Here is a 115,343-nt window from a genome sequence, read left to right as displayed (position 1 = left end):
AGATGTTGAGTCTAAAACAGCACGAGACTCATAAGTTTTATAATCACCTCTTTTGAATCCACCTTCAGCTTCTTCAAGTTTATAATTTAAATAAAGCGCATGATGGAAATACTTAGCTTCAAAACTGTCTTCTTCGATATAGCTTAAGTCATGAAGTGTGGATTCTTCAACAAAATAGTAAGCATCATCTTTATAACCTTCTAATAACTTTTTTCCTTTATTAGCCATGTTACTTGTAACGTAATATTCAGGAAACTTAACTTGAAACTTTTTAGCAGGAGACACAAACGTTATTATAGAATCTGTAGGTGTTTTAATATCTATTGAGTTAAATATTTTGGCTTCATGCTTAAGCACAAAATCACTTCGACCTGCATATTTGATAATGATTATCTCAAGAGGTGTTTGGTAAATATGGTATTTCTGAAATTCACCTTTTTTAGTCTTATTAACGATGCTTAGTCCAGGATAAGGTTCTTTTAATTCTTCTTTCTTTACAATATCACCAGGTATATCTTCATACAATAAATCATCTATTTCCTTAAGTGTCATGTTCTCTTTTTCGTTTGGCAAATAAGTGAAACGACTAATTCTGTTTACTGTTAAATAAGCACCATTTGTCATATCTGGATCTAAATAATACTTCTGTCCTCCATAAGAGAATTCGCGTAATTCGTCGTAAGTATTTAAGCTTAAAAAACCGTCTGGTGTAATGTGCTTTGTTAGAATAGGTTCTATAAAAAGGCTATCTAGTTTTGTTTTTTCGGTTTTACTAAAATCAGTTTGCTCAGATATTAAAGCTTTAACAGTATAACCTCTTTCACGAAGCATATTAATCATTCCCTTTTCACCTGGTAAATGTGCTGCGCCAACGCCAGCAAATACAGATTTTTTAGGCATTAAATCCACCAATGAGTTTACCATGTTCTCGTTTCTAATAAAGAGCATATTTTCTCTGTAAAACTCTGTATTAGAACCAGCACCAATAGAGTCCAAAAGATCCAAATTTCTGTCGCGATAAAGATTTTCTTGTATGAGATAAGGATTCTCTTTAGCGTATAGTTTTTGTAACCAAGGATCTATATCTTTTTTGTTTGCGTTATAAGCCGCCTTGGTAGTTAAGTAACGAGACTCAGCCAAATCTTCTAGACCGTAAATTTCTTTACCGTTTTTCTTTCCTGCCTGATAGATAAACATGTCTAGATAAGTTTCTTCTTCAAAATTATCTGCAGCATTACTTTTTCTATACAAATAAGCATTGACAGCGCCATTATCCATCCTAACCGAAGCTCTAACAGCCATTTCTTCAGGATGAGTAAGCTTAAAAAGATTGGTGTAAAAGCCTTGTCTATAGTTGTTGTAAAAGGCCATTTCATCAATCATCATGTCGTAGTTAAAACCTGGCCATGTGATAGGGTCAGATTCTAATGCAACACATTCACTCTCATTAAGCGCTTTGTAGAACACATCATCTAACCTAAAAGCCACTTTTTTGCTTACATGCATGGTGCCATATAAGTATGAGGTTTTTTCTAATCCGTTACCAGAAATCTCCCAAAGCAGACTTTGATATTGTTGTTGAGAAAAAGCTGTTATTGAAATTGTAAATATTAGGGCTGTAAGAATTTTTTTCATTTTGTACTTTATAATCAGGACTTGTAAAGATATTTAAATCATTGAAATAGCCATGCTCAATCACTAAAACTCGTTTAAAAACTAAAATCATGGTTATTACTTGTTAAATATAACAACTCAAAAAAAGTAAAAACAGTATTTAACATAGCATTATAAATAAAACTAATACTAGTGATTTTATTCTATTACGAAAGGGTTGTATTTTTGTTATAAGAAAAAATGAATATGAAAAAAGGAGTTTTACTAGTTAATTTAGGTTCGCCAGATAGCCCTAATCCAAAAGACGTAAAGAAATATTTGGATGAATTCTTAATGGATGAACGCGTAATAGATCTTCCCCTTTGGGCACGTACATTATTGGTAAAAGGAATCATCTTAAACACCAGACCAAAGGCTTCGGCCAAAGCATATCAAAAAATTTGGTGGGAAGAAGGTTCGCCATTGATTGTGTTGTCCGAAAGACTTCAGGAAAAGGTGCAGAATAAGGTAGATTATCCTGTTGCTTTGGCCATGCGCTACGGAAGCATGAGTATTAAAAAAGGACTGCAAGAACTGGTTGATAAAGGTTGTACAGAAGTAAAGACAATCCCATTATATCCTCAGTTCGCCATGGCAACTACAGAAACGATTGATGTAAAAGTAGATGAGTTGGTTGCAGAGCACTTTCCGCAATTAAAAATAACTAGAACTCCTGCATTTTATCACAGAGAAGATTACAAAGAGGTTCTAGCACAAAGCATTGCCGAAAAGCTAGACGGTTTAAATTACGAGCACATTTTATTTAGTTATCATGGTGTGCCAGAGCGTCACATAAGAAAAAGTGATATAACCAATGGTAATTGCAAAATGAATGGTAAATGTTGTTTTAAAATGGGAAGTCCTCAACATGAGTTTTGTTACCGTCATCAATGTGAAATTACCACTGTAAATGTTGCTAAAAAATTAAAACTTAAAAATGGAACATACTCTACAACCTTTCAATCTAGATTAGGTTTCGATCCGTGGTTAAAACCATATACTGACAGAACCATAGAAAGAATGGGAAAAGAAGGTGTTAAAAAAATGGCCATTGTAACTCCAGCCTTTGTTAGTGACTGTTTAGAAACTTTAGAAGAAATTGCCATGGAAGGTGAGGAAATCTTCCACGAAGTAGGAGGAAAGGAGTTTACGGTAATTCCCTGTCTGAACGATAGAGATGATTTTGCACAAGTATTAACTAATATGATTGAAGAATGGGCAACCTCTGAAACTTTAGCGGTGTAATAAATGGCTAAAGTATCCTCACAAGATTTAGGTAGTCAACCAATAGGTAAATTGCTTGTAAAACAAGCTGTACCAGCCTCTATAGGTATTTTGGTAATGTCGCTCAACATTCTTGTAGATACTATTTTTGTTGGTAATTGGATTGGGCCTAATGCTATTGCTGCGATAAATGTGGTATTGCCAGTGTCGTTTTTTATTGCGGCTTTAGGTATGGCTATTGGTATTGGTGGTTCTTCAATTATTTCTAGAGCACTAGGTGCAAATAACAGAGAAAAGGCACTAACTACATTTGGCAATCAAATAACCTTAACGCTCTTATTTACGATTTCATTTGTTGTTCCAGGGTTGTTTTTTGTAGATTCTATAATACCAGCGTTTGGTGGTAAGGGAGAAATTTTTGATCCTGCAAAAATCTATTATGTTATTGTTCTTTATGGCGTGCCATTTTTGGCCTTGTGCATGATGGGAAATACCGTAATTCGTGCAGAAGGAAAACCAAAATTTGCAATGTATGCCATGATGATTCCCTCTGTTGGCAATCTTATTTTAGATTACATTTTTATAAAAATATTAGGTTACGGTATGCATGGTGCAGCTTGGGCGACAACAGGCTCATACATGCTATGTTTGGGTTTTATTGTTTGGTATTTTTTATCCAATAATTCAGAATTAAAAATTACTGAGTGTTTTTATAAATTGAATTTTCCAATCATTAAAGAGATAGGTGGTTTGGGTTTTGTAACCTTGGCAAGGCAAGCTATTGTAAGTATCACTTACTTATTAATGAACAATATTTTATTCAATTTAGGAGGTGAAACTTCTGTAACAGCATACGCCATTGTTGGAAGAATGCTCATGTTTGCATTGTTCCCAGTTTATGGAATAACACAAGGGTTTTTGCCTATAGCAGGTTTTAATTATGGGGCAGAACACTACAAACGCGTTAGAGAATCTATAATGACTGCGATAAAGTATGGTGTTTTATTAGCTGCTGTTATTTTTGTTTTTTTAATGCTTTTTCCAGATGCTATTACTAGGCTTTTCACACAGGATACAGAAGTATTAAAAGAAACTCCACCAGCCATGCGATGGGTGTTTGCGGCAACACCAATTATTGGTATTCAATTAATAGGAGCAGCGTATTTTCAGGCTATAGGTAAGGCTGTACCAGCTTTATTGCTCACACTGCTTCGTCAAGGAATTTTCTTTATCCCTTTGATTTTTATTCTACCAAGATTCTATGGTGAACTTGGTGTTTGGATGTCCTTTCCTATTTCAGATGTTTTAGCAACCATTGTTACCGTTTATTTTTTGCATAGAGAAGTAAAGTTAAAGTTAATACCGAAGGAAGTATAATAATTTTAAATCCGTAATTTTAGTGTTCTTTAACCAACTACTAATTTTTATGCGATTTTCATCTTATTTGTTAGCTGTTTTAATAGCATGTTTTAGCTTAGATCTACAATCACAAGACTTTCAAGAATCCGATTATGGAGCCTTAGAATACAGATTGCTCGGACCCTTTAGAGGTGGAAGAAGTGCTGCTGTTACAGGAGTGCCAAATCAACCTAACTTATATTATTTTGGAGCTACTGGTGGAGGTATTTGGAAAACTACAAGCGGAGGTCGTGCCTGGGAAAACATATCAGACGGATATTTTGGAGGAAGCATTGGAGCCATAGCTGTTTCTAAAAGCGACCCAAATGTTATTTACGTTGGTGGTGGTGAAAAAACCGTCAGAGGAAATGTATCTTCAGGTTATGGTATTTGGAAAAGCGTTGATGCTGGTAAAACATGGCAAGCATCTGGTTTACCTCAAAGTAGGCACGTACCACGTATTGCAATTCATCCTACCGATCATAATATTGTTTATGCTGGTGTATTGGGTAACATCTATAAACCAACACAAGAACGAGGTGTTTACAAAAGCACAGATGGTGGAAAAACTTGGAAAAAGACCTTATTTTCTAACGAACATGCTGGTGTTGTAGATCTAATAATGGATCCTACAAACCCTAGGATTTTGTATGCTTCAACTTGGCGTGTACAACGAACACCTTACAGTTTAAGTTCTGGTGGTGAAGGTTCTGCTTTGTGGAAAAGTACAGACAGTGGTGAAACCTGGACCGAAATATCGGTTAATAAAGGTTTTCCTGAAGGCACTTTGGGTATCATTGGTATAACAGTATCGCCAATAAATAATCAACGTCTTTGGGCAATTGTTGAAAATAAAGACCAAGGAGGTTTATACAGAAGTGACGATGGTGGTGAAACATGGACACAAGTAAATAGCGAAAGAAAATTACGTCAGCGCGCTTGGTATTACACCAGAGTTTATGCAGATACCAAAGATGTAAATACGGTTTATGTACTTAATGTGCGCTACCATAAAAGTACTGATGGCGGAAAGAATTTCAATACCTACAACGCACCACATGGAGATCATCACGATCTATGGATTGCACCAGAAAATCCAAATCGAATGATTATTGGTGACGATGGAGGTGCACAAGTGACATACGATGGCGGAGAGACTTGGAGTACCTATCACAATCAACCAACATCACAGTTTTATAGAGTAACTACAGATAATGCATTTCCTTATCGTATATATGTGGCACAACAGGATAATTCTACTATAAGAATTCCGCATAGAACAGATGGATATTCAATTACTGAAGACGATTGGGAAAGTACTGCAGGAGGAGAATCAGCACATATTGCTGTAGATCCTGAGGACAACGATATTGTTTATGGAGGAAGTTATGATGGCTTCTTAACAAGAGTGAATCATAAAACAGGAACAGTAAGAGCAATCAATGTTTGGCCAGACAATCCTATGGGTCATGGTGCAGAAGGCATGAAGTATCGTTTTCAATGGAATTTCCCAATTATGTTTTCTAAGCATAATCCAAACCGATTGTACACCTTTTCTCAGCATGTTCACGTTACCGAAAATGAAGGACAATCATGGGAAATTGTTAGTCCAGATTTAACTCGAAACGATCCGGAAAAATTAAAATCTTCAGGCGGACCGATTACTCAAGATAATACCTCTGTAGAATACTATTGTACAATATTTGCAGCGAACGAATCTCCTTTAAAAGAAGGTTTGCTTTGGGTTGGTAGTGACGATGGTTTAATTCACGTTACTAAAGATGGTGGTAAAACCTGGGATAACGTCACACCTAAAGGAATGCCAAATTGGATGATGATTAATAGTATAGAGCCAAGTGCTTTTGATGAAGGTACTTGCTATGTCGCTGGTACAAAATATAAAACAGGTGATTTTGCACCTTATTTGTATAAAACCACTGACTACGGAAAAACCTGGAAAAAAATAACAAATGGTATTAACGGAGAGCATTTCACCAGAGTTTTAAGAGAAGATCCAAAACGTAAAGGTTTACTGTATGCAGGCACCGAAACAGGAATGTATATTTCGTTTAACGATGGTAAAGACTGGAAGCCATTTCAATTGAATTTACCAATTGTGCCAATAACCGATTTAACGATAAAAGACAATAATTTAATTGTTGCGACTCAAGGTAGAAGTCTTTGGATGATTGATGATTTAACCGTAATTCATCAATTATACGATGCAGATTTAAGCAAAACTGTCTTGTTTCAACCAAAAGACACTTACAGAGTGCGAGGTGGAGGAAGAAGTGGTAGTTTAACTTCTGGTGCTAATCATCCAAATGGTGTTATCACATATTTCAATTTAAAAGATTATAAGGAAGACGACAAGGTGTCTCTAACCTATTTCGATACAGAAGGAGACACTATTAAAACATTTTCAACTAAAGACAAAAAAAATATACTTAAAGTTGAAAATGGAGCAAATCAGTTTGTTTGGGATATGACTTATGATGGAGCAGAACGTTTACCAGGTATGATATTGTGGTGGGCAAGTTTAGAAGGACCAAGAGCAATTCCTGGTAACTATAAAGTGAGTTTAAATGTCAATGGAAATGAGCAATCAAAACCATTTACAATTCTTGCAGATCCAAGGGCAGAAAGCACGCTTGCTGATATGGAAAAACAGTTTCAGTTTGTAAAAGATGTTAACGAAACTATGGATAAAGCGCATAAGTCTATCAAAAAAATAAGAAATATTAATGGCCAGTTAAGTGCATTTCAAAAGCAATATAAAGACGATGAGAATGTGAAAGATCTGGTGGAAAAAGCCAAAGCTTTAGAAGAGCAACTTTCAAACATTGAAAAGGAATTATATCAAACTAAAAACAGAAGCGGTCAAGATCCTTTGAATTTTCCAATTAAGTTGACTAATAAATTAGGGCATCTCAATGCTTTGGTAAGCATGGGAGATTTTGCGCCAACCGATCAGGACGTTGCTGTTAAAAATGAACTTGTTTCAAAAATTGAAACGCAATTGTCACAGTTTAACTCAATTCTTAATGATGAGGTGAAAGCATTCAATGCAGCCTTTAATTCTAAACAGTTGAATTATTTGTTTGTTGAGGATTAAGTCTAAATTTGTCATGCTGAATTTATTTTCAGCATCTAATAAAAAAATAAGATAGACCTTGAAACGAGTTCAGGGTGACAAAATAAATCTATGGAATACTACAATTACATAAAATCACTACATCTCATTTTTGTTATCACTTGGTTTGCAGGTTTGTTTTACATTCCGAGATTGTTTGTATATCAAATAGAAGCGTTTCATAAACCATCACCAGAAAAGGAAATTCTAGGAAAGCAGCTAAAGCTTATGGCGAAGCGCTTGTGGTTTATTATTACTTGGCCATCAGCAATTCTTGCAACGTTATTTGCGATTTGGCTAATGATTTTAATGCCTAGTTGGTTTCAGCAAGGATGGATGCATGTAAAATTAGCCTTTGTAGTTTTACTATTTATTTACCACTTCAAAACTCATATTTACTATAAGCAACTTCAAAATGATGAAGTAAAAGTAACTTCAAATTTTATGAGAATATGGAATGAAGGAGCAACCTTTATTCTTTTTGCAGTAGTCTTTTTGGTCATTTTAAAAAGTACCATTAATTGGATTTTTGGTGTTGTTGGTATCGTAGTTCTTGGGATACTTATAATGTTAGGATTTAAACTTTATAAACGCATACGCGAAAAAAACCCAGATGCCTAATTGGCTTGATTATTGCTATATTTAGTCCATTAATAAGCTGATGAAGATTAAAAAACTCTCTTTACGATCTCGAATATTTATTGCTATGATACTCTTGGTGTTATTAGCATCTGTATTGATTGCTGCGGTAACAATATATCAGTATAACGAAGAAGCTAGAGATTATCACAGAGAACGCTTAGAACGAAAAGAAAAGGCAATTAGGAAAAGTATCGAGTTCACCATACAAGAAACGACTTATCCTGTTACAACAGAGAATATTCCGTTAATATTTAAAGACGCAATTTTTGATATTGACGCTATACACAACCTTCAGATTAATTTATATGATTTAGAAGGCGAACTGCTAAAAAGTTCTAAACGTACAATACAGAGAGACACTACAGAACAGTGCTTAGATGCAGAAATCCTAAACGCCTTATCCAATACTGCAGAGCATCGTTATGTTATTAAACAAGAGGAAAATGGTGAGGTTTTTCAATCATCATATTCTTATATAACCGATAAGAAATTTAAAAACCTAGCTATACTCAATTTACCTTATTTAGAAAATGACGACTTTTTAAATAAGGAGTTGAATGAGTTTTTAATGCGTTTAGGTTATGCGTATTTGGCCATGATACTAGCGGCAATTGTGTTTGCGTATTTTATTTCAAAATATATTACAAAATCACTAAAGACTATTAGTGATAAAATGAATGAAACCAGACTTGAAAAGCGCAATAAAAAAATACAGGTAGAATCTACTAGCGAAGAGATAGAAACGCTCGTAAACTCATACAATAGTATGATTGACGAGCTTGAAGCTAGTGCTGTGAAATTGGCCACAAGTGAGCGCGAACAAGCTTGGAGAGAAATGGCAAAGCAAGTAGCACACGAGATTAAAAACCCTTTAACTCCAATGCGATTGAGTGTGCAAAGCTTTCAGCGCAAGTTTGATCCTAATGATGAGAATATTCATCAAAAAGTAGATGAGTATAGTAATACACTTATTCAGCAGATTGACACTATGAGTTCTATTGCTTCGGCATTTTCAAACTTTGCTAAGATGCCTGCTCAAAAATCAGAAAATCTTAATGTAGTACATATCGTTAAGTTGGCATTAGATATTTTTAATGAAGATTACATTTCTTTTGAAGCTGATGCGGAAGAAATTATAGCCAAATTCGACCGAACACAACTTATTAGGGTAGTTACCAATTTGGTAAAAAATTCTATACAAGCTATTCCAGAAGATACAGAAAACCCAACTATAAAAGTCAAAGTTTTTTCTGTTGAAGGTAATGTTAACATCACTGTTGAAGATAATGGAACAGGAATTACAGAAGAGACGAAATCAAAAATATTTGAGCCTAAATTCACCACAAAATCAAGTGGAATGGGCTTAGGGTTGGCAATGGTGAAAAATATTGTGGAAACCTTTAAAGGAAGTATTACCTTTACATCTCAAGAAGGAGAAGGTACATTGTTTACTGTGTCTTTTCCTAAAGAGTAAATTTTTCATTCCGAATTTGTTTAACGATTCATAGATTAAATCAATAAAACATTATGTCTTTTAACAACATACTATCCGATTACCAAAATGGTATAACCACCATTACCATCAACAGGCCCAAAAAACTAAATGCTTTAAATAAAGAAACCATCCAAGAGCTACACGAGGCTTTTGATGAAGCTAATAAAGATGCAGACACAAAAGTAATTATTATTACTGGTAGTGGTGAAAAAGCATTTGTTGCAGGTGCAGACATTAGTGAGTTTGCAGATTTCAATGTTACAGAGGGTGGAAGATTAGCGGCACAAGGACAAAAACTTCTATTCGATTTTGTTGAAAATTTAGGCACTCCAGTAATTGCAGCCGTTAATGGTTTTGCTTTAGGTGGTGGATTAGAATTAGCAATGGCTTGCCATTTTAGAGTTGCTAGTACCAATGCCAGAATGGGTTTACCAGAAACATCTTTGGGAGTAATTCCTGGATATGGAGGTACCCAAAGATTACCACAATTAGTAGGTAAGGGTAGAGCTATGGAAATGATAATGACAGCTGGGATGATAGATGCTAATCATGCTTTGAGTTTTGGTTTGGTAAACCATGTTGTTGAACAAGAAGGGTTATTAGAGTTTTGTGAAAGTATAGCTAGTAAAATAATGCGCAATTCTTCCGTTGCCATATCTGAAGCCATTAAAGCTGTAAATGCCAATTATAAAGATGGAATTAATGGATATGAAGTAGAAATTAAAGCCTTTGGAGATTGTTTTGGTACTGACGATTTTACCGAAGGTACAACAGCATTTTTAGAAAAACGTAAGGCTGATTTTCCAGGGAAATAAATAGTTGCAACTTTTTTAGGTATAACATCTTTAGATGTTAATAAATTAAACATATGTTTGTTGTTTTGATTTAGTTTTGTTTGTATTTTTACAAATAAAATTTAAATATGTTTAATAAAGAAGTCGTTAAAGGTCGTGGAGCTCAAAAAAATGTTCACAATCGTTTTTTTGAGTTGTCTCATGAAATGCGTGATGATTTCTTAGAGTTTTGTCATAAAGAAGGTGAAATAGCAGATAAAAACAAGACGCAGTATCTCAATGTCTTTCCTAAGACCATAGTTAACAAGGTTACAAGTCCAGATGTTGGTATGGCTTATTCAATGAATATGTACCAAGGTTGTGAACATGGTTGCATCTATTGTTATGCCCGTAATAGTCATGAATTTTGGGGTTTTAGTGCAGGTTTAGATTTTGAACGACGAATCCTGGTTAAAAAGGATGCGCCAAAACTCTTAGAGAGTCTCTTAAAAAAGAAAAGTTGGAGAGCACATACTATTGTAATGTCTGGGAATACTGATTGTTACCAACCAGCAGAACAAAAGTTTCAGTTAACAAAACAATGCCTAGAGGTCTTTTTAAAGTATAAACATCCTGTAGCAATAATCACAAAAAATGCGCTTATACTAAGAGATATAGAACTTTTAAAAGCACTTGCTAAAAATAATTTAATTGCTGTAAATATATCAATAACATCATTATCAGAGAAAACGAGACGTATTTTAGAACCACGTACCGCAACTATAAAAAGGCGATTACAAACAGTAAAAGAACTTAGCGATAACGGAATTCCTGTAAATGTGATGTTAGCTCCAATAATCCCTTCAATAAACAGTCACGAAATTCTTCCAATGGCAAAGGCAGTATCAGAAGCTGGCGCACTGAGTATTGCGCATACTATTGTGCGATTAAACGGAGCGATTGGTGAGATTTTTACAGATTGGATTAGAAAAACACTACCAGATAGAGCAGATAAGGTTTTGCATCAAATTCAAAATTGTCATGGAGGAACTCTTAACGAAAGCAGATATGGAGTGAGAATGCGAGGTGAAGGACAAATAGCAAAACAAATTAATGATCTTATTGCTTTAGCAAGGTTAAGATATTTTAAAGATAAATCTATGCCTAAGCTAAATACTAATTTACATGAGCAATATAAAGATGGTCAAATGAAACTATTCTAAAAAAAACAAAAGTGGGCTTTATGCCCACTTCCGAAGTAAAAAAATAACTAATATATAAACAATCAAAATTTATATCCTAAAATTCTTAGTGTACACTCTGCCATTAGATTTAATGACAGCAGTATAATCACCTGAGATGGTGCTGTCTAATTTATAAACTCTGTTTAAGACGTCTTTTCCCTCAACATTTTCTGTATGAATTAACTCATCTTCAAAGTAAAGTTCTACGTCCATTTCATTAGTGTCTAAACCAATTTTTGAAACGATAAGTAAACCCTCTTCAGATCTTATAACTGGTTTATAAATTTTTGTCTGGGTGTCATTTAAGATTTTAACACTCTTGTTAGTTACTTGTAAATCAACAACTTCAATTTCAAAATCTTTACTGATTTCTACAGTATATATTCCATTGCTTAGTTGGCTAAAATCAAAAAGCCTAACTAGATTTCCGTTATGCTTAATACGACCACTAAAAATAACTTCACCCGAATCATTAGTTACAGAAAGATTATGCCCTTCATTTACAAATTTAAATGTTGGTAAATCCTTTAAGGTCTCGCTTGCATAGCTTGTGTATGTTCCCAACATCACTGCTACTACCAAAATACTTTTAATTAATGTTTTCATCTTTTTCCTTTTTTAAGGTTAAACTGAATTAACACTACAAATGTATTATGATAGGAGGTAGCTGAAAACAACAATTTTGGCATATTTATATGTAAAATTAACCCAAAATAAAATTTTAAGTAGGTATATGGTTAAAATAGTATATAATAGTGGTAATTTTATATATGTTTGATTTTTTTAATACAGTAACTTTGTACTAAAATATTAGCAGTGAGTACAAGAAAACCTATACTAGAAAAAATTAGTCCAGAGTTTGGAAGCTCTATGAAAGTTATTAAGCATGGAGCATATGTAGGTGAAAAGAAACCATTTTGGCATTTTCATCCAGAAATAGAATTGGTTTACGTCAATAAAGGAAAGGGAAAGCGACATATAGGTAATCATTTGTCGTATTTTAATAATAGCCAGCTTTTACTTATTGGATCTAATTTACCGCATAATGGTTTTACAGACAGACTTACTGTTTATGGTACGGAAACCATTGTTCAGTTTAAGCCAGAGTTTTTAGGAGAGCACTTCTTCAATATTCCAGAAATGGAAAAAATCAATAATTTATTTGAGCGCGCCAAGAGTGGAATTCTTTTTGGTATTCCTACTAAACAAAAGCTTGGTAAAAAAATTGAAAAGCTGTCTGAAAAGGAAGGTTTTAAAAAAATTCTTATTCTACTTGAGGTTTTACATAGTCTAGCCAAGGCAGAGGACTATACTATATTGAATGCAGACGGTTATAGGTTTGAAACAGAACCACAAGACAGCGCAAAAATAGATACGATTTTTAAGCACATAAACGAAAATTTTAAAGAACACATAAGTCTAGATGAAATAGCAGATAAGGTGAGTATGACGGTTCCTGCTTTTTGTAGATATTTCAAAAAAGTAACAGGAAAAACATTTACCAAACTTGTAAATGAATATAGAGTTGTACATGCTACCAAATTACTTACAGAAAGCCAAATGAGTATAACAGATATTAGTTTTGAGTGTGGTTTTAATAACTTCTCACATTTCAATAAATTGTTTAAAGAATTTACAGGGAAAAGTGCCTCAAAGTATAGGAGTGAGGTAAAGTTAATTGTTCAGTAAAAGAGTTTTATTGTTCTCCGTTCCACTCAGCATAAAACTGCTTTAGATAGTCTTCCATAAACTTATGTCTGTCTGAAGCAATTCGCTTTCCGGTTTTGGTATTCATTTGGTCTTTAAGCAACAATAATTTTTCGTAGAAGTGATTTATAGTTGGTGCTTCTGCTGCTTTGTATTCGGCTTTAGTCATATTAAGATTTGGTGAAATATCAGGATTATACAGAGCTCTGTTTTTAAATCCACCATAATTAAAACAGCGAGCAATACCAATAGCGCCAATAGCGTCTAATCTATCAGCATCTTGTACAACTTCCATTTCTCTGGAGTTAAAGGAGACATCCAAATCAAAAGAATTTTTAAAAGACATGTTCTCAATAATTTGGGTCACATGCTCAATAACTGCACTATCTACATTATGCTTTAATAGAAATTCACTAGCTTTTCTTGGGCCTATTGTTTCATCTCCATCATAAAATTTTGGGTCTGCAATATCATGGAGTAAAGCAGCTAGTTCAACTATCAAAAGATCTACATCTTCTTTTTTTGAAATGAGTTTGGTATTATTGTAAACACGAAGTGTGTGAAACCAATCGTGACCGCCTTCAGCATGTTCAAGTTCCTTTTTTACAAAGTCTTTTGTAGCTTCTATTAAGCTTTGTTTTTCCATCTATTTAGATTTAAAAATCAACTGTTATAATATGCCCTTTGATTGCCAAATGCCTATAAGGGCTTCTATGACTCAATACTACTTTTAATTTGAGCTTCAACAATATTAATTAGTTCAAGCTTATCTTCATACTTATTAGCTTGTATTGGTTGATGTACCAAAAAAGAAATACGAGCACCTAAACCCATAGGAAACTTACCATATCTAAGTGTTTTCCATGAGTTATTAATGGTAATTGGAACAATTAATGCATTTGGCGCATATTTTATCATAGTAAGTAAACCTTTGGTTTTAAAAGGTTTTGGCTTTCCGTCTCTACTTCTTGTGCCTTCAGGAAAAATAACTGCAGCCCATTTGTTCTTTTCTATGCGTTTTGCAAAATTTTCTATTGCTTTTATGGAGCCTAAGGCATCTTTTCTGTCTATAAGTACAGAACCTCCATGACGTAAATTATAGGACACGCTAGGGATGCCTTTGCCTAATTCTTTTTTGCTTATAAACTTTACGTGATGTTTTCGCAAATACCAAATTAATGGAGGTATGTCGTACATACTTTGGTGGTTAGAAACGATAATTAATGGGACACCTTTTTCAATTTTGTAAGGATTGGTAAAAGAAAAGGTTGTGCCTAATACATTTAGGCTACGCATAATAAAAAACTGAAGCCAATCTACACTGATTTTATGAGCTTTGTATCCAAACACATTTTTACAAAACCATTGTATAGGATGAAATATTACTAAGGTTAATCCAAAGCAAATGAAGTATAAAATCGTAATAGGATAAGCCAAAATTTTTTGCATACCACAAAAGTAAATCAATGCCTATTAAGCACAAAAAAAACCACGAAACTATTCGTGGTTATTGTTTTAAAGTGTTTTGTTTTCTAACAATGCTCATTGTAAGCATCCATAAGGTTTTCTGCTATTAATTCCGCAGGACGACCTTCTATGTGGTGACGCTCTAACATGTGTACCAATTCACCATCTTTAAATAGTGCCATACTTGGCGAACTTGGTGGAAAAGGTATCATATATTCTCTGGCCTTATCAGTAGCTTCTCTGTCTACACCTGCAAATACAGTAACTAAATTGTCTGGGCGTTTTGCATTTTCCAAGCTCATACGAGCACCAGGTCTTGCATTTGCTGCTGCACATCCACAAACCGAATTTACAACGACTAATGTTGTACCTTCTTTAGCTAAAGCTTTATCTACAGCTTCAGTTGTATGTAATTCTTCAAAACCAACATTGGTTAAATCTTCGCGCATTGGTTTTACTAATTCTGCTGGATACATATTTTATTCTTTTTAATTATCAAATTTAAAGTGCAAAGATACCAAATGTGTAACAATTAATATCAGTAATACACTAACTAATAGTATATTTACTCGGTATAATAAAATGGTTATATTTTTGACCTCGTGAATCTGCTTATAAATTTTTTAAAAAAGTATAAAAAAAGTGTTAGCAGATTTACACATTCATAAAATCTATAGTTATAAATGAGTTTTGCAAAATGGATTGGAGGCGCTATTGGTTGGTCTTTTGGAGGCCCAATAGGTGCTATAATAGGAGTGGCTTTAGGGAGTTTTATAGATAATTTATCTGATAATGGAACCCCTTTATTAGGAGAACGTCAAACAGGTAGAAACCGTAATCGTGATCCATATCGTCAGCGACCAAAACAAACACGTAGAGATCAAAAACCACAAACACAATCTGGAGATTTTGAGGTTAGTTTGTTAATTTTAGCATCAATTATCATCAAAGCTGATGGTAAACAAGACCAAAGAGAACTAGATTTTGTGCGTCAGCAATTTAGAAACATGTATGGCAAAGAACGCGCTAATCATGCGTTTGAGTTGTTTAAGCGTATTTCCAAGCAAAATATATCTATGCGTCAAGTATGCTTACAGATTAAGCAAATGATGGATCATGCTTCGCGCTTACAATTACTTCACTTTTTATTTGGTATTGCAAAGTCAGATGGTCATGTAGCTGAGGTAGAGATTAAACAAATCTACACCATGTCTGGCTATTTAGGTATTAGCAGAAAAGATTTTGAAAGCATCAAAGCGATGTTTTATGATGAAACTAACAACGCTTACAAAATTCTAGAAGTAGATAAAAATGCCTCTGATGACGCTATTAAAAAAGCTTATCGTAAAATGGCAAAGAAATATCATCCAGATCGTGTTGGGCACTTAGGAAAAGAGCATCAAGAAGGTGCAGAAGAAAAATTTAGACAGGTTCAAAAGGCTTACGAACATATTCAGAAAGAGAGAGGGTTTAAATAGATTAGTAAACAGTATAAAGTGTTCGGTAGGCAGAAAAAACAAAAATAACTAGGTGACCTTTTAAGCAAAACGCCATTAATAAATAAACCACTCTTATGAGCGACGACAAAATAATGGCATTGTTTAAAAATGGTAAACGCGAAAAAGCGTTTAGGGAGTTGTACAAACTCTATCCACGTATCGAAAAACTCATTCTGTCCAACAATGGGACAAAAGCAGACGCTAATGATGTTTTTCAGGAAGCGTTAATCATTCTTAATAGAAATCTGGAAAAGTCAGATTTTAAACTCACATCTTCATTTTACACTTATCTCTACTCAGTATCTCGATTTGTTTGGAAAGACACTCAAAGAAAATTTACCAAACAAGAACTACACAATTTACAAAGTGACGACGTTTCAATATTTGATGCTGTTTTAGAAGAGCAAAAATATAAGTCGGCAGAAAAAGCGTTTCGCGAATTAGGAGAACGATGTCAACAGTTACTACAATGGTTTTATGTAAAGAAAATGACCTTTAAGGTTATTGCAGAGCAAATGCGATTTAAAAGCGAAAAAGTCGCAAAAAACCAAAAATACAAATGTTTGCAAAAGGCAAAAGACATCTACAGAACTCAATCAAAAACTGTTCAATCTTAATTCGGAAATACTATGGAAAAAGATATATATTTAATCAACACGTATTTAAATAATAGCCTTTCTGAAACTGAAAGATTGGCTTTTGAAAACAGACTTAAAACAGATGCAACATTCTATGAGTTTTTTGAGGAACACCAAACAATTATAAAAGGGATTGAGCGTGTAGAATTACTTGAAGAAATAAAAAGTTCGAAGAATAACTACCTCATAAGTAAATGGCTAAAATATATTGGTGGATTTGCTCTATTGATTATAATTTCAATACTAGGATACAGTTTATTTTTTAATTCCCAAAGCAGAGAACAACAAAGTAATAACAACACCTCTTTAGAAGTTGTTAAGGATTCAGTTTTAAATAAAACTTTAGAAGATTCTATCCCAAAATATATTGCAGTTAAATATTATAAAAAGCAGATTGTTCTTGAAGAAAGAACCAAAGCTTTTGGAGGAGTTGAAATTGTAAAAGATACCATTATAAAAGAAGTAATTGGTAGTTATACGATAGAAGAATTCAAATTAGCATTTCCAGAAAATGATGATTTTAAAAAGGAAAACGACACCATTGTTATCAATCCAAATCTTTTAATAGAGATAGAAAAAGTACAGCAAAATGTTCAGAAAGAAAGTAAGACTGATAAAGCTGTCAAACCAGTTTCCAAAAACACGGAATCTTTTTTCAATTCAACTAAAAAGGAAGCAGAAATAGTATCTTTTAATTCTGGTGAAGATTATAAAGTCACCTTAAAAGAAGGCACCGAAATTTCAATACCTGCCAATGCTTTTATCAATTCTAAAACTCAAAAAGAGGTGACAGGAAATGTTAGCTTAGAAGTTACGGAGTATTATAAACTCTCAGATGTACTCTTAGCAGATTTAAGTACAAAATCTCATGACCAAATTCTCGAAACAGGAGGCATGTTGTACATAGAAGCCAAGAAGAACAATTCTAATTTAAAATTAAAACCAGGTAAAGAATTAGAAATTGTGTTTAATAACAATGGTAAAAAGAATATGCAACTTTTTAATGGATTGAAAACTGATGGAGTGATGAATTGGATTTTGCCAGAATCTACAGAGATTATCACAGGTCAATTTAAAAGTACATCACAAGAAGTTAGTTTGTCTAGTGAATACTATGAGAATACTGACAGCTATTCAAGCTTTGAGCTTTTAGATGTAGTGCCTCGACATCCTAATTGCGAGCCAGGAGATAATGAACAATTAAAGCAATGTTTTAATGAAGAAATAACAAAGTTTGTAGCTAGAAAATTTAATTACGAAATAGGCGAGAGGCTAAACCTAACAACTAAAGAAAACATATACGTATCTTTTGAAATTGATAGAAGAGGAAACATAGGTAAAATAGAAGCCAGATCTAAGTATGATGCGCTTGCTGCAGAAGCAATAAGAGTTTTAGAATTGTTTCCAAAAGTAGTTCCTGGCAAAAAAAATAGTAGGTATGTTACTGTTAAATACCGTTTTCCTATAGCCTATAGAATATTAGGTGATGAAAATTCAATTAGTACTGCCAGAAATTCTGGAATAACTTTTCAAAGAGACTCTGCATTAATCATAGGAAATAGAAAAAAAGTTCAAAAAGAAATTGAGGCAAAACCCATTTCAGAAATTAGTAAATCTGACATTGAGCGTTATACGCTTTCAACAACACAGCTAGGCTGGATTAATTGCGACCGTTTTATAAATAGCAGAAAAAGTAAGATTAAATATAACATTAACATTAGTAATGCTGAAGATGCCAATGTAAAGTTGATTTTTAAGTCGATAAGCTCAATTCTGCCAAGTAGAGCATCAAACGGATTTTATGATTTCGGTTTAGTACCTGTTAACGAAGAGGTTATTCTACTAGGTATAAAGAAAAAGGGTGATAAAATATTTTTAGGTCTTAAAGAGTTCAAAACACAAGCAACTTCAGAAGAACAAAATATTGATTTTAAAGAGGTGTCGTTAAGCGAACTGAAAAAGGAGCTCATAAAACTTAACTCTAATTTTTAAATAAGGATGTCATGAAAGTATTGTTTATAGGTTGTAAGAATACAACTCTAAATAGATAAAATCCTTAACCCAATAAAAAATGTTCTAGGTATACCAGGTCCGTAAACGTAGTTGCTGTCTCTGTTTTTACCAGTGTCAAAGTCATTTTGATAGGCGTTAAATATATTTTTAATGCCACCAAAAAATTCTAATGAAGTGTCGAGATTTTTGAGATAAAATTTATAACTATTTCTCCAGCTAAACTCGTGGAAAGAAGGTGTGGTTTTGTATTCATTAATCAGCTGTTCTGGCGCACCTGCAAAATGAGCAATTAGCATATTTCCTGTATAGACGTAATTTAGGTTGCTATTAAATCTATCATTAGGCATAAAGCTTAAGGTTGCGAATCCATAATGATTAGGTGTTCTTAAGAATTCTCGCCTAGGGTTTAGACCTTCAATAGTTTCTACAGCAGTATTAAATTCACTTTTTTGAATGGTAAAACCAGCTTCTAATTGCATTTTTTTGTTATAGTTTGCTCTTGCTTCGAGTGTGATACCTTGCACAAAAGCAGCATCACCATTTTGCTTTTCAAAAAGCTGTCCAAACTCATCTTCACCAATTGGGTTGAGGTAAAAAGCATCATCGAGTTTAGTGTAAAACCCTTCGAGTGTAAAACCAGCAATAAACTTTTCACTTGATTTATCGTAATTAATTGAGGCACTGAAACTATTAGAACGTTCTTGCTTTAAGTCATCATCTAAAGAGATTCTAGAGACACCTCCACCTGCAAAAGCAATATGCAAATCGGTATCAAAAGCTTGTGGTGCCCTAAAACCTGTACTCCAAGTAGCTCTTAATTGTAAGTTAGACTCAGACTTGTACAGAAGAGAAAACCTAGGGCTAAAGATTAAATTATCTACCAAATTATTGCTGTCTACTCTAAAACCAGAAAGTAGATTTAGCTTTGGTGTAATTTCCCAATCACTTTGAAAAAATGTACCAAGATTTTTTGTGGTTTGGTCAATTTTGTAATTGTATGAGTCTATCACATCTAATACATCGTCAACTAAATATTCTGTACCAACAGTAAACACATTGGTGCCATTCAAAAAGTCTTTCAACCTATGGTTTAATTGAATCCCACCTTGCAAAGTCACAGTTTTTGAAGTTCCGTATGGTGGATTAGAAATATGTGTATCTATTTCGGTTTCATCATCCGGAAAAATACCTGTATAATGGTCTCTGTCTGTTTGCTGAGCACCAAAATAAGATATAAAAGAACTATTGTCATTGTTGAAATTTAGTTGATAGTCTACACTACCCATAAGAACATCGTGAGTTCTTCCTTCTGCTTGTTGGGTTAAATATGCTGGTTGGTCTACCATTTCGCCACCATAACGATACTCATTGAGTTTGCTAAAGCTGGCTTCAAGCTTTTGATTTTCTGAAGGTAAGAAGAAGAAATTAGCACCTAGAGACGTGTTCCTTAATGTGGTTAATTCCGAAAAATTATCATCATTATGGTCGTAGAAATCGCGATTACGATTGTTTATAAACAATGAAACACCAGCATTTTCAGATTTTGAAACTACGGTTGCATTACCGGATACAATGTGGTCATCCGTTTTTCCGTTAATGTTCTGATAGGTATAGCTTACATCAAAATTATTGGTTTTAGGGACTTTGGTAATCACATTAACCACGCCACCAATAGCACTAGAACCATAAAGCGAAGAGCCTCCACCACGAATGGTTTCTATACGCTCTATCATGTTTACAGGAATTTGCTCTAATCCATAAAGACCAGTTAATGGGCTAAAAATAGGTCTGCCATTAATCAAAATTTGAGAATAGCCACCACCAAGTCCGTTTATTCTTAACTGTGTATAATTACAGGTTTGGCAATCGGTTTCTACTCGTAATCCAGGCTGAAATTTTAAGCCTTCAGAAAGATTACACGCCTGCAATGTGTTTAAATTTTCACTGTTAAGAATATTTACAATGACAGCCGAATTTGTTTTTCGTTTAAAGGTTCGGGTACCTGTAATAACAACTTCATCTAAAGATTCAGTTTCAAGGTCAAAATTAAATGTTGAATTTTCTTCAATTTTAATGGTCTTACGTTGGGTAATATAACCAGTCATTGAAACCACAATTGTATAACTGTCTGATGGAATATTCTTAATTTCATAATATCCGTTAGCATCTGTACTAGTACCATAAGACGTAGTTTCTAAATAAACATTTGCATAGGTAATAGGCTCGTTATCAGATGTTACTTTTCCTGTTATCTTAAATGTAGTTTGACCATTTACGAGTTGAAAAACAATAAGAAAAACAATTAGTATTCGATACACCATAACAAAATTTGAAACAAAGGTAAAATAAAATTTAGACAAGACTAAAAAAATATTTACTTAAATAAAATTATGAGTATATTTGTATAAAGTTTTAAAGCTTATGATTACATTATCAGAAGAGAATTATCTCAAAACAATATTTCATCTAGAAAGTAGAGAAGGAAACGCAGTAAGCACCAATGCTATTGCTGAAAAGATTGAGACAAAAGCTTCTTCAGTAACAGATATGCTTAAGAAATTAGCTGAAAAAAACCTCATTACTTATATAAAATATAAAGGGGTTAATCTTACCAAAGAAGGAAAATTAACTGCAGCAGATATTATCCGTAAGCATAGACTTTGGGAAGTTTTTTTGGTAGATAAATTGAATTTTTCTTGGGATGAAGTTCATGATGTGGCAGAGCAATTAGAGCACATTAAGTCACAAAAACTGATTAATGAGTTAGATGCTTTTTTAAAATTTCCTAGCCACGATCCTCACGGAGATCCTATTCCAGATAAGAATGGACAAATACAACGTACAGCGAAGATTGTTTTGTCTATTGCGCAAATAGACAAAACCTATACTTGTGTTGGAGTGCTAGACTCTTCAAGTGAATTTTTAAAGTATCTTGATAAGCATAAAATAGGTATTGGCACTGAGATAGAAGTTAAGGATAAAGAAGAATTCGATCAGTCTATGACTTTAAAAATTAATAAGAAAGAAATGGTAATGTCTAAGTCCATTACAAACAATATTTATGTAAAAGCACATTAGACAAATAATAGTAACTACTAATTAAACCAATTAATCAAACAACAAATGGAAAGTATTATACATTATTTTGAAACTATTGATCCTGTTTTAGGAGCTTTATACGCTTCGCTTTTTACTTGGATTGTTACTGCTGCAGGCGCATCATTGGTGTTCTTTTTTAAAGGAATGAATAGGGCACTCTTGGATGCAATGTTAGGATTTACAGGTGGAGTTATGGTAGCCGCAAGTTTTTGGAGTTTATTAGCGCCAGGAATAGAAATGAGCGAAGGTGAAGGCTTTGTAAAGGTTATTCCAGCTGTTGTTGGTTTTTCACTTGGAGCACTCTTTATTTTTGGATTAGATAAGTTACTACCTCATTTACACATTAATTTTAAAGAAGAAGAAAAGGAAGGTGTAAAGACACCTTGGAGACGAACAACACTTTTGGTTTTGGCAATAGCCTTGCATAATATTCCTGAAGGCTTGGCGGTAGGTGTGCTGTTTGGTGGTGTTGCTGCTGGTATACCAGAAGCCACTATTGGTGGTGCAGTAGCTTTAGCTTTGGGTATTGGTATTCAAAATTTCCCAGAAGGATTAGCGGTATCTATGCCATTACGACGTCACGGAGTTAGCAAATTTAAAAGTTTTTGGTACGGACAACTTTCTGCCATTGTAGAACCTGTTGCTGCCGTTTGTGGTGCAGTTGCTGTTACATTCTTTCAACCTATTTTGCCTTATGCTTTAGCCTTTGCTGCAGGAGCAATGATTTTTGTTGTAGTTGAGGAAGTCATACCTGAAACCCAACGTGATAAGTATACTGATTTAGCCACACTTGGCTTTATTGGTGGCTTTATTATTATGATGACTTTAGATGTAGGTCTTGGGTAAAGAGACTCACTCTTCAGTTGGTGTTTCCAGCAACATCCCAATCCCATTAACTAATATTTGCTTGTTTTGAAAAGCTTCAGGATTTAAAATTTCTGTAGCGTTTTCGTCCTGTTGGCCTGTATTGACTTTTAGCTTTTTAAATTGGTAATTGTCAGTAGTTACTTCGTCTAGAACTAGTACATATTTGCTTTTACCTTCTTCAATAATCGCTTCGTTTGGCAAACCAATCCCTTTTTTACTGTCCGTAATGATATTAGCTTCTACAAACATTCCGACAATAAAATTAGCTAAATCTTTATCTACGTGCCCATGAACCTTAACACGTCTAGTAGTTTCATCAATGGTTGTGCCGACTAAATGTACATCTGCTTCAAAAGTTTTTTCTGAAGCTTCAGGAATTTTAAACCGAATTTTTTGACCTTTTTTGATGCGCATAATGTCTTTTTCAAAAGCAGATAATTCTAAATGAATATGGTCTATATCCACGATTTCTAAAATCACATTGTTTGGAGAAACATAAGCGCCATTACTAACGTTTACCTTCGTTACGTTTCCGTTAATTGGTGCGTATAAATTTATAGTTGAGGTTATACGTCCTTGCTCTACAGCTGTAGGACTTATATTCATCATTTGTAATTTTTTCTTTAGTCCGTTGTAAGTGGCCAAACTACTTTTGTAAGTGCTTTGCGCTTTTAGATAGTTTTTTTCTGAAGTAATTTCCTCATCAAAAAGTGTTTTTTGTCTGTTGAATTCAGCTTTTAGATAATTGAGTTGCTCAGCTATTTCTAAATAGTTTTGCTGAATTTCTACATACTCAGGATTTTTTAAACTTACCAAAAGTTGTCCTTTTTTAACCTGGTCGCCAATTAAAAGAGGTGTGTTAGAAATATATCCACCAACAAAAGTACTGATGCTAGATTTGTTTTTTGGTGGTACGTCTATCATTCCGGTAACATTAATTCCTGTTGAAAAATCAAGTGTTTTCAAACTATCTAAAACCATTTGTTCACTTTCAAATTGAGCTTTAGTTACCAATATCACATTGTTTTTGGTTGCTGTGTTTTCAACCGTTTCTGTGTTGTTTTCTTTATTTCCGCAGGCTAAAAATAAAAGCGAAAAAAGAAATGTATATATGTTTTTCATAGGTTTAAAATTTTCAAGAACCATTGGTTCAGTTATTTACTTTTCTAAAGTTGTTGGTCTTTATTTGTCAAATGCCCATTATGGGCTTTCATTTTAGTTGATATTTAGAGTAAGATGGTTAATTTGTATTACGGTTTGATTGTAAGCGTTTAAATTTTCTAGGTACGATAATTCAATTTCGCTAGCGGTTTCAAGACTTTGTATGTATTGAAAAAAGTCAATTTCACCTTCTTTAAACGTACGGTTTGCGGTTTTTATAATTTGATTTTTAAGGTCTTCACCTTCATTATTATAGTAGTTTACAGCTTCTTCGTATTGCGCTAAAGTCGCCAAAAGCGCATTATACTTAGTGTTTAACTTGGTTTTGTGATCTTGTTGTTGCTCTGTAATAATGTCTTTAGCAATTTTTGAAGCTTTTATTTTTGAAGCATTACCAGAAAATAACAACGGAATTTTCAACCCTAATTGATACCCTTTTATATTGGTGTTTAATTGGTCGTTTGTACCTTGAAAATACTCTACACTAATGTCTGGTAATAGGTTTTGTTTTTCTTGTTGATAGATAGCGTTTTGATAATTTTTCGCTTGTTCAAAGTACTGTAAACCAACATTGTTTTGTGTTGAAATCGATTCAATTTGTAATTGTTCAAGCGGTTGGTCAACAATCTCTAAACTATCAACTTGCACGACACTTTTGAGTTGTTCTTTGGAAAACGAAACTTCTTTTAAAGCTTGTTTGTACAAGGTTTCTAGCTTTTTTTGTTTGGATTTGGCGGTTATCATCTCTAAATAATTAGTTTCGCCAAGTTCAAAACGACGTTTTGATTTACTCGCAAAATCTTGATATAAACTATCTAAATATCTGTAGGTTTTCGCCTTGTTTTTAGCATAACTTAATTGATAATAGTAGGCATAAACAGCTTTTTGTAATTGCTCAAAACGAAGATTATAATGTGTTTCTTCTAAACTAGCTTTTGCTTTATTCACCTTTTTATCAGCAAAATAAACTGTTGGAAACTTAAAATCTTGAGCAATACCAAATACCTTTAATGGTTGGTTATTGATGGCTAAATTATTTTCGTCATAACTGTAATATATAGACGTTTTATCAAAACTAAAAGCACTTCCTATTAAGGCATTACTTTCGTCTACCTTAAGATTTGAAGCTTTTAAGCTGGCATTATTCTCTATTGCTAACATTAAAGTTTCTTCAATAGTTAATGGATGCTGAGCATTAGCATTCAGCATAAAAAAGAAACCAATTACGCTAACGATTGCTGTTTTATTCATTTTTATATCTTTTTTAGTTTCAAACCAGGCGTATAACACTGGTAAAACAAGTAGGGTCAGTATAGTTGCAGTGATTAATCCACCAATGACTACAGTTGCTAACGGACGTTGTACTTCGGCACCAGCAGATGTCGAAATTGCCATAGGCAAAAAGCCTAAAGCAGCAGCAGATGCGGTAAGCAGTACTGGGCGTAAACGGTCTGTAGCACCACGTTTAATACGCTCTTCTATGTTGGTAATGCCTTGTGCTTTTAGTTCCTTAAAATGCTCAATAAGGACAATACCGTTAAGTACTGCAATACCAAAAAGTGCAATAAAACCAACACCAGCAGAGATGCTAAATGGCAAATCTCGTAACCATAATAATAGTACACCACCAACTGCAGCTAGCGGAATTGCTGTATAAACTAATAATGCTTCTTTAGCAGAGCCAAACGCAAAATAGAGTAAGACAAAAATTAAAACTAAAGCAATTGGTACAGCTACAGAGAGTCGTGCTTTGGCGCTTTGTAAGTTTTCAAACTGCCCACCATAAGTTATGTTGTAACCAACAGGTAATTTGAGTTGATTGTCAATTATGCTTCTTACATCGTCTACAACTGATTGCAAATCCCTATTGCGAACATTTATACCAACCACAATGCGACGTTTTGTGTCGTCTCTTGAAATTTTTGCAGGTCCAATGGTGTATGTGATTTCTGCTAATTCGCTAAGCGGAATTTTTGTTCCACTTGGTGTATCGACATATAAATTTTGAAGACTGGCTAAATTTTTTCTATTGTTTTGGTCTAAACGCATCACTAAATCAAAACGCTTTTCGCCTTCAAAAACTTGACCAACAGTACCGCCAGCAAATCCCATTGAAATCACTTGATTAACATCTGAAATATTAAGTCCGTAGCGCGCAATTTTACTTCGGTTGAAAGACACACTCATCTGTGGTAAACCTTCAACTTTTTCAATGATGATATCTGAAGCGCCTTCAACATCTTTAATTAATTCTTTGACTTCGTCTGCTTTATTGGCTAAAATGGATAAATCTTCACCAAAAATTTTAATAGCAACATCGGCTCTAACACCTGTAATTAACTCGTTAAAACGCATTTCAATAGGTTGTGTAAATTCCACTTCCATACCTGGAATAATGCTTAGTGCTTCCTTAAATTTATCGGCTAATTCGTCCTTGCTTTCTGCGCTTACCCATTCATCTTTTGGTTTCAGTTTTATAATCACATCACTTTCTTCCATAGACATTGGGTCTGTTGGGACTTCGGCAGCACCAATACGACTAACTACTTGATCAACTTCAGGAAAATTTTCTAACAGTGTTTTTTCGATTTTGGTGGTAATTTCGATGGTTTTTCCAAGCGATGTTCCTGTCTTTAAAACAGGTTGAATTACGAAGTCACCTTCATCTAAAGTTGGAATAAATTCACCACCCATTCTGCTAAATAAAAAGACACTAAAAGCTAGTAAGATTCCTGCTAAACCAATCACTATTTTTTTATGGTTTAAAGCCCAGTGTATAGATGGTTTGTACCAAGAGTTAAGCACTTTCATTAATCTAACAGAAATATTATTTTCACTTGGTGCTTTAGGTTTCAAAAATAAAGAAGACACTACGGGAACGTATGTTAGACAAAGTAACATTGCACCAACTAACGCAAAACTGAATGTCAACGCCATTGGCTTAAACATTTTGCCTTCTACACCACTTAATGATAAAATTGGAATAAAGACTATTAAGATGATTAATTGTCCAAAAATGGCAGAATTCATCATTTTTGAGGCACTTTTTAACGTAATTTGATCGATTTCTGACTGTTTTGCTTCTTTTGTGAGTAATTTTAGTTTTTCACTTTCGGTAATAATTCTAAAAGCAATAAACTCGACAATAATCACTGCGCCATCAATAATAATCCCGAAATCTATCGCGCCAAGACTCATTAAATTGGCATCTACACCAAAAATATTCATCATTGAAATAGCAAATAATAAACTCAACGGAATAACAGACGCAACTACCAAACCTGAACGCAAATTGCCAAGCAATAACACTACAACGAATATGACAATGAGTGAGCCTAAAATTAAATTTTCGGATACAGTAAAGGTCGTTTTGCCAATCAGTTCACTACGTTCTAAAAATCCGTTGATGTAAACACCTTCTGGTAAACTTTTTTCAATACTTTTTACGCGCGTTTTCACAGCGTCGATAATGGCTTTAGAGTTTCCGTCTTTTAGCATCATAATTTGCCCAAGCACTTTTTCGCCTTCGCCATTACCAGTAATAGCACCAAAACGTGTGGCACTTCCAAAACCTACTTTGGCAACATCTTTAATATAAATTGGCGCGCCTTCATTTTTGACTACGATTTGCTCAATATCTTCAAGGTTTTTAACCAAACCTTCGCCACGAATAAAATAGGCTTCATCAGTTTTTTCGATATAACCACCACCAGCAACACTATTGTTTTTTTCTAATGCGTCGTAGATTTCGGACACCGAAATATTCATAGCATTTAGCTTGTTTGGGTTAATGGCAACTTCGTATTGCTTTAAAAATCCGCCCCAAGTATTAACCTCTACTACACCAGGAATACCAGAGAGTTGTCGTTTTACAATCCAGTCTTGGATGGTGCGCAAATCGGTAATGGAATATTGGTCTTCATAACCAGGTTTTACATCTAAAATGTATTGGTATATTTCGCCCAAACCAGTGGTAATTGGTCCCATTTCTGGCGAGCCAAAACCGTTAGGAATGGACTCTGAAGCAGACTTTATTTTCTCTGCAATTAATTGTCTTGGTAGATATGTGCCCATTTCATCTTTAAAAACAATGGTGACTACCGAAAGTCCAAATTTAGAAACCGAACGGATTTCTTCAACACCTGGTAAATTAGCCATTTCTAGCTCTACAGGATAGGTAATAAATTGCTCAACATCTTGCGTAGATAAGTTACGAGATGTGGTGATGACTTGTACTTGGTTGTTGGTTATATCTGGTACAGCGCCAATAGGAATTTGAGTTAAAGAGAAAATTCCGAAACCAATAATAAATGCTGTTAACAGGAAGACGATAAGCTTATTCTTTAAGCTTAACCTAATAATGTGTTCTAACATAGTTCATAAAATAAAATTGAAACGTGCCTGATTATAGGTTATAAACAGGAAGAATTTTAGAATGAATTATGCTTGCCGTGGTGGCTGTAAGAGTTGTGTGTCGCTTATGGAAGCGTATAGATTTAGATAGTGAAAGTTAGCTTCGGTATTTGAAGTTGTTTCAAAAGTATCTGATGAAGGTTGAAAAGGCGATTGAACAATAGCTAAAAGCGAAACATGCTGACCTTGACATTGAAACGGCAGTTGTTCATGGTCACTTTGCTCTTTATGATTGTGCTCTGTATGCTCGGCCTTTAATTCGCCATAATGTTTAGAAAGAAACACAAAGAAATTATCACCATACTCTTGTTTGTGAAACTGAGCATGCTCAATGAGTTCATCTAATTGCATGATATCATCTATACTTATTTGAAAACTCTGTATAAGTATAAAACTTGATAATAGTATGGAAATCAGTTTATTCACAAAAACAAAGTTAGTGAATTTTTAAAAAGAAAATTTGATATATGTCAGTTATGGTAGATTAGTTGCACCCACAACCATCAGAGTCACAAGATTTGTTTGATGCTTTTTTAGGTTTCCAGATGAATTTTCTGATTAGAAATCCCAAAGAAACCAGAAGTGCCGAGAAAACTAGTATGTTTTGAATAATATCATTCATCTACTTTAATATTTGGAATGCAACCAATGCTACAATATAAGCAAAAACACTCATTACTACTAATTGATACAATGGCCATTTCCACGAATTGGTTTCGCGTTTAACAATGGCAAGCGTACTCATACACTGCATTGCAAAGGCGTAAAATAACAGTAAGGAAATACCTGAGGCAAAATTAAATAATGGTCCACCAAGAATAGGATTTACTTCGCCAGCCATTCGGTTTTTTATAGTCTCTTCTTCATCACTACCTACACTGTAAATGGTTGCAAGAGTACCAACAAATACTTCGCGTGCTGCAAATGATGATACTATGGCGATACCAATTTTCCAGTCATAACCTAAAGGTCTAATAGCTGGTTCTATTGCTCTTCCTGTGATACCAATAAAGGAATGTTCTAATTTATGAGATGCTATTTTTTGTTGTAATTCTTCATCCGAAAAATTGTTAGAAGCATATTGCTCTGTTACAATTTCTTCAGCATTATTAAAATCGTCTCCTGGTCCATAAGAGGCTAAAAACCATAAAATTATCGAAATAGCTAAGATGATTTTACCAGCACCGAACACAAAGGCTTTTGTTTTTTCTAAAACAGTAAGTGCAACGTTTTTCACCAATGGTACTTTGTAATTAGGCATTTCTACCACAAAAAAGGTTTTGCTTCTAATTTTTAATACTTTGTTGAGTATCCAAGCAGATCCAACTGCAGCACCAAAACCAATTAAATACAAGAGCATTAATGTCAATGCCTGATAACTGAGACCTAAAATTCTGCCTTCAGGAATTACTAATGCAATGATTATAAGATACACAGGTAGCCTAGCAGAACATGTTGTAAAAGGTGTTACCAAAATGGTAATAAGACGTTCTTTCCAACTTTCAATATTACGTGTGGCCATAATTGCAGGAATGGCACAAGCAGTACCAGAAATTAGAGGCACAACACTTTTTCCGCTAAGCCCAAAACGACGCATAATGCGATCCATTAGGAAAACAACACGACTCATATACCCACTTTCTTCTAAGATTGAAATAAAGAGAAATAAAAAGGCTATTTGAGGTATAAAAATAACGATACCACCCAAACCAGGAATGATACCTTCTGCCAACAAATTGGTAAAAGCTCCTTGCGGTAAAACGCTCTTAGTCCACTCACTTAGAGCGGCAAACGATTCATCTATAAAATCCATTGGTACACTAGACCAATCGTAAATTGCCTGAAAAATAGTAAGTAAGATTATTCCAAATATCAAATAACCCCAAACCTTGTGCGTTAAAATTCTATCGAGTTTAATTCTTAAATCTTTAGCAGATTTTAAGTCAATTGTTTGCCCTTTTTTAAGGGTGTCGTTTATAAACTGATAGCGTTTAATTGTTTCTTTTTGTTGAAGACGTTTTAAATCGGCTTTGGTTTTTGTCTTAAAGTTGCTAACGTCATCAATAGTTTTTCTGTCAGTTTTACCAAAGTTGACATCTTGCGTAATTACCAACCACAATTTATATAGTAACTGATTAGGAAATGCTTTTCTGAGATTGTTAAAATAAGCTTCATCTATTGAAGATGCATTCATGCAAGGTTCGGTAGAAAGCTCTTTAAAATTGGTGATTAGTTCTTTTAGTTCAGAAATCCCGTTGTTTTTTCTGGTGCTTACAAGTGCAATTTTGGTATTCAGTTGCTTTTCTAAATAAGGGATGTCTAAGGAAATACCTTTGTAAGTCATTCGGTCTGACATGTTAATGACCAAAATGGTTGGTATTTCTAAATCTTTAATCTGTGTAAAGAGTAAAAGATTTCGTTTAAGATGCTCTACATCGCTAACTACTACAGCAACATCTGGGAAATCTTTATCGTTTTTATTAAGCAATAATTCAATAACTACATTCTCATCTAAAGAAGAAGCATTGAGGCTATACGTTCCGGGTAAATCTATGATGTGTGCTTTAACACCACGAGGTAGTTTGCAAATGCCTTCTTTTTTTTCGACAGTAATGCCAGGATAATTACCAACTTTTTGGTTTAAACCTGTTAAAGCATTAAATACTGAGGTCTTACCAGTATTGGGATTTCCTATTAACGCAACGTTGATCTGCTTACCCATTGACGATTTCTATTTCTATGTGTATTGCAGTCTCTTTTCTTAAGGCAAGGTGTGTACCATTAATGTTGAGGTACATAGGATCAGCAAAAGGAGCTACTTGAACCAGCTCAACAGTGTTACCAGGCAAACATCCCATTTCTAATAACTTTAATGGAATATGAATCGATGATACATCTTTTATGATGCCTTGTTCTCCGCGTTTTAAATCTGCAAGTGTCAAGCTATCCTTATTTAGATTGAATTTAAAGAAGCAAAAGTAAGCTAAATATTCAAGTGTTTAAAGTGCTTTTAGAAGAATTTAATCTTCTTGCTTTAAGATTTTGATGTCTTCAAGGATTTTTTTGATGTCTTCAGGATTGGTGCCATCATAAAAGCCTCTTATCTGACGGTTCTTATCAATGAGCATAAAGTTTTCGGTATGAATCATATCATACTCATCTCCATTACCATCTGTTTTTACAGCCAAGTAACTTTTTCTTGCCAATTCATAAATCTGTTTTTTGTCACCTGTTACTAAATTCCATTTACGGTCAATGACACCCTTTTTCTTGGCATATTTTTTTAGTTGTGCAACGCTATCAATTTTTGGTGTTACAGAGTGCGAAAGTAGCATCACTTCATCATCACTAATAATTTCTTTTTGTATTTGGTACATATGGTCGGTCATTATCGGACAAATAGTTTGGCACGTTGTAAAGAAGAAATCAGCAACATAAATTTTATCCTTGTAGGTGTCTTGTGTAATTATATCACCATTTTGATTAAGTAGACTAAAATCTGCAATCTTATGGTATTTTGCCTGATGTTGAATAGTACTATCTACCAACTCTTCACTCACCATAGCAGGTTGATAAATAGGGAGAGGCGTAGGAACATTAAGAACATTATAGATAATTGCTAGTATGATAAGTGACAATACGGTAAAGAAAATTCCAAATTTTTTATATTCTTTAAAAAAAGAGAGGAAAGACATAGATTAAGCTTCAAAAATTATGAGTTGCAAAGATACGATTAAGGTAAATTTTCTTGAATTTTTTTAACAGAAATGTAGTACTGTAAGACAGTGATTTATAATTCCTTGTTAAAAATATTCTGTTTGGAAATACAATTATTTTCTAAATGCCTTGAAAACATTACTTTTGTCAATCGAAATTTGAAAATGACTACATGGAATTTGTAATTAAGATATCCCAATTCTTACTAAGTTTATCCCTTCTTATTGTATTACACGAGTTGGGTCACTTTATACCAGCAAAGCTTTTTAAAACTAAGGTCGAAAAATTTTATCTCTTTTTTGATGTAAAGTATTCACTATTCAAAAAGAAAATCGGTGATACCGTTTATGGTATTGGTTGGTTGCCTTTAGGTGGTTATGTGAAAATCGCCGGAATGATAGATGAGAGCATGGATAAAGAGCAAATGGCACAACCACCAAAGCCTTGGGAGTTTAGATCTAAACCTGCTTGGCAACGTTTAATTATTATGCTTGGTGGTGTAACGGTAAACTTTATTTTAGCATATGTTATCTATGTAGCCATATCCTTTGTTTATGGTGATTCTGATGTTAAAGTTGAAAGCTTAAAAGACGGTTATTCAATAGAAAACCCACTCTTAAGTGATTTAGGGTTTAAGACAGGAGACAAGGTTTTAGCTATAAACGATGAGCCAATTATTAACGATTCTGACATTGGTTTTAACTTGATTAAAGCCCAGTCTATCACAATAAGTAGAGATGGTAAAGAACAAACCATTGATTTACCTGAAGATTTTTTAGGGCAATATTCTGCAAGTGGTGTAAAAACTAATTTTGAATACCGTATACCATTTATGGTTGGTAAAGTTGCTGACTCTTCTTTAAACAAAGATAAAGGCTTAAAAAGAGGTGATGTTATTACAAGTATTAATGGCAAGCCTTTAAAATATTATGATCAGCTTGATGAAGTGAGAGGTGACTTAAAAAACACTAGTGTAACCACTGAAATTCTTCATGAAGACAATACCAAATCTACAATGCAGCTTCAGCTTGATAATGAAGGTAGATTTGGAATAAGACCTTATAATAACCCAAAACGTTTTGAAGAGTTAGGGTACTATGACATCTTTAGAAAAGAGTATAGCTTTGGTGAGAGTTTTGGTGCTGGATGGAGAAAGTTTACTAAAACCATTAGCAATTACGGAGACCAATTAATGGCTATTTTTAATCCAAGCACAGGAGCTTATAAAGGTTTAGGAGGTTTTAAAGCAATTTACGATCAATTTTCACCAGTTTGGAGTTGGCCATATTTTTGGGGATTAACAGCCTTTTTATCTATAATGTTAGCGATACTTAATTTATTACCAATACCAGCATTAGATGGAGGACACGTAATGTTTTTACTTTATGAAATGGTGTCTGGTCGTAAACCAAGCGAAAAATTCTTAGAGCGTGCGCAAATTGTTGGGTTCTTTATTTTAATAGCGTTAGTATTGTTTGCAAACGGTAACGATATATTTAAAGCAATTACACAATAAAAAAATAAGTTTTCATATTGCAGAGATTAAAAAATAATTTATATTTGCGCTCGCTAAAGCGAAAAAACACCTTCCTCAGTAGCTCAGTTGGTTAGAGCATCTGACTGTTAATCAGAGGGTCGTTGGTTCGAGCCCAACCTGAGGAGCAAAAAAAGCCTGATAATTTTATCAGGCTTTTTTGTTTATGTTATCTTCTTGTTTTTAAGAATTATATTTCTTCTTCAATTCCTCCAGCATCACTTTTGTCATTGCATTCAAGTCAAAACTATGTTGCCAATTCCAATCGTTTCGTGCCACAGAATCATCAATTGATGATGGCCAACTATCAGCAATAGCTTGTCTAAAATCTGGTTTGTAAGTAATTTTAAAGTCTGGAATGTGATGCTTTATGCTTTCAAAAATTTCTTTTGGTGTAAATGAAATCGCCGAAAGATTATAAGATGATCTAATACTTAAATTATCAGAAGGTACTTCCATTAAATCTATAGTTGCTTTTATGGCATCGTCCATAAACATCATAGGTAGGCTTGTGTTTTCAGAAAGAAAACATTCGTATCTGCCAGATTTGATGGCTTCATGATAAATCTCAACAGCATAATCTGTCGTACCACCTCCAGGCATAGCTTTATGGCTAATAATGCCAGGATAACGAATACTTCTCACGTCAACACCATATTTTTTATGGTAATACTCGCACCAACGCTCACCAACTTGTTTGGTAATGCCGTATACAGTGGTTGGTTCACAAATCGTGTGCTGAGGTGTATGGTCTCTTGGAGTTGTTGGCCCAAAGACAGCAATGCTACTCGGCCAATATACTTTTTTAATGGTGCCACCTTTCGCTAAGTTCAAAACATGAAAAAGCGAATTCATGTTAAGATCCCAAGCTTCCATAGGATATTTTTCACCTGTTGCACTTAAAAGCGCGGCCATAAGATAGACTGTATCGATATTGTAGTTGATACAACAATCTTTGATGGCATTAAAATTTTTGGCATCAATAATTTCAAAAGGACCAGAGTTTACTAAATCTAATTTTCGGGTATTAATGTCGCTGGCAATAACATTCTCAACACCATGTATTTCCCTTAACTTGGTGGTTAGTTCTGTGCCTATTTGTCCACAGGCTCCAATGATTAATATTCTAGAAGGCATAAGTGTAATTAAAGTATTCTCAAAAATATGAAGAATTTAGATGTTCAAAAATTAAAATTTTCAAAAAAAACGATGTTTAAGTAAAAAGTTGATAATCTATATTTTAAGAATATACTATGAATTGAAAATAATAGTTTAAGTATATTTACATCAAATAAAAGCGGTTATGAGAATTGGATTTTTCCTTCTTAATGTATGTTTTCTCCTATTCATAAATTGTGGTGATGATAAGTTGTCTTCTGAAGATACTACTGAAGAAAATACGACTCAACAACCAGTTATTACAGCTAAAGCAATAGAAGGTTTTAAATACACGGATTATGTATTGAGCCCAAGAGGTGAAAAAGCTGTGGCAGATTGGGAAAAATATCAAGAATTGGCCATACAGATTAATTATCTCAAAAAAGCAGATTTGTCATTTTTTAATGGAGATAAGGAGCTACTCACAAAGTTCATTGATGAGTTTAAAAAACAAACTCCGAGTTTACTTAAAACAAATCCTATCGTATCGAGAACTGCAATTATTGAAACTACACTTTTACGGTTAAATGAAAATTTAATACTAGATAACATAGACGACCAACTAAAACTACAAAGTGTAAAAGAAGTGTTAGTCGCATTTTCTAATCTTAATTATCAAATAAATAAGAAGTTAGAGCGCGATTTATATGAGAAAATAAAGTCGGAATTCTAGAACTTTATTTGTGTTAAAGTTTTTTAATGTTGTAACATTTATTTGTTCTAACGGTCTTATTACTAATTACGTTTAACTCGAATTAACTAAAACCAAATTATGACACGCGCATATTCTTAATTCATTCGTCTTCTAGAATGATCAATAGCGAATTGCATGTGACCATAATTAATCAAACAATTAAAAACATATGAAAACCAATCTTAGTCGCGTTCTAGCGATATCAGGTTTGGCTTTCTTTACTGTATTAGGATGTAAGGAAGAAGCCAAGAAAGACACTGCCATGGCAGAAGAGAAAATTCCAGGTATTATTTTGGAAAATATGGACACAAGCGTTAGTCCAAAAGAAGATTTTTACAAGTATGTTAACGGAAAATGGCTAGAAACCAATACCATTCCAGACGATGAAACACGTTGGGGAGGATTTGGTGTTTTGCGTAAATCTACTAGAAAAGATGTATTAAATATCTTAAATACATCTAAAGAATTAGGAACATACAAAGAAGGCTCAGACCAGCAAAAAGCATTGTTGATTTTTGAATCTGAGTTAGATACAGTTGCGCGAGATGAAGCTGGTATTAAACCATTACAGCCATTATTAGACAAAATAGATGGTATTAAGAACTTAAACGATATGCAAACAGTTTATGCTTCAACACTAGGAGTAGGAGCGCCATTTGCAGGAATAGCTTCTAATCCTGGACTTAATGACAGTAGTATGAATATGGCCTGGTTGTTCCCAGCAGGTTTAGGGTTACAGCGCGATTATTATTTAGATCAAGACGAAAAAACTAAAGAAATCAGAGGTCAGTATGTAGACCATGTAGCAAGAATGCTTCAATACATTAATTACTCTGAAGCTGATGCTAAAGTTGCGGCTGAGAAAATCCTTGCTATGGAAACACAGCTTGCTGAACCTCGTTTAGATAAAGTTGCTAGTAGAGATATTAGAAATTTCAACAACCCAACATCAGTTGCTGATTTACAAAAAATGGCACCATCTATCAATTGGCAAAAGTTTATGGACGATATGGGAATTGAAAAGAAAGTAGATACGCTTTTGGTAATGCAGCCAAAGTATATGAAAGCTATGGATGCATTTTTAAAGTCAACACCAATAGAAGACATTAAAACCTTGATGGACTGGAGTACTTTAAACGGTGCAGCAGGTTATTTAACTACAGAAATTGAAAAAGCCAATTGGGAGTTTTATGGAAAAACTTTAAACGGTTCTAAAGCGATGCGTCCTGCAGATGAACGTGCTTTAGGCACTGTAGATGGAAGTGTAGGTGAGGCTGTAGGTCAACTTTACGTACAGGCAAAATTTCCACCAGAAGCAAAAGAGAAGGCTGAGAAAATGATAGAAAATGTTATAACGGCTTTTCAAAACAGAATTACCAATTTAGATTGGATGAGTGATGAAACCAAAAAGAAAGCCATTGAAAAGCTAGATAAGTTTACTGTGAAAATTGCTTATCCAGATGAGTGGGAAGATTACTCAGATCTACAAGTAAAAGAAGGAAATTCTTATGCTGAAAACATGTTGGCTGTAGGTGCATGGTCTCAAAACAAAAACTTAAGCGAAATCAACGAGCCTGTTGACAAAACAAAATGGGGAATGCCACCACAAATGGTAAATGCTTATCACAATCCATTAAACAATGAGATTGTTTTTCCAGCAGCAATTTTACAACCTCCTTTCTACAATTACACAGCAGATGAAGCTGTAAACTATGGTGGAATAGGTGCTGTTATTGGCCATGAAATCTCTCATGCCTTTGACGATTCTGGTGCGCGTTTTGATGGTGATGGTAATGTAAATAATTGGTGGACACCTGAAGATTTAGCTGAATTTGAAAAGCGAGGAAAAGCATTAGCAGACCAGTACTCTGCGATAGAAGTATTGGATAGTGTTTATGTTAATGGTCCTTTTACTTTAGGAGAAAATATAGGTGATTTAGGTGGAGTACTAGGTGCTTATGACGGATTACAATTATACTATAAAGAAAACGGAAGACCTGATGATATTGATGGATTTACACCAGAACAACGTTTCTTTATGTCTTGGGCAACAGTATGGAGAACACTTATTAGAGATGAAGCTTTAAGAACGCAAATTAATACAGATCCACATTCTCCAGGTCATATTAGAGCTACACAGCCTTTAAAGAATGTTGATGCTTTTTATGAAGCATTTGATATTAAAGAAGGTGATGCTATGTACTTACCACCAGAAGAGCGTGTAAGAATATGGTAAACTAAAGATGAATTAAAACTAAAAAAGCTGCCTATTGGGCAGCTTTTTTTATTCAATATTTTTAAAGAATTTAGTTCTTGTTAGCAGCAGCTTGTTGCGCTTTTTGACTTTCTAATGCTTGTCTACTAACTTTTGCCAAATTAAAATTAGGATCTATAGCAAGTGCATCGTTCATAAGCTTTATGGAAGCATCAATGTTAGCTGATTTGTTTTCGGTAAACGTTAGTAAACCTTTTAAACAAAGAAGCGCAGCCTTCATAGACGTTTCATAAGGTTGCTGAGTTTCGTAGAAAGCTCGTTTCATGTCGTCTTTTACATTAGCCAAACCATATTCAATATTAGATTTTGCACCGGCTAAATCATTTACTTGAATTTTCATATCAGCCATTTCATAAGCTAAATATACATTTGGACTTCTTTGAAATAAAATCTCATAATGCTCTAAGGCTAGTTTTGGCTGATTAAGATTTTTAAGTGCTAAAGCTTTTACTTCAACATTCATATCAGAATCTGAAGCATTTTTTTCTACACCAATAGTGTTTAGAGCTTGCATATATTTACCTTCAGAAAGGTATAAATAAGCTAACGTGTCTTTTCTTGCTACCGAAGGCTCTAGTATATTAAGGTGCGTTAATGCATTAATAATACCTTGTACATCACCTTGCTTTTTCATCTCCTTGTAATAAGCCTCGTAGTGTGCTTTTAAATCTGCATTAGTCTGGGCAAAAACACTTACCGAGAAAAGCATAACAACTGCAATTGTAATTTGTTTCATTATAAATAAAATTTTGAGGGCTAAAACTATAAAATTTTGAGAATATAGCTCTTAATAAACTATTAATTTCTATAGTGCCTGTTTAAAGCTGTAGTTCAAAAGTTGTTCCACTTTGGTGCTTGCAATAATTTTTCCTTCACTTTTTTCTGAAGTGTTGAATTGCGGCAGGTCTAATTGATGTTGTTTGCAAAAGGCAGTATAGTATTCTTTTTTGGTAGGATGATCAGGAAATGCTGCATTAAAAATATGATTCCAGATATTATCTTTTAAGATTAGAGAAATGATGTTAATACAGTCTTCTTTGTGAATAAGATTCACGGGAGCATCTGGGTTTGAAAGGTCTGTTCTACCAGCTAAGTACATGGCAGGATGTCTCTGCGCATCAAATAAACCACCAAAACGAATAATTGTAGTATTAAAGTTGGTGTTTTCCTTAAGCATGTTTTCAATAGTAATAAGTTGCTTACTACTGTTGGATGTTGCATTTGGGACAGAATCAGCGTTGTAAGTTGAGAAATTGGTATCGTCTTTAAAAACAGAAGTAGAGCTTACATAAATAATGTTTTTGATATTTTGAGATGTTATAGCATCCATTAAATGCTGTATTTCAGCCACATGATTTTTATTAGTATTTCTTCTTAAGCCAGGAGGAATATTAATGATAACCGATTCGCTTCCTTTTAAAAAATCAATATAATTACCACTTATACCATTTTCATTTAGTTGAATGTGATAGGCTTCAATATTGGCATTTTCTAACTTTATTAGCTTATCTTTTGTGGTAGTTGAGCCTTTAATGTGGTAACCTTCTTTAATAAGGCTTTGGGCTAAATCAAAACCGAGCCAACCACAACCAATAATGCTAATTTGTGTCTTCAAGATGCGATAAAAATTTTAAGATAAAAATACATAACAATTGCTTAAGATTTTTTTCATTTTGCTAACCGATTAATTTTCAGTAACTTTAAATAAACACTAAAATTAAATGTTATGGGAATAAAAAGTTTTCAAGGTGCACGCAAGCAACAACAGAATACTGCACCAGCAACAGCACTAAAAGTAAGAGATTACATGACGACCAATCTTATAACGTTTAAACCAGACCAAACGGTACAAGAAGTGGTAGAGTCTTTGATAAAGTATAAAATTTCTGGTGGACCAGTAGTTAATGAGAGGCAAGAATTGGTAGGTATTATATCAGAAGGGGACTGTCTAAAACAACTAAGTGAAAGTCGGTATTATAATATGCCATTAGAACACGATAATGTAGAAAAACGCATGGCAAGAGATGTAGAAACTATTGATGGTAATATGGACGTTTTTGACGCAGCTAATAAGTTTTTAAACTCTAAACGAAGACGTTTTCCTATTGTAGAAAATGGTAAGTTGGTAGGCCAGATTAGCCAGAAAGATATTCTTAAAGCCGCCTTACAACTTAAAGGTGAGAACTGGAATAGTACTACAAAAGGTTAATCATCTCGTTTTACTAAGGCATAATAATCTCCTTCTAAGGGAAGATAACCTTGGTCATATACAAAGTAATATATAGCACCTGCTTTTGTGGTGTATATACTTGTAAAATAGTTAAAGTCAAACCCTTTTTCTATGAGTTTGGCTCTAGAGCATTTGGTCTTTTTGTTAGGATTTAACGCTTCTAAAATTCTGTAGTTTTTTCTTAGCCTATTATTGGTGTTGCGTATTAGATTTTTAGAGTCTTTGTTAATACGGTTATTATGTGCATTTCTGCAACTGTCGCTACAAAACTTTTTATCAATGCGACCAATAATTCTATCTCCACATTCAGGACACGTTCTATGCATAAGCTGATTTTTGAATAATACAAATTACAAAATATTCGTTTACAAACGTTTGTAATTAAACTGAAAGATTTTTCTTATAAAATTTTACCATGTATCTGATTATTATTCTTTATTTTTGGTGCGTTAAGATTTATAAGGGAAATCTTAATATAATCCATTGAACTATTAAAATTAATAGCTAACACAAAGCACCTCTGCTAGGAGGTGCTTTTTTTGTTTCCTAATATTTAGTTAAGATCAACAAATACTTCTAAATTTTGATGACATTTTTTAATGATTTCGATATAAGTGTATAAATCATTAAAACCTTTTAGTTATGACATTACAAGTTTTAGAACCAGAGACAGAAAACCTTAATATTGAATTAAATTATTCTGGGCATACAGAGCCTTGCGGTGAATTTATTGGCCACCCAAGTTATCCTTGTGAGCGTTGTGGATTTTCTTATTACAGACATAATGGGTGAGAATTAGTAATTATTTATAGTTGTTATTGTAAACGAGATTTTATTCAAATTTCTTTTTAACAAATTCAATTATTTCCTCAAACTTTTCTTTTCCGACTTCTGATTCTCCCAAAATGTAAGATGAGTTATTTCCAACTTCAAGGTCGAGAAATAAATTTTTCTCAATTATTCTATAACCTTTAAAAGCATTCCATTTAAATTTCGCATCATATTTGTAATACTTGTATCGAAAATAGTCTTCTTTAAATTCCCAAATCGAATCTTGGTTTGCAGATTTTTGCCCATCAATTTCTGATTTGACTAGCTCTAAATATTTAGTCTTATTCGTTTTATAATAACTGTAATAATCGTAAAAATTTATTATATAATGTATTCCGATTCCCAAAAATAAGAACCCTAAATAATTCTCTTGATAGGTTAAAAATACACCAAAAATTATGGAAGGAATTGCCCAATAAAGTCTTTTTTTATTCTTCTTAAGATTTTCATCCCAAGCCAAGTTAAAGTTCAATGTAGTTTGTTCTGAATAGATACTTTCGTTAAATGGGATTTCTAATTTCATTGCGTTTATCAACTTATATATTATGCTCTTGTATAACTATCAGTTACGGATAAATACGAAAAGTGTAAGGTTATACAATGTTTCCTTTTTCATAAAGTTTATTCACTTTGGGTTGAATAATCCAAATTCCAATAATGTAAAACCATAACAAGAAGAATTCACTGGCAAAATCACCAAATCCAACTTTTCTTTGTAATTCAGCAGTTTTAATTGTCTTTGCAACAAAATACATTGAGTAGAAAATGCAAAACATTGAGAACAGATGAAATGGTAAAATTATAGCAAGTATTAAGCCTCCATTAGGGAATAGATTTGTTCCGATTCCAGAATAAAGACGGCTCAAATAAATCATAAAGAAAATGGTATAGAAGAGAGGGATAAAAAATAAGATTTTAAATCTTTTCACATTATGCTTATTTTCCTCTGAAATGTTTTTTTGAAGTCCAATTGCAATTGACCAAAACCATCCGAAAAAGACTCCAGTAAAAAGAATCATTATTATTGGAAAAAATTGGAAAAAACTCATGATATTTTTGATGTCAGGATTTGTTTTCGTTTCAAATTCCGAAAATATACTGAACATAAAATAAAATTGACAAAGTAAAGGTATTCCTAACATTGTAATAAATAATTGCCAATGTTTAGCTCTTAAAAAAGTGTTTATCATTAATTCTTTTAGTTTTTGTTCTAACGTTTCTATTAACGTTCCGTTTATGAAGCGTAGGAACGGCGTGGATAGTAAGGCCTAAGCTTTATATCCATTGCTGTTGGCGGTTATTTTATTTTTCTTTTTTCAAATTTGAAGTTCTCTCTCTGATCTTTAGTTATCACATTTTTGATCATTATTGAATCACAAGCACCATATTTCTCAAAATTCAGACGTCCTTCTCTTAAGGATATATGATTAGGGCCTGAATGTTTATCAATTTCAGTTAAATCAATTCCATCGTCTTCCCAAAAGCAGATTGGGCATATTTCATATTCGCCTCTTTTGCTTAATGTAAAGTAGTCACAGCAAGGACATTGAAATTCTCCACCACTAGGCTCTACTTTTTTCCAATCGCCTGATTCCTCCATTTTTTCAAGTTCTTTAATTCGTCTTTAAAGGTCTCTTCAAATTCTTGTTCAAAAGTGTTCTCCGATTTCTTCACAGGACTATTGCATCCTAAAATGATACTAAGCAGTAATATTGAAATTAGATTTTTCATTTTAATTGCTTGTAACGGTCTCGTATAACTGTCAGTTACGGATTTAAAGTTAATGATTTTCGGTTTAGCACTGACGTTAGCAATTCCGAGTGGATTCGGACGTAGTCGAATCCGCCGTTATTGCGGTTATACATTGTTACCCAACATTTTTTTTATTCCGATTTTGTTTTCAATCCAATCGTGAAAGTAAATTACTATTCCGATTATGATGTGAAATCCAATTAATATTTGTCCAAACAATTCAGTCGAACCTTTGGAACTCAATCCAAATATTCCCGAAACAATGTGATAACCAGCTAATAAAAATAATCCAACATTGAATTTACTGCTCAACACCCAAAATATTAAAATAAGTTGAAAAGTCAGTCTCCCAATTTGGGAAGGTAGTCTTTCAGTTTCAACCTTATTATAAACTAAAATAATTAAGATTAGTTCAATTATCAAGGTCAGAATTATAGCTGAAATTAATATAGGTCTTTGTTTCATAGTCAAAAGTTCCGTTCCAATTCGTAATTAGCTGTAAATGCTATGGTCATCATTATTGTTATGTACAAAAAGGGGATAGCACTTACCAAAATCCAAATCAGATTATTTTTTAATTCAGATTTATGCTTTGAAATCAAAAATATAGTGTTGATTAATGAACAGAAAACCCCACCATAAAAAAGAAGCAACGAAATCAGACTTCCATATTGATAAATCCAAGTTCCTCGGTAGAATTCAACAAAATAATTTAGTAACATTCCTATCAAACAAATTCCGATAATCAGAATTCCGCTTTTTTTAGTCCAATTTATGTTTCGAAATGTAATGTTCAATGTTTTGTCAAATGTTGGGTAACGGTTTTGGCTATGGTTTCGTTACGGAATGGTACGCGAGTATCATTCCGCCGTAACCATAAATTTAGCAAAAAGGCTCGAAATTCCGATTAGGAATTTCAGCCGTAATGAACTATAGCCGTTGTTGTGCACAGTTATTTACATATTTCATTAAAGTGATAATCCAAAAATGATTCATCAGGTTCATTGATTTTCGGTTTTTTAAATTTCAAACCAGTCAAAAGCTTTTCAATTTGTTCGTCAGACTTTGTTCCGAAAATAATATTGTATTCAGAGTCCAACGAAAAATATCCTTTATCGAACATTTTGTCGTGTAAAACACAAAAACAAATCGCGTTTTTTGGATTTAACCTTTCTTCTTTATCTACAGTCCAAGGTTTAATGTGGCTACATATAAGCAAGTCCGTTTTGTTTATTTCGCAAATTGCACAAGTCGAATTGTAATTGTCCAATACTATTTCTCTTAGTTTATTTTGGTAAGCTCGTACTTTGATTTCGCTTTTTGATTCAGTCGGATTATTATTTTTATTAATTTCTTGATTTCGCACAAAGTATTTTTCTGCTTCCTCTTTTACAATATTCAGTTCGTCGATAATATCTAAGGCTTTTGTAAAATCTGAATCATTATTTTCCCGAAGTTCTGAAATTGAATGTTTGTTTAAAATACCTTTTCTATCTCCGCGAATATTGAAATGATGTAATAATTCCATTACTACAAATCCACCACCTCGAGCAGGTGCTGGTAAATCAAGTATTTCTCTTTGAATATTCCTATGGCTTCTTCCGTCAATCAGATACGCTTTTATTACTTCGGCGATTAAGTAATTGTCAAATTTATCAGTGATTGCCATAGTTTGGTTTTAATTGTGCACAACTACGATATATAAGTAAGTTTTATAAACACACTTAAATCTACAACAAAAGCCTCTAATAACAAAGCATTATACATTTACAAACGACTACAAACATTTACAAACGAAATTAAATAGGTAACTACCGACTAAAATTTGTTAGCCATCTCATCTTTGCAGTGTTGAATCATTAGAGGTTCAATTGTATTAACTGTTTAACACATAAAATTTAGAACACATGAACACATTAAAAAACAAAGTACAGTTGATTGGTAATTTAGGAAACAATCCAGAAATCATTAACCTTGAGTCTGGTAAAATGCTGGCAAAGTTTTCTATCGCTACTAACGAAAGTTACAAAAATGCTAATGGAGAAAAAGTAACAGACACACAATGGCACAATATTGTAGCTTGGGGAAAAACGGCTCAAATCGTTGAGAAATTTGTAACCAAAGGTAAAGAAGTAGCCATTGAAGGTAAGCTAACAACACGCTCTTGGGAAGATAAAGATGGCATGAAACGCTACACTACCGAAGTAGTTTGTAATGAGTTGTTAATGCTAGGAAAATAAAAGTATAATCATATAAAAATAGACATCAGAAGATAAATGAAACACTTAAAAGATTCTTCTGATGTCTTAATATATTGCAAGTTTACACTCACAATTTGTATTTAATAATTTGAAATAATACTTTTTCCCAATTAACTAACTCATATCAAATTATATAATACTGCTCCTTGTTTATTGTGCGCTCCACCCACCATCTAGCGCAAAAGATGTACCTGTAATTGTTGTAGAGCTATCTTTGGCTAACAACAATGCCATATCAGCAATAGCCTTTAATGGTACAAACTCTTTTACAGCTTGTTTTTTTAGCATTACTTTTTCGACAACCTCTTCTTCAGACATGTCATGCGCTTTGGCTTGGTCTTTTATTTGCCCTTCTACCAAAGGTGTTTTTACATAACCAGGACAAATAGCATTGCATGTTATATTATGGTTTGCACCTTCTAATGCCATTACTTTGGTCATGCCAATAACACCATGTTTTGCTGCTACATAAGCAGTTTTGTATTCTGAAGCTCTTAAACCATGAACCGAAGAAATATTGATAATTCTACCAAAATTTTGCGATTTCATTTGAGGCCAAGCTGCTTTAGATGCATAGAAAGCGGCATTCATATTTATAGCAATGATGTTCTCGTATTTAGTATTTGGAAACTCTTCAATAGGAGATACAAATTGAATACCAGCATTGTTGATTAATATATGAAGCCCACCAAATGTTTCAATCGTTTGTTTTACTAGATTTTCTATCGCTTTTGCTTCTAACATATTAGCATTAGAAAACGAAGTTTTAACATCGTGTTCCTCACCTACAGACTGCGCAATCTCACCGCCATTTTTTTCTAAACCATGAAACATAATATCGTAACCTTCTTTTGCAAAATGTTTTGCAATACCAAGGCCTATACCACTTGTGCTTCCTGTAATAAGTGCAACTCTATTCATCGTTTAAAAAATTTAGCAACGCATTATTAAAAGCCTCTGGTTGATCTATAACTGCACCATGTCTTGAGTTTTTTATGACTACTAATGTTGCGTTTGGTAGTCTTGAGACATACTCTTCTTTAAAAGAAACTGGTGTATAATCCATGTCTGAAGCTACTACTAATGTTCTGGTTTTTATCTCTTTTAGCTTTTTGCCTAAACCCCAATTCATTAAAGTAGTAAAGGATTTGTAATAGGCATTGTAATCGTTTTGTTTACAACGTTCTTCAAATTCGTTTCTTAAATCTACTTGAGATGCCTCAGGAAACATGTTATATGAAATTTCTTTGGCCAAAGCATCAAGACCTTTGGTTTCTAGAAACTTTGTACGACCATTGAGTAAGTCTTCGCCTATTTGTCCCATATCATTAAAATCTGGACCGCTGTTGACTATTACAAGGTTATCTAAATACTCAGGATGCTTTACTGCAAAGTCAAAAGCCACAGCTCCTCCCATAGAGAAACCTATTAGAGTTGCTTTTTTAATATCCAAAGCATCTAAAAAGCACTTAATATCTTCGGTCATCAAAGGTACTCCGTATGCATCTTGTGGTTTTGTAGAATCACCATGTCCTCTAAGATCTACAGCTATAACCCTAAAATTTTTAGAGAAAAACGGTACTTGGGCATCCCAGTCTTTTTTTGTTGAACCTAAACCATGAAGCATAAGTAGTACTTTACCACTACCATAATCTTCATAGTCTAGGCTTATGTCATTGACTTTAATTTTTGACATCTTCTAGAACTTAATCGTCGTTATTTTTTCTGTTTTTAAAAAAGTTAACGTTGTATTTAAGTTCAAATGAAATTAAACGTCCTATAGCAGGTGATGCCACAAACTCTCTCATATCAGTGTCAAACAGGTTGGTTACATTTAAACCAAAAGATACATTGTCGTTGAGGCTATATCCTAAATTGGCATCAATAACAAATCCACCTAAAGGACCATAGTTCCATGTTCTTCCTACTTGAGCATTTTCAACAATCTCATTTATGCCATCTCCATCTAAATCTTGAGTTTCTGCAGCTACATTTATCCCAGAGAAGAAATCGTAGTCCTCTATCCAGCGACCATAAACAGCTCCATAAAATTTGTTCTTAGTATAATGTAAGCCTAAGTTAAGCTTGTTTGCAGGTGTATTAATTGGTAATTCGCTTTCTAAAACCACACCATCTAAGTTGCCATCGTTTGCTAAGTCATCAGTATCTAAACTTCTTCCAAAGTAAGAATAATTAAGTGATGCTCTTACTGCATCTGAGAAATAGTAATTTAAACCAATATCTAATCCATAGGTATCTACACTACCAAAATTGCTATAGGTTAGCAAAAATGGTGAAGCACTAGCTCCAGGCGAAACCTCGTCTATTGGAGTATCGCCAATATGAGTAGCAAAAACATTATTGGCTGCATCTACAATATTACGTAGCGGACTTATGAAATTTTCTGACATATTGTAGTAAACACTTGTGTCTAAAAATAATCTATCGGATAATTGACCTTTAAAACCTAGCTCAAAAGAATTAATGGTTTCTACTTCTAATGGATCTATTTTTGTATCGTTACTTAATGTAAAACCTTCTCCATTACCCAAAACTAATCCTCCAAATAAGTTTCCTTTTAGGTTTAGGATAGATGGTACTGCCATACCGCGTCCGTAAGTTAATCTAAATGTACCAGCATCTATAGATTTTGTAATCGCAGCTTTTGGTAGAAAGTTTGTGCCATATAAGTCGTGGTTGTCAGCACGTAAACCTAACAAGAAATTCCACCCAGAATCCATTTTATATTCAAATTGGCCATAAACACCTGTTTGAGCAATCTCTATAGGACCATCTTGATCTAACAAATAAGTGCCCTCTGAGTCTGCCATATCTTTTTGATATTGAGCGCCAACAGTAAGATAAAAATCTCCCCAATTATTGTTGTATTGGGCTTCTGCATTAAAACGCTCTGAAGCATCTTTGAACAAAGCTCCTCTAGGAATAGCTATACCAAAAGCAGGTACCCATTGCTCATATAACGCACGTCTCCAAGATTCTTCTTCAGAAAAACCGTTCTCAATGAAGGACACGTAGTTTTGTGTACGTTGGTTTATAGCGTAGGTTTCATCAGTTCTACTCCAAGTATAATATGCATTTGCAAAGAAACGATCTGATACAAATTTTAACTGAGCTAAATCCATAGTCCAGTCTTTTATTTGGTTTCTACCAGCATTAGTAACACCTAAATTAGTATTGTTACTGTGCCCATAATATCCTATTAATTCTGATTTTTTACCTGTTTTATAGTGTACTGCACCTCCATATCTTAATATGTCAAAATCTCTATCTAGATTCTTCTCTGTGTAAGCTGTTGTGCCAACATATACAGAATCTACATACTGAAATTCTCTACCAGCTGTTCTTTCTAAATGTACTTTGTAAGACAGCTTATCATTAATTACCTGAGCATGACGTAAACGACCAGTGATAACGTTTTGGCTACCTCCACCAAAAACTAAGGTAGTTCCTTCTGATGTTCTTGGGTTTTTTGTAATAGTACTTACTAAACCGTTGTGAGCATTCGGCCCATATAGTGTTCCGTTTGGTCCTAAAAGTATTTCTACGCGCTCTATATCATCTTTTGTTACTGTAGAAAATGTACCAAATGGTAAACCTGTTGCAATTAACATAGAAATTCGATCGTCCGTAACTTGAAGATTTTTAGAGTTAAAAGCAGAGTTAAAACCCCTTATGTTTATACCAGTTCCTAAAACACCTGTACGCACAAAATCCACACCTTTTTGTCTTGCAGCGAGCTCACCAATATTAAAGCTTGGAAATTCTTGTATATCTTTTGCTCTAATAACACTTACAGATGCTGGCACGTCTGTTATTTTTTGTGGTTGCTTGCTCGAAGTGATAATTACTTCATTTAGCATACTGTCAGATTCTTTTAAAGAAACGTTAGTAGTTGTGGTTTGTCCTGCTGAAACCGTAACACTTTGAGTTATAGTTTCAAATCCAACATAGGAAAAGGAAATATCGTAACTGCCTTCGGCAACATCATCAATGGTATATTTTCCATCAAAATCAGTTACAGTTCCTTTGTCTAAAGATTTAATGTAAACAGTGGCACCAGATAATGGCATACCATCCTCAAGAGTTATTTTCCCTTCTATTTTTCCGGTGTTTTGAGCACCAGCCAACAGAGAGCCAATAAAGGTTAGTAATAGTAATAATTTTTTCATGATTATAGATTAGTTGTTTAGTTACATTTTACTGCAATCTATTATGAAATCGTAAACATGTACGCTTAAAAAAGTGAGTAATAAAATGTGACTTTTTCTAAAGATTTAAAAATAAAAATAATTTAATCGTCTGTAAAACAGAGATTTAAATAATATTTTTAGATGTGTGACTTTAGCTTTAAAAACGCTTCAGGAAGGTTGTTAGATAGCTTATCTATAACCTTAAACATCAATTGTTTTTGGTTTAAAGTAGGTTGAATATGCTTTAGCGGTTCTTTGATTTCATCAAGCAAACGATCTGAATTTATTTTACCTTCCATATATCTCGAAAGCGAAATACTCCATGAAACATTTGGCACATAATTTATTTTTCTTGAACGTTCTTTTTCTCTTTCAATAAGGTTGAATTTTGAAGACAATTTTAAGACTTCATCATACTTTTCTTCAGCAATTAAAATATTAATATAAGATGTGAAAAAATGATGCCAACGATGTTGAAGTACTTCATTTTTATATTTTTTTAGAAAGGTTTTAGCAGTGGCTTCTGCGAGTTCTGCTTTACCTAATTCAGCATGAATTCTGATTAAATACGAACAAAAACCAATTTTTTGGTGGTAATTGTGGACATCTCTATACAAGTCTTTATAGTTTTCAAAAAGGGTAAAAGCTTGTTTTGGATTGCCATTACGAAGTAGAATAGCTGCCAGATTATTTACATACATCAAAGTGTCATTATTGTTTTGACGAATAGAGAGGTATCCGTAATATTCTGCTTCCTTAAATTCATTTTGTTTAGAATGTAGTAACACTCTACTGGCATAATAATTTGAGAGTAGACGTCTGGAGTACATTTCGCCTTTACTAAAATGAACATCTATCTCATCGAATAAAGACTTTAACTTGTCGTTCTCATTATAATTCGTGTACATAAAAGCTAATAAAACAAAGGCTTGATACCTGTTTTTGCCATCAAGATTTTCGTCATTAAAAACTTCGAAAAGCCAAGATTCTAAGTGCTTGGTTTCGTTGTTATTTAGTGTATATTGGTTTGTGATTTCGGTTGTTGCTGCATAGAGTTTTTCATGTATGGCAATAGATTTTTTATAGGCTGATTCGTAATTGTTCAAAAAATCTGCGATGATCTCATGGTCTTTGTAGCGCATTCTTACCAATAAATAAGATTTGTATTCTTTAGCAAGTCCGTAAAGACTTTGAAAATTATATTCAACAGTTTTATACTGTATTACATACTGAAGAAACTCTAGTTCCTCAGTTGAGGTAATAGCGTCTGTGAGTATTTTCTTTTTTAGGGTAATTAGCCAGTCTATAGTGGCATCTACATCTATATTGGCTAGCTTTTTTTCTACCCAGTCCTTAATGTAGGAATACTTTCTTTTGTTAATTGCAGTATCAAAATCTTTAAATTCTAACTTAGATAAAGCGTTAGAAATTAAAAGATTTATAATTTTAAGTTTTTCGTCGTCAGTAAATTGGATTACGGACTTAAGGTAATTAGCCTCGTGAGGCAGAATGGTTTTACTAAACTCTGTAAATTTTTTGAGTTTCTGTTTCAAGTGTTAATATTTATTGTTTTTCAATGGTCACATGGAACATCTCATTATCATTTTCGCTATATGATTAATAATTAATCCTCTTTTACAAATTCTTTGATTAATAAATTAACGTCTTCAGGTTTTTCAAATTGAACAAAATGACCAGATTCATCAATGTATTTTACAGTTATCGATTTGATTTGTTCTTCAGCAATTTCGCCAACTTTTTCCACTGATAAAGTAGGGTGAAAATAACGATTTGGAATAAGCATATCGTTTTTTCCAAAAATGACTAATGTCTTTTGGCTGATATCTTTTAAATCTTCAAAAACAGGATCGTCAATCATGCCAGAAACACTTTTTACAATGGCTTCGCAATGTGCATCAAAGTCAGAAGAGGACTTTATCTTTATTCTGTCTTCAATCATTTTAGAAACATCTTCGGGTTGCTTATAAAAATTCAGGGCATAATTTTTTCTTATTTGTTCATCTGTGGTATGTTTTACCATATCTGAAGTGTAGATGTTTTTTATCATATCACCTTCGGTTTTAGTAAACTTCTCCAAACCAGCAGGTGCTACCAAGATGAGTTTATCAATAACATTTGGGTGAGTAGTTGCAAGTTTTACACTGGCTTGCCCTCCCATAGAGTGACCCACTAAAACAACGTTTTTCAATTTTAATTTTTGCAGAAATTGGTAAGTAACATCAGCAAAAAATGTAGATGTATAGTCTGCTTTTGGTTTAGAAGACTTGCCATAGCCAGGTAAATCCAAAGCAATACACGTGTAGTTTTTACTTAAGGCTTCAATGTTTTTAGACCACGCATCAGAATTACTACTTAAGCCATGCAAAAACAATAGTGTTTTTTCTCCATTACCTTCCTTTACATAGCTAATATTTAAACTATCTAAGGTGATTGATTTTGTTTCGAACTTGTATTCTGAAAGGACTTCTTTCATGGGTTTTGTTTCTTGCTGTGAAAAAATTGAAGTGCTAATTAGTGTGAATAATAGAACTAATTTTAGTTGTTTCATCTGTGTTATGTTTTTACCGAATTGAAATATTTCAATAATTTTTTTCTTGAGACTTTACCGATACTTGTTAATGGAATATCGTCTAAGAAAAAGATATATTTAGGATGTTTAAAAGAGACTAGTCTCTCTTTTAAAAGCGCTCTAATATCTTGAGCTGTTAACGCTTTATTGGTAGAGGTTACAAAAGCAATGCCACATTCTCCCCATTTTTCGTCTTTCACGCTTAGCACAACTGCTTTTTTAATACCATCAAGAGCTTCGAGATGTGTTTCAATTTCTTGAGGGTAAATGTTTTCTCCACCCGAGATATACATGTCATTTTTACGCCCTTTTATGTAAAGATAGCCTTCATGATCTCTATAGGCAAAATCACCTGTAAACAACCAACTTCTTTTAATGTTGTTATTGGTTTTTACTGAATTGTTCCAGTAACCAGGAGTTACAATGTTTCCTTTAATACAGAGCTCACCAATCGTGTTATTTTTTACAACTTTACCGTTTTTATCTACAATTTTAGTTTCGAGATAAAAGTTGGGTTTTCCTATGGAGTTAGGTTTTAATTGTGCCATTTTATGATGAAGCGAAGTAATACTAGGACCTGCTTCTGTGAGGCCATAACCAGGCCTTATGTAAATGTTCTTTTCGGTTTTCCAGTGTGACACTAATTCTGGTGGGACCTTTTCGCCTCCAGAGATTATGTATCGTAATTTTTTTAAGCTAATGGCTTTAAAACTTGGATCTTTTTGCATCATTAACAACATAGTCGGCAATGCCATAAAAAGTGTTGTTTTATTGGCTTCTAAAAGCTGAAGTACCTTTTTAGGGTCAAATTTTTCTAGCATTCCAATATGTGCTCCTTTATGCAACAATGGTGTTAAGAATACATTCCAACCTGAAGTATGATAGGGTGGAAGCGTGTTTATGGTAGAATCTCTAAACGTAATTCCCAATTGCATAGACGTATTCAAGCTATTCCAAAATAGCATTTTATTGGTGTAGATGACACCTTTTGGTCTACCTGTTGTACCAGAAGTATAGAATATAAATAACGGACTACTTTCCTTTATTTTGTATGTTCTAGGTTCAACATTTATAGTGTCATCAAGATAAAAATGTCTTACATCTTTAATATTGAAGATGTGGTTGCTTGTAATATTAAGCTCTTCAAATTTTTCAAAATGATTATTACTATAAATAAAAAGGGTAGGAGTACAGTCTAAAATCAGCTTCTGAATTTCGTTAACTGGAAACCTGTAATTCAAAGGCACCAGAATAATTCCAAGACGCTGACAAGCTACAAATAGCACAATATATTCTAAGCCATGTTCTGCTAAAATGGCGACTCTATCTCCTTCTTGCAGTCCTATTCTTTTAAACTTTTCTGCTAAACGATTAGCGTAAGTATTAAGATCGCTAAATGAATATTGCTCACCACTATCGTAAGAGGTAAGTGCAATTTTATTTGGCGTGTAATCTGCCCATTTAGCTGTCCAGTCTAGCGTGTTCACGTTGTTTGTTTAAATCTAGTTTGTAAAATACGAATCCTATAATTAACGAAGAAACAATTCCGATAGCAGCAGATACTCCAGGATTGTTTACAGGTTCTTGCATGTATGGTGTTAATCTTCCGTAGTAAATGCCAAAGTGCACTACAATTGCTGTAATACTGGCTATAAGTACTGAGCGTGTGCTTACATTTTTTAAGAATGTACCGAATAAGACAGGAACAAAAGCTGCGGCGAAATAGGCATAAACACCATTTTGAGCAAAAATAGCTACGCTTACATCTGGCGACTTAATTTGTTGCCAGCTTAAAACAAAACTCACAATTGCCAGACCTACAATCACTATTTTATTTACCATTATAGTTTTGTTTCCTAGCTTATGTTTTGAAATAGGATCAATAATATCTGAAGTAATAGTGATGGATAATGATTGAATTAAACTTTCTAAAGTTGAAAGTCCTGCTGAAATTAAGCCAACAACAATTATTAAACCTACACCAACCGAAAACTTGGTAACCACATAGGTTGGAATAATTTCATCCATTTTTAATGTGTTGCCGTCAACCATAAAATCAGGAAAACTGATTCTTGCATACAAACCAACAACAACAACCAAAAAGAATACAATCATAAAAACAATACCACTAAATAAATAGCTATTTATTTTACTAGAATCTTTTAGTAAAAGTGATTTAGTAATAATATGAGGCTGGCAAACCACTGCCACACCAATAATTATTTGGGTTATTATAATTTCAAAATAATCTCTAAAAAGAAAGCTACTTTCGTTAGTTGGTTTGGTTAAGTTAGGATCAATTGCGTTGAGTTTTTCTACTATACCACTTATACCTCCTGAAAAGAACTCCCAACCAGAACCTATTAAAATCAAAGCGACAATAAACATAATTATAGCTTGAATAGTATTGGTATAAACCATAGAGTTGGCGCCACCAAACATCATATAACCAAATACAAAAGCTGTGATAGAAAGTAAAACATAAAAAGGATCTGCGTTCAATGCTTTAGAAATAACCTGCGTTAATCCTACATTAATCAACACAATAAAAGTGATTAAAAGCAAGGCTATAATTCCGAAGAAAAAGGCATAGTTTTTACTGTTATAGCGTTTGCCAATCCACTGTGCCATGGTGGTTGCCTTTACTGCATTTCCTTGCTTTACAAAACCTTTAGTAAAAACAATAAGCGAAATAAAAGCAGCAATAGGTAAAACAATTGCAAAAGAAATAATACCAGAAAAACCGTAAAGCGCAATAAAACCAGGATTGATTATAAACGTGGCTGCACTCGTCATAGAAGCTGCTAAAGACAAACCAACTACCCAAGCCGGAAAACCTAAATTACCGACAGCATAGTCTTTAATATCTGTGTTTTTGCGTGCTCCACGAACTACAAAATAGAGTATAACTAAAGCATAAACTGCTAGTAAAATACACATGTAGGTTACCCATTGGTCTGATGCTATCATATTTTAAAAGTGTCTCACTAACAAATAAAATAGAAATCTAATTGTTATAGATTGTGTTTTGATATAATTGTAGTGCGACTTTCAATTAAAAAAAAGGTTTTAAATTAAAAATTACATAAAAATAGAATATTTTTTAAGGTGTGACTTTTGGGAAGTTAGGAATCAAAAATTAGCTTAGTAAGTTCTTTCTAAGCTACTTTTTTAAGAAGATCAAAGCAAGGGCACTTTTTGCAACGTTTGTGTTCTGCCTTTTTGTATTTCTTGCAGCATTTAGACTTTACTTTACCTAAAGTTTCTATACCAGAAGTTTCAAGAACTTTAATGCGGTCTTTTTTAAGCTTCTTATCTTTTTTCTTTTTGCCCATATTGACTAAAAATCAACTGGGCAAAAATAACTATTTTAATTTGTTCTAAATAAACTTTAACACTAAATACCTGGTCCAGGTGTCTGAGCGGCAGAGCTTACGGTTAATTGCTGTATATCTCTGTCAAATAAATAAAGGCCTCCTTTATCATCTCCAATCATATTTATTTTGTCTAAGATAGTTCTGGCTACAGCCTCTTCTTCAATTTGCTCAGCAACATACCACTGTAAGAAGTTGTGTGTGGCATAGTCTTTTTCTTGTAGAGATATATGGACAAGCTCATTAATACTCTCGGAGACAAAAACTTCATGTTCAAGTAGTTTTTGAAACATTTCCTGAAACGAATCAAAAGTTACATTAGGTGCATTTAATTCCGAAATATGTGCATGCCCACCACGCTCATTAACAAATTTTACGAGCTTTAGCATATGCTCACGCTCTTCATCAGACTGATCGTACATAAAATTTGAGATGCCTTCCAATCCTTTTACTTCGGCCCAAACAGCCATTGCTAAATATACCTGAGACGATTCTGCCTCAATACGTATTTGTTTATTTAATGCTGCTTCTATTGATTTTGATAACATAACCCTTTAGTTTTTTATAAAAATAATAACTAATAACTTAAAACTTAGTTAATAGTTGGTGATATTGATTATTCAGATTTAATCTAATTTGGACTTGATTTTTGATTTTACGTCATAATTATTTCATATTTGTAGCACTAATGAGAACAACAATAGTACATAGAGCACCAAAATCACTGATGTGTCAGTGGGATTATCGTGGAAATAGTATCGAATTATTTCAACGATTAAGGACGTTATGTATCTATTTTAGTCATCATTAAAAGATGATTTAGACCTAAACCATTATAATAGATTACAAGCGTCCAAGAAATTGGGCGCTTTTTTTATCTAAAAACAAAGCGATTGATAGAAATAAACATGAAAACTGAAAAAAAAATCGAAACTAATTGAAACAAGATTTTAAAAACTAAAATATAGGCTTTGAAGATTAAGCAATTGGGAGACAAACGTTTGCGAAAAACCTTCAAGTATCTGCATAATGCGGACAGGATTTTCTTTGTTTAAATTCAAGCATAAATAACTGATAATCAATAAATTAAATTTAAATTTTATTTGGAAGTTTCAAAAATTCAACTTTATATTTGCACCGCAGAATCAAACAAACAGATTTGCATTTAAAACAATAAAAACAAAAACAAGAAGCCATGCTAAAGCATTGTATAGCAATTCAAAATTTTAACCAACCAACAAGCATGGTTGGACGTGACCTCGAGTCATATAAAAAATGGCTTCGGTATATTTCTGAAAAATCTGCTTATAAATAGGCAGATCATCTTCCAGAAAAAAATCCGAAGCAATAAAACTGTTTCGGATTTTTTTATGTCTCAACATTAAGATTTAATCAAATACAAACAGTTTTAAAGGCATCATTTTAAACGATGCATTTAAGACAGTATTAACTATTGAATAAAGAGAAAAATGGGAAATATATTACAGAACATACACTTGTTTAGAGCAATTGAAGCTTACCCTTGGGAATTAGAAAAAGCAGTAGAAGCATTACACTACGCTTTGTCTTACGACCCAGAAAATGCTAAAGCGTTGCACTTAATGGCAAAAGTATATGCAGAACAATTGGGTGATTACGAAACAGCTAAGACATATTACGAAAGTGCCTTGGCGAGCAGATTGGATTTAACAGATATTTATCCAGATTACATACGGTTATTAACTAATAACGAGGACTTTGAAGAAGCTCAAAAAGTTATTGATTTTGCGAAGACCGTAAAAGGTATAGATAAGGCTGGTATATCATTGGCACAAGGCCAATTGTTTGAGAGTATGACTCAGTTTGAAGACGCAGAACGTGCTTTAAAAGAAGCAAAGCAATTAGCGTTGAATGATGATTTTATAAGTTTTGTTGATAATGTGTTGTCTCGTGTAAAAAAGAAAAGAAAAGCACAGGCAAACGAAAACAGAATATTAGAAAATCAAGCCAAAAAAGAGACTGAAGCACAACCAAAAAGTTGGTTTCAGAATCGGTTGAATAATTTATTGTAATTAAAAAGAAAGGAGAATAAACAAATCGGCAAATCTCGGTTTGCCGATTTAATGGGAATGCGTCCAAGTAGGAGAGTGGAGTCAGTCTGTAAAACTGATGCATAGGCTTAATAGGTTCGAATCCTATGATTCCCACAACTAGTATCGTAGTTCAATGGTAGAGCACTCGGTTGTCTCCCGAGAAGTTGCGAGTTCGAGTCTCGTCGGTACTGCAGTTTGGAGAGTAGGCAAATATTGGTTTGTTGCGCTTACCTGCTAAGTAAGTTTACCTTTTTGGTAATGAAGGTTCAATTCCTTTGCTCTCCACTTTGCTCCGTTGGTCAAATGGTTTAGGACGCCACACTTTCTATGTGGAATTAAGGGTTCAATTCCCTTACGGAGTACAAATTGAGATATAGCTTAATTGGCAGAGCATCGCTCTCATAAGGCGAAAAGTTTAGGTTCGAATCCTAGTATCTCAACAATTTGCAGGAATGGCGAAATGGTAAACGCACTTGATTTAGAATCGAGAAATTGGGAGTTCGAATCTCTCTTCCTGTACTGAAGCTCTACTAGCCCAAAAGGAATAGGCAAAGGTTTTAAGCACCTTTAAGTCTAAGTTCGAGTCTTGGGTGGAGTACAATAAGCTTATGGTGTAATGGATAGCATTCAAAGCTACGGACTTTGAGGTATGGGTTCGAAACCTATTGAGCTTGCAATATTAACCTGTGGTGTAATGGCAGCATTCAAGACTTTGACTCTTGAGGTAATGGTTCAAATCCATTCAGGTTATCAAAAAAAGTGTCTATAGTGTAATGGCTCGCACAGGAGGTATATCCACCTAGATCAAGTTCGAATCTTGATAGGCACTAAAACTTTGGAACAGTAGCAAAGATGGTCAATGCACCAGATTGAAGATCTGGCGATATAGGTTCGAGCCCTGTCTGTTCCACAACAAAGTTCATTGACATTGTATGAGACTTAGATAATAAGTTTCATCATTAAAAAAAAATCAGCACTCTCAATTTTTATTGTTGAATGTTGGGGCGGCTTATCGTCCTTAGATAAACTTGGTAACAAGGATAAATCTGTTTGCAGGCACTGCAAATGGAGACTGTTTTCTTCAGAAAATAGTGCATGTAAGCAAGCAACAAACGTAGGTTACTAATTACTAGGGGCGACTGCTGAGGTATTTTAAGAATCTATAGCCAATCTTAAAGAGGCTTGAGGTGGAGACATCAATAGGAAAAGTTGTAGTAATGGGTTACGTTAAGGTCATCCAACCTTGCGGAGCGTATTGCAGTATAAAAGTTGCCCGATTGGAAACAGTTCGGCGACTTAACTTACCGTGTGTTGGGAAACACACAAGGAGAAGGTTGGTATTTTGTAGGCTAAAATCTACGAAGCCATTTCCGAAGCCCTTCTTCTAGGTCAAAGTTTTAAGTCTAGGTTCGAGTCCTAGTGTCCAAACCGAAAAGGGATATAGCTCAATTGGTAGAGCACTGTACTTTAGATACAGCGAAAAGCAAAAGACTTCGGACATTGTAGCAGTTAGTAGTTGCCTAAACCCATTGAAATATATGGGGCGGTAGAGGTCGCAAGCCTTTATTGTGCGGTAAACATTCTAATAGGCCGCCTCAAGAGAGGACGTCTATGAATGGTGAGGGAGCCAACCCTTGTAATTGCAAAGCGTGGTGTTAAGCCACTATGCAGGCCAAGTCTAAGTTGCCGAACGGTTACAATGTATTAAGGCATCGGATAAGTACGTAATTCTCTAAGCAATGAGAAGCGCGTGGAAAACTAGGGAAGGGCTACGGCTATAATCCTAGGAAAGTTTATCCTAAAGCGAAGGTATTCTCAGAACGCTTTTTTTAAAAATATCAAGCTGGTCTTGTTGGGTGTTTCGGTATGGCACTATTGCATAATGCGATGCAGAGATGTATCTCGTTTTTATGTTCAACTAGACTTGAAGGTTCGGTTTTTTACCAAAATAAAAACCATCAGTTCATGTGGGTTCGAGTCCCACTATCCGGTTTCGGATATGGCGGAAATGGAAACGCACTAGATTTTGGTTCTAGCGAACAGTTGGCATTCTTTAAAGAATGTCTCTTTAGGTGTTGTCGGTTCGAATCCGATCTCATTTAAGAATGAGTAGCTCAACGGTAGAGCACTACGCTTATAACGTAGGATCTAAGCTTATCATCTTATGAAACTGATAGACAAGTAGTCCGTCACACTACTCAATAAAAATGACGAAATAGTAGATTGTAGATTGGCTTTAATAGTAACTATTAGTGTTCAATAATAAGCAATCTCAGATGTACTTTGAATTACTGATTTGTAATTTCAAAAATAGTTACTGTTATGACTAAAGGTTAAAAGACAAAATCAATATGATTTCCTTTTTTAGCTCGCTGTCATCGCACTGATTATGGCTGAGGTTACTATGAGTAATTCCGTGGAGACGAGATGATTTGCAATCTGCTGTTTTTTTAAAAAATAAAATTTGAAATAAAGATAAACTTCAAAAAAAGTGTTGAACTCGTCAATACTATTTTGAAGCTGGTAATCCGTCCGTTACAAGTATTACCAATTCGCCTTAGTTGGCAAAGATGATGTTTAATTAAAAACTAAAAACGATGTTACGAGTAAGAATTAATGCCGGAAAAGTAGGTTTGGTATTCAAAAATGGTGATTACGTTAGAGTAATTACTGAAGGTTTGCACTGGTTAGGTTTTAACCAGCGTGTACTAATGTATGATTTGAGCACTAGTTTTACTGCACCAATAGCATTAGAAGTTCTTTTAAAAGATGAGGTTTTAGCTGCTATGTTAGATGTGGTAGAGGTAAAGGACGGAGAGATTGTTTTACTTTACGAAAAAGGAAACTTTAAAAATGTCCTAACCGCTGGTCGTTATGTGTTCTGGAAAGGTCTGATTGAGCGTGAGTACGTACGTGTAGATTTAAGCAAAATTTACATTACTGAAAACTTAGATAAGTCGCTTTTCAGCAATTATGAAGTCAACAAATACATCAGAACTTTTGAAGTTGCTGCTTACGAAAAAGCGGTACTGTTAGTAGACGATGTATATACAAAGACACTCGGAGGTGGTACATACCGTTTCTGGAGAAATGATACTTCTATAAAAATTGCTAAAACCGATTTGCGTCAGCTTCAATTAGAAATTGCAGGACAAGAATTGTTAACTAAAGATAAAGCTGCTATTCGTATCAACTTTTACACACAGTACAAAGTTAAAGATGTAGAAAAAGCACTTTTAGAAAACAAGGATTACGAAAAGCAATTATACATTACAATGCAGTTGGTGTTGCGTGCTTATGTTGGTGCTTACACTTTAGATGAATTGCTAGAACGTAAAGATAATATTGCAGAAGCAGTGTTTGAAGACGTAAAAACAAGCGCATCAAAGTTAGGTGTTACCGTTATAAACTGCGGTATAAGAGATGTGATTTTAACTGGTGAAATGAAGGATATTATGAACCAGGTTTTAGTTGCACAAAAAAAAGCACAAGCCAATGTTATTATGCGACGTGAAGAAACAGCTTCTACACGTAGTTTGTTAAACACAGCAAAGTTGATGGAGGAGAATGATATGTTGTACAAACTAAAAGAAATGGAGTATGTTGAAAAAATTGCCGAAAAGATTGGTGAAATCACTGTATCAGGCAATGGAAATATGGTAACACAATTGAAAGAGATTTTCTCTGGAAAATAAGTGGGTGTACAAAAAAAGCGCTAGTACTAACTAGCGCTTTTGGTTTTAGAATAGAATTCCAACCCTTGAATTGAACGGTAAAAACATCGTACGATAATTTTGTCGTAAGATAAATTTGTCGTATATTTGCGTGTGAACAAAATAATATGAGTAAGATTTATAAATTATCACCAACACAAGGAACTATTCCGGAAGATAAAATTGTTGGAAGAAAAAATGATATCGAAAGGCTTAAGAAGACTTTAGAAGCGCAAAGCGTGGTTATTGAAGAGGTGCGAAGAATGGGAAAAACTTTGTTTTTAAAGAAATATGCGTATTTATCCCATGAAAATCAGAAAGTAATTTACTTTACATTACAAGGTAAAAAAGATGTTAATGAGCTTATTGACACCTTAATGGAAAAGCTAAGAGTCGAGCAGCCCTTTGGTAAATTAAAAATAGCATGGAACTCCATTAGAAATATATATAATAGTGTTAAACCAGACGAGGTGGATGTTGGAGCAATAAGTTTTAAGTTACCAGAGTGGAAGTCAAAATGGAAAGAAGCATTGACAGCATGTTTGCATGACATTGCCAACAGAGACCAAGATGATGGAGAAAAATTAGTTTTAATATTAGATGAGCTTCCAATAATGATATGGGATTGGATACAGAATGGGAAAGCAGAACAAGCTAAGGAGTTTTTGGATACAATCAGGGCAAATAGGCAGTTATTAGAAGACAAAGGGAATGTAAGGTTTGTAATTTGTGGATCTATTGGGATGCAAGTAGTGCTAAAAAAGCTCAAAGAAGATTACGCTTATACTGGTGAGCCGTTTAATGATATGTTTCCGTTTTCAATTGGTGCAATGCAGACAGAAGAAGCAATGTTTCTTAGTGGTTGTTTGCTTTTGGATGATTTTAAGATAGATAAAGGTGAGAATAAAGATGACCTACTTGAATTGATATGCTTGTATTCAGAAAAGCTTCCTTTTTATATAAATATCTTATTTAGTATTATTAGGAATGAGTGTAATAATATAATTAGCAGAGAAAACATAGACAAAGCTTATTATGTTTTATTAAACGAACCTCAATATAGTAAAGTATTGAAGCAACTAGAAGAACGAATAAGAATTTATTACTCAGAAGAAGAAGCTCTTACTATGGCTAATATCTTAGATTTTTTGTCAGTTTCAGAAGATTTAGTTGATGAAAAAACTATAATAACGCAATTGAAGCTAGATAAGACTAAGGTTAAAAACAGTCTCTATACACTTCATTCTGAAAACTACTTAATTAAAGAATTTAAAGACGATTCAAACTATTACTCATTCAAATATAAACTAGTAAAAAAATGGTGGAAAATCAACATGGCCTAGGTTCTGTGCTTTCATTTAGTGCAAAAAGTGTTAACCCAGAAATTCTTGAAGCTTTATTAGTAGGAAGAGAGAAAATTGTAAATCAATTAGAAAACAGAGTAAAAAATATTTCTAATGATGGTCTTAACCATCAAGTTCTTATTATTGGAGCTCGAGGGACAGGAAAAACCCATATGCTCAGTGTGCTTCATAATAGAATACAACCTCAAATTAAAAAAGGTAAAATAAAAGTTGCCTATTTTGCAGAGGAGGAATATGGTATCTCGGGTTATTTAGATTTTATGGTTAGAATCTTAAATGCCTTTATCAGATGGAATGAACAAGATGCAGATTTTTTGAAGAGCCAACTTGCGATATTACAAGAAACGCCCAATTCACAACAAGAAGATACTATAGAAAGAATCATAAGAGAATATATAAGTGGCACACCATTATTAATTTTAGCTGAAAATTTTAATGATATACTTGATGCTTTAAAACAACAAGGGCAATCAAAGCTAAGAAATTGGCTTCAAGAAAATAACCGAATAAGTATTATTGCTACTTCTCAAGCATTGAGTGATGATATTGGAAAAGAGGATAAACCTTTTTATGGCTTCTTTGATGAGATTAATATTAAACCTCTAACTTTAGAAGAATCCTTTCAGTTATTAAAAGCTTTAGCTAGAATTGAAAAGAGGAATGATGTTATTAAGCATCTAGAGAATAAGGGGAAAGCTCAAGTAAAAGCAATTAACACTTTGGTGAAAGGGAACCATAGGTTACTTATTACATTTTATGAATTCTTAAAATCTGATGTACTTTCCAATCTTTCAATAATGTTTATCAAAACATTGAATGACTTAAAGCCTTACTATGAAACCTATATTCGTTACCAACCTCCTCAACAGCAAAAAATTATTCGATTCTTGGCCCTTGCAAAGAATCCTCAGCAAGGAGTTGACATTGCTAAAGAATGTTTTATAGACCCAAAATCTCTTTCTAAGCAATTAAGTGATTTGTCTAAGAAAAAATTGGTAGATACAATTGTTGATCCAGACGATAAAAGAAATAAATTATATGATATTTCAGAACCTCTATTAAGAATAAGCATTGAAATAGGGGAACATAAGGAAGGAATTAGCGCATTATTTATAGATTTTTTAGCTCTTTATTATGATAAGAATGAACTAAAAGACCAAAAAGCTCATTTTTCAAATATATTCAAAGATTGTTTAGATCCAGTAGAAAAAAGACAATATAACTTCGAGATATTAGCAAGAGATAAAGCGATTAAACTTCAACAGCAACTTCAGTCTAAAACAATAAGTGATGAAATTAGGAAAAAACTTATAAAAACGTTTAACCTCTTGATAGATGAAGGAAAATTTAAAGATGCAATATATGTTTTAGAAGGTGTTAGTGATAAAATAGGTGTCAAAAATTACCAGTATTATGATTTGTTGTTGAGTCTGTACATTTTAAGCAAAGATTACGATAAAGCCATTGATACGCTTTATAAATCTCTAGAGCAAAATCCTATAAAGGAAGATTTATTCAAGATACTTAACATAATCCTTCTATCGTCGAAAGACTATGTTTGGTGGCAGTCTATCCTTGAAAAAGTCATTGCTTATGATATTGAAGATTCAAGGGTGTTTACTGTTTTTGGTGGTGTGCTTATTCATAATGACGCTTATAATAAAGCTAAAAAAATCCTAATAAAATCATTAAAGTTAAATCCAAAAGAAGAATTAACTAAATTACTTTTGATTTTATCATATAATTTTGAATTACCCAAGAAGTACTTTCACTTAAATTATGAAGTTGTTTTGGAGTCTAAAAAATTATTGAAAGATTTTGATGTTATGGATTATGAAATATTGAGTAAAATAATTATCTCAATATTGAAACATGATAAAAACATTCAGAATGAAAAATTCTCTATTTTGGAAACCTTTTTAACAAAAGAATTTAAAGATATAATAGAGTTAAAGATTTCTATTGAGTTTGTAAAAACTTTCAGGCAAATAGTACTTGAAAATAATCCAAAAGCTATTTACAACTTGCCAAAAGAAAGAAGAGAGTTTTTCCAAAAAGAAATTTTAGATTTTAGGAATAAACGTAATGATAGTAAGCCAAATAAAAAAAGCGCTAGTACTAACTAGCGCTTTTGGTTTTAGAATAGAATTCTATTTTTTAACCAATTCAAACCTAAAATCTATATCAACTTCGTTAGATAATTTGTTGGCAACAATTTTTGGGATTTCAATATCAAAATCTGAGACCAAGACTGTAAAACTACCAGTTACCATAATTTTATCATCTTCCTTTTTTAGAGTCAAAGGAATGTCTTTAACTTGTTTTGTGACTCCATGAAATGTTAATGAACCATCAATTGAAGTTTTACTTTCTTCATTACTTAAATCATCAAAATCCAAACTATCTATCTTTCCTTTAAAAGTAGCTTTTGGATGCTCATCAGATTCGGCATAATTTTCATTAAAGTGTTCTTCCATCAAAGCATTTTTAAACCGAAAACCTTTTACTAAAGCTAAAGCTGCAAATTCTCCATTTTCAGTATTTAAAATTGCAGTAACAGCATTGTTTTTTGCAGCTACTTCTTCAAAAGAAGGTACAGAGGCTTCAAAATTTAATTGCCCTGTTTTGGTTAGGTATTTGCTTTGTGCGATTGCATTTATGCTCAAAAAGAATAATGCTAAAAATATAATCTTTTTCATAACGTATTATTTTAGTTTTCTAGTAGACCTTCCTGTTCCCATTGAATAACAAGATCTATTAAGTTTTGTGGTAATCTTGGACCTCCAAATGGCATTACAAAACCAGCATCTGTGGTAGAAATGCGGCCAATTAAATCTCTATTTTCTATAGCATCTACAACATCGTCATAAGTTTCTAATGACATTGGCGCACCATTTGTAGGTGGACTACTGTGGCATGAAATACAATTGGTATCTATAATAGATTTGATATTGTCTTCGTAGGTTACAAATTCTTCAATAATAATTTCCTCTGTTAAGTCATCTTCACTGTTGTACGAACAGTTAGTTAAACAGAGTAAGCTTGCAAAATATAAGAGGTATTTAAACTTCATAATTACTAATTTTTTAAAATACACGACTTAAGTTAAATCCAAAATAGATGTTACCATCGCTCCAATCTCCTGTGGCCTGACCAAGAAAACCATTGGCATTCATGGCTTGAGCGTTAGAAAAATGCATTTGAAATACGTGTCCTCCAGTTTCTAAATCAAAACCAATAGAAAGCGGATTTTTAAAAGGTGAGCCATCAGCTCTGTTAAGATGCCATCCGTAATCTAAGTTTATAGACCAACGCTTGCCTAATTTTTGTCGTCCTCCGAAACCAATAGCGTATTGTGAGTTGTGTTGTTCGTCATAAGCCACAAAATTGTCATGAAAAAATGTTGGTGCCACTTCCAATGACAATTTTGAACTTACTTTTTTGGATATAAGCAATTGCGCTGTATAACCAAGACGATCCCTAAATTCTAACTTTGGTAAATTTTCTTTTTCTAATGCGGTATTTATTAAAATTGAATTATAGGCAACTATGGTAAATGGAAAACCATTTTCTTTTTGTCTTACTAGTCTGTATTTAGCAGATGCTTCATAAATTTTTTGAAATGAGCTACGAGATACACCAACATTTATTCCATCATTTATACCATAAACAAAGTTTAGTCTGGTAACAGCATCATCTAGCCCAAAGAAACTATCAAAACCATTTTCTATGCTACCAAATCTGTGCGAAACAATAAAGGTTAATTCTTTTTTTGCAACAAGTTTTGTAGATTCAAAGTTTACGATTTTCAGACCTTTGAAAGCTGCGGATGCATATTGATCTCCAACAGAATCAGTGTCAATTTCACTCAATAAGTCATCTCCTTGAGCACTTGAAATTTGACATGCAAATAGCATGATGAGCATAAGTAAGTATCTCATTTTTAAGTAATTAAATTATGTAATTCAGATTATTTCTTAGTAGAAATTTTTATAAATTATTGCTTTACAAATCGTTTGGTTTCTTCTCCAGTATCAGATAAAATTTTAACCAAGTACAAACCACTATCCCAATCAGAGACATCAATTTTTGTCGCTTCACTTAATTCTAGTTTTTGGCTCAATACTTTTTTCCCAACAATACTATAGATTTCTATAGTCCCATTTGTACCAGCATTTTGAGCAGTTATATTAAGAATGGAATTTGAAGGGTTTGGATATAGTTTTATATTGCCGACTTGCTCAAAATCTTCAATACCTAGCGTACTCCAAAAAGCAACTCCATCTTGCGAACCATTACCAGTATATTCAAAAGGAGGTGCTACATTTATAAAAGTGCCAGCGTCCCAAATTCCTTTAGCAACAGCAACAGATTCTCTTTGGTGACCTGCATTTCCCCATTGTATGTAATCTTCCAATGCACTTGAAGACCCAAAACTATTAGTGTTATAAAGTCCAAATTCACCATCAGCAACAGCAAAATTAACTGAGCTTGCAATATTTATTTCTTCACCAGGATTTAACATTACAGTACTAGTCATAGAACTTACCTGACCGTAGGCAGGAAAATTACAAAACCAATACCCTGAAATATTTACAGTTGATGATCCGAAATTTTTAAGAGCAACAGAATTGGTGCTTGGGTCTAGCTTAGAAATTCTAACACTTCTAAATGTTATCCATTGATCAGCACCATTTTCTGTACCTGATCCACTATAAGCAAAAGGTGCAGCAAGATTTATAAAAGTGCCAGCGGTCCAAATACCTTTAGCAACAGCAACAGACTCTCTTTGGTGACCTGCACTTCCCCATTGCATGTAGTCTTCCATTGCAGTAGAAGAGCCAAAGCTATTTGTATTGTATAGCCCAAATTCACCATCTGCTACCGCAAAGTTTATAGAGCTTGCAATATTTACTTCTTCACCTGGATCTAAACTGGTAACAGAAGTCATAGAACTTACTTGTCCATAAGCAGGGAAGTTACAAAACCAATATCCTGATATAGGGACGTTTGCACTACCGTAGTTTTTTAGTGTTACAGAATTTGTAGCTGGATCTAGTTTAGCAATTCTTACTTGAGCACTTAAACTAGAAAAACATAATAAAGCTAATGCTAATAAAGCTGTTGTTTTAAGAAGGTAATTCTTTTTCATGATTTTTAATTTATTGGTTAATAATAGTGCACTGGTCTAATTTTATTTGTTCTAATAAATCATCATAACCAATGACACGTCCTTTTATTTTTATGTTTTCGTTTTTATCTACTGAGGTTTCAAGATTGTTAGAGAACTGACAGAATATTTTATCATCAATGGTAATGTCATTACTATTTATGTCTGTTATTAATCCTGAAACCTCAATGGTTTTGTTTAAAAACTTTTGTTCTGCAGCAGGTGTATTATCAATAAATTTGTTAGCAATCTCGTTTGAAGACATTGAAAATTCAGCTTTCTCGTTTTCAATATCTCTATGGTCTTGATAGATGTAATTATAGCCTATAACGGCAGTTATTATTAAAACAATTATTAAAGCTATCCAATTACGTTTCATAGTTTTCTTAGTTACAGTTGTTGAAGTATTGTAGCCTATCATCTCCACCTACAATAAGATTAATTTCAGTATCATTAGTGCAGTTTTTAATCTCTTGCAGAATCCAATTGTTATTACATAATGGTAAAGCAGGCACGTCAATTATTATCTCTAAATTATTATTTGAGCCTGAAGCTGTCCATGTTCCATAAACTGTAGTAGTATTCCAAAATACAGACATGGTTCCATCGTTGAAGAAATTAAAATCATAGCCTTCATAATTACTATCGTAGTCTATAGCATTACGTTTTAATCGATTAACATTCCAATCAGAACAATTGACAAGTAAGTCTTCTATATCAGAAATGTTACAATCATCACAATCATCATCAGAGTAATCGTAATCATCATCTTCATCACATGTGTCAATGGCATTTTGGATGACTGATTCTAACACTTCAAAATTAGTTATGTTGGTTTCAGAACCATCAGAAAGTGTAACCGAAATAGGAAAATTAAAGGTTGTAATGGTGTCATTATTAAGGCTTCCAACAAAGCTGAAAAGTTCATTGTCAGTTTCAATGGTGTTGGTATCTAACAACTCATTATTGGGATTAAAAATCGAAACTTCTATAGGATAATTAAAATCTATACATTCAATATCGTTATCTGCTTCATCCTCACCATTACAATTATTGGTGTAAGTATTGAATTCTGCTAAACTATTAATTGTAGCTTCTGAGAAATCACTTAAAACAATAGTAATAGGGAATGAGATATCTAAAGTGTCTGTGTCTGAGTCCGATTGGTCAAAAACACACTCAATAACGGCATAATCTTCTAGAGAGTTCACCTCAACGTTAACACCATTTACAATGACTGTATACGGAAAAGCGATATTAAAACAATTAGCTCTATCTACAATATTATCTAGTGACCCATCATTAGAGGTCATTCTCTCTATTAATGCAGAAATATTAGAATTTGCTTCTAAAATTTCATCCTCTGGTGTTTGGATAAACTCAGTCTCTTCCTTTCTACAAGAAAATAGAATTGAAGTTGTAATTAATAGAATTAATAGTGTTTTTAGTTTCATGATGGCTTATTTTTTTATTGCCATTTAATATATAACAACTCACTTTTAAAAACTACTGAACTTTTTCAAAAAAAATATTTATATACCTTTACATAAACTATTTAGCCTTGCCAAAAAGCCTTAATGAAAATATCTGTGAAGAAGCAGCATTTGAGCGTGTTTACAATAAATACTCAGATGACGTACACAACTTTTTATACTATAAATATGGCGCTCAATATAATCCTAGAGATAAAGCACAAGAAGCTTTTATAAAATTGTGGGATAATTGTAAGCAAGTAACTTTTGCTAAGGCAAAGTCTTTCTTGTTTACGGTTGCAAATAATTTGATGCTTAACGAAATTAAGCACCAAAAAGTGGTTTTAAATCATCAAAAGGTTAAGCCCAAACATTACACAAACGAAACGCCTGAGTTTATCTTAGAGCAAGATCAATATCTGGAAAAGTATAAAAATGTACTGGCTAGTTTAAAGGAAGAACAACGCGTAGCTTTTTTATTAAGTAAGGTTGAAGGAAAAAAACATAGTGAGATTGCAGAGATGTTAGGTGTTACGCAAAAGGTGGTGGAATATAGGATTTATACCGCTTTTAATATTTTGAAAAAAGAGCTTGAAAATTTTAAAATAAAATAATCAGGAGAATTGAAACCTGAGTTGTTATATGTTTAAGGAGTAAATTTATGATTGAAGACGATTTATTAAAAAAATGGTTGAATAATGAACTTACAGATGCTGAGAAAGACGCATTTAGTAAGCGAGAAGACTTTGCCTTCAATCAAGAAATTATTGATAAAGCTAAGTACTTTAAAGCTTCAGAATTTTCAAAGATTGACAATTTTGAAACATTTAAAGCAAAGTATAAAGTAAGATCATCCGTAAAACGTCTTAACTGGCTAAAACCAGCTTTAAGAATTGCAAGTGTTTTGGTTATAGGCTTAGCAATTTATTTTACCATGTTTATGAATGATAGCATGGTTGAACAACACACTCAAATAGCTAAAAAAACCACCATAACACTTCCTGATTTGTCTCGTGTAATGATGAATGCAGATTCAGAAATTACATATGATAAAGAATCGTGGTACGATAATAGACAGCTAAATTTAGAAGGCGAAGCTTATTTTAAAGTAGCCAAAGGAAAAACATTTGATGTTATAACAAAACAAGGTGTTGTAACGGTTGTTGGTACTGAGTTTAATGTAAAAGCAAGACCAGATTATTTTGAAGTTGTATGCTACGAAGGTATTGTTAAAGTCTCATCAGATACAATTACAAGACAATTGTTGGCAGGAGATACATACCGTATTTTAAACAATAAATTTAGTCAAGATAAGGTAGAAGTTATCCAGCCAGAATGGGTTGAAAATAGAAGTAGCTTTAAAGCTGTTCCTTTAAAAGAAGTTGTCTCTGAGTTAGAGCGCCAATTTAATGTAAAAGTAACTTTTAAAGACACTAAAACAACGCGATTGTTTTCTGGTGGATTTACTCACAAAAATTTAGAAAATGCCCTTTCTGCCATAACTCAGCCTATGAGTTTAACCTATAAAATTAGTTCATCTAACCAAGTGCTAATTTATGGCGATACAGATTAAGCAGTACATACTAGTACTACTTCTTAGTTTTAGTTTTTCTTTCTGTGCCTTTTCGCAAGAGACTGAGAGCAAGCAATCCTTGTCCGAAATTTTATCATTATTAGAACAGCGCTATAAAGTTCAGTTTAATTTTGCCGAAGATACTGTTTCTGGTATTTTAATTAAACCACCAAAAAGTACGCTATCCTTAAAAGAAGTATTGAACTATCTGGAAATTCAAACCGATTTTCAGTATCAAATTACTGAAGATAATATGATTTTGGTTATAGCTAACAATCCAGCTTTTGATTTGCAAAAACTATCAGAAGTAATGGTGTCTGGTTACATTGTAAAAGGAATCAACAAGCTAAGCAATGGTTCTTTTGAAATTAAAGTTTCTGAATTTGACATCTTACCTGGTTTAGTAGAAACAGATGTTTTACAAGCTGTACAAGCGTTTCCTGGCATACAAAGTATTAATGAAACGGTTTCTAACATTAATATAAGAGGTGGATCTAACGACCAGAATTTAATTCTGTGGGATGATATAAAAATGTATCAATCCGGTCATTTTTTCGGCCTTATTTCCATGTTTAATCCTCAGATAACACAACGCGTTTCTTTAACCAAAAATGGGTCACCCACAGAGTTTACAGATGGTGTTTCAGGAACAATTTCTATGGAAACCGAGAAAAGTATTAATGAAGCTTTTAATGGAAACATTGGTGTGAATTTTATTGATGCCAATGGCTTTGTAGATGTGCCTATTAGCAGAAAATCGTCATTGCAAGTTGCGGCCAGAAAAGCTTTGAGCGATTTTACTGAGACTCCTACCTATAACAATTTTTTTGAGCGTATATCGCAAGACACAGAAGTAGAAAATAATACCATGAGTATTACAAACTCTGATAAAACTTTCGATTTTTATGATGCGTCCTTACGTTGGATTTATAAGATAAATAAAAACGAAATATTAAGAGTCAATTTTATAAACGCAACTAATGAGTTGGTTTTTAATGAGAATACCACAGTAAATGCTATTGAGGATTCCAGAGAAAGTAGCCTGTCTCAACATAGTATTGCTGGTGCAATTTCGTATTCTAAGGTTTGGAACACAAAATGGCAAACCGTTTTTGAAGCTTACGAAACAGATTATAAGCTAAAATCTATTAATGCTAATCTCTTAGATTCGCAGCGATTTCTACAAGAAAATAAGATATCTGAAACCAGTGCAAAACTTAAGGTAAATCATAAGTTTAATAATAAGCTACAATTACTTAGTGGTTACCATTTTGTAGAAACAAAAATGACAAATTTAGACGATGTAGATGTACCACGTTTTAAGTTATTGGTGTCTGAGGTGGTGAGAACGCATGGTGTGTTTTCGCAACTTTCTTATAAATCTAATGATAAAAAGACTAATCTTACGTATGGCTTAAGGTATAATTACATAGACAAGTTTAGCAAACATTTGTTAGAACCAAGATTAAGTTTTTCTCATAAGTTTATAGACTTCTTTTCTGTAGAAGTTTTAGGAGAATTTAAACACCAAAATAGTTCTCAAATTATAAATTTTCAGAATGATTTTTTAGGTATAGAAAAACGTAGATGGCAGTTGTCTAACGACAACGATATTCCTGTAATACAAAGTCGGCAAGCATCGTTGGGTTTGTCTTACAATAAAAGTGGTTGGTTAATAAGTGCAGAAGGGTATTACAAGAAGATAAAAGGGATAACCACGCAAAGCCAAGGATTTCAAAATCAATATGAATTTGTAAGAACAAGTGGATTTAACGAAGTAAGAGGTCTCGATTTTATAGTTAGAAAGCGTTTAAATAATTTCAATTCGTGGCTTAGCTACTCGTTTATGAATAGCGATTATACATTTAGCGATTTACCAGAGGCTACTTTTCCTAGTAATTACGATATTAGGCATGCTATTACGCTTGGTACAAATTACACTTCAGGTAAGTTAAAAGTGTCCGCAGGTTTAAATTGGAATTCTGGCAGACCAACAACAACTCCTGTTGAAGGAAATGAACTTAGTAATGGCGAAATTAATTACAACAGCACTAATTCGTCTGAACTTAAAGACTATCTAAGGGTAGATGTTTCGGCATTGTATAATTTTAGATTAAGCTCAGTTACCAGTGCTAATCTAGGACTTTCTGTATGGAATCTTTTAAATCGTGAAAACACTATAAATAGTTTTTATCGCACTAATAATGATGTTGTAACAGAAGTTCAACAGCAATCTTTAGGAATTACACCTAATCTGGTTTTTAGAGTTAATTTTTAAAAGAAAATTTCTTGAGCTAATCGGTAGGTGTTAGCATGGGCATTTACAATGATTTTTATGTCTGCTGAGTATCCTCCTCCCATACTACACATTACAGGAATACTTTGGTCTTTGCAGGTTTGTAAAACAAAACGGTCACGTTCTTTACAGCCTTCTACACTCATGCCGAGTTTTCCTAATTTATCTGAAGCAATAACATCTACACCTGAAAGATAATAGATAAAATCTGGTTGTTGCTCGTCTATAAGTTTAGGAAGTGTATCTTTTAGAATATTGAGGTAGGTATTATCGTTAGTGTCGTTATCTAATGCAATATCCAAATCGCTCAACTCTTTTTTAAAAGGATAGTTACTTTTACCATGCATAGAAAATGTAAATACAGAATCATCATTCTGAAAAATTTCTGCGGTACCGTTACCTTGATGCACATCTAAATCTACAATAAGAATCTTTTTTGCTAATCCTTTTTTCTGAAGATATCGTGCACCAATTGCTTGGTCGTTGAGTAAACAAAATGCTTCACCACGATCGGTATAGGCGTGATGAGTTCCACCTGCAATGTTCATTGCTATACCATGTTTTAGGGCATATTCACTTGCTTTTATGGTGCCATCTGCAATGATGACCTCACGTTCAACTAAAACCTCGCTTAGGGGAAATCCTATTTTACGCGCGGCACGTTGGTCTAAAGTAACATTTACCAAATCGTAATAATACTCTGTTGTGTGTACAGCCAGAATGTATTTGTCATTTGGTTTTTCAGGCTTAAAAAAATTATTGTCACTACAAGTACCCTCGTGGAGTAGCTGCTGTGGTAATAATTCATATTTCTCCATTGGGAAACGATGTCCTTTTGGTAATGGATGTTTATAGATTGGGTGGTATGCTATTTTGAGCATTGACTAGACAATTTTCCGTCTAATTTAATGATATCGATTTTTCCTCAAAAATAAACGTGCCATCATTTGTGATTCCCTCAATAAACAAGGTTATTTGTACTTGAGGTTTTTCTATTTTAAATGAAACTTGTCCATTGCTATCTACTCTTAGATTAGGTTTCCAATCAATTACACCATAGTGGCTGTAGAAATCATCCTCATAATACTTATACTTAGGAGTGTAAAATTTTTTTCTGCTACTAAATGTTAAGGGAAAGGAATACGTTTTAGTCATATTTTTAGGTGCCTTGACTCTTTTAGGGTCTTTGGTGTAGATTTTAATAGAGCCTCTTGGACTTCGAAAACCTTCGCCCAGACCAAACCTATTAACCTCAATAAAATCAACATCTTCAATAAGAATTGGATCTAATATAGCAAGGTCTGCCAACAACATATCGTCTAAATAAAAATTTACGGAAGAGGGACTCATCATGCCCAAAGTATCTACACCAACATTATTTCTAGGACCGTTAGGACCATACTCTCTTGGATCTAAAAGTTGCCATGCCTTGAAAGAGAGGTAATTCCAAAGTGTAAAGTACTGTTTTTCATCTTCTTCACTAACTACACTTACTCTACCAAATCTTCCTCTACTTAACTCACCCCTTCTTTTTAGTTGTTCTTTATAAGGACTAGATTTCACTACAACTTCATCTAATTTTTCAACTTTTTCCGAGTTATCAAAAACAACATTACTTACATAGTCAGGCTCCGTTTCTATTTCAATAGCTGGCTTAATTTCCCTTGTGTAATCTGTTTTGAAGTCGGGTATTTCTCTTGGGAAAAACTGAGGGTATATATGAGCAGGTTTTAAGCCTTTTGAATTGGCGACTTCAGACAAACTGATGTTTTGATTCTCTTCTGGAAACAAGTTTTTTATGATGTAGCTTTGGCTGTTAGTATCGGCTTCTGCTAACAAGAATCCACTTTCATTAAAATGGTACATTAAATCATTGGGCTGGCCACTCTCATTGGTATTGCTAGAGGCATAGTTGGCCTTTAGTATTATGCCTTGCTCATAATCAAAATTTAGATCGGGTGGATTATTAAAGATAGAATTCCAGTCGTAACTACTCCAACCTTGGGTAAGTAGTAGATTATCTAACTCGTATTTTTTCTTTTCTGTAATGTCCGTAAAATAGTATTTGGCGTTTTCAATAGGGCCATTAAGATAAGGGTGTAAAAAATTGTAACTGATGATGTTATGAGATCTGTTGTATGATTGTGTTTGTTGTGGCAGTACAGATACGCTAATGTTATGAGTGCCTAGAGGATCTAAGCTCCCAAAGTTTAGTTTTATACTTAACGAATCTAATTCTTGGGTTATTGATGGTGAGCTTTCTGAAGAAATTACGTTAATTCCGTTATAGTTAAAGGTTAAACGTTCTGCAATTGGTGTGTTGTTGTCGTCAAATAAGGTTAAGATATTGATACCAGGACTGCCTTCTAATTCCAAAGTTTTGGTAACAGTAGGTTCGTCTGTAAAATAAATATCCATTAGGTCATAATTATCACCATTATGCAAGAACAACGAATAGCGTTTGTTTTTAATAGTATTGAAAGTTTTGTCATTGGTTTTGGCACTGACTAAGAACTTGTTTTTAAAGCGCTTTACCGAAAGGATTATACCTTGTTTTTTTATAACTTGATTGAGCTGAAACTGATACGACTTATCCTCATGGTTAACATTAATAGAATAGTTAGAACCATATTCTGGAATAAACGGAAAACTACCGATACCAAATTGATTGGTTTTAAATGTTGTGATAACTGTGCCGTTCTTATCCACAACTTCACCAAGTGCCGAATCTAAACCATAGCCATTACGGTCTTTAATAACCACACCTATTGCATTTTCTACACCATGGAGCAAATGCCCACTTTCGGGCAGAAACTGAGCATCGATATCAATAGTGGTTGCAGTGTTATTTTTAGATTGGTAGGTTTCAATACTTTCAACTTTAAAACTTTCGACGAAGAAATTGTTTTCGTTGAAGTTTTTCATCCAATTGGTATAGGCCTTTATCGTGTAGGTTTTGTTAGAAAAAAGGGAATCTATTTCAAAAATATTGGATGCCACTCCGTTATCTACCATTACCATTTTTTGCTTAATGATTTTTTGGTTGTTATCCTCAATGGTTACATAAAGATTTTTAGTCTGTAATGACGGTTTTTTGTCGTTTTTATTTAGAACGTATGCTGTAAAACCAAGAGATTCTCCTACAAAAAGAGTGGTTTTGTTAAGGTGTAAATAAACAACTTCTCTTGGCAGATTTACATAATCCTCATAAGCTTCTGTAATACCATCAATATCGTTTTGAGACATCAAAGATTGAGAACAAAAAGCAAATAGTAAAAAGCTGATATAAATACATTTTTGGAGAGGGTTAATCGTCATGGCAACGTAATTTAGGAGATATAAATATTTAAAACCTATAGAAAATACCAAAAATCAGGCCATAAATGAAAGACTTTAACTTATCTTTAATCCATTAGAGACACCTTCAATATCAGGGTTTACAAACACCAAATTTCCATGTTCATCCTCGGTCATTAAAATCATACCTTGGCTCTCTACACCTCGCAGTTTTCTTGGTGCTAAGTTGACTAAAACAGTAACACGTTTGCCGATGACATCTTCTGGTGAAAAACTTTCTGCAATACCAGAAACAATAGTACGTGTATCGATACCAGTGTCGACTTTTAAAACCAGTAATTTTTTAGTTTTTGGCATTTTTTCAGCCTCTAAAATGGTACCAACTCGAAGGTCTAATTTTGTAAAATCATCAAAAGTAATTTCCTCTTTTTGAGGCTCTACTTTTTTGTTAGCAGCTTCGTTGGCTTTTTTACTAGCTTCAAGCTTATCTAATTGCTTTTGTATGGTATCATCTTCAATCTTAGAAAATAATAATTCTGGTTTTCCGGATTGAATGCTGTGACCTGCAGGAAGTAAAACGTCTGTTGTTGAAATGTCTTCCCAAGTCAATTCAGAATCAAGTTCAGAATGGTTTAAAATTGATTTCAATTTATCAGACGTAAACGGTAAAAACGGTTCACTTAACACAGCTAAAGCCGAAGCAATTTGTAAAGCGACAAACATTACGGTTTTAGTACGCTCTTCGTCTGTTTTTATGGTTTTCCAAGGCTCTTCGTCTGCTAAATACTTGTTTCCGAGACGTGCCAAATTCATTAATTCCTGGCTACCTTCTCTAAAACGGTAACGCTCAATAGAGCTTGCAATTACTGCAGGATACGCTTTAACAGCTGCCAAGGTTTCTTCGTCTATAGTTTTAAATTCTGCCGGATGCGGAATTTCTCCGCTGTAATATTTATTGGTTAGTACAGCAACACGATTAATAAAATTACCAAAAATAGCCACCAACTCATTGTTGTTTCTGGCTTGGAAATCTTTCCATGTAAAATCATTATCCTTAGTTTCTGGTGCATTAGCCGTTAATGCATAACGCAAAACATCTTGCTGATTTGGAAAATCTTCTAAATACTCTGGTAACCAAACGGCCCAGTTTTTTGAAGTTGAAAGTTTATTGCCTTCCAAATTTAAAAACTCGTTAGCAGGCACATTTTCTGGTAGAATGTAAGAGCCTTCAGCCTTTAGCATTGATGGGAAAATGATGCAGTGAAACACAATATTATCCTTACCAATAAAGTGTACCAGTTTGGTGTCCTCGTCTTTCCAGTAATCTTCCCAGTTTTTGCCTACACGTGCAGCCCATTCTTTGGTGGCAGAGATGTAGCCAATAGGTGCATCGAACCAAACATAAAGCACTTTGCCTTCTCCACCTTCTACAGGCACAGGAATTCCCCAATCTAAATCTCTGGTTACTGCTCTAGGACGTAGTCCATCATCTATCCAAGATTTTACTTGGCCGTAAACGTTAGGTTTCCAGTCTTTTTTATGACCTTTTAAAATCCATTCTCTTAGAAAATCTTCGTGTTTATTTAAAGGTAAAAACCAATGTTTGGTTTCTTTTAAAGTTGGTGTGTTGCCTGTAATTGCAGACTTCGGATTAATTAAATCTGTTGCGTTATGACTTGTTCCGCAGTTTTCACATTGGTCTCCATAAGCTTCTTCGTAGCCACATTTTGGGCACGTACCAATTACAAAACGGTCTGCTAAAAACTGATTGGCTTCAGCATCGTATAACTGTTCAGACACTTCTTCTACAAACTCATTTTTATCATAAAGCGTTTTAAAGAATTCTGAAGCTGTATCGTGGTGAATTTTCGCTGAGGTACGTGAATAGTTGTCAAAAGAAATACCAAAATCTTCAAATGAAGTTTTAATGATAGCATGATACTTATCTACAATATCCTGTGGTGTTACACCTTCTTTTTTTGCTTTTATTGTAATAGGAACACCATGCTCATCACTTCCACATATAAAAGCAACATCATTACCTGTTAATCTTAAATATCTCGAATAAATATCTGCTGGCACATAAACACCTGCTAAATGACCAATATGTATTGGGCCATTGGTATATGGTAAAGCAGCTGTGATGGTATATCTCTTTGACATAAATACTTAGTTTAATCAGCAAAAATAACTATTAAGTTTTTGTATTGAAACATAATGGTCTCTAACTTTAAATTGAACCTTTTTTTATTTAGTTTTGAAAGAAAAGCAATGAAAAAAATTAATTTAATCATTGGTGCAATTTTTTGTGCCACTTTAGCTTATGCTCAAGAGACTAAAGAAAAGGGGAAAGAAAACCCAATAGCCTACATCGAAACAGTTTTGGGTTTTGGTAATGGAAGCGCAGATGGTCTTGTTGTTGGTTACAGCTTAAATTATCAGTCAAAAGGAAATCTGTTTACATTTAGAAATAATTACTTAGCTTCTAAGAATAAAGAAAGAAACAGAGGGATTTCTAATGCATTAATTTTTCCAGCTTATGTTCAAGGAAACTCTTTTACAGAGTATGCATTTCTTTATGGAAGAAGATTAATTTTTGATGGTTCTTCATTGAGTTTTTCTGGAGGAATTTCAACAAATACAGCGGTTTATAGAAAAGAGGTTGAAGGGAATCGTATAAGGTCAAGTCTTAATTATATAGCTTTTCCTTATGAAGTATCATTCAAGTTTTTTAAACGAAAAAAATCGAGATATAGAGTGTTTTATGCATTGATTCCTGTAGGTAAACCAACGGCTTTATCAAGATCTATAGGAATAAAATTATTCGGAAGCTTAGGTAAAGAAAGCTACTTTGGTTTAGGATTAACCTTTGGTTTAGGTTGGCATAAGGTATATTAAAATGGTTTTGGTTAAAACAATACCTTTATCTTTACAAAAAGCAGTTTTCATGGATTTAAAAAACTCAATACTACTTCTTTATTTTACACTTAGTTTAGGTATAATACAATATGGTTATACTCAAAATCAAACGGATAATTCATTTAAAATGACCAATAATAAACTTATAAGACCTGCCTACCTAAAAGCAGGTGATACTGTTGCTATTGTAGCACCTTCAGGAATACTAAAAAACAGAGAACGTGAAATTAAACAGGCAGATAGTATGTTAAGAAGTTGGGATTTAAATGTTATTGTAGGAAAGCATGTGTTTAGCAAAGCCGATCATTTTGCAGGTACAGATGACGAGCGCTGTCAGGATTTACAAAATGTAATGGATGACCCTTCGGTAAGTGCTATTTGGTGTGCAAGAGGTGGTTATGGCACCGTGAGAATCTTAGATAAGTTAGATTATACAAAGTTTAAAGAAAAGCCTAAATGGGTTATAGGTTATAGTGACATTACGGCACTACATAATCAGTTGCATAATCAAGGGTTTGAGTCCCTTCATGCGTTAATGTGTGTGAGTCTAACTCAAGATATTACTGAAGTACAAACATCTGTAGATACCTTTAAAGCTGCTCTGTTCGGTAATCCTGAAAATTATGTTTTAGATGGTTCTAAATATAACAGAGTAGGTGAAGCAACAGGCCAATTGATTGGTGGAAATTTAACCATGTTGCATGCTATGCTGGGTTCTGATACAAGTTTAGATACCGAAGGTAAAATTCTTTTTATTGAAGAAATAGGTGAGTATAAATATCATATTGATAGAATGCTACAAAGTATGAAACGTGCAGGTTATTTTGATAATTGCAAAGGAGTTATTGTTGGAGATATGTCTAAGTTGAGAAAAAACACAACGCTTTGGGGAACTTCTATAGAGCAATTGATTTTAGATGCTCTTAAAGGCTACGATTTTCCAATAGCTTTTAATATGCCAGCTGGACATGAGAAAGATAATAGAGCATTAGTGCTGGGTAGAGAAGTGGAGTTGAAGGTTGGGAAGGAAAAGAGTAGTTTGTTTTATAAATAAGAAGTGTTTTAATACGAAGAAAGCTGGATTGAGATTCCTGCTTTCGCAGGAATAAAATGGCACAACACAACGAACTTGGTAAAAAAGGCGAACAATTAGCAGTTGATTTTCTATTGGAAAGAAACTACAATATTGTAGAGCGAAATTATCGTTTCGATAAAGCCGAAGTAGATATTATTGCTCAAAAAGGTGATATTTTGGCGATTGTTGAAGTAAAAACAAGAAGTTCGTTAGATTTTGGTAATCCTCAAGATTTTGTAAAGCCAAAACAAATAAAAAACCTCGTAAAAGCAGTTGACGAATATGTAACTGAAAACGACCTAGATGTTGAGGTTAGATTCGATATTATCGCCATTGTTAAAGAGAACAAAGCCTACAAGATTGAGCATTTAGAAAATGCTTTTTATCATTTCTAGTTCCTGAGAAATGTGGAATTTTATTTGTAAAAATTCATTTCGTCAATGTATTCCCAAACTGAGTGCGGTAACATAGGACGAACGTTTTTACCTTCTTTAATAGAATGTCTTATAAATGTTGAAGATAATTCCATAATAGGCGCATCTACATGATGAATTTTCGGGTGATCTTTAAACTGCGTATCTGTTTTGCCTTCAGATATACGAGGATATACATAAACGCTATAATTCTCTAGTATTAACTCATAGTTTTTCCATTTATGAAAGCTCTTTAAATTGTCTTCTCCCATTATTAAGGCAAATTCATAATCAGGAAATTTCTCTTCAAGATATATAAGTGTGTCTATGGTATAGTTGGGCTGTTTTAATCCAAATTCTATATCGCTAGGTTTTAATTTTAAATAGCTTTCAGTCGCTCGATAAACCATTTCATAGCGTTGTCGATTATCTAGCAGGCTATTCTTTTTCTTAAATGGACTTTGAGGAGTGACTACAAACCAAATTTGGTCTAAATCGCTGTGTTCAGCAAGGTGGTTTGCAATTGTTAAATGACCAATGTGTATTGGGTTAAATGTACCAAAATATAAACCAACCTTCATGCTATTTGTTTATAAAATCAGATACTAACTTATAAGCATTTTCTAGAGCTTCGTCTAAATTAGAGTTAACTACAATTTCATCAAAAAGTGGAGCAGTTGCTAACTCTGCAGGTGCTTTAGCAACACGCATGCTTATTTTTTCTGGACTTTCTTCACCACGATCTTTTAGACGTCTTACCAGTTCATTTAAATCGGGTGGTTTTACAAACACAGCAAGAGTTTGCTCTGGGAATTTTCGTTTTATGCGTAGTCCACCAGAGACATCAATATCAAAAATCACATGCTTTCCTTTTGCCCAAATGCGCTCAACTTCAGCTTTTAGTGTGCCGTAAAAATTATCTCTGTAAACTTCTTCCCACTCTAAAAACTCATCGTTTTTAATTTTGTTTTTAAATTCTTTTAATGATAAGTAGTAATAATCCTTACCATGCACTTCGTTGCCACGAGCATCACGAGATGTTGCAGATATTGAAAACTCTAAATTTAATTCTGGTTGTTTTAATAAATGACGAACAATTGTGGTTTTGCCAGAACCTGAAGGTGCTGAAAATACAATAAGCTTGCCTTGTTTTTTTAATTCTTCTTTAGACACGTAATTTGTTTTTAATTAAAGCACATTCAATAACTGTTCCTTTATTTTTTCAAGCTCATCTTTCATTTGCACCACGAGCTTTTGCATAGGTGCATAATTAGATTTTGAACCAATAGTGTTGATTTCTCTACCAATTTCCTGAGAGATAAAACCAAGTTTTTTTCCGTTAGAATCGTCAGAATTCAAAGTTTTAATGAAGTAATCTAAATGGTTGTCTAACCTTACTTTTTCTTCAGTGATGTCAAACTTTTCTATGTAGTAAACCAGTTCTTGCTCAAATCGATTTTCATCAACTTTCTCCTTAATGTCCGCAACACCTTTTTCTAAACGCGCTCTAACACCTTCAATACGCTCCGGATCCATTGCAATAACTTTGTCTAGCAATTCTTTTAGCGTTGAAATTCTATCCGTAAAATCTTGTTTTAAAATTGCTCCTTCGTCTTCTCTATAAATTACAATTTTAGATATAGCTTCATTAATACCTTCCGCAATTTTCAACCATTCTTCTTCGTCAATATCGTCACGTTCTGTAGTCACTGCATCAGGTAAGCGAACAGCCATTTTTAATAACTCTACGTCATCTCCATCAACCACATCTTTCAGTTGTTTAATATATTCTTTTACTACTGTTTTATTGATTTTAGAACTGGTATCTTCACCAGTAATTTCAACATAAAGCGAAAAATCTACCTTTCCTCTAACCAAATGTTTAGCCAGAAGTTTTCTTATATCTAATTCTTTAGCACGATACATAGAGGGCATTCGTGCATTAACGTCTAAATTCTTACTGTTAAGTGATTTTAGTTCTATAGATATTTTTTTGGTTGGGAGTTGTAAAACTGATTTCCCATAACCAGTCATGGATTGTATCATTAAAAGATGCGATTAAAGTTGGGCAAAGGTACAAAAATCAACGGTTCTGAAATTATTTTAAATTTTTTAGAAACTCTTATGCATGCATAATAAGGTTTGTTAACTTTGTTTACCAAAACCAAAAATTTACCATGTACAAAAAACAATTTGAAATCCGCTGGAGCGATGTTGATGCCAATGGTCACTTAGCCAATTCTGCGTATACTAATTTTATGAGTCATGCAAGGATGTCTTTTTTTAGCGAACAAGGCTTTTCTATGCCAGAAATTATGAAGCATAATATTGGACCTGTAGTATTCTATGAGCATATGTACTATTTTAAAGAGTCCTTTATTGGTACGCCAATTACGGTTACTATTGAAGTGTCTGGTTTGAGTGAAGATGGAATGCTTTTTATGTTTGAACATAATTTTTATAACCATAAAGGTGAGAATTTAGCCTACTGCGAAATGCAAGGTGCTTGGATAGATTTAAAAGCTAGAAAACTGACTGCTTTGCCAGACGAATTATTAAAGTTGGCACATACATTTCCTAAGTCTGAAAACTATAAAGTGCTTACCAAAGAAGATACTAGGAAACATGGTGTGAGACCGAAGAATGTGAACTTATAGATTGTTATATCATAAAAACAAAAAATTAATAAATGAGCTATATTTCTAAAATGAAAATGGTAATTAAAAAAGCATTATTTTTTAATTTTTTTGTTTTGATAATAGCTTGTCAAAAGAATACAAAAGTAGGTGATTTTAATATTCAAATAAGAAATTTTGACGGTTCGAATGGTCACTGGTTAACATACAACGTAAGTAAGGATAGCCTTCATATTCACTATAATTGTGATTTCGAAAACTGCAAGAATAAATTACTTTACTCAACTAAACTGCAAGAAGAAAACGCGGATAGATTATTTTCTTTTTTAAAAAACAAGCGGTTAGATACATTAAAAAGAGAATATATAAATGAAGGTTTTGATGGACTAAGCCTTGATATAAAAATATCTGGCGATAGTTTATATGATAAAAGAATTTCTATTAGAAGATTCCATCATTTTTTAATAGAAGATTTAATGAATGAAATTGATAAATCAATTGAGGTTGAAAAACTTAGATATCATCAATAAATAGAATTGTAAGTTTGAGTTGAAAAGGCAAACACATTACTTAAAAGGTTGATGTTGCTTGAATGTTTTTATATGAACATTTTTTATAAAGGGCTTAAGGATTTTATTCGGTAAACCATATTTATGCCTGCAATAACAGGTTAAAGTCTTGGGTTGTGCGCCAAGTGTACTCTTAATTTCAGAAGCTGTTCTGCCAAGATTTATTTGAGAGGATTTAGTTTCTATTCCTAAGCGAACATAGTCATTTAAAATTCTAGGATAGATTGCATATTCTTTATTGTTTGAATAGTCTATACCAATAAAATGCGCATCAAGATGGTCACCATTTTGCATTGCAGACAAGAAGCCTACAAGCTTTCCACCCACAAAATAACCCTTAACAATAAAATTGTCTTTGTAAGTATTTTTTAGTTGAGTATAGGTGTTTAGGTTTAGTATCTGAGCATTAAAATCTGCATTATCTATTGTGTTTTGATATAAAGCTTGTAGCTCATCTAAGTACATTTTGATGTCTTCTTCACTTAAGAGTTTAGATTCTAAAACGTCACTTTTTGTATCAGCTCTATTGGCTTTCACTCTGTATTTAGACTTTAAAGCTGAAGTATAATCTTCAAAAGATTTCCATGCAGAATCAAGATAAATAATCATATTAGGCTCTACATGCATCGAAGCATAATCAAAAGCCTTTAAATGATCTGTAATGTAGAGAGATTCGTCTTCAAAATCTTTAATAAAAACAGTACTAAGGCGTTTGCAGCGATAGAGCTTTTTTACAGCTTTTGCAATGGCTTTAAAAGTTTCCACCTTTGGTTCTCCTTCCTTTAAAAATGTACCATATTCTCCACTTAAAAACACATTGCCACAAAACAATACTCTGATGTGATTATTGCAAAACAGGTTGTTTACTATGTTTCTCAATTTATGAGACATAGCAATGTTTTTGGTAATAGTTTCTATTCCAATGGTTACAATCTGAGTGTTAGCAAAAGCTACAGCTTCGCCGTCTTTTAAAATAAAAATATAATTAAACTCAATATCTCTGTTGGCAAATTCAAATGCCTTTAAAAACTCTGGCGAATAATAAATATTGTTTGTACAATTGAGGCTCTCCCAATAGGATTTAGGAATAGAGTCAACAGTTTTAAATATTTCGGAATTAAGAGACAAACTACTTTTTTTGTTTTCGCTTTACAGATACCAGATAAACACCTGTAAAAATAAGAACCATAGCTCCGATTTTTATGGCATCTATAAAATCCGCACCAACTGCTAATGCAAAAAGTGCTGCTATAACAGGTTGAAGGTAAATAAAAATACCTACTGTTGAAGCTTTTAGCTGACTAAGTGCGTATGGGTTTAATAGATAAGTACCAAAGGTTGCGCCAACAACAACAAAGATTACAGAGAATGTAATATAAGGTGTAAATGATTGCCATTGAACTTCAGTTAATTCTGTATAGCCAAAAGGTATAAGTATAATCAACCCAATTAAAAACAGCCATTTTATAAAGGTGAAAGGGTGGTATTTTTCGGTTAGTTTTTTAATAAGAATAACATAAATACTATAAGATATGGCATTAAGTAAAATAAGTAAATTACCAAGAGGAACATTATCTCCTGCTCTTCCGGATTTACCATATATGGTTAAAACAAGAGCACCACAAAGTGCTACAATGATGCCAACAATTTTTATAGCTGTAATCTTTTCTTTTAAAAAGTAAGATGATAACACCAGAATAATAACTGGTATTATAGTCATTATAGCAGAAGCATGAATTGGTGATGTATATTCTAAGCCTTTAAAAAAGAACAATAGATTAATTACAACGCCAAAAATAGCTGCAACAAAAAACTTAATGTAATCTCTTTTTTCAATTTTTTCTTTAGGAAAAAAGAAACTTACTAACCAAAATAGGGCAGTGGCACCAATAACACGCAAAAGAACAAAACCGAAAGGTTTAATGTAATTTTCATTCATTACGGTTTTGGCAATGGTATAGTTAAGACCATAAATAAGCTGAACTGCAAACAATGCTGCCAAAGCATATTTTCTGCTATTCATGTATCGCTTTTTTAGCTGTTTCAACTACTTTTTTAGAGTTGCCAATAAAAATAGTATCATTAAAAATTATTACAGGTCTTTTAAGAAATGTATAGTGCTCTAGTATGTAGTTTTTATAATCATCTTCTGTTAGAGATTTGTTCTTTAAATCTAATTCTTTATAAAGTCTTGCACGTTTGCTAAAGAGACTTTCGTAACTGTTAGTTAGGCAGCGCATTTCCTCAACTTGTTTTTCTGTAATAGCTTCGGTCTTTATATCTTGAAACTGAAAATCCTCTGGTAGGTTAAGTTCATTAATTATTCTTTTGCAAGTGTCACAAGTACTTAGATGATAGATTTTTTTCATAGCGTTTTTGAGCTTGTATTTATAGCGTTGCAAAGAACGGACTTTTAATACGATTATTTATAGAATGCTTACTTAACTTTTAGATAAGAGGCAGCCGCATCAAACGGAATAACAAACTCTGTATAACCTTGGTCGTAAGAAGCAACTTCATACACATTGTATAAGAATACTAAACCATCGTCACTAAAGCCAATATTTTCAGGTAACTGAAATGGTTTCCCAAAAAAGTAATCTTCTATTTGATTGTTTTCTTCATCTGCATCGATAGATTTTAAAAAATAGTCTTTAGCAAGTGCTTTAAAACCGTCTGAATTGTCTAGGATATCATTGAGCTTGTAGACCTCACCTGTATTAGCATTAAGATTTAAAAACTTAATTTTATCATTTCCGTGAGCACCACCTTTAAACTCATAGGTGTTAATGGATAAAGTTATGATTTCTTCTGACTGATATACCTTTTCGGTTTCTATGTGTAGTTCCCAAGCAGGATGAGATGCTTCAGGAAATTGCTTTTTGAAAGTTATGAATTCAGCATCAAAATCTTCTAAGACAGACTCTAGACTTGTTTTTTTTGTGACATCACTTAGTGTTGAAATTATGGCTTCTTTTATTTTGAAGTTTATAATCTTGCTCACTTCACTATTACCAATAGCTTCATCGATAGAAACAGAAATATCGGCTTCGTAATGATTTTCATATGAATTGTTTTCAAAACTTATAGTCTTAGTTTCATTACTACATGAAAAAAATAAAGCTAAGTATAGAAATAAAAGCGAAATGTGATTTTTGTTAATCATTCATTAAAGGTATTGTAGTGCTTATTTAAGAACGAATTATAGATTAAATTTGTTATGCCTTAAAGAATCTTGTTTCTGTAAAGTTACCACGATTAAGATAAACCATTTAGAAATTATAATGAAATTTAACACAAAAACTATTCACGGAGGTCAAAAGCACGATGCAGCTTATGGATCTGTAATGCCACCAATCTATCAGACCACTACATATGCTCAAACATCACCAGGTAATCATAAAGGCTATGAGTATTCTCGAACTCACAATCCAACAAGACACGCTCTTGAACAATCCTTCGCAAGTTTAGAAAATGGAAATTTCGGGCTGGCTTTTGGTTCAGGATTAGCGGCAATAGACGCAGTTTTAAAATTGTTAAAGCCAGGTGATGAGGTAATTTCTACTGATGATTTGTATGGTGGTACATACAGGCTTTTTACTAAAATATATGAGGATTTTGGAATCAAGTTTCACTTCATAGGAATGGGTAATGTAGATAAAATTGAAAAATATATAAATGAAAAGACCAAACTCATTTGGGTTGAAACTCCAACTAACCCAATGATGAATATCATTGACATAAAAGCTGTTTCAGAAATTTCTAAAAAGTATAATCTGTTATTAGCTGTAGATAATACGTTTGCAACTCCATACCTGCAACAACCATTAGAGTTGGGAGCTGACATTGTAATGCACTCAGCTACTAAATATTTAGGAGGCCATAGTGATGTGGTAATGGGTGCTTTAGTTGTTAGAGATAAAGAATTAGCAGAGAAGCTATATTTTATTCAAAATGCAAGTGGAGCCATTTGCGGTCCACAGGATGCTTTTTTGGTTCTTAGAGGTATAAAAACATTACATGTTAGGATGCAGCGTCATTGTGAAAATGGTAAAGCGGTTGCTGAGTTTTTAATGAATCATCCAAAAATTGAAAACGTATACTGGCCAGGCTTTGAAAATCATCCTAATCATGACATTGCAAAATCGCAAATGAAAGATTTTGGTGGTATGGTTTCATTTACCACAAAGGGAAACAATTATGAGGAAGCTATTAAAATAGTTGAAAACCTCAAAATCTTCACTTTGGCTGAGTCTCTAGGAGGAGTAGAGTCTTTAGCTGGTCATCCTGCAAGTATGACACATGCAAGTATACCAAAAGAAGAACGAGAAAAAACAGGAGTAGTAGATTCCTTAATTAGATTGAGTGTTGGAATAGAGGATAAGGAAGACCTTATAAACGATTTAAAACAGGCAGTTAGTTAATTCTCAATGTTAATCTAAGTAGTAAATGTAACCAAAGTTTAGCCAAAGGTTCCAGTCATTAGCTTTGTTTGATGGAAGTTTGTGATTTAATCCATCAATAAAATCATCAAAATAGTATTGCCATCTTAATTCTACAAATAAGTCAGACAGTATTGTAAGTTTGTAACGAGTTCCTACACTGGCAACTACAGACCATGTTGAACCAGATTCCGTACTTATAAAAGGTTCATTATTAGAGACATCATTCCAATAGCTGTAATAATTAAAATTATTTTGTGGATTACCATCGCCATAAGTTGTTTCAACATCTGGATTAAAGGATACAAAATGAGCACCAAGGGCAGCAAACGGAGCAAAAGAATAGGCACCAGCCGAAAAAGCTCTAATACTTCTTGGGAAGTATTCTAATTGCATACCTATATCCCAATTTTGAGCCTCGCCTGTATGAGCTCTTAATTGATCTGCTTGGACGCTATTTCTAGCATCATCTACCCACTTTCCAAAATGCTCTAGAGGAGTTTTATTCCAGGAAATTTCACTTCTAATTTTAAAATGGTCGTTAAAATAAGTATCCGTTGTATAACAATTACAGTCGGCTCTGTAGGCAAAGTTAATGTAGTGAACTATCCCTAGGGCAATACCAGTGTTACCAGAATTGGTTTCAAAATCATTTCTAACACCAAAGTCAGATTGAAACGCAACCGCTCCTATAAATGCACCTATTTCGTGTGAAAAACCCAATTGGGCAGAAGAAGTTTGAATTGTAAATATCAACCCAAACAAGATTATTAGTTTATTAATATGTTTTGCCATATAACACTTATGATTAAGCGGTTGCCGAACAAATATATAAAAACTCGACGAACTACAAAATAAAACGGATAAAATGCAAATTTCTTTTAGGGAGAAGAATTTTATTACAAAATCTAAATATTTAAAAAATAATTGAGAATATAAAAAAAATAAGGCTTTATTTTTAAAGATAACGTATCTTTGCGCCCTATAAATCACAATTTCTTAACAATTTTTTATATGAAAGATAAAATTGAAGCTTTTTTAGATCTTGTAAGAGAGCGAAATGGGCACGAACCTGAGTTTTTACAAGCGGTTCAAGAAGTAGCTGAGACAGTTATACCTTACATTGCCAAACATGATATCTACAATGGCAAAAATATTCTTTTGAGAATGGTAGAGCCAGAAAGACTAATTTCGTTTAGGGTAAGTTGGGTAGATGATTCAGGAGAAATACAGGTAAACAGAGGTTATAGAGTTCAGATGAACTCTGCAATTGGTCCATACAAAGGTGGATTGCGTTTTCATCCTACAGTAAATGCTAGTATTCTTAAGTTTTTAGCATTTGAGCAAGTATTTAAAAATAGTTTAACTACACTACCAATGGGTGGTGGTAAAGGTGGTTCTGATTTTGACCCTAAAGGAAAATCAGATAACGAGATTATGCGTTTTTGCCACGCCTTTATGACTGAATTGTACAGACACATCGGACATAACACAGATGTACCAGCAGGTGATATAGGAGTTGGTGCAAGAGAGATTGGTTTTATGTTTGGTATGTATAAGAAATTGAACAATACATTTACAGGTGTTTTAACAGGTAAAGGACAATCTTGGGGTGGATCTTTAATTAGACCAGAGGCAACAGGATACGGTAACGTTTACTTTGCTGAAAATATGTTAAAGACTAAAGGAGATTCTTTTGATGGTAAAAAAGTGGTTATTTCTGGTTCTGGTAATGTAGCTCAGTTTGCTGCAGAAAAAGCTATTGAGTTAGGCGCTACTGTGCTTACGCTTTCTGATTCTGGCGGATATATTTACGATGAAGATGGTATTGATACAGAAAAGTTACAGTTTGTAATGGATCTTAAGAACAATAAGAGAGGCAGAATTAGTGAGTATGTTGATAAATATCCTAATGCTAAATATTTTAAAGGAGAAAGACCATGGTCTGTTAAATGCGATATTGCTTTGCCTTGTGCAACTCAGAATGAATTAAATGGCGAAGAAGCAAAATCATTAATAAATAATGGTTGTATTTGTGTGTCAGAAGGTGCTAATATGCCATCAACACCAGAAGCTATTCATGAGTTTAACAATGCAAAGATTTTATTTGCACCAGGTAAAGCATCTAATGCTGGTGGTGTAGCTACCTCTGGTTTAGAAATGAGCCAGAACTCACTACGTTTAAGCTGGACAAGAGAAGAGGTTGATGCAAGATTAAAGGATATCATGGAAGATATTCATGATTCTTGTGTTGAATATGGTAAGAATGATGATGGTACAGTTGACTATGTTAGAGGTGCTAATATAGCTGGTTTTGTTAAGGTTGCTGATGCAATGTTAGCTCAAGGAGTTATATAATTAAAAATTCAAAATATAAAAAAGCTTCCATTAACAAATGGAAGCTTTTTTTGTTACATATTATATGATTAGCGTAATATTATCGTTAGTATTAAATATATTTGAGCAAACAATTTATAATGCGTAAAACTGTTTTTAGACTTTTACTTTTCTTTTTTGGTTTATCCTTTCATATAGACGCACAAGATTTTTCTGCATTATGGCAAGCACATTTCTCCTATAATGATATTGTAGATGTTGTTAGTGGTACTAACAAGATATATGCTGCAGCACAAAATGCAGTGTTTGAATATGATACTTTAACCGAAGAAATAACTACAATAACAACTGTTGAAGGACTTTCTGGTGAACAGATCACTACTATCCTTTATAGTGAAGAATTTCAATATCTAGTTGTTGGTTATGAAACAGGCCTTTTAGAAGTATATTCTGAAACCGATAACTCGGTATTAACTGTTGTAGATATTTTAGAGAAAGAAAATATTACACCAGCCAATAAATCAATTAATCATCTTTATGAACATCAGGGTTTTGTTTACATTTCTACAGATTATGGTGTTTCCGTTTATGACTTAGAAAGATTAGAATTTGGAGACACTTATTTTTTAGGTAATGGAGGATCACAAATTATAGTTAACCAAGTTACAGTATTAAACAATGAGATTTTTGCAGCTTGTTCTAGTGGTAATGGTTTAAAAAAAGGGGATTTAAATAATCCCAATCTTATAGATTTTGCACAATGGCAAACGGTTTTAGGGGGTAATTTTGTTAGTATTAATACTATTGCTGATAAAGCATATGCGGTAAGAGCAAATAAAGCTCTATTTGAAATTACAAATACCAGTTCTCAACAGTTATTATCATTACCTTTTTTGCCAAAGGATACCGAAGTCAATAATAATTTTTTAATCATATCCTATTTTAATAGTGTTGAGGTATTTGACGAAACAGCAGCACTTACTGGAAGCTATGTAACAAGCGAGGATTATAATAACACACGTTTTACCTCAGCAACCATAATAAACAATGAGATTTTTATAGGATCTGAAGATTTCGGAGTTCTTAAGACTGTTATTGGTGATGAGTTTAATTATACAGATGTAAAACCAAACGGACCTTTATTTAATGAAATATTTAGGCTGAATGCTGAGTCTGAAGTTGTATGGGCTAGCTTTGGGGACTATACAGAATCTCTTAGCCCTTCACCTGCAAGAAGTAGAGGATTGAGTTACTACATGGATGATGTTTGGCAAAATATTCCATATGATAGTGTATTGGGTGCAAAAAATCTTTCTGAGATTTCAGTTAACCCTTTCAATCCAAATCAAGTATTTGTAAGTTCATTTAGGGATGGTTTATTAGAAATCAACGATTTTCAACCTACGATACTTTATAATGAGGATAATAGTGGTTTAGAGTCTATAGCAAATAGCTCCACAACCATTAGAGTTTCTGCATCTATTTTTGATAGAAATGGTGTATTGTGGTCTTTATCATCTCGCTCACCGAACCCTTTAAAGTCTTATGATCCAAATTCTAGTATTTGGCAAGGCTATGATTTCTCTTCCATCATTGAGGATGCTCTATTAGATGAGTTTGGCTTCTTTGATGTTGCGATTGACAATAATGGAACAAAATGGATAGGAGGTTATTCTAATGGGCTATATGCTTATAATGAGAATTTACCTGATCCCTTAAAAAATATCTCATCAGAAGAACAAAACCTACCTTTTCCAAGAATTACAGCTTTAGAAATTGATAATCGAAATCAATTGTGGGTAGGTACGTTTTCTGGATTAAGGGTGCTGTTTAATACATCAGGGTTTTTCGATGATCCAAATCCTACATTGAATTCTATCATAATTTTAGAGGATGGTATTGCACAAGAGTTGCTTGAATCTCAGACCATCTCAGATATTGAGGCTGATGGATCTAATAATAAATGGGTTGGTACAGTAGATTCGGGTGTGTTTTATTTTTCGCCAGATGGACAGAATACTATTTATCATTTTACCAAGGATAATTCTCCGTTACCATCTAATCGCATTACTGATATTTCTTTGGATCCAAATAATGGAATTGTATATATCGCTACAACTAAAGGTATGCTTTCCTTCAGAGCTGGTGGCTCAAAACCAGAAGAAACACTAGAGAATGCTTTTGTATATCCAAACCCTGTACGACCAGAATACAACGTACTTGGGTTTAATGACTTAAATGATATTAATAAAGGAATTAAAATTAGTGGATTAACAGAAAACGTAAATATTAAGATTACAGATATTGAAGGCAACCTTGTTGCAGAAGCTCAGTCTAATGTAAATTTAAGATCATCTAGTGCTAACTATAACTTTGCTGTAGATGGAGGTACTGCAGTATGGAATGGTAAAAATCTAGCAAATACTATTGTTAGAACAGGTGTGTACTTAGTAATGATATCAGATCTAGATTCGTTTGAAACAAAAGTTCTAAAGGTTCTTATAGTGCGATAAAATGCTTACAAAAAACCATGGCATTGTTCTTTCAAAATTGAGATATAGGGATAATGACCTTATTATAAAATGCTACACTAAAGAGCGTGGAATTGTAAGCTATCTTCTGAGAGGGGTTTTAAAATCTAAGAAAGGGAGTAGTAAGACCATTTATTATCAAGCGTTATCTCAACTCCAATTCGAAGAAAATTTTAAATCTAACAGATCGCTTCAAGGAATAAAAGAAGCTAAGTTTAGTTACATATATCGTAGTATACATACTAATATATATAAAAGCTCTATTGTATTATTCCTTTCAGAAGTACTCTCTAATGCTCTAAGGGAAGAAGAAAAAAATGAAGCACTTTTTAATTATCTCGAAATAGCTTTCCAATACCTCGATACCTCAGAAAGGTTTTCAAATTTTCACTTATTATTTTTGCTGAAACTCACTCGATATCTTGGGTTTCAACCCGAAGATAAAAATTTAGACTTACCTTATTTTAATTTAGAATCGGGAATTTTTGAGTCTAACAATCACAGTATTTATTCAATTTCAGGACAAAGTTTAACATTGTTAAAACAGCTATTAGGCACAAATTTTGATGCATTACACAGTATTAAAATAAGTGCAAAACAAAGACAAGAGTTTTTAAATGTGTTATTGCATTATTTTGAATTACATTTGGATGGATTTAAGAAACCGAAGTCATTACAAGTGTTAAATGAAGTGTTTCATTAAGCCAATTATTACGCAAAGATTTTAATGAAGATGTATATAAAACTAAAATGTAATATCATTTTTAGTATCCTTTTGTGCTTATGCTTCCATAGTACATTTGCCCAAACCATAACAGTTTTAGAAGAAGGCACTAAACAGCCTATTTCTGGTGTTTCATTATACAATTTAAAGAAAACCAAATACGAGGTTACAGACTTTGATGGTAATGCTGTTTTAGATAAGTTTAATGATAGAGAGGTTATCTATTTTCAGAACCTCTTATATGAAAAATTAGAGATAAGAAAGTTTGAAATTTCTCAGAATAACTTCATTGTATATTTAAAACCAAAAGTAGAAGGTCTTAAGCAAATAGTAATCTCAGTATCTAAGTTTGAGCAAAGTAAAAAAGATATTCCGCAATCTATTGTTGCTGTAAATGCTAAAGAAATTGCCTTTGCCAATCCGCAAACCAGTGCAGACTTACTAGATAATACAGGTAATGTATTCATTCAAAAAAGCCAAATGGGAGGAGGTAGCCCAATGATTCGTGGTTTCTCTACCAATAGATTACTTATTTCTGTCGATGGTGTCCGTATGAACAATGCTATTTTTAGAGGAGGTAATTTGCAAAATGTCATTTCTATAGATCCTTTATCAATTCAAAATACTGAAGTCACTTTAGGAGCAGGATCTGTAGTTTATGGAAGTGATGCCATTGGTGGTGTTATGAGTTTTTATACTAAAAAACCACAATTATCATACAAAGATGAATCAATAATTAGCGGTAATGCCATGTTGCGTTATGCAAGTGCCAATAATGAAAAAACGTCACATATCGATTTTAATTTAGGCTACAAAAAATGGGCTTTTTTAACCAATCTTAGCTATACAGATTTTGATGATTTAAGAATGGGAAGCCATGGGCCTGAAGATTATTTAAGACCAGAGTATGTTATTAGGCAAAATGGGCAAGATGTTATTATAGCGAATAGTAACCCAAAGCTACAAGTGCCAACAGCATATAGCCAAATCAACTTTATGCAAAAAGTAAGGTATGAGCCCAGAGATAATCTAAAATTTGATTTAGGTCTATTTTTTACCACAACATCAGACTATCCAAGGTATGATAGATTGGTGAGGCCAAGAGGTGAAACTTTAAGGTCAGCAGAATGGGATTATGGGCCACAACGCTGGTTTATGAGTAATTTTCAGGTTACTAAAACAAGCAGCAGTTCTAATATTTATGACAAAATCCAAGCAACCCTAGCTTTTCAAAACTTCAAAGAAAGTAGAAAAGACAGAGATTTTCAATCTGTAATTCGCGAAGTAAGGGAAGAGCATGTAGATGTTTTATCTTTTAACTTAGATTTAGAGAAAAAATTAAGTCCTAAGACAACAATGTCCTATGGATTAGAATATTTGTTTAATCGTGTAGGCTCTGAAGGATTTGAAGAAAATATTGAAGCCAACACGAAAGTCCCAAATGTAACACGCTATCCAGATGGTGCAACATGGCAATCTTTGGCAGCTTATTCGAGTTTAAAATATAAGCCTAACTCTAAATTTGTATTTCAGTCGGGTTTAAGATATAATCAAATTATTGCTAAGGCAGATTTTACCGCTAATAATAACTTTTTAAATCTTCCTTTTAACGAAACTAATATCAATACGGGAGCACTTACAGGTACTGCGGGAATTACATGGTCACCAAGTAATATGATACAATGGAAACTAAACGCCTCAACAGCTTTTAGAGCACCTAATATAGACGATATTGGTAAGGTGTTTGATTCTGAACCAGGTTCTGTTGTGGTGCCAAATAATAATTTAAAGCCTGAGTATGCTTATGGTGGTGAGTTAGGTTTAAGATTAAATTTTGACAATAAAGTTGTACTGGATATGGCAACATATTATACCTTCTTAGATAATGCACTCATAAGAAGAGATTATGATATAGATGGCGAAACCGAAATAGTTTATGATGGTGAATTGAGTACAGTACAAGCTATACAAAATGCGTCTAAAGCTTGGATTTATGGATTTGAAGTTGGTGCTGAAGTTAATTTTTCTAAAACATTAAAACTACGCTCTCAGTATAATATTATTGGAGGTACAGAAGACAACAACGGAGTAGAGGTGCCAATAAGACATGTAGCTCCAAATTTTGGAAGAACACATCTTATCTGGGAAAAAGACAAATTAAGTTTTGATGCCTATTTAGTGTATAATAATGAATTGTCTTTTAATCAATTAGCGCCATCTGAGTTGTCAAAGGATTACTTATATGCTAAGGATTCTAATGGTAACCCTTATTCACCTTCTTGGTATACTTTCAATTTAAGAGCGCAGTACCAATATAAAGATAAACTGACACTAACAGGAAGTATAGAAAATATTACAGACCAACGCTATAGACCATATTCTTCTGGTATTTCTGCAGCAGGTAGAAACTTAATTATAGCGATACAATATGCCTTCTAAAAGAAAAAGACCTCAATTAACAGAGGTCTTTTAAGTATGTTATGTTTTATATTATGCTATCGTTGTTTTATCGCTTTTTTGCTAATCACCTGTCCGTTAGATAGTGTAATTTTAGCAATATAGGCTGCTTTACTCAGCTTAGATAAGTTGTAAACTTCAATAGAATCATTTCCGATTAAATTGTAAATACGTCTTCCTAATACATCTAAGATTTCTACATGCTCTATGGTGTATGGTGCATTAACTTTTATCTGTACTTCTCCATTGTTAAGTTCGGTGATGATAAGATCGTTAGAGGCTATAGTATTATCATTTACTGATAGTGCTTCAGGTGTAAATACAATTTCAAAACGGTCATTAAATTCTCCTTGATCAGCTGTAAAATTATAATCAGCCGTTTTCAGATTATGGATAATATTTAAGTCATAATCAATGATAAAAATATCATTTCCACCCATAAAAGCACCTTCAGTTGTATGAATTGAAATGGTATAGATGGTTGCTTCTTCAATGCTAGTACTGAATCCTAATGGAATAACTTCATCAATATTTAAACTGTTAGGATTTTTCCCTTGAATAGCAAATTTTTTGTCACTAGATGAATCTAAAGTAGTATATATACCAGAGTATAAGTCAGTTGATAGATTCTTATAAGCATCGTAATACATACCATCATCATCATCAGTTGCTCCATCTACATATGCTACTAAAACTTGATTGAAAACACCATTGTCTGAGGTTAGATTTAACCAAAGCTTATTGTATTGAGCGGTTCTAAAGAACTGATTGTTATTTCCTGTTACACGCATGCTGTTATTGAAAACAACATCTGTTGTCATTATAGTTCCACTATGTACTGAAGCTGTAGCTCCATCATCCATTGATACAAAGAAGCCTTGGCCAGAAGGAATGTACCTATTAGGTATAACTCCATCTCCACCTGCCGTCTGTCCAGAACCATTTATAATAGCATAATCACTTTGCGCGTAATTTTCGTTCTCGTTACCATTTGTGTTTCCATCTGCAGCGGTATTATGAGACCAAAAGAATATGGCACCATTTGTAGCACCTACAGTTTGGTCTATACTGGCATTAGCCGCTAAAAATAAGTCTGCATCTATAGCAGAAGGGTATGGATTGCCAATAAAATTCCAGTTGTTATCATTTAATTCGGCATCATTTCTGTAAATAGGAATATTGTATATACCATTATTAAATGGACCCTCGAAAGTGTATAAAAATCTCGAAGGCACAAAACCTGTAGGACTATGCATCGCAGCAAATCCTATACCTGGCGACATAACAGTTGCTCCATTTGCAAACTGCCAATCGTTTCCGTCATCATCAATATCGTCTTGACCAGGATTTGTAGTATTATCATTATTAGACTCCTGTGTAGAGTCTCTAAAATTGGCACCATTAAATGAATATATTCTACTTGTAAAAGCCTCAAAAAGACCATCACTAATAACTTCATTAGCAACTGGTGAGCTCCAATAGGTATATTCTAAATAAGACGCTAAAGGAGCAGTCTCTTTTTCTACGCTAATTTTTGTTTTATCCGTTAGTACATCTCCTCCAACAGTAGCTGTATCGTTAATTTGAACAAAAGAGCCATCGGTTTTCACAACTAAGTTACCGTCAACGGTTAAATCATTCTCTACTAATACGTAGGTGTTGTTTTCAATAGTTAGTGTATTTCCAGAATTAACAGTACATTCACAAGCCTCAAAACTAGTTTCAACACCTCCTGTAGCTGTATCATAATCACCATCAATTATAACAATGGCATTTGTTGTTGGCATTGTGTCAATAGCTGTACCATCATTCCATGTCCAATTAGTTCCATCCCAAGTTGCTGTGCCGTAACTGATTTTTATGGCATTAGAAGCGGTGAAACAGGTTGCATCGTCTTCTCTTACTTGGCAATAAAATTGAAAATCTAATACACTATTAGGATCAGAAATTATTAAATCTGGAGATGCTGGAGTTGTGGTATAAATTCCGCCATTAGATATGGCTTGCCAACCAAGACCTGAATTTGCAGGATCATAAGCATACCAATAATATGCCAAAGGATTACCAGTAACAAAGCCTTCTGTTGCAGAAACTGTAACTGTAACTTCATTACATGCAGTTGTTGTACTAGATATGTTATTGAATGTAGGAGGCGTTCCTGTTGAGAAATCATATGTACCAATATCGCTATAGTCTACAGGAGTAAAGGCATCCCAATCGGTTGGGTTCCATGTTGTATCTCCATAAGTGTTTGGTGCAGTGATACCTGAGTTTTTTCTACGATATGTGTAGTCTTTCGAAGCTATTGTAAAGGCACTACCAGATGTGTCTCCCCATACATCGACCCAATTATTAGTAGGTGTATAATACAATCGAATATTATCGTCTTCATTAATACCACTAGCATTATCTGATTGGTCATAACCGTGTGTTGCATGAAAATCTGTAGCATTAGTACTTCCGAAGGCTAGAACAAAAACATCGTTATTTAAAACAGAACCAGTAAGAGGGATGGTACTGGTAGCAGTTGTAGCACCATTGTTATGAATTCTAATTTCGTAATCTGTAAGGTCAATCGTAGCACCTGTTCCATTGAAAATTTCAACGTAAGAATGTGAACCAGTTCCATGGTCAGTAACTTCGCTTATGAATAGATCTAAGGGTGTTGTGCCAGAACTGCCTTCACAGCTAGAAATCTGTTGGTCAATTACTGTAAATAGATCAGAACTTACACAACCCAAATCATCATTAATCTCTAAGCTTCCTGTTGATGCGCCAGAAGGGATGGTTACCTCTAACTCTGAATTTGAAATTACAGTAACTGTAGCAGAAACACCATTAACAGTAGCTGTAGTAGAGCCTCCAAAATTAGTAGAGCTTGTAGTAACGTTTACTATGGTATTAACAGGTCCATTATCTGGTAAAAATGTTAATGTTCCAGCAGCACAGTCTCCATTTCCTTGTACGTTAAAGGTATATGGGTTTTCATCTGCATCATTACTCACAATAGTAATTGTAGCAGTACGCAATCCTACACCATTTGGCGAAAATGTGATTTCAAAATCTACTTCAGTACCTGGTGATACCGTTGCTGGACTTGGGTTCAGAGACACTGAAAACTCTGTAGGATTAGAAGATGTTATGCTGGTTAAGTTTACGTCAGCAGAACCTTCACTACTAACATGAAATGTTTTTGGGGCAGAAGAGTTACCAATAACTGTTGCTGCAAAAACAGTATTATAACCAGCGTTAGCTGCAGCCCCATTAGGAATAGAGGTGCCTGTATTTCTCTCTATGTCAATCTCAGGTGCATAATAGGCACAAATATTAAAAGTATCAAAGTCATTGTTGTTGTATTCCCAAACACGTGCATAGATTGTTGAGCCAGGTGTTAATCCAGTAGCATTAATCAAAGACATGTTTCCAGTTCCTGAATCATCATCACAGTCTATAAGAGTTAAAGAACCGCAAGTTCCAGAATATAATGCCAAACCAGAATCTGTAATACCTCCATTAGCAGAAGTTTCTACAGTTATAGACCCACTAGCAGGAACCGTAAGGTTAAACCAAACATCACCACCAGAATATGCACCACAACCTGGATCTGCGACTCCACTATCGGTAGCACCAACATTTGTAAAAGATTGGTTAACACATGAGGTATTAACAGGTAGTGTTACAGAAGTAGCACAAGTATCGTAAAAATCATTGTCAAGTATTGTTAAAGTGTGTGAAGTGGTAGAGCCTAAAGAAGCTGAATCACCACCAGTAGGACTAGAAAGATTTAAAATCACGGTTTCATCCCCTTCAATAATACTATCATCGTTAGAAATATAGATTGTTATACATTGGTCTGCACTACTGTTTGCAGGAAACGTTAAAGTTTGTGGAAATACAATAGCAGCTGGTATACCAGCACCATCATCATAATCTGTTCCGTTGGTTGCAGTTGAACCACCATCTAAGCTAATATCTACAGTGGTGGCAGCAGTAGTTGAGGGATTGGTTATACTAACACATACATCTATAAAGGCACCATCCTCAGTTAAGGTTGATGTGGGAGCGTCAAACTCAATGTAAGTATTCGTTGAAGCGGATGTCCAAGAAATATCATCAATTACAATTTGTCTATCTCCAACTGATCTAAACTCTATTAGAACTGCACCGGTTTCATTGGCTGTAATTGTTCTAGTATATGCAGGTCCTTCAGCAGCTAAAGTATAATTGTCATATAAATTGCCATTTACATACACTTCAACTGTTCTTTCAGCAGCTGTACCGCCAGTAAAGTAAGATCTTATACTGTAAGTTAGATCTCCAACACCATTGGTATTCGAAGTGGCTGATGCTAATCGTGTTCCATGAGAAGTTCTACCAAAACCAATCGAAGTGCCAGTAATATTATAAGTTGATGTAACCGTTCTAGCTCCATCATATGTCCAAGTAACACCGCTATCACCAACGTATGAGCCGTTACCATAGCTACCAGTTGGAGCATTTAGATTTGTAAAAGTTTCAGAGCCTTGCCCAAACCCTATGTTTAAGGCAAAAACAAGTAGTGTGAGGAGTAAGTAATTCTTTTTCATAGGGATTAAGCTTAACCATTAACCAGTTTACAAATGTAATTCAAAAATACCTAATTAACAGGTAGTTATACATTGTAAAATATTAACAAATTGTTATTTTCGCTAAATGAACCTACAAAGCACCTATACTGTCGATGAAGCGCAAAAAAAACTTGAAAATTACTGCGCTTATCAAGAACGTTGCCATAAAGAAGTAAGGGCAAAATTAAAGGATATGAAAATGATTCCTGAAGCTATAGATAAAATTATAGTGCACCTTATTGACCATAATTTTCTAAACGAAGAACGGTTTGCTAAAGCTTTTGTGCGTGGAAAATTCAGAATAAAAAAATGGGGAAGAAGCCGGTTAATAAGAGAATTAAAGTTTAGAGATATTTCTAAGTATGCTATTGATGTGGCTCTAAGAGAAATTGATGAAGCGGATTATTTTGAAACCTTAGACGAACTGACCCAGAAACGTATAGCACAGGTTAAGGAAAAAAACATCTACAAGAAAAAGAAAAAAGTTGCAGATTACTTGCTCTACAGAGGTTGGGAAAGCCATCTTGTTTATCAAAAACTCAATGAATATTTATAAAAAAAGCCTTTTCAGATATAAGAAAAGGCTTCTTGTATTTTGTCATGCTGAATTTATTTCAGCATCTCATTTCTGTAGCGTCTCAGATTCTGAAACAAGTTCAGAATGACAATAGTTATAAATTAAAACTTGCACCAATATTAAATGTAAATTGGTTGTAAAATAAATCGACGTCCGCATCATATTTTGCTAGTGGGAAAGCAGCTTCAGTGTAAATCCCAAATCCTTCAGAAAAGAAATAACGAGCACCAAGATGTCCGCCAAAATTCTTTAAGCTAAGACTAAGACCAGGGTAAAAATCAAAATTAGGGTCAATATCTATAACATTACCAAGGTTGGCATTAAATCTTGCTTTTAAGTCAAAACGATCTCCAAAATCAGCAACATCAGCTATTACATCATCAACACCTAAAGCATAAGAAGACGAAACACCTACAGATATATTATCTCCTAAACCATAGTCGTAAGTTAAATTAATGCCAGTTGCTTCATCCTGAAAGTTAGCACCAACTTGAAATTTTTGGTCTCCTTTTCCTTCAAAAGCCTGAGCGTTTCCAAAACTAAATAATAACAATGCTGCTATTAATACAATATTTTTCATGATTTGAGTTTTTTAAAAATGTGCGCAAATATACAAATAGATTGTATGTCAGAAAACTAAACGTAAGGCTTTGTGTTTGTTATCGCCTTTTCATTTTTCCAATCAATCCATTTCTGACCTCTTAGACGTCGCATTACATTATCATAATTACGCATTAAAAATATGTTGTAAAGTGCTTTGCCTAAATTTTTAGGATTACGTGCAATAGCACGTAAACTCATAGAAAAACCAGGTGTAAGATAACGCATATAATGCCAGTAACCTTCTGGCATGTAGAGTACTTCACCATGGTTAAGGTTACAAACCCAACCTTTAGCATGCTTTAATGCTGGCCATTTTTCAAAATCTGGATTGGCAAAATCTATATCTTCTCTTGTTATTAAAGAATGAGGTACTTTATATAAATACTTGTTCTGCTTTTGGTCGAATAAGATGCATTGTTTTTTACCTTCAAAATGAAAGTGAAAGATATTCGCCAAATCAATATCATAATGCATAAAGGTGTACGAATCTCTACCACCAAAGAACAGCATTGGTAAGCCTTTCATTAATCGTAATCCAAAGTCTGGATAGCTAAAATCGTTTTGAAGTTGAGGAACTTCTTTCAAAATATTCCAAAGAAAAATCCTGAATTTTGTAGGCTCACGTTTTAGAAGATCTACATAGTCGCTCATTTTCATTTTAGCATGAGCTTCGTTAAAACCATCTTTGTAATCTACAGGTCTATCGTCGTAAAGCGGAACTGTTTTGTCTCCTGCAACGTCTTTCATGTAGTCTAAACTCCATTTAGAGTAGGCAGGCCAATCTTCAATAAAACGCTCAATAACCACAGGCTTTTGTGGCTTGAAGTAATTTTTAATAAAATCTTCTTTCGTAATTGTCTTTACGCGAGGTATGTCTTGAAGGTCTAATTGCAACGGTTAAAACTTTAGAGTACCAAAGTTAAGAAAACGTTACCAATTGGTTTAAATTGTATGATAAAAAATAACTTATTGCTGATTAGTAAATCCTATGGTGAAAAGATAGAGGTTGTCTGAAAATTATGATAATCTGTCATTCTGAACTCGTTTCAGAATCTCAAAGAATTGATTTTATACTTTTTTAGAATCTGAACTAAATTCAGATTGACAAAACTTAACTTATCTGACAACCTCTTGTATTTATAATTAAATTTTATTTTTTGTCTAAAAATCCTTGTTTCAGTATTTCTTTTATACCTTCAATATTATCTGTAAAGTCAGCCATCTGTGCTATAATTTGCGACATCTGGTTTTGACCACCTAGACTATTCAGCTTATTGTTTTTTGCAAAAATCACTTTAATGTCTTCCCAACGTTGTAATTCTTCTTCGGTTAGTGAATTACTTAATTCTTTATACTTTAAAAGATTAGCTTCCGCAGCGCTAGTTAAGGTTTGTGATTCGTTTTCGTAATGCGATAATACTAAGGTTTGTAACTCCTTATCATCCATTATAGGCACTACTTTGGCAACCAACTTGTTCATGTCTCTGTACGATCCTTGTAGCTTAAAACTAGGCTCTGTACGATAGCTGTCTTCCATACCTGCACTGGTAATATAGGTTTCGTTAACCTTGAGGACTGTGTTTCTTATTTTAATGACTTTTTCAAGCACAGAAACATAATCTGCAACCTCTTGATTACTATGATTACCTTTAAGTTCTGCGTCTGCTGTGTTATGCTGTACACGGTCAATTAAGGTATACACATCATCAAAATATTTGGTGCTTAATTGTTGTAAAACAGGATTGCTTGTTAAGGCATTTTCAATAAGACTTAACTCAAACAAGTGTGCTGTATCTCCAATAATATCACCTAAGTTATATATGTCTGCACGGTTCGCAAGCATATCTGGTATCTGGAATTTTTCACCACTTTCGGTATATGGATTTCCAGCCATAATCACACAAAACTTCTTACTCCTTAAATCGTAAGTTTTAGGTTTGTCTTGGTAAACACCTTCAATCTTACGTGTACCATCGGATAGACTGATAAACTTCTGTAAAAACTCAGGATTGCAATGCTGAATATCGTCTAGATACAACATCACGTTATCACCCATTTCAAAAGCTAAGTTTAATTTTTTAAGCTCTTCTCTGGCAGCAGAATTATTTGCAGCTTCAGGATCTACAGAGGTAACTTCGTGGCCTATGGCAGGACCATTAATTTTCATGAATATTAAGCCAAGTCTGTTGGCTACATATTCCATTAATGTTGTTTTACCATAACCAGGTGGCGAAATTAGTAGCAATAAACCCATTCGGTCTATACGCTTGGTATCGCCAACTGTACCTAATTGCTTTGCTAAATTATCTCCAATAAGTGGGAAATACACCTGATTTATAAGTTTGTTTCTAACGAAAGAACTTAATACGCGAGGTTTAAATTCATCTAATCTCAACTGTTCCTTGAGTTGTTCTATAACCTCATGTTTTGCCGATTTAAAAGCTGCAAATGCAGGAACTTTTACACTGTTAAAATGTTCTAGTTCTTCAGAGAATTTATGATAGCTAAATTGAAAGGTACCATCAATAATACTAGGGTGGACGCCTTTTAAGTCTTTAATTTCAGTTTCTGCAACAGCAGTATTAGAAGCGCTATCGTTTTTATACAGAATACAAGCCACACATTCATTTACATAAGGAACCAATGTGTTTTTATTTGCTTTTGCAAATGCCGAAACCCAATGCTTTACCAATTCTATACGATCTTTTTGAGTAGCACTATCGTTAAGACGTTGTTTGAATTTTTCGGTAGCTTTTTGTGCTTTTAATTCCTTTTCAAAAGCATCTTTTAGTTTTAAAGCTTCGCTACTAACTGTAAATGCGTCATTGTCTTTGAGTTCGTTAAAAAGGTATTCTGCAATAGTTTTGGCACTATTAGCCTCAATTTTTCTTGAAGTTTGAATGTCTTCCGCTAGCTCATCAATGATAAAGTTATATTCCTTGCTGTTAGGAAAAACAGCCAAGACTTCACCTGCACTTTTTAAGTCGTGATTGTATGCGTTTAGACTTTCTTCTGAAAGATTATTCCAGAAAAATTGTGCTTCAGCTCTTACGTTTGGCGGATAGATTAATAAATCTAATTCCAGATGTTTTTGTAATAAAACCTTTAGAAATTGCGTAGCATCAAAATCGTGAACACCTTTAACATAACCACCTGAATAATCACCACTGATGTAATCTTGTACATGGCTTAGTAACTCAGCATCATTTAGCTTATTTAGTACTGTTTTATCACCAGTAGAGAACATCTTATAGGCAAGATAAGCAGCTCTGTATACTTGTTGATCTTCAGAAATTAATTCTTGATTCCAAATGTCTTTTGAGTTGTTAAGTATATCATGATTTAATTTTTGATAAAAATCGGTACCTGTAAGATGATAGTATAATTCATCATTTTTAAAAACGATAGTTACATCTAATTGCTGCTTATTAACACCAAACTTGTGCTTTCCTAACTTTATAACGTTGTCTCCATCTTCGTAGAGTTCGTTTTTATCTTTTAGTTTTCGTAAGGCATCCTCACGCGCGACTTTAAGCGCTGTTTCTATGGCTTCAGATTTACCAATATCGCCAAGGTCTTTTAATTGACCGATGATATCACGTGCCTTATTTATCATAAGATCACTGGCAAAATAGCCATTTATAGCAGCAATATTGTCTAAAGATTGTGCCTTTTTTTGTGCACCATTTATAATGCGTTGTGCCGCATTTTGTAAGGCAATTGTTTTTTTGTTTCGAGCTTCTACAAGGCTAGATTTACGATTATCAAAAGCCGAATAAACTTCTTCTCGTTTTTCAATAATTTCGGAAATGTATTCTTCAAAATCTGAAAATTTGCCTTCTAATTCTTCAAGTTGAATAGAAACCTTAGTGAGAAATTCATCACATTTTTCAGGTGTGTTGGCAATATCAATATAGTTGATGATACTTTGGTCAATAAGCTTGAGTTGCGCAGTAAAATCGGCTTGCGCTTCTTTTTTGCCAACAGCTTTTAATTTGTTTTTAATTGCTGCTTTAACTTGATTGATTGTCGCAAAAATCAAAGAGATATTCTCAATAATTTTGGTAGAGTGCGAGGTGTCTTCAATATCGAGATTTGATACAATATCGATGAGCAGTTCTAAATCTTCTGCAATTTTATTGACCTCTTCTTCTAAGGCTTTTATCTCAATAACCTTTTTTAACTCCTCTAATGTGTTTTGCTTTTCGTTAATGGCATTATGGTACGGTTCTAAAGCTTTATCATCTAAAAGAAATGTTGTTGCTCGCCTAGAAATGGTGTCGTTTTGCTCTAAGATTTGAGCTTCAATACCTTTTATGAAATCATGATCTACGTAACGAACTTCGTACAATCCAATAGCCTCACCTCTTATGGAACGCAATTGTGTTAGCAGATTTACAAAATCGTTAATAGACTTAAATGACGTGCTTTTAATCTTACTAAAAAGCTCCTCAGATTTCTTAGAAATAGAAAGGGTTTCTTGCTCAGCTTGTTTACGTAATTGTTTTACCTTTTCATATTCATCTATAGCAGCATTAGAGGCTTTATTAATTTCCGCCAAAGGTATATTTAGCTGTTGAGTCTCTTCTTTAGAAATCCAATAATAAGCATCTAAAATATCTTTGGATACTCGTGCAATATCATCATATAACCCATCATAACTATCTTCCTTATTAAGTAGTGTAATAAGCTCGTTAGTTTCGGCCATGGCCTTAACAATATCCTTATTACCAATTTTATAAAGTAACGTGTCTTGATGCTCAGAAGGCATAATATCGCCTTTTAAATATGGTGTTTGCCATATTTGCATCATGTGATGCTTGGTTTGTTCTTCTTCAGTACGGAAATAACACAGTTCGCCATTATCTAAAATTGTAAATCCATTACAGATAATAGGTGTTTTGACTTCCTGATCAATGACGTTGTACGACATTAAAACATAAACAGCCTCCTTAGGATCGTAGTAAATATACAGGTGATCTTCTCCGTTGGGAGAGGTTATTTTTTGCTGAAATTTTAATTGATACGTTGTGTTTGAAAACACATTGTATTCACCAGTTTGCAGATAGTAGCCGCTCGGAAAAATAATACCTTGATCGTCTGGTAACAAAACAGCAGATTGTGCAATGGAATCCACTTTTTCAACAACTTTAAGTTTATGGTTGTAAACAAAATATCGTGGTTGTTCTTGAAATGGTTTTATTTCTAAAACAATAAGATTTCCCAAATCGGCATAACGATACTGACCATCATCAAGTGTTTGGTCTTTATGCTCAACATCTTCACTATAAATACCTTTGCCATCATCTGTGTTATCTTCGACTTTAATAGTTAAATCTCCACCAATAGTTTCTACAAAAACCTTATCTAGTATAGAAACATGTGCGTGTTTTCCATTGCGTTGATGATCTCGGCCAGCTTCATTCCAGATAAAATCATATTGTTTAGGATACTTATACTCGTGCTCACTGCGGTTATCTATATATTCTAAAGTGTTACCATTAATAAGCCATTTGAATGTTTTTATATCCGAAACCGATTCGCTTAACTGAAATACCATGTGGAGATAATTACCGATAATGGCAAACTTTGAAAAAATGGTATTTCGATAATATTTATAGAGATTTTCGAAGTCGTTTTTAAACACAGGATCATCAATAATTTGCAATCCTGTTGGACTTTCTTCAAACCTGAAAGCATCATCGTGTCGCTGAAACTGATAAACGCTAAAAACATCACTTAACGAAATAGACGTACGTAGTCCAAAATGCACGTTATAGCCAAATAAGCTTTGGTTTCCTATAGAAACGATATCTCTGGCAATACAGTTATGCTCTGTATTGATACGATCGTTAGCAATAAGCTGTGTCTCTAAGGATCCGAAAACGGTTTTACGCGCTTCGTTAAGGCGATGTAAACGGTTTTGTAAATCGTTTTTTTGCTTTAGTAAACGACTCTGAATGATTTCGTAAGTTCCAGAATCTAAAGCTATATTATCATCAGTTTGGTTGTCTGCCATTTTTTATAAAAGTTCTTTATAGTGCATTCAAAATATCATCACAAATTTGATGTCTGGTCGAGCCCTTTGTCTGCGCTCAGGATAAACTAAAGTCGAGACCTAATAATGTTTAAAATTTCAATTAAAACCTCTCGACTGCGCTCGAGGAGACATAATTAACTACTCGTCTCTTAAAGGTTTGTAGAAAGGGCTGTTTAAAAAAGAGAACTTTTTTAAACAGCCCTACAACTTTTATAAATCATTCATCTTCTTGTTAGATAATCCCATACCTTTTGCCAGGTTGAATAGATTACTTAACATCGTTTGTTCACTTTTGTCTTCAGATTTATCTTGTAGGTTGCTCAGTAAATTGGCAATAGTTAAGTTTTTAATATCCTCTGAACTTATACCATATTTATCTGCAAAGGATTTTACTTTATCGAGTAGGTTTCCTTTTACATCATCGCTACTAAGTATGGCGTCTTTTACTTCGCTTACAGTTTCTGAGTGTTGTACCAAACGATCATAACCCTTAGCTTTTGTTATTTGCCCTATAATTTGCTCAAAGAACATAGTTTCACCACCAACAATATCAATTTTAGCAGCTCTTAAAGCTTCACCAATTACTTGAGCTTGTGCGTCAGCAATTTCTTTCTGGATATTGATTTTAGCCAAGTCAACCTGTAATTCTTTATCAAGTTTAAGTTTGAATTCTTCGTGCTCTTTACCAACACCATCTAACTTCTTCATAGCTTCCGCTTTTTCTTCAATTCCTGAAGCATCTGCCATCGCTTTTTCTTTAATAACCTGTGCTTCTGCCAATCCTTCTAAACGTTTAGCTTCTGCTTTTGCAGTAATTCCGCTCGCTTCAGCTTCTGCTTTTTTCTGAATGATTAAAGCATCAACAACACCTTGTCTTTCGCTAGCTTCCGCTTTTGCATGCATAACTTGCGCTTCAGACATACCAATTGTAGCTTCTTCTTTTGCTTTTGCTTCAGCAAGTGTTTTACGAGCTTCCGCTTCTTTTTCACTCGCTTCTTTTTGCGCTTGTGCTTCTATGTTTAATTCCTCAGCTTTTTGTTTTGCAGCTTCTTTTTGTGCTTCAGCAGATTTAATAGTTTTAATTAAGTCTTCTTGAGCAGCCGCTTCAGCGTTAGTTATTGCCACTTGTTTTGCTCTGTCAGCAGTTTTGAAAGCTTCGATATCTTTCATGTTTTCCTGCTCTTCAACCACACCTTTTTCTAGCGTAACACGATCTCTAATAACATCTTGAATGTTCTTTTTCTCAACTTCAACAACCTTCTCTTTTTCAATTTGAGCCAACGTTACAATACGCTCTTTTTCGGTTCTTTCTAATAAACGGTCTTTCTCTACACGCTCGCTTTCTATAGCATCTGTACGTTGCTTGTTTTTCTCTGCAACAATGATTTGACGTTGCATGTTCTCTTCGGCAACTTTTACTTTTTCTTCGGTTGCTATACGTGCAGTTTCTGATTTTAAACGCTCTTCTTCTGCTACTTTTAAAGTTGCAGCTTCTTCACGAGCTTTTATGTTAGCAATTTCACGTTTTTGTTGTTCTTCTTTTTCAGCCAATTGCTTATCCAATTCTAAGATAGCTTCTTGCGCTTCTACATCTTGTTTGCGGATGATTTTTTCTTCATCACGCTTTATTAAATTGGCTTTAATATTTTGTTCAGCTGTAAGATCAGTAATTTTCTTAATACCTTCTGCATCTAAAATATTATCTGGTTTTAAATGCGTAACAGCTGTTTGTTCTAAATAATCGATAGCGCAATCTTCTAGTGTGTAACCGTTAAGATCTGTACCAATAATGTCTACAATTTCGTCTCTAAATTCGCGACGCGCTTCATATAACTGAATGAATTCAAACTTCTTACCAACTGTTTTTAAGGCTTCAGAGAATTTCGCTTCAAAAAGGTCTTCTAAAGTTTCTATACGAGATGCACGATCTACACCTATAGTTTGTGCTACTTTCTTAATGTACTCAACTTCATTATTTACACGAACGAAAAAGGCAACTTTGATATCTGCACGCATATTGTCTTTACAGATAAGACCTTCTGTGCCCAAACGTTCTATTTGAATTTTCTTTACAGAGACATCCATAATCTCCACACGATGAAATACAGGAACCACGTACAAGCCTTTGTCTGTGGCTACTTTTGTACCGCCAAAACCTGTTCTGACAAGTGCTTGGCCTTGTGGCACTTTTTTGTAAAACATCGCAATGATTGCGAAATACACAATGATTAGGAATAAAATAATTCCCAGTCCGGTTAAAATAAGAGGTAAGATTCCTTCCATGGTTTTTTATTTGGTTTTTAAATGTTAATTAAGGTTTGGTTTTGCAACTAAATAGTAGTTTTTGTCTTCGGATTGTTTAATTATTAGTGCTTTTTCATGAAATTTAAGTTCTGATGTGTCTAATGATTTTACATAGATCGTCATTACGTTTCCATCGACTATAACTTCGGCATTGCCCATTTTTTCTCCTGAAATAGTAGATAGAAGTTTTGCTTCTAAACCTATGAAGTCAATAGCTTTGTCACCATCTTTATTTAAATTTTTAAAGAAGGATTTAAAAGGAACTGTTACGATTTTTGTAAGAAACAATGATGGTAGTATTGCCAGTAAAACAATAACGTATCCAAGACTGGTATCGTAATTTTTGGTTAGCGTTGTTGTGATAACAGATATGAGCCACCAATTAAAAATCCAGAAGGTAAAGGTGAACATAAATGGTAAGCCAACAAAGTTGAAATAGATTAACACAACTTGCCACCACTTTAAATTTCGAGTTCTTTTGTTTACGACATGCTGACGGTCTACTTCTACATTGCTAACATCTTGAAAATCTATGTTGCCACTTTCCAGACCGCTTTCTACTTCCATATCCACATCGGCATCAATGTCAACATCGATATCTACGTCGACATCTAAGTCGAAATCAATACCACTAAACATGGTAACGACCCAATATAAAATCAGGAGGATTAACAAAATGCTGAGCGTAATGTTAACTTGTGAGAATACGATGTCAAAATACTGTTCCAATGGCTTGTGGTTTTAAAATGAGCTCATTTTGAGCGCGTGTTGTAAAATAACTGATTAATTACTGTTTTTTATGCCTAATCTTTCTTTTAATTTTTTTAGATCTTCATTAGCTTTAGATAGGGTATCATCTAGTGTGAAATCTATAGCGTCATCTAAGTTTATATAATCATCTGGTTGCGCTTTTAAGTCTTGAAATTCTTGTGTCTTTTCTTTTAAAAATTTCAATCTATCATCAATACTTTGAGCATCTAGATGTGTCATTTGTTTGTTTATGTTTTGTTCGGCTTCAATGATTTTAATTTCAGCCTTTAAAGTATCTAGCTCTTTTTCCCAGTCTGAAATGTTTGATTCAATCACAGCTACATTTCCTTTTAACAGTTCAACTTTATAATCTAATTTATCGCGTTCTGCTGTTGTAGCTTTCACTTTTGCTAATAATGCTTCTTTTTTTATCAAAGCTTCTCTGGCTAAGCGATCTCCTTCATAAACATCAATTTGGTTAAGCTGTACTTTTTTTAAAATAGCAACAGCTTCATTTTCGCTTTTTTTTGCTTTAGTGGCATATTCGATATTGTCATTTTTTACACGAATTGCGAGCGCTTTTACTTTATTTAAATGTTCCGTAGTATGAGAAAGTTCTTCTTTTAAGCGATTCAGTTGTTCTTCAATGGCGTCTTCAAGCTCATACTGATTATCAATCATGGTATTAGCTTTAGCCTGAAAAAAATTGAATAGCTTTCTAAAGATGTTCATAGCGTTAAATCTAGTACTTTTAATTGAAATACCTTACAATAAATTCTAAACTAAAGGATACATTTTTAAAGGATTAAAGCCTTGATAAGAATGTGATGGTTGAATTTTATCGCTATTCCGGATGTAGCGATAAGCTTACATATAATATGTAGCACTTATTTGAATTTTGTTACAATAGCAACAAAAAAATCCTGTCGGTTAGGACAGGATTTATAGTATGATATGTTGTTTTTTATCTATTTAAACGTATATCGTAAACCAAAAAGCACATTGCTTGGAGGCATTGGTGTAAAGCCAGATTCAATGTAGTCAGCATCAAAAATGTTGCTTGCTGTTACTGTAAATTCCGCTTGATTAAATCGTATAGCGATTGAAGCATCCCAAACATTATAGGTTTGTCCTGTTGTACGTTCGGCATATTTGTAAACAATGTTTTGACTTACGTTTTTAAATAACTGTGTACTTAATCGCGTAATATATTGGTGCTTCAATGTATTAAGTGAATAGCGTGATAATTCTTCGTTTTGGTCCGAAATATTATCATCTAGGTACGAGTATCCAAACGCTAAAGTTTGTTTGTAGTTGCTAACATTAAAGTTGTATGCTGCATCAAATTCTAAACCTTTGGTGTTAACTTCGGTAATGTTCTGTGCAGTAAATACATCTTCGGTCACAGACGTTCTTACATAATCGATTAGGTTATCTGCATCTCTGTTAAATACAGCGATACTTGCTGTAAGTTTTGATGAGACGTATTTTAAGCCAAGCTCTTGTGCAAACGCTTCTTCTGGTTCTAAATCTTCATTTCCGCTAGTTACAGGATCGTTGTAGTATAAATCGGTGTAGGTTGGTACTCGGTAGGTGTAACCGATGTTTCCATAAACTTTGAAGTTGTTGGTAATATCATAACCTACATCTAAACCTGGGAATGCATGAAATTTAAAATCTGAAAAATAAGTCAAAGCAACACCAGGTGTAATGTCTAGTTTGTTGTCTAACAAACTAAAGCGATGCTCTAAGAATGCATTAGCCATAAAACGGTTACGGTCTCCTAAGTTGTTACTTCTTAGGTAAATCTTAGAAAGATCTACACCAAAACCAGTAACACCTAGTTCTGAAGTGTAAGAGGCATTTGTTTCCGCTCCAATTTTATCAGAGATGTGCATATTTCTATAAAATTCTGGTTCATCTCGTCGTAATAAAAAGATATCTTGATTACGTTTCCAGTAAACTCTTGGCTGAATTTTAAATTTTTCAGTTCTAAACGTTGTACCAAATGCAATTAAGCTATTTTGGGTTTCTTCGTACTCGTTAAATGTAGGATTTGTTGTGTAGAAGTTTTGTGCACCAAACTTGCGTTCAAGAAATGTAGCTGTCATTTCAATAGCTTGTGCATTTTTATTGAACGTACTTTTTAGGTAGTAATTGGCATTGTCGTAATCGGTGTTAATTCGGTAACCTTCAGAAGTCACTCTGCCAACATGAACAATATGCGATGAGTTTTCTAAATCTACACCAGCAGTAACATTACCATTAAGTTGTCCAAAAGATCCAGTTTCAACATTTATTGAAGTTGAATTGTTTAGGTTTTTCTTAGTCACAATATTTATAGCTCCGTTAAAAGCATTCTGACCAAAAACTCTGGCTGCAGGTCCTTTGATAATTTCTATACGCTCAATAACTTCTAACGGTAAAGCAGCATTCATGGTGTGGTGACCTGTTTGTGCATCGTCCATTTTTATACCATCAATCAGTAGAAGTGTTTGGTCAAAACCACCACCTCTTATGTAAAGATCAGCTTGGCTGCCACCTGTACCACGTCTTCTGATATCTACACCAGCCACTTGCTGCAATAAATCTGCAAGGTTTACAGCAGCACTTTTTTTAATAGCATCTGATGTGATAATGTTTATCGTTCTTGAGTTTTCCTTAAAAGGCAAATCGATGCGTGTACCAGTTAATGTAACTGAATCTAGTTGTTGTGTGACTTCTTGTGCTTTAAGCTGAAAAACAGCCATAATTAGTAATGCAAAAGCGCTAATCTTTTTTCTCATGTTTTGTTTTAAATTGAAAGTGCAAAAGTCGTAACTTTCCGGACTATTAAAATAGTCCACTTTTAAAAGAATGAATAGTCCGGTTGAAGCGATTTTAAAACAGCTTATTAGTTTCGATAAAACTATCGTGCAACCTGTCTATGTTCAGGTGTCTCAGCAAATTATAAATGCTATTCAACGTGGTTATTTGGTAAAAGGCGCAAAATTACCAGGTACAAGAACATTAAGTCAACTTTTAAAGGTGCATAGAAACACAGCCGTTGCAATCTACGATGAGTTGGCATCTCAAGGTTGGGTAGAAATCATTGCGAATAAAGGCACTTTTGTGTTGCTGCCAGAGCGAGCCACAGCAAAAATTAAAGCCTCTACACAGCAAGTACATCAGGCGTATCATTATCCTAAGGAGGCTGGTTTTCCGTTTCAACAGTCGTTTCATTTGGCGACCAATCTTCAGCAAACACAAGCCAAATACCTTATTAATGATGGTAAGCCAGATTTACGTTTGCATCCAACACATCAATTTTCGAGATGGTATAGTGCAGCTATGAAGCGTAAACCACTCATTCAAAAATGGAACAGAACTACAACGTCATCAACTTCAGTCTTTAAAACACAATTGTGTAATTATCTTAATGCCACACGAGGATTTCATATAAAGCCTAATAACCTTCTGAATACACGCAGTTCTGAAATGAGTCTTTACATTGTATCGCAATTGCTGATAAAGCAGAATGATTTGGTTTTGGTTGGCCAGTTGAGTCATTATGCGTCTAACACTATTTTTCAAGAAGTAGGAGCTACGATTAGGACAATTCCTGTGGATGACGACGGTCTCGATGTAGATTATATAAGGCAGCATTTTGTGAAAAATCGAATTCGATGTGTGTATGTAAGTGCGCATAGGCATTACCCAACTACAAAAACCTTGAGTGCAGAACGACGTATTCAATTATTAGAGCTAGCTAAAGATTATGGTTTTGCAATAATTGAAGACGATTACGATTATGATTTTCAGTATAATGGTTCTGCTATGCTACCAATGGCAACGGCAGATCCTAATGGTATGGTGATTTATTTGGGAAAAATGGGACAGTCGTTTTTTCCAAGTTTTCAATCTGGATTTGTTGTAGCTCCCGAAAATCTCATTGCAGAAGCTCATAATTATTTGACGCTTTTAGATGAGCAAGGAGATATTATACAAGAACAAATGCTATCGGAATTAATTGCTGAAGGTGAAATTTACAGACTTTTAAAGAAGAATATCGTAACCTATAAAAGACGAAGAGATGTTTTGTGTGACGCTCTAAAACTACAATTTGAAGATGTTATTCAGTTTGAAAAACCTTCAGGCGGTTTAGCAATTTGGTTAATATTTTTAAAACAAATTTCTTTGGTGCAATTGGCCAATGAAGCGGAAGTTTTAGATGTGTTTTTACCAAAAACGATTTTATATCAAGATAAAGATATCTGTGCTATTCGGTTTGGTTTTGGGCATTTAGATGAAGATGAAATTGAGATTGTAGTGTCTAGGTTAAAACAAGCCTATGATAGGATTATTGCTTT

At 33.6% G+C, this 115,343-nt stretch carries 95 protein-coding genes and 8 tRNA genes (3 of these 103 cut by a window edge); 46 read left to right on the top strand and 57 right to left on the bottom strand.

What is annotated here, in order from left to right:
- Positions 1 to 1,635 carry the 5' end (the start) of a TraB/GumN family protein gene (locus ACXAFS_RS01150; protein WP_475304744.1) on the bottom strand. The gene continues 1,884 nt to the left of window position 1, outside the view, so the window shows 1,635 of its 3,519 coding nt (coding positions 1–1,635); it begins with the start codon at positions 1,633 to 1,635; the stop codon falls past the left edge of the window.
- A gap of 225 nt (positions 1,636 to 1,860) precedes the next feature.
- On the opposite strand from ACXAFS_RS01150, the gene hemH reads away from it, so the two are divergent.
- From hemH to ACXAFS_RS01115, 7 genes are all read left to right on the top strand, one after another.
- Positions 1,861 to 2,898, top strand: coding sequence for a ferrochelatase (gene hemH, locus ACXAFS_RS01145; protein ID WP_475304742.1), 1,038 nt, complete (start codon positions 1,861 to 1,863; stop codon positions 2,896 to 2,898).
- Between the two features lie 3 nt (positions 2,899 to 2,901).
- Entirely contained in the window at positions 2,902 to 4,254 is a 1,353-nt protein-coding gene (locus ACXAFS_RS01140) for an MATE family efflux transporter (protein WP_475304741.1), read from the top strand.
- 49 nt (positions 4,255 to 4,303) lie between these two features.
- Positions 4,304 to 7,390, top strand: coding sequence for a WD40/YVTN/BNR-like repeat-containing protein (locus tag ACXAFS_RS01135; RefSeq protein WP_475304740.1), 3,087 nt, complete (start codon positions 4,304 to 4,306; stop codon positions 7,388 to 7,390).
- 90 nt (positions 7,391 to 7,480) lie between these two features.
- Entirely contained in the window at positions 7,481 to 8,029 is a 549-nt protein-coding gene (locus tag ACXAFS_RS01130; RefSeq protein WP_475304739.1) for a CopD family protein, read from the top strand.
- Positions 8,030 to 8,069: 40 nt separating this feature from the next.
- Positions 8,070 to 9,524 carry a sensor histidine kinase gene (locus ACXAFS_RS01125; protein WP_475304738.1) on the top strand — a complete coding sequence of 485 codons (1,455 nt, stop codon included), beginning with the start codon at positions 8,070 to 8,072 and terminating at the stop codon, positions 9,522 to 9,524.
- A gap of 53 nt (positions 9,525 to 9,577) precedes the next feature.
- The gene (locus tag ACXAFS_RS01120; RefSeq protein ID WP_475304736.1) at positions 9,578 to 10,360 is read left to right on the top strand and encodes an enoyl-CoA hydratase/isomerase family protein; all 783 of its coding nucleotides are present in this window, start codon (positions 9,578 to 9,580) and stop codon (positions 10,358 to 10,360) included.
- A 107-nt stretch (positions 10,361 to 10,467) separates the two neighbouring features.
- Entirely contained in the window at positions 10,468 to 11,541 is a 1,074-nt protein-coding gene (locus ACXAFS_RS01115) for a PA0069 family radical SAM protein (protein WP_475304735.1), read from the top strand.
- Positions 11,542 to 11,610: 69 nt separating this feature from the next.
- On the opposite strand, the gene ACXAFS_RS01110 is transcribed toward ACXAFS_RS01115, so the two are convergent.
- A complete protein-coding gene (locus ACXAFS_RS01110) occupies positions 11,611 to 12,168 on the bottom strand; it encodes a hypothetical protein (protein WP_475304734.1) in 558 nt (185 codons plus the stop codon).
- 210 nt (positions 12,169 to 12,378) lie between these two features.
- Here ACXAFS_RS01110 and ACXAFS_RS01105 point away from each other — a divergent pair, with 210 nt between their 5' ends.
- Positions 12,379 to 13,251 carry an AraC family transcriptional regulator gene (locus ACXAFS_RS01105; RefSeq protein WP_475304733.1) on the top strand — a complete coding sequence of 291 codons (873 nt, stop codon included), beginning with the start codon at positions 12,379 to 12,381 and terminating at the stop codon, positions 13,249 to 13,251.
- A gap of 7 nt (positions 13,252 to 13,258) precedes the next feature.
- Here the strand turns inward: ACXAFS_RS01105 and ACXAFS_RS01100 are convergent, their stop codons facing one another.
- The 3 genes from ACXAFS_RS01100 to ACXAFS_RS01090 all read right to left on the bottom strand — a co-directional run bounded on the left by ACXAFS_RS01100 (position 13,259) and on the right by ACXAFS_RS01090 (position 15,212).
- Positions 13,259 to 13,915 (bottom strand): HD domain-containing protein, encoded by a 657-nt coding sequence (locus tag ACXAFS_RS01100; RefSeq protein ID WP_475304731.1) that lies wholly within the window; start codon positions 13,913 to 13,915, stop codon positions 13,259 to 13,261.
- A 65-nt stretch (positions 13,916 to 13,980) separates the two neighbouring features.
- The gene (locus tag ACXAFS_RS01095) at positions 13,981 to 14,718 is read right to left on the bottom strand and encodes a lysophospholipid acyltransferase family protein (protein ID WP_475304729.1); all 738 of its coding nucleotides are present in this window, start codon (positions 14,716 to 14,718) and stop codon (positions 13,981 to 13,983) included.
- Positions 14,719 to 14,801: 83 nt separating this feature from the next.
- Complete coding sequence (locus ACXAFS_RS01090; RefSeq protein WP_475304728.1) at positions 14,802 to 15,212, bottom strand: BrxA/BrxB family bacilliredoxin; 411 nt, start codon at positions 15,210 to 15,212, stop codon at positions 14,802 to 14,804.
- A 207-nt stretch (positions 15,213 to 15,419) separates the two neighbouring features.
- On the opposite strand from ACXAFS_RS01090, the gene ACXAFS_RS01085 reads away from it, so the two are divergent.
- The 3 genes from ACXAFS_RS01085 to ACXAFS_RS01075 all read left to right on the top strand — a co-directional run bounded on the left by ACXAFS_RS01085 (position 15,420) and on the right by ACXAFS_RS01075 (position 18,865).
- Positions 15,420 to 16,214, top strand: coding sequence for a TerB family tellurite resistance protein (locus ACXAFS_RS01085; protein WP_475304727.1), 795 nt, complete (start codon positions 15,420 to 15,422; stop codon positions 16,212 to 16,214).
- 95 nt (positions 16,215 to 16,309) lie between these two features.
- Positions 16,310 to 16,852, top strand: coding sequence for an RNA polymerase sigma factor (locus ACXAFS_RS01080; RefSeq protein WP_475304725.1), 543 nt, complete (start codon positions 16,310 to 16,312; stop codon positions 16,850 to 16,852).
- Between the two features lie 12 nt (positions 16,853 to 16,864).
- A complete protein-coding gene (locus ACXAFS_RS01075) occupies positions 16,865 to 18,865 on the top strand; it encodes an energy transducer TonB (protein WP_475304724.1) in 2,001 nt (666 codons plus the stop codon).
- Between the two features lie 47 nt (positions 18,866 to 18,912).
- Here the strand turns inward: ACXAFS_RS01075 and ACXAFS_RS01070 are convergent, their stop codons facing one another.
- Positions 18,913 to 21,207 carry a TonB-dependent receptor gene (locus tag ACXAFS_RS01070; protein WP_475304723.1) on the bottom strand — a complete coding sequence of 765 codons (2,295 nt, stop codon included), beginning with the start codon at positions 21,205 to 21,207 and terminating at the stop codon, positions 18,913 to 18,915.
- Between the two features lie 100 nt (positions 21,208 to 21,307).
- On the opposite strand from ACXAFS_RS01070, the gene ACXAFS_RS01065 reads away from it, so the two are divergent.
- Both ACXAFS_RS01065 and ACXAFS_RS01060 read left to right on the top strand, forming a co-directional pair.
- Positions 21,308 to 21,964 (top strand): metal-dependent transcriptional regulator, encoded by a 657-nt coding sequence (locus ACXAFS_RS01065; RefSeq protein ID WP_475304722.1) that lies wholly within the window; start codon positions 21,308 to 21,310, stop codon positions 21,962 to 21,964.
- Between the two features lie 45 nt (positions 21,965 to 22,009).
- Complete coding sequence (locus ACXAFS_RS01060) at positions 22,010 to 22,831, top strand: ZIP family metal transporter (protein ID WP_475304721.1); 822 nt, start codon at positions 22,010 to 22,012, stop codon at positions 22,829 to 22,831.
- A gap of 6 nt (positions 22,832 to 22,837) precedes the next feature.
- On the opposite strand, the gene ACXAFS_RS01055 is transcribed toward ACXAFS_RS01060, so the two are convergent.
- From ACXAFS_RS01055 to ACXAFS_RS01025, 7 genes are all read right to left on the bottom strand, one after another.
- Entirely contained in the window at positions 22,838 to 23,974 is a 1,137-nt protein-coding gene (locus tag ACXAFS_RS01055; protein WP_475304720.1) for an efflux RND transporter periplasmic adaptor subunit, read from the bottom strand.
- 93 nt (positions 23,975 to 24,067) lie between these two features.
- Positions 24,068 to 28,387: a CusA/CzcA family heavy metal efflux RND transporter gene (locus ACXAFS_RS01050; RefSeq protein ID WP_475304719.1), complete on the bottom strand. Its 4,320-nt coding sequence runs from the start codon at positions 28,385 to 28,387 to the stop codon at positions 24,068 to 24,070.
- A gap of 66 nt (positions 28,388 to 28,453) precedes the next feature.
- Positions 28,454 to 28,852 carry a hypothetical protein gene (locus ACXAFS_RS01045; protein ID WP_475304718.1) on the bottom strand — a complete coding sequence of 133 codons (399 nt, stop codon included), beginning with the start codon at positions 28,850 to 28,852 and terminating at the stop codon, positions 28,454 to 28,456.
- 58 nt (positions 28,853 to 28,910) lie between these two features.
- On the bottom strand, positions 28,911 to 29,048 hold the full coding sequence (locus tag ACXAFS_RS01040; protein ID WP_475304717.1) for a FeoB-associated Cys-rich membrane protein: 138 nt from the start codon (positions 29,046 to 29,048) through the stop codon (positions 28,911 to 28,913).
- Positions 29,049 to 31,148 (bottom strand): ferrous iron transport protein B, encoded by a 2,100-nt coding sequence (feoB, locus tag ACXAFS_RS01035; RefSeq protein WP_475304716.1) that lies wholly within the window; start codon positions 31,146 to 31,148, stop codon positions 29,049 to 29,051.
- On the bottom strand, positions 31,141 to 31,368 hold the full coding sequence (locus tag ACXAFS_RS01030; protein WP_475304715.1) for a FeoA family protein: 228 nt from the start codon (positions 31,366 to 31,368) through the stop codon (positions 31,141 to 31,143). The genes feoB and ACXAFS_RS01030 overlap by 8 nt, the downstream gene beginning before the upstream one ends.
- Positions 31,369 to 31,446: 78 nt before the next feature.
- On the bottom strand, positions 31,447 to 32,121 hold the full coding sequence (locus tag ACXAFS_RS01025; RefSeq protein WP_475304714.1) for an SCO family protein: 675 nt from the start codon (positions 32,119 to 32,121) through the stop codon (positions 31,447 to 31,449).
- Between the two features lie 194 nt (positions 32,122 to 32,315).
- Between ACXAFS_RS01025 and rseP the strand changes: the two genes are divergently transcribed.
- Both rseP and ACXAFS_RS01015 read left to right on the top strand, forming a co-directional pair.
- Positions 32,316 to 33,659 (top strand): RIP metalloprotease RseP, encoded by a 1,344-nt coding sequence (gene rseP / locus ACXAFS_RS01020; protein ID WP_475304713.1) that lies wholly within the window; start codon positions 32,316 to 32,318, stop codon positions 33,657 to 33,659.
- A 72-nt stretch (positions 33,660 to 33,731) separates the two neighbouring features.
- Positions 33,732 to 33,805: transfer RNA gene (locus ACXAFS_RS01015), tRNA-Asn, on the top strand.
- 55 nt (positions 33,806 to 33,860) lie between these two features.
- On the opposite strand, the gene ACXAFS_RS01010 is transcribed toward ACXAFS_RS01015, so the two are convergent.
- A complete protein-coding gene (locus tag ACXAFS_RS01010) occupies positions 33,861 to 34,814 on the bottom strand; it encodes an NAD-dependent epimerase/dehydratase family protein (RefSeq protein ID WP_475304712.1) in 954 nt (317 codons plus the stop codon).
- Positions 34,815 to 34,980: 166 nt separating this feature from the next.
- On the opposite strand from ACXAFS_RS01010, the gene ACXAFS_RS01005 reads away from it, so the two are divergent.
- Positions 34,981 to 35,508 carry a hypothetical protein gene (locus ACXAFS_RS01005; RefSeq protein ID WP_475304711.1) on the top strand — a complete coding sequence of 176 codons (528 nt, stop codon included), beginning with the start codon at positions 34,981 to 34,983 and terminating at the stop codon, positions 35,506 to 35,508.
- A 190-nt stretch (positions 35,509 to 35,698) separates the two neighbouring features.
- Positions 35,699 to 37,765: a M13 family metallopeptidase gene (locus ACXAFS_RS01000; protein ID WP_475304710.1), complete on the top strand. Its 2,067-nt coding sequence runs from the start codon at positions 35,699 to 35,701 to the stop codon at positions 37,763 to 37,765.
- 70 nt (positions 37,766 to 37,835) lie between these two features.
- Here ACXAFS_RS01000 and ACXAFS_RS00995 read toward each other — a convergent pair whose 3' ends face one another.
- Positions 37,836 to 38,540, bottom strand: coding sequence for a hypothetical protein (locus ACXAFS_RS00995; protein WP_475304709.1), 705 nt, complete (start codon positions 38,538 to 38,540; stop codon positions 37,836 to 37,838).
- 69 nt (positions 38,541 to 38,609) lie between these two features.
- Entirely contained in the window at positions 38,610 to 39,419 is an 810-nt protein-coding gene (locus ACXAFS_RS00990; RefSeq protein WP_475304708.1) for an NAD(P)H-binding protein, read from the bottom strand.
- 111 nt (positions 39,420 to 39,530) lie between these two features.
- On the opposite strand from ACXAFS_RS00990, the gene ACXAFS_RS00985 reads away from it, so the two are divergent.
- Positions 39,531 to 40,013, top strand: coding sequence for a CBS domain-containing protein (locus ACXAFS_RS00985; protein ID WP_475304707.1), 483 nt, complete (start codon positions 39,531 to 39,533; stop codon positions 40,011 to 40,013).
- Here ACXAFS_RS00985 and ACXAFS_RS00980 read toward each other — a convergent pair.
- Positions 40,010 to 40,360 (bottom strand): DNA gyrase inhibitor YacG, encoded by a 351-nt coding sequence (locus ACXAFS_RS00980; protein WP_475304706.1) that lies wholly within the window; start codon positions 40,358 to 40,360, stop codon positions 40,010 to 40,012. The two genes, ACXAFS_RS00985 and ACXAFS_RS00980, sit on opposite strands and share 4 nt — an antisense overlap.
- Positions 40,361 to 40,676: 316 nt before the next feature.
- Here ACXAFS_RS00980 and ACXAFS_RS00975 point away from each other — a divergent pair, with 316 nt between their 5' ends.
- Complete coding sequence (locus ACXAFS_RS00975; protein ID WP_475304705.1) at positions 40,677 to 40,826, top strand: hypothetical protein; 150 nt, start codon at positions 40,677 to 40,679, stop codon at positions 40,824 to 40,826.
- A 40-nt stretch (positions 40,827 to 40,866) separates the two neighbouring features.
- Here ACXAFS_RS00975 and ACXAFS_RS00970 read toward each other — a convergent pair whose 3' ends face one another.
- The 5 genes from ACXAFS_RS00970 to ACXAFS_RS00950 all read right to left on the bottom strand — a co-directional run bounded on the left by ACXAFS_RS00970 (position 40,867) and on the right by ACXAFS_RS00950 (position 44,286).
- A complete protein-coding gene (locus tag ACXAFS_RS00970; RefSeq protein WP_475304704.1) occupies positions 40,867 to 41,388 on the bottom strand; it encodes a hypothetical protein in 522 nt (173 codons plus the stop codon).
- Between the two features lie 70 nt (positions 41,389 to 41,458).
- The gene (locus ACXAFS_RS00965; protein ID WP_475304703.1) at positions 41,459 to 42,055 is read right to left on the bottom strand and encodes a hypothetical protein; all 597 of its coding nucleotides are present in this window, start codon (positions 42,053 to 42,055) and stop codon (positions 41,459 to 41,461) included.
- Positions 42,056 to 42,162: 107 nt separating this feature from the next.
- Positions 42,163 to 42,465, bottom strand: a complete 303-nt coding sequence (locus ACXAFS_RS00960) for a CPCC family cysteine-rich protein (RefSeq protein ID WP_475304702.1) — start codon at positions 42,463 to 42,465, stop codon at positions 42,163 to 42,165.
- A 257-nt stretch (positions 42,466 to 42,722) separates the two neighbouring features.
- Positions 42,723 to 43,082: a hypothetical protein gene (locus ACXAFS_RS00955; RefSeq protein ID WP_475304700.1), complete on the bottom strand. Its 360-nt coding sequence runs from the start codon at positions 43,080 to 43,082 to the stop codon at positions 42,723 to 42,725.
- Positions 43,083 to 43,569: 487 nt separating this feature from the next.
- Positions 43,570 to 44,286 carry an HNH endonuclease gene (locus ACXAFS_RS00950; protein WP_475304699.1) on the bottom strand — a complete coding sequence of 239 codons (717 nt, stop codon included), beginning with the start codon at positions 44,284 to 44,286 and terminating at the stop codon, positions 43,570 to 43,572.
- Positions 44,287 to 44,524: 238 nt separating this feature from the next.
- On the opposite strand from ACXAFS_RS00950, the gene ACXAFS_RS00945 reads away from it, so the two are divergent.
- Positions 44,525 to 44,857: a single-stranded DNA-binding protein gene (locus tag ACXAFS_RS00945; protein WP_475304697.1), complete on the top strand. Its 333-nt coding sequence runs from the start codon at positions 44,525 to 44,527 to the stop codon at positions 44,855 to 44,857.
- A 171-nt stretch (positions 44,858 to 45,028) separates the two neighbouring features.
- Here ACXAFS_RS00945 and ACXAFS_RS00940 read toward each other — a convergent pair whose 3' ends face one another.
- From ACXAFS_RS00940 to ACXAFS_RS00900, 9 genes are all read right to left on the bottom strand, one after another.
- Positions 45,029 to 45,799 (bottom strand): 3-hydroxybutyrate dehydrogenase, encoded by a 771-nt coding sequence (locus ACXAFS_RS00940; protein ID WP_475304696.1) that lies wholly within the window; start codon positions 45,797 to 45,799, stop codon positions 45,029 to 45,031.
- Positions 45,792 to 46,574 (bottom strand): alpha/beta fold hydrolase, encoded by a 783-nt coding sequence (locus ACXAFS_RS00935; RefSeq protein ID WP_475304695.1) that lies wholly within the window; start codon positions 46,572 to 46,574, stop codon positions 45,792 to 45,794. Before ACXAFS_RS00935 ends, ACXAFS_RS00940 begins: the two co-directional genes overlap by 8 nt.
- Positions 46,575 to 46,584: 10 nt before the next feature.
- The gene (locus ACXAFS_RS00930) at positions 46,585 to 49,068 is read right to left on the bottom strand and encodes a TonB-dependent receptor (protein ID WP_475304693.1); all 2,484 of its coding nucleotides are present in this window, start codon (positions 49,066 to 49,068) and stop codon (positions 46,585 to 46,587) included.
- 158 nt (positions 49,069 to 49,226) lie between these two features.
- Positions 49,227 to 50,642, bottom strand: a complete 1,416-nt coding sequence (locus ACXAFS_RS00925; protein ID WP_475304692.1) for a hypothetical protein — start codon at positions 50,640 to 50,642, stop codon at positions 49,227 to 49,229.
- Positions 50,643 to 50,713: 71 nt separating this feature from the next.
- Positions 50,714 to 51,658: an alpha/beta fold hydrolase gene (locus ACXAFS_RS00920; RefSeq protein WP_475304690.1), complete on the bottom strand. Its 945-nt coding sequence runs from the start codon at positions 51,656 to 51,658 to the stop codon at positions 50,714 to 50,716.
- Positions 51,659 to 51,663: 5 nt separating this feature from the next.
- On the bottom strand, positions 51,664 to 53,166 hold the full coding sequence (locus ACXAFS_RS00915; RefSeq protein WP_475304689.1) for a class I adenylate-forming enzyme family protein: 1,503 nt from the start codon (positions 53,164 to 53,166) through the stop codon (positions 51,664 to 51,666).
- On the bottom strand, positions 53,141 to 54,649 hold the full coding sequence (locus ACXAFS_RS00910) for a sodium:solute symporter family transporter (RefSeq protein WP_475304688.1): 1,509 nt from the start codon (positions 54,647 to 54,649) through the stop codon (positions 53,141 to 53,143). Before ACXAFS_RS00910 ends, ACXAFS_RS00915 begins: the two co-directional genes overlap by 26 nt.
- A gap of 188 nt (positions 54,650 to 54,837) precedes the next feature.
- Positions 54,838 to 55,014 carry a hypothetical protein gene (locus ACXAFS_RS00905; RefSeq protein ID WP_475304686.1) on the bottom strand — a complete coding sequence of 59 codons (177 nt, stop codon included), beginning with the start codon at positions 55,012 to 55,014 and terminating at the stop codon, positions 54,838 to 54,840.
- A 62-nt stretch (positions 55,015 to 55,076) separates the two neighbouring features.
- Positions 55,077 to 55,601, bottom strand: a complete 525-nt coding sequence (locus ACXAFS_RS00900; protein ID WP_475304685.1) for a ferritin — start codon at positions 55,599 to 55,601, stop codon at positions 55,077 to 55,079.
- 921 nt (positions 55,602 to 56,522) lie between these two features.
- On the opposite strand from ACXAFS_RS00900, the gene ACXAFS_RS00895 reads away from it, so the two are divergent.
- The 11 genes from ACXAFS_RS00895 to ACXAFS_RS00845 all read left to right on the top strand — a co-directional run bounded on the left by ACXAFS_RS00895 (position 56,523) and on the right by ACXAFS_RS00845 (position 64,328).
- The gene (locus tag ACXAFS_RS00895) at positions 56,523 to 57,104 is read left to right on the top strand and encodes a hypothetical protein (protein WP_475304684.1); all 582 of its coding nucleotides are present in this window, start codon (positions 56,523 to 56,525) and stop codon (positions 57,102 to 57,104) included.
- A 53-nt stretch (positions 57,105 to 57,157) separates the two neighbouring features.
- A tRNA-Tyr gene (locus ACXAFS_RS00890) sits at positions 57,158 to 57,239 on the top strand.
- Between the two features lie 5 nt (positions 57,240 to 57,244).
- Positions 57,245 to 57,316, top strand: a tRNA-Asp gene (locus ACXAFS_RS00885).
- 98 nt (positions 57,317 to 57,414) lie between these two features.
- Positions 57,415 to 57,487, top strand: a tRNA-Glu gene (locus tag ACXAFS_RS00880).
- A 5-nt stretch (positions 57,488 to 57,492) separates the two neighbouring features.
- Positions 57,493 to 57,565: transfer RNA gene (locus tag ACXAFS_RS00875), tRNA-Met, on the top strand.
- A gap of 6 nt (positions 57,566 to 57,571) precedes the next feature.
- Positions 57,572 to 57,644, top strand: a tRNA-Leu gene (locus ACXAFS_RS00870).
- A gap of 161 nt (positions 57,645 to 57,805) precedes the next feature.
- Positions 57,806 to 57,876 (top strand) — tRNA-Gln (locus ACXAFS_RS00865).
- An 86-nt stretch (positions 57,877 to 57,962) separates the two neighbouring features.
- A tRNA-Phe gene (locus ACXAFS_RS00860) sits at positions 57,963 to 58,035 on the top strand.
- A 1,687-nt stretch (positions 58,036 to 59,722) separates the two neighbouring features.
- Positions 59,723 to 60,820 carry a slipin family protein gene (locus tag ACXAFS_RS00855; protein ID WP_475304683.1) on the top strand — a complete coding sequence of 366 codons (1,098 nt, stop codon included), beginning with the start codon at positions 59,723 to 59,725 and terminating at the stop codon, positions 60,818 to 60,820.
- A gap of 146 nt (positions 60,821 to 60,966) precedes the next feature.
- The gene (locus ACXAFS_RS00850) at positions 60,967 to 62,181 is read left to right on the top strand and encodes an ATP-binding protein (RefSeq protein ID WP_475304682.1); all 1,215 of its coding nucleotides are present in this window, start codon (positions 60,967 to 60,969) and stop codon (positions 62,179 to 62,181) included.
- Entirely contained in the window at positions 62,157 to 64,328 is a 2,172-nt protein-coding gene (locus ACXAFS_RS00845; RefSeq protein WP_475304680.1) for an AAA family ATPase, read from the top strand. The genes ACXAFS_RS00850 and ACXAFS_RS00845 overlap by 25 nt, the downstream gene beginning before the upstream one ends.
- Positions 64,329 to 64,352: 24 nt before the next feature.
- Here ACXAFS_RS00845 and ACXAFS_RS00840 read toward each other — a convergent pair whose 3' ends face one another.
- From ACXAFS_RS00840 to ACXAFS_RS00815, 6 genes are read right to left on the bottom strand one after another with little or no spacing between them, the layout of a single operon-like run.
- Positions 64,353 to 64,901, bottom strand: a complete 549-nt coding sequence (locus ACXAFS_RS00840; RefSeq protein ID WP_475304678.1) for a YceI family protein — start codon at positions 64,899 to 64,901, stop codon at positions 64,353 to 64,355.
- Positions 64,902 to 64,912: 11 nt separating this feature from the next.
- Positions 64,913 to 65,275 (bottom strand): hypothetical protein, encoded by a 363-nt coding sequence (locus ACXAFS_RS00835; RefSeq protein WP_475304677.1) that lies wholly within the window; start codon positions 65,273 to 65,275, stop codon positions 64,913 to 64,915.
- 13 nt (positions 65,276 to 65,288) lie between these two features.
- Positions 65,289 to 66,143: a DUF5777 family beta-barrel protein gene (locus tag ACXAFS_RS00830; protein WP_475304675.1), complete on the bottom strand. Its 855-nt coding sequence runs from the start codon at positions 66,141 to 66,143 to the stop codon at positions 65,289 to 65,291.
- Positions 66,144 to 66,199: 56 nt separating this feature from the next.
- Positions 66,200 to 67,354 carry a T9SS type A sorting domain-containing protein gene (locus ACXAFS_RS00825; protein WP_475304674.1) on the bottom strand — a complete coding sequence of 385 codons (1,155 nt, stop codon included), beginning with the start codon at positions 67,352 to 67,354 and terminating at the stop codon, positions 66,200 to 66,202.
- A gap of 10 nt (positions 67,355 to 67,364) precedes the next feature.
- Complete coding sequence (locus tag ACXAFS_RS00820) at positions 67,365 to 67,751, bottom strand: OB-fold protein (RefSeq protein ID WP_475304672.1); 387 nt, start codon at positions 67,749 to 67,751, stop codon at positions 67,365 to 67,367.
- 7 nt (positions 67,752 to 67,758) lie between these two features.
- A complete protein-coding gene (locus ACXAFS_RS00815; RefSeq protein ID WP_475304671.1) occupies positions 67,759 to 68,826 on the bottom strand; it encodes a hypothetical protein in 1,068 nt (355 codons plus the stop codon).
- Between the two features lie 107 nt (positions 68,827 to 68,933).
- Here ACXAFS_RS00815 and ACXAFS_RS00810 point away from each other — a divergent pair, with 107 nt between their 5' ends.
- From ACXAFS_RS00810 to ACXAFS_RS00800, 3 genes are read left to right on the top strand one after another with little or no spacing between them, the layout of a single operon-like run.
- Positions 68,934 to 69,458 (top strand): RNA polymerase sigma factor, encoded by a 525-nt coding sequence (locus ACXAFS_RS00810; RefSeq protein WP_475304669.1) that lies wholly within the window; start codon positions 68,934 to 68,936, stop codon positions 69,456 to 69,458.
- 47 nt (positions 69,459 to 69,505) lie between these two features.
- Positions 69,506 to 70,417 carry a FecR family protein gene (locus ACXAFS_RS00805; RefSeq protein WP_475304668.1) on the top strand — a complete coding sequence of 304 codons (912 nt, stop codon included), beginning with the start codon at positions 69,506 to 69,508 and terminating at the stop codon, positions 70,415 to 70,417.
- The gene (locus tag ACXAFS_RS00800; protein WP_475304667.1) at positions 70,401 to 72,695 is read left to right on the top strand and encodes a TonB-dependent receptor plug domain-containing protein; all 2,295 of its coding nucleotides are present in this window, start codon (positions 70,401 to 70,403) and stop codon (positions 72,693 to 72,695) included. Before ACXAFS_RS00805 ends, ACXAFS_RS00800 begins: the two co-directional genes overlap by 17 nt.
- Here ACXAFS_RS00800 and ACXAFS_RS00795 read toward each other — a convergent pair.
- From ACXAFS_RS00795 to metG, 3 genes are all read right to left on the bottom strand, one after another.
- The gene (locus ACXAFS_RS00795; protein WP_475304666.1) at positions 72,692 to 73,594 is read right to left on the bottom strand and encodes a histone deacetylase family protein; all 903 of its coding nucleotides are present in this window, start codon (positions 73,592 to 73,594) and stop codon (positions 72,692 to 72,694) included. The two genes, ACXAFS_RS00800 and ACXAFS_RS00795, sit on opposite strands and share 4 nt — an antisense overlap.
- 19 nt (positions 73,595 to 73,613) lie before the next feature.
- A complete protein-coding gene (locus tag ACXAFS_RS00790; RefSeq protein WP_475304664.1) occupies positions 73,614 to 75,959 on the bottom strand; it encodes a hypothetical protein in 2,346 nt (781 codons plus the stop codon).
- Positions 75,960 to 76,106: 147 nt separating this feature from the next.
- The gene (gene metG / locus ACXAFS_RS00785) at positions 76,107 to 78,173 is read right to left on the bottom strand and encodes a methionine--tRNA ligase (protein WP_475304663.1); all 2,067 of its coding nucleotides are present in this window, start codon (positions 78,171 to 78,173) and stop codon (positions 76,107 to 76,109) included.
- A 108-nt stretch (positions 78,174 to 78,281) separates the two neighbouring features.
- Between metG and ACXAFS_RS00780 the strand changes: the two genes are divergently transcribed.
- The 3 genes from ACXAFS_RS00780 to ACXAFS_RS00770 are packed head-to-tail and all read left to right on the top strand — an operon-like array spanning position 78,282 to position 80,399.
- Positions 78,282 to 78,908, top strand: a complete 627-nt coding sequence (locus tag ACXAFS_RS00780; protein ID WP_475304662.1) for a hypothetical protein — start codon at positions 78,282 to 78,284, stop codon at positions 78,906 to 78,908.
- A gap of 49 nt (positions 78,909 to 78,957) precedes the next feature.
- Entirely contained in the window at positions 78,958 to 79,983 is a 1,026-nt protein-coding gene (locus tag ACXAFS_RS00775) for a S66 peptidase family protein (RefSeq protein WP_475304661.1), read from the top strand.
- A 56-nt stretch (positions 79,984 to 80,039) separates the two neighbouring features.
- The gene (locus ACXAFS_RS00770) at positions 80,040 to 80,399 is read left to right on the top strand and encodes a YraN family protein (RefSeq protein WP_475304660.1); all 360 of its coding nucleotides are present in this window, start codon (positions 80,040 to 80,042) and stop codon (positions 80,397 to 80,399) included.
- A 20-nt stretch (positions 80,400 to 80,419) separates the two neighbouring features.
- On the opposite strand, the gene nadD is transcribed toward ACXAFS_RS00770, so the two are convergent.
- Genes nadD through ACXAFS_RS00755 form a run of 3 tightly spaced genes read right to left on the bottom strand, consistent with a single transcriptional unit; the run spans position 80,420 to position 82,463 of the window.
- The gene (gene nadD, locus ACXAFS_RS00765; protein ID WP_475304658.1) at positions 80,420 to 80,998 is read right to left on the bottom strand and encodes a nicotinate (nicotinamide) nucleotide adenylyltransferase; all 579 of its coding nucleotides are present in this window, start codon (positions 80,996 to 80,998) and stop codon (positions 80,420 to 80,422) included.
- A gap of 1 nt (position 80,999) precedes the next feature.
- The gene (gene gmk / locus ACXAFS_RS00760) at positions 81,000 to 81,590 is read right to left on the bottom strand and encodes a guanylate kinase (protein WP_475304657.1); all 591 of its coding nucleotides are present in this window, start codon (positions 81,588 to 81,590) and stop codon (positions 81,000 to 81,002) included.
- Positions 81,591 to 81,605: 15 nt separating this feature from the next.
- Positions 81,606 to 82,463, bottom strand: coding sequence for a YicC/YloC family endoribonuclease (locus ACXAFS_RS00755; RefSeq protein WP_475304656.1), 858 nt, complete (start codon positions 82,461 to 82,463; stop codon positions 81,606 to 81,608).
- A 131-nt stretch (positions 82,464 to 82,594) separates the two neighbouring features.
- Here ACXAFS_RS00755 and ACXAFS_RS00750 point away from each other — a divergent pair, with 131 nt between their 5' ends.
- Together ACXAFS_RS00750 and ACXAFS_RS00745 are read left to right on the top strand one after the other, a co-directional pair.
- Positions 82,595 to 83,074, top strand: a complete 480-nt coding sequence (locus ACXAFS_RS00750; protein ID WP_475304655.1) for an acyl-CoA thioesterase — start codon at positions 82,595 to 82,597, stop codon at positions 83,072 to 83,074.
- A gap of 32 nt (positions 83,075 to 83,106) precedes the next feature.
- Positions 83,107 to 83,583: a hypothetical protein gene (locus ACXAFS_RS00745; RefSeq protein WP_475304654.1), complete on the top strand. Its 477-nt coding sequence runs from the start codon at positions 83,107 to 83,109 to the stop codon at positions 83,581 to 83,583.
- Between the two features lie 36 nt (positions 83,584 to 83,619).
- Here ACXAFS_RS00745 and ACXAFS_RS00740 read toward each other — a convergent pair whose 3' ends face one another.
- From ACXAFS_RS00740 to ACXAFS_RS00725, 4 genes are all read right to left on the bottom strand, one after another.
- Positions 83,620 to 84,750: a hypothetical protein gene (locus ACXAFS_RS00740; protein WP_475304653.1), complete on the bottom strand. Its 1,131-nt coding sequence runs from the start codon at positions 84,748 to 84,750 to the stop codon at positions 83,620 to 83,622.
- Between the two features lies 1 nt (position 84,751).
- On the bottom strand, positions 84,752 to 85,645 hold the full coding sequence (locus ACXAFS_RS00735) for a DMT family transporter (protein WP_475304651.1): 894 nt from the start codon (positions 85,643 to 85,645) through the stop codon (positions 84,752 to 84,754).
- Positions 85,638 to 85,991, bottom strand: coding sequence for an arsenate reductase family protein (locus ACXAFS_RS00730; RefSeq protein ID WP_475304650.1), 354 nt, complete (start codon positions 85,989 to 85,991; stop codon positions 85,638 to 85,640). The genes ACXAFS_RS00735 and ACXAFS_RS00730 overlap by 8 nt, the downstream gene beginning before the upstream one ends.
- Positions 85,992 to 86,059: 68 nt before the next feature.
- Positions 86,060 to 86,788, bottom strand: a complete 729-nt coding sequence (locus tag ACXAFS_RS00725) for a DUF3298 and DUF4163 domain-containing protein (protein WP_475304648.1) — start codon at positions 86,786 to 86,788, stop codon at positions 86,060 to 86,062.
- 118 nt (positions 86,789 to 86,906) lie between these two features.
- Between ACXAFS_RS00725 and ACXAFS_RS00720 the strand changes: the two genes are divergently transcribed.
- Positions 86,907 to 88,046 (top strand): cystathionine gamma-synthase, encoded by a 1,140-nt coding sequence (locus tag ACXAFS_RS00720; protein WP_475304647.1) that lies wholly within the window; start codon positions 86,907 to 86,909, stop codon positions 88,044 to 88,046.
- Positions 88,047 to 88,055: 9 nt separating this feature from the next.
- Here ACXAFS_RS00720 and ACXAFS_RS00715 read toward each other — a convergent pair whose 3' ends face one another.
- On the bottom strand, positions 88,056 to 88,859 hold the full coding sequence (locus ACXAFS_RS00715; RefSeq protein ID WP_475304646.1) for a THC0290_0291 family protein: 804 nt from the start codon (positions 88,857 to 88,859) through the stop codon (positions 88,056 to 88,058).
- A 219-nt stretch (positions 88,860 to 89,078) separates the two neighbouring features.
- On the opposite strand from ACXAFS_RS00715, the gene gdhA reads away from it, so the two are divergent.
- The 4 genes from gdhA to ACXAFS_RS00695 all read left to right on the top strand — a co-directional run bounded on the left by gdhA (position 89,079) and on the right by ACXAFS_RS00695 (position 96,095).
- Positions 89,079 to 90,422, top strand: coding sequence for an NADP-specific glutamate dehydrogenase (gene gdhA / locus ACXAFS_RS00710; RefSeq protein ID WP_475304644.1), 1,344 nt, complete (start codon positions 89,079 to 89,081; stop codon positions 90,420 to 90,422).
- A gap of 119 nt (positions 90,423 to 90,541) precedes the next feature.
- Complete coding sequence (gene porZ / locus ACXAFS_RS00705) at positions 90,542 to 92,914, top strand: type IX secretion system anionic LPS delivery protein PorZ (RefSeq protein ID WP_475304643.1); 2,373 nt, start codon at positions 90,542 to 90,544, stop codon at positions 92,912 to 92,914.
- A 1-nt stretch (position 92,915) separates the two neighbouring features.
- Positions 92,916 to 93,635: a DNA repair protein RecO gene (gene recO, locus ACXAFS_RS00700; protein WP_475304641.1), complete on the top strand. Its 720-nt coding sequence runs from the start codon at positions 92,916 to 92,918 to the stop codon at positions 93,633 to 93,635.
- Positions 93,636 to 93,659: 24 nt separating this feature from the next.
- A complete protein-coding gene (locus ACXAFS_RS00695) occupies positions 93,660 to 96,095 on the top strand; it encodes a TonB-dependent receptor plug domain-containing protein (protein WP_475304640.1) in 2,436 nt (811 codons plus the stop codon).
- A 56-nt stretch (positions 96,096 to 96,151) separates the two neighbouring features.
- Here the strand turns inward: ACXAFS_RS00695 and ACXAFS_RS00690 are convergent, their stop codons facing one another.
- Entirely contained in the window at positions 96,152 to 100,699 is a 4,548-nt protein-coding gene (locus tag ACXAFS_RS00690; protein WP_475304639.1) for a choice-of-anchor D domain-containing protein, read from the bottom strand.
- A gap of 106 nt (positions 100,700 to 100,805) precedes the next feature.
- Here ACXAFS_RS00690 and ACXAFS_RS00685 point away from each other — a divergent pair, with 106 nt between their 5' ends.
- Positions 100,806 to 101,276, top strand: coding sequence for a regulatory protein RecX (locus tag ACXAFS_RS00685; protein WP_475304637.1), 471 nt, complete (start codon positions 100,806 to 100,808; stop codon positions 101,274 to 101,276).
- Between the two features lie 115 nt (positions 101,277 to 101,391).
- On the opposite strand, the gene ACXAFS_RS00680 is transcribed toward ACXAFS_RS00685, so the two are convergent.
- The 7 genes from ACXAFS_RS00680 to ACXAFS_RS00650 all read right to left on the bottom strand — a co-directional run bounded on the left by ACXAFS_RS00680 (position 101,392) and on the right by ACXAFS_RS00650 (position 113,780).
- Positions 101,392 to 101,877, bottom strand: coding sequence for a DUF6646 family protein (locus ACXAFS_RS00680; protein ID WP_475304636.1), 486 nt, complete (start codon positions 101,875 to 101,877; stop codon positions 101,392 to 101,394).
- A 56-nt stretch (positions 101,878 to 101,933) separates the two neighbouring features.
- Positions 101,934 to 102,794, bottom strand: a complete 861-nt coding sequence (locus ACXAFS_RS00675; RefSeq protein ID WP_475304635.1) for a cupin-like domain-containing protein — start codon at positions 102,792 to 102,794, stop codon at positions 101,934 to 101,936.
- Positions 102,795 to 103,050: 256 nt separating this feature from the next.
- On the bottom strand, positions 103,051 to 107,919 hold the full coding sequence (locus ACXAFS_RS00670) for a DNA repair ATPase (RefSeq protein ID WP_475304634.1): 4,869 nt from the start codon (positions 107,917 to 107,919) through the stop codon (positions 103,051 to 103,053).
- 231 nt (positions 107,920 to 108,150) lie between these two features.
- The gene (locus ACXAFS_RS00665) at positions 108,151 to 110,223 is read right to left on the bottom strand and encodes a flotillin family protein (protein WP_475304632.1); all 2,073 of its coding nucleotides are present in this window, start codon (positions 110,221 to 110,223) and stop codon (positions 108,151 to 108,153) included.
- 24 nt (positions 110,224 to 110,247) lie between these two features.
- Positions 110,248 to 110,973 (bottom strand): hypothetical protein, encoded by a 726-nt coding sequence (locus tag ACXAFS_RS00660; RefSeq protein WP_475304631.1) that lies wholly within the window; start codon positions 110,971 to 110,973, stop codon positions 110,248 to 110,250.
- A gap of 54 nt (positions 110,974 to 111,027) precedes the next feature.
- The gene (locus ACXAFS_RS00655; protein WP_475304630.1) at positions 111,028 to 111,726 is read right to left on the bottom strand and encodes a PspA/IM30 family protein; all 699 of its coding nucleotides are present in this window, start codon (positions 111,724 to 111,726) and stop codon (positions 111,028 to 111,030) included.
- A 236-nt stretch (positions 111,727 to 111,962) separates the two neighbouring features.
- Positions 111,963 to 113,780 carry a TonB-dependent receptor plug domain-containing protein gene (locus tag ACXAFS_RS00650; protein WP_475304629.1) on the bottom strand — a complete coding sequence of 606 codons (1,818 nt, stop codon included), beginning with the start codon at positions 113,778 to 113,780 and terminating at the stop codon, positions 111,963 to 111,965.
- 70 nt (positions 113,781 to 113,850) lie between these two features.
- Here ACXAFS_RS00650 and ACXAFS_RS00645 point away from each other — a divergent pair, with 70 nt between their 5' ends.
- On the top strand, positions 113,851 to 115,343 hold the 5' portion of the coding sequence (locus ACXAFS_RS00645) for an aminotransferase-like domain-containing protein (protein WP_475304628.1). 4 nt of this gene lie beyond the right edge of the window; only the first 1,493 of its 1,497 coding nucleotides appear in the window; its start codon is at positions 113,851 to 113,853; the stop codon falls past the right edge of the window.
- Positions 115,334 to 115,343, bottom strand: the final stretch of a protein-coding gene (locus tag ACXAFS_RS00640; protein ID WP_475304626.1) for a putative signal transducing protein. Its footprint extends 410 nt past the window's final position; the window shows 10 of its 420 coding nt (coding positions 411–420); its start codon lies beyond the right edge, outside the window — the gene reads right to left on this strand; it ends in the stop codon at positions 115,334 to 115,336. The two genes, ACXAFS_RS00645 and ACXAFS_RS00640, sit on opposite strands and share 14 nt — an antisense overlap.

Source organism: Winogradskyella sp. ABM4_392, assembly GCF_056160445.1.
This window is presented reverse-complemented; position numbering and strand designations above follow the sequence as displayed.

What these genes read in the sequence shown, in the direction of transcription:
- ACXAFS_RS01025 (WP_475304714.1), bottom strand. Translation starts at nt 32,121, where the DNA reads ATGTCTTTCCTCTCTTTTTTTAAAGAATATAAAAAATTTGGAATTTTC.
- ACXAFS_RS00980 (WP_475304706.1), bottom strand. Translation starts at nt 40,360, where the DNA reads ATGCATAGAACGTGTCCTGAATGTGGAGATAGAATTATTGGTCGCATT.
- ACXAFS_RS00655 (WP_475304630.1), bottom strand. Translation starts at nt 111,726, where the DNA reads ATGAACATCTTTAGAAAGCTATTCAATTTTTTTCAGGCTAAAGCTAAT.
- metG (WP_475304663.1), bottom strand. Translation starts at nt 78,173, where the DNA reads ATGTCAAAGAGATATACCATCACAGCTGCTTTACCATATACCAATGGC.
- ACXAFS_RS01140 (WP_475304741.1), top strand. Translation starts at nt 2,902, where the DNA reads ATGGCTAAAGTATCCTCACAAGATTTAGGTAGTCAACCAATAGGTAAA.
- ACXAFS_RS00805 (WP_475304668.1), top strand. Translation starts at nt 69,506, where the DNA reads ATGATTGAAGACGATTTATTAAAAAAATGGTTGAATAATGAACTTACA.
- feoB (WP_475304716.1), bottom strand. Translation starts at nt 31,148, where the DNA reads ATGGGTAAGCAGATCAACGTTGCGTTAATAGGAAATCCCAATACTGGT.
- ACXAFS_RS00835 (WP_475304677.1), bottom strand. Translation starts at nt 65,275, where the DNA reads ATGAAGTTTAAATACCTCTTATATTTTGCAAGCTTACTCTGTTTAACT.
- ACXAFS_RS01010 (WP_475304712.1), bottom strand. Translation starts at nt 34,814, where the DNA reads ATGCCTTCTAGAATATTAATCATTGGAGCCTGTGGACAAATAGGCACA.
- ACXAFS_RS00820 (WP_475304672.1), bottom strand. Translation starts at nt 67,751, where the DNA reads ATGAAACGTAATTGGATAGCTTTAATAATTGTTTTAATAATAACTGCC.
- ACXAFS_RS00975 (WP_475304705.1), top strand. Translation starts at nt 40,677, where the DNA reads ATGACATTACAAGTTTTAGAACCAGAGACAGAAAACCTTAATATTGAA.
- ACXAFS_RS01050 (WP_475304719.1), bottom strand. Translation starts at nt 28,387, where the DNA reads ATGTTAGAACACATTATTAGGTTAAGCTTAAAGAATAAGCTTATCGTC.
- hemH (WP_475304742.1), top strand. Translation starts at nt 1,861, where the DNA reads ATGAAAAAAGGAGTTTTACTAGTTAATTTAGGTTCGCCAGATAGCCCT.
- ACXAFS_RS00845 (WP_475304680.1), top strand. Translation starts at nt 62,157, where the DNA reads ATGGTGGAAAATCAACATGGCCTAGGTTCTGTGCTTTCATTTAGTGCA.
- ACXAFS_RS00680 (WP_475304636.1), bottom strand. Translation starts at nt 101,877, where the DNA reads ATGAAAAATATTGTATTAATAGCAGCATTGTTATTATTTAGTTTTGGA.
- ACXAFS_RS00755 (WP_475304656.1), bottom strand. Translation starts at nt 82,463, where the DNA reads ATGATACAATCCATGACTGGTTATGGGAAATCAGTTTTACAACTCCCA.
- ACXAFS_RS00930 (WP_475304693.1), bottom strand. Translation starts at nt 49,068, where the DNA reads ATGAAAAAATTATTACTATTACTAACCTTTATTGGCTCTCTGTTGGCT.
- ACXAFS_RS00940 (WP_475304696.1), bottom strand. Translation starts at nt 45,799, where the DNA reads ATGAATAGAGTTGCACTTATTACAGGAAGCACAAGTGGTATAGGCCTT.
- rseP (WP_475304713.1), top strand. Translation starts at nt 32,316, where the DNA reads ATGGAATTTGTAATTAAGATATCCCAATTCTTACTAAGTTTATCCCTT.
- recO (WP_475304641.1), top strand. Translation starts at nt 92,916, where the DNA reads ATGCTTACAAAAAACCATGGCATTGTTCTTTCAAAATTGAGATATAGG.
- ACXAFS_RS00895 (WP_475304684.1), top strand. Translation starts at nt 56,523, where the DNA reads ATGGGAAATATATTACAGAACATACACTTGTTTAGAGCAATTGAAGCT.
- ACXAFS_RS01055 (WP_475304720.1), bottom strand. Translation starts at nt 23,974, where the DNA reads ATGAAAAACATATATACATTTCTTTTTTCGCTTTTATTTTTAGCCTGC.
- ACXAFS_RS00670 (WP_475304634.1), bottom strand. Translation starts at nt 107,919, where the DNA reads ATGGCAGACAACCAAACTGATGATAATATAGCTTTAGATTCTGGAACT.
- ACXAFS_RS01000 (WP_475304710.1), top strand. Translation starts at nt 35,699, where the DNA reads ATGAAAACCAATCTTAGTCGCGTTCTAGCGATATCAGGTTTGGCTTTC.
- ACXAFS_RS00745 (WP_475304654.1), top strand. Translation starts at nt 83,107, where the DNA reads ATGAGCTATATTTCTAAAATGAAAATGGTAATTAAAAAAGCATTATTT.
- ACXAFS_RS00695 (WP_475304640.1), top strand. Translation starts at nt 93,660, where the DNA reads ATGAAGATGTATATAAAACTAAAATGTAATATCATTTTTAGTATCCTT.
- ACXAFS_RS01085 (WP_475304727.1), top strand. Translation starts at nt 15,420, where the DNA reads ATGAGTTTTGCAAAATGGATTGGAGGCGCTATTGGTTGGTCTTTTGGA.
- ACXAFS_RS01130 (WP_475304739.1), top strand. Translation starts at nt 7,481, where the DNA reads ATGGAATACTACAATTACATAAAATCACTACATCTCATTTTTGTTATC.
- ACXAFS_RS01120 (WP_475304736.1), top strand. Translation starts at nt 9,578, where the DNA reads ATGTCTTTTAACAACATACTATCCGATTACCAAAATGGTATAACCACC.
- ACXAFS_RS01040 (WP_475304717.1), bottom strand. Translation starts at nt 29,048, where the DNA reads ATGAATGATATTATTCAAAACATACTAGTTTTCTCGGCACTTCTGGTT.
- ACXAFS_RS01100 (WP_475304731.1), bottom strand. Translation starts at nt 13,915, where the DNA reads ATGGAAAAACAAAGCTTAATAGAAGCTACAAAAGACTTTGTAAAAAAG.
- ACXAFS_RS00825 (WP_475304674.1), bottom strand. Translation starts at nt 67,354, where the DNA reads ATGAAAAAGAATTACCTTCTTAAAACAACAGCTTTATTAGCATTAGCT.
- ACXAFS_RS00780 (WP_475304662.1), top strand. Translation starts at nt 78,282, where the DNA reads ATGAAAAAAATTAATTTAATCATTGGTGCAATTTTTTGTGCCACTTTA.
- ACXAFS_RS01005 (WP_475304711.1), top strand. Translation starts at nt 34,981, where the DNA reads ATGAGAATTGGATTTTTCCTTCTTAATGTATGTTTTCTCCTATTCATA.
- ACXAFS_RS01075 (WP_475304724.1), top strand. Translation starts at nt 16,865, where the DNA reads ATGGAAAAAGATATATATTTAATCAACACGTATTTAAATAATAGCCTT.
- ACXAFS_RS00790 (WP_475304664.1), bottom strand. Translation starts at nt 75,959, where the DNA reads ATGTCTCAAAACGATATTGATGGTATTACAGAAGCTTATGAGGATTAT.
- ACXAFS_RS01080 (WP_475304725.1), top strand. Translation starts at nt 16,310, where the DNA reads ATGAGCGACGACAAAATAATGGCATTGTTTAAAAATGGTAAACGCGAA.
- ACXAFS_RS00690 (WP_475304639.1), bottom strand. Translation starts at nt 100,699, where the DNA reads ATGAAAAAGAATTACTTACTCCTCACACTACTTGTTTTTGCCTTAAAC.
- ACXAFS_RS01115 (WP_475304735.1), top strand. Translation starts at nt 10,468, where the DNA reads ATGTTTAATAAAGAAGTCGTTAAAGGTCGTGGAGCTCAAAAAAATGTT.
- ACXAFS_RS00995 (WP_475304709.1), bottom strand. Translation starts at nt 38,540, where the DNA reads ATGAAACAAATTACAATTGCAGTTGTTATGCTTTTCTCGGTAAGTGTT.
- ACXAFS_RS01090 (WP_475304728.1), bottom strand. Translation starts at nt 15,212, where the DNA reads ATGTATCCAGCAGAATTAGTAAAACCAATGCGCGAAGATTTAACCAAT.
- ACXAFS_RS01060 (WP_475304721.1), top strand. Translation starts at nt 22,010, where the DNA reads ATGGAAAGTATTATACATTATTTTGAAACTATTGATCCTGTTTTAGGA.
- ACXAFS_RS00815 (WP_475304671.1), bottom strand. Translation starts at nt 68,826, where the DNA reads ATGAAACTAAAAACACTATTAATTCTATTAATTACAACTTCAATTCTA.
- ACXAFS_RS00665 (WP_475304632.1), bottom strand. Translation starts at nt 110,223, where the DNA reads ATGGAAGGAATCTTACCTCTTATTTTAACCGGACTGGGAATTATTTTA.
- ACXAFS_RS00715 (WP_475304646.1), bottom strand. Translation starts at nt 88,859, where the DNA reads ATGGCAAAACATATTAATAAACTAATAATCTTGTTTGGGTTGATATTT.
- ACXAFS_RS00770 (WP_475304660.1), top strand. Translation starts at nt 80,040, where the DNA reads ATGGCACAACACAACGAACTTGGTAAAAAAGGCGAACAATTAGCAGTT.
- ACXAFS_RS00795 (WP_475304666.1), bottom strand. Translation starts at nt 73,594, where the DNA reads ATGCTCAAAATAGCATACCACCCAATCTATAAACATCCATTACCAAAA.
- ACXAFS_RS00950 (WP_475304699.1), bottom strand. Translation starts at nt 44,286, where the DNA reads ATGGCAATCACTGATAAATTTGACAATTACTTAATCGCCGAAGTAATA.
- ACXAFS_RS00970 (WP_475304704.1), bottom strand. Translation starts at nt 41,388, where the DNA reads ATGAAATTAGAAATCCCATTTAACGAAAGTATCTATTCAGAACAAACT.
- ACXAFS_RS00855 (WP_475304683.1), top strand. Translation starts at nt 59,723, where the DNA reads ATGTTACGAGTAAGAATTAATGCCGGAAAAGTAGGTTTGGTATTCAAA.
- ACXAFS_RS00730 (WP_475304650.1), bottom strand. Translation starts at nt 85,991, where the DNA reads ATGAAAAAAATCTATCATCTAAGTACTTGTGACACTTGCAAAAGAATA.
- ACXAFS_RS00750 (WP_475304655.1), top strand. Translation starts at nt 82,595, where the DNA reads ATGTACAAAAAACAATTTGAAATCCGCTGGAGCGATGTTGATGCCAAT.
- ACXAFS_RS00905 (WP_475304686.1), bottom strand. Translation starts at nt 55,014, where the DNA reads ATGGGCAAAAAGAAAAAAGATAAGAAGCTTAAAAAAGACCGCATTAAA.
- ACXAFS_RS00685 (WP_475304637.1), top strand. Translation starts at nt 100,806, where the DNA reads ATGAACCTACAAAGCACCTATACTGTCGATGAAGCGCAAAAAAAACTT.
- ACXAFS_RS01135 (WP_475304740.1), top strand. Translation starts at nt 4,304, where the DNA reads ATGCGATTTTCATCTTATTTGTTAGCTGTTTTAATAGCATGTTTTAGC.
- ACXAFS_RS00840 (WP_475304678.1), bottom strand. Translation starts at nt 64,901, where the DNA reads ATGAAAAAGATTATATTTTTAGCATTATTCTTTTTGAGCATAAATGCA.
- ACXAFS_RS00960 (WP_475304702.1), bottom strand. Translation starts at nt 42,465, where the DNA reads ATGGAGGAATCAGGCGATTGGAAAAAAGTAGAGCCTAGTGGTGGAGAA.
- ACXAFS_RS00775 (WP_475304661.1), top strand. Translation starts at nt 78,958, where the DNA reads ATGGATTTAAAAAACTCAATACTACTTCTTTATTTTACACTTAGTTTA.
- ACXAFS_RS00935 (WP_475304695.1), bottom strand. Translation starts at nt 46,574, where the DNA reads ATGTCAAAAATTAAAGTCAATGACATAAGCCTAGACTATGAAGATTAT.
- ACXAFS_RS01125 (WP_475304738.1), top strand. Translation starts at nt 8,070, where the DNA reads ATGAAGATTAAAAAACTCTCTTTACGATCTCGAATATTTATTGCTATG.
- ACXAFS_RS00945 (WP_475304697.1), top strand. Translation starts at nt 44,525, where the DNA reads ATGAACACATTAAAAAACAAAGTACAGTTGATTGGTAATTTAGGAAAC.
- ACXAFS_RS01110 (WP_475304734.1), bottom strand. Translation starts at nt 12,168, where the DNA reads ATGAAAACATTAATTAAAAGTATTTTGGTAGTAGCAGTGATGTTGGGA.
- ACXAFS_RS00830 (WP_475304675.1), bottom strand. Translation starts at nt 66,143, where the DNA reads ATGAGATACTTACTTATGCTCATCATGCTATTTGCATGTCAAATTTCA.
- nadD (WP_475304658.1), bottom strand. Translation starts at nt 80,998, where the DNA reads ATGAAGGTTGGTTTATATTTTGGTACATTTAACCCAATACACATTGGT.
- ACXAFS_RS01095 (WP_475304729.1), bottom strand. Translation starts at nt 14,718, where the DNA reads ATGCAAAAAATTTTGGCTTATCCTATTACGATTTTATACTTCATTTGC.
- ACXAFS_RS00900 (WP_475304685.1), bottom strand. Translation starts at nt 55,601, where the DNA reads ATGTTATCAAAATCAATAGAAGCAGCATTAAATAAACAAATACGTATT.
- ACXAFS_RS01065 (WP_475304722.1), top strand. Translation starts at nt 21,308, where the DNA reads ATGATTACATTATCAGAAGAGAATTATCTCAAAACAATATTTCATCTA.
- gdhA (WP_475304644.1), top strand. Translation starts at nt 89,079, where the DNA reads ATGAAAGATAAAATTGAAGCTTTTTTAGATCTTGTAAGAGAGCGAAAT.
- ACXAFS_RS00910 (WP_475304688.1), bottom strand. Translation starts at nt 54,649, where the DNA reads ATGATAGCATCAGACCAATGGGTAACCTACATGTGTATTTTACTAGCA.
- porZ (WP_475304643.1), top strand. Translation starts at nt 90,542, where the DNA reads ATGCGTAAAACTGTTTTTAGACTTTTACTTTTCTTTTTTGGTTTATCC.
- ACXAFS_RS00800 (WP_475304667.1), top strand. Translation starts at nt 70,401, where the DNA reads ATGGCGATACAGATTAAGCAGTACATACTAGTACTACTTCTTAGTTTT.
- ACXAFS_RS00920 (WP_475304690.1), bottom strand. Translation starts at nt 51,658, where the DNA reads ATGAAACAACTAAAATTAGTTCTATTATTCACACTAATTAGCACTTCA.
- ACXAFS_RS01070 (WP_475304723.1), bottom strand. Translation starts at nt 21,207, where the DNA reads ATGGTGTATCGAATACTAATTGTTTTTCTTATTGTTTTTCAACTCGTA.
- ACXAFS_RS00965 (WP_475304703.1), bottom strand. Translation starts at nt 42,055, where the DNA reads ATGATAAACACTTTTTTAAGAGCTAAACATTGGCAATTATTTATTACA.
- ACXAFS_RS00735 (WP_475304651.1), bottom strand. Translation starts at nt 85,645, where the DNA reads ATGAATAGCAGAAAATATGCTTTGGCAGCATTGTTTGCAGTTCAGCTT.
- ACXAFS_RS00725 (WP_475304648.1), bottom strand. Translation starts at nt 86,788, where the DNA reads ATGATTAACAAAAATCACATTTCGCTTTTATTTCTATACTTAGCTTTA.
- ACXAFS_RS00650 (WP_475304629.1), bottom strand. Translation starts at nt 113,780, where the DNA reads ATGAGAAAAAAGATTAGCGCTTTTGCATTACTAATTATGGCTGTTTTT.
- ACXAFS_RS00955 (WP_475304700.1), bottom strand. Translation starts at nt 43,082, where the DNA reads ATGAAACAAAGACCTATATTAATTTCAGCTATAATTCTGACCTTGATA.
- ACXAFS_RS00850 (WP_475304682.1), top strand. Translation starts at nt 60,967, where the DNA reads ATGAGTAAGATTTATAAATTATCACCAACACAAGGAACTATTCCGGAA.
- ACXAFS_RS00720 (WP_475304647.1), top strand. Translation starts at nt 86,907, where the DNA reads ATGAAATTTAACACAAAAACTATTCACGGAGGTCAAAAGCACGATGCA.
- ACXAFS_RS00985 (WP_475304707.1), top strand. Translation starts at nt 39,531, where the DNA reads ATGGGAATAAAAAGTTTTCAAGGTGCACGCAAGCAACAACAGAATACT.